The sequence below is a fragment of the Azoarcus sp. PA01 genome (assembly GCA_001274695.2).
Classification (GTDB): Bacteria; Pseudomonadota; Gammaproteobacteria; order Burkholderiales; family Rhodocyclaceae; genus Aromatoleum.
This window is the reverse complement of record LARU01000005.1, coordinates 57,672-173,014: the sequence shown is the minus strand read 5'-3', so window position 1 is coordinate 173,014 and position 115,343 is coordinate 57,672. Positions and strand designations below refer to the sequence as shown.

The following is a 115,343-nucleotide window of genomic DNA, read 5'->3' as shown; positions in this document are numbered from 1 at the left end:
GCATTCATTCGAAGGCATGGTCAGGGTGGAGCCAGTACGGTTCCATTTCGATCAGGAAAAAGGGCAGTTCGATGGTGAGTACTTGTGGCACCACTCGATCGAGGCGGACGAACATATCGCCGCCTATGGTCTCGGCACTTCGGCTACCTGCTGGATGTTGACCGGCTATGCGATGGGGCATGGGAGCACGTTGTTGGGCCAGCTTGTGATTGCACGAGAGATCAGTTGCCGCTCGATGGGAGATTCGGTTTGCCGGTTGGTGGTCAAATCAGCCGATTTATGGGATGACATTGCAGAAGATATGCGCCGTCTCAATGCCGAGGATTTTGTCGGTTCTCCGGCTTCCCGCGCTTCGACAGTGACAGCGGCTGGGGATTTTTCAAATGACCTGAAAAATGATTCGGCGATGGCGCCGTACCAGACTGCCATGATTGGCGCCTCAGCTGCCTTTAACTCTGCGTGCCATCAACTTCGGCGCGTGGCGCAAACTGACGCGACTGTTTTATTCACCGGGGAGTCAGGGGTCGGGAAGGAAATGTTTGCCAACATGCTCCACCGCATTAGTCCGCGAGCGGATCAACCCTTTGTCGCGGTGAACTGTGCGGCGATTCCAGACACGCTGATTGAAGCGGAGTTATTCGGGGTTGAGCGTGGGGCCTATACCGGAGCGAGCGCCTCGCGTGCCGGGCGCTTTGAGCGTGCGAACAAGGGAACGTTGTTTTTGGATGAAATCGGCACCTTGAGCCCCATTGCGCAAGGAAAGCTGCTGCGCGCTCTGCAAGAAGGAGAGATCGAGCGAGTGGGGGGGGAATGTTGTATTCGCATCGATGTGAGGGTGGTCGCCGCTACCAACGTGGACTTGCGCCAGGCTGTTCGCGAGGGCAGTTTCCGCGAGGATTTGTTCTATCGGCTCAACGTATTTCCCATTCAATTGCCGCCGCTGCGTTCGCGCAAGGATGACATACCGCTGCTAATGAATCACTTCTTGAATTTTTATTGCGATAAATATAATCGTCAGGTGATCGGTTTTTCTCCCGCAGTCATCAAGGCTTTTCTCAACTATGAGTTTCCAGGGAACATTCGGGAACTGCAAAATCTGGTCGAGCGCGGAGTCATATCGGCTTATGATGGCGGGGTCATTGATTTGTCGAATCTATTCACGAGCGGCGAAGCCCTCCCCCGAGATGTGCTGTCCATCGCTCTGGGAACAGGGCGCGCGATGCTCAAGAATGACAAAATCGAAGTCGACGAAAAATCTTCCGAGGCGAAGGATTTGTTCCAGTTATTATTGCAGTTTCAAGGCAATGACACGACTCTCTCGCTGGAGAAAATAGAACAAACTTTAGTCGAAAATGCAGTTTCCATGTCGAAGGGCAATTACTCCGCTGCGGCACGCCTGCTTGGGATCACTCGTTCTCAACTCGCGTACCGATGCGAAAAATATAAAATGACCGAAGGTGAAGGTAGTTGAGTCATTTGGCCAGCGCCAGAAACCGTGTTCGTCCTGCGGGTAAAAAAAAGGGGCCCTGCAACCGCCCCGAAAGTCTTCGGAGGAGACCGAAGCAAATAGTTCTGATCAACATGACGGGTGGGCTTTGGCTACAAACACCGGCAGAGGCGAGTGGGTCAGGACTTTGTGGGTTTGCGATCCGAGCGCGAGGGCCTTCAGGCCGCGTCGACCATGCGACGCCATGTAAATCAGGTCGCACGCTTTTTCCCGGGCAACGTGAAGAATCTCCTCGCAGGGGTCGGTGCCTATCCGTACGACCCCTTCGCAGGCGAGCTGCGCGGCCTGGCCCGCCGCCACGGCGTCGGAAATGACGGCCGACGCGCGGTGCTTCAACTCCTTTTCGAACGCTTCGGGAGAGAGCGTGCGCATCAGCGCCCCCTCCTGGGTCGCGCCGTAATCCTCGACCATCGTAAAAAAGGTGACGCGCGCCCCGAGGCTGCCGGCGAACTCCACCGCCTGCGCCACCAGCGAGCTCGTCAGCTCCGAACCATCGAGCGGCACCAGGATGTGACGGTACATTTCATGATCCTCCGTAGGGTCAGGCCAGCGCCATTTTTTTCGGTCGCAGCAGGAAATGCCCGAGCGCGGGCAGCAGGATCAGGGCGCCGAGCATGTTCCAGATGAACATGAAGGCGAGCAGGATCCCCATGTCGGCCTGGAACTTGATCGGCGACCACGCCCAGGTGGCCACGGCCAGCCCCAGCGTGATGCCGGTGAGCACCACCACCTTGCCGGTGAAGGTGAGCGCCTTGTAATAGGCTTCCGACAGGCTCATGCCCTCCTTGAGGCGCGCGAGCGTGACGGTCATCACGTAGAGCGCGTAATCGACGCCGATGCCGACCCCGAGCGCAATCACCGGCAAGGTCGCGACCTTGACGCCGATGTTGAGCCACACCATCAACGCCTCGCACAGCACCGAGGTGATCATCAGCGGCACCACCGCGCACACCACGGCGCGCCACGAGCGGAACGTGATGAACGCGAGCACGATCACCGCCGCATAGACGAGGAACAGCATCTGCACGTTGGCCTTCTTCACGATGATGTTGGTCGCCGCCTCGATGCCCGCGTTGCCGGCGGCGTTCAGAAAGCGCACCGCGTCGGTGTCGTGGCGGGCGGCGAACGCCTCGACCACCTTGACCACGCTCGTGAGCGTGTCGGCCTTGTGGTCCTTGAGGTAGGCATACACGGTCAGAAGATCGCAGTTCTGGTTGAACATCTCGCGCGGGGCGCGGGTGATGATCGCGTTGAGCATCTCCTGCGAGCGCGGGATCTCGAACCACTTGAGGCTCCCTTCGTTCATGCCGGCGTTCGACGCCTTGGCGAGCCCCGCCAGCGAGCTGGTCGTCTCGACCCCGGGCAGCTGCTGCAGCTCGCGCTCGAGCGCATCGACCGCCATCAGCGTGTCGTACTGGCCGCACGCGTATTGGGGCGTGCGCACCATGACGATGTAGACGTCGCTGCTCGCCGCGTAGTTGGCGGTCATGAAGGCGTTGTCGCGGTTGTAGCGCGAGTCCGGGCGCAGCTCGGGCGCCCCCGGGTCGGTGTCGCCGATCTTGAGCTGGAAGCTCGCCGCGAGCCCCACCGCCCCCATCGCCAGTCCCGCGAGCACCGCGATCGTCGCCCACTTGCGCTGCGTGAAGAGATCGAGGAACGCCCAGAACGGGTGCTTGGCCTGGGCGCCGCTCGCCTCGAGGAGCTCGGCCTTGAGGCTGCGCTGGGCGGCGACGGCGCTCACCCCGGTGTAGGAGAGCAGGATCGGTAGCAGCACGAGGTTGGTGAAGATCAGCACCGCGACGCCGATGCTGGCGGTGACCGCCAGATCCTGGATGACCTGGATGTCGATGACCATCAGCACCGCAAAGCCGACCGCGTCGGCCAGGAGCGCGGTCATCCCGGCCAGGAACAGACGGCGGAAGGTGTAGCGAGCCGCCACCAGGCTGTGCGTGCCGCGCCCGATGTCCTGCATGATGCCGTTCATCTTCTGCGCACCGTGGCTCATGCCGATGGCGAAGACCAGGAAAGGCACCAGCACCGAGTACGGGTCGAGCTCGTAGCCGAGCGTGGGCAACAGGCCCAGCAGCCACACCACGGCCACCACCGAGCACGCCACCACCAAGAGCGTGCTGCGCAGGCAGCGGGTGTACCAGTACAGCACCGCGGTGCAGATGAGGATCGCGACAGCGAAGAACATTATCACCTGCTGCAGCCCCTCGATCAGGTCGCCGACCACCTTGGCAAAGCCGGTGACGTGGATCTTGATCGTGTCCGACTCGTATTTCGCGCGCAGCGCCTCGATGCGCTGGGAGAGCGCGTGGTAGTCGATGCGCTCGCCGGTCTCGGCGATCGTGTCCTGGAGCGGCACGAAGAGGATGCTCGACTGATAGTTGGCCGCCACCAGCTGGCCGATCTCGCCCGAGCGCTCGACATTGATCCGCACCTGCTCGAGCGCTTCGGGCGAGCCGTCGTAGTCGTCCGGAATCACCGGGCCGCCGTCGAGCCCTTCTTCGGTCACCCCGGTCCAGCGCACCGCGGGCGCCCACAAGGATTTCATGTAGGGGCGGTCGACGCCCGGCATCAGAAAGAGCTCGTCGCTCATCTTGCGCACGGTGTCGAGATACTCCGCGTTGAAGATGTCTCCTTCGGTCGTCGCCACCGCGATGCGCAGGCTGTTGCCCATGCCCGCGAGCTGGCTGCGGTTGTCGAGGAAGTTCGCGACATACGGGTGGCTCGTCGGGATCATCTTGTCGAACGCGGCGTTCAGCTTGAGCCCGAGCGCCTGGTAGCCGAGCACGACGGTCGCGAGCAGGCACAGCGCGACGATCACCAGGCGGTTGTTGAACAGGAGGCGCTCGCCCAGCGAGCCCGAGCGCGTGTCGAAATTCGCTAGGTTCGCGATGACCGCTTCGGCAGGAAGTGCATGGGCGACAGCCATCATTTACGCTCCGCGACGATGAATTGAGCCAGGCCGACGCGGTTCAGACCGCGTGCCCCGGCCATGATGAGCGCGCCATCGCCGGCTTGGGCGAGCGCGGTGATCGCGTTGGGCGCTTTGACTTCGAGGGCGGTGAAGCTGCGCCCGCGGTCGTTGCTGCGCCGCAGCCGACCGCTTTCGTCGGCGAGCACGACCGACCCATCCTTGAGCCGCACGGCGCTCGTGATCGTGATGTCCTGATCGAGCGCGATGTGCGTCCAGCTCGCGCCCGCGTCGCTGCTGCGCCACACGTTACCGCGCAAGCCGTACGCGAGCAGCGTCTCGTCGCCGAGCGCGAGGACGCCGAAGAACGTGCCCGCATAGGGTGTCTTGATCGCCGAGAACGAAGCCCCGGCATCGGCCGAGCCGAAAAACGCCCCTTGCTCCCCGGAGATCAACAGCTGGTCGCCGTCGGCGTGGACGGTGTAGAGATGCAGCCCCCGCGGGTTCGGCACCCGCGACTGGATCGCGTGCCAGGACTGGCCGCCGTCGTCGGTCGCGAGCGCCAAGCCGTAGGCGCCGACCACGTAGCCGCGCCGCTCGTTGGCGAAACTCACGCCGAGCAACGGCTTGTCCGGACCGTCTTCGACGATTCGCTGCGCATCGCGCAGCAGACGATCCGCTCCGTCCTCGCCCGCTGCCGCGCGCGCCTTCGCCTCTTCGAACACGCGCTGCGCCGCCTGGCGGCCGTCGAGTTGGCGCACCCAGGTTTCACCGCCATCGCGCGAATGCAGCACGACGCCGCTATGGCCGACCGCCCAGCCCAACTGGTCGGTGACGAAGGTGACGGCGGTCAGCGCGACGCTCGAGGGCACCGTCTTCGCCTGTCTCCAGCTATTGCCGCAGTCGTCGGATAACAGCACCGTGCCGCGCACCCCAACCGACACCAGTCGCTCGCCCGCGTGCGTCACCGCCAGCTGCACCGAACTGGTGGCGCGCACATCAGCACTGGCCGCCACCTCCATCAGATCCGGCACCGGCTCGCTCAAGGCGGCCGCGGCCCCCAAGGGCCAGAGCAAGCTGAAAAGAGTTGCAGCCACGACGGGCCGTACTGCAAGGTTCAATACCATGTTACTGACTCGCGTCTGCGCTCCGGTGGGGCAGCGCGGACCCCGGGCGGATCCGTGCTGCGGCTGGTGCGTCGTTCAAAAACGGAAAAATTCGTGTGAAAGGCCTGCCCACCCCAGGCGGGCAGGCCTTGCCGCGGCTACCAGCCGCCACGGACCAGATCAGCGCGCCGCGTCGGCGGCGACCGCGTCCCCGGTAAAGAAGGTTTCGGGCTTGCGCGGCACGACTCGATACGATTCGTCGTTCAGGCCTTGCACCGTGCTCATCGTGCCCGCTTGCAGGTTGAAGACCGTCACCTGCTTGGCGAGCAACGCCGGAACGGCCGGCACGAAGAAGTTCGGCACCTGGGACGTGCGCCATAGCTTGCCTTTGGAGTCGTAGCCGTCCATCAATGCCAGCAGCGACGTATCTTCGTCGAAGTAGTACTTGCGCTTGGGCACCGCATGGCGCTTGCCCGACACCACCGTCGCTTCGACTTCCCACACCCGATGCAGCTCCCAGCGCACCTTGGCCGGATTCAGGTGGAACTTGTCGAACGCTTCGGAGACCTTGGCGGTGACCAGTTCGTTGTTGTTGTAAGGAATGTACATCTCCCGCTTGCCGACGAGCTTCCACTCGTAGCGGTCGGGGTGGCCGAAGAAGCCTTGCACCTCGTCGAAGTAGTTCGCGCCCGAGGCGACGAAGTCCGGCGTGTCGTAGGCGACCGTCGGTGCGCGCCGCACGCGGCGCTGGCCGACGAGGTACTGCCAGGCCTGACGCGGAGTCTGGGGGTCGATCTTGTCTCGAATCACCAGCGATTCGCCTACCTTGAAGGACGGCGCGGTCGTGCTGAAGCGCTGCATGAAATACTCGCCGTTTCCGTTCTTCGTCCACGTCTCCCACGAGCCATCCTTGTAGTTGTAGGGATGCTGGAAGAAGTTGTCATTGCGCGTCGCCAGCGTGTGATTTCCATCGGCCGACCCGACAATGTTCTTGAAGCCGAACTCGATCGATTCGGCTTCAACGCGCAACAGGTAGTTCCACACCACTTCGACGCCGGCCTGCGGAATGGGGAACGGGAGGCCGCCAAAGCAGTTTTCAATGGAGGCGCCGCCCGCGATCGTCTTGCAGTTTGTCGCGTTCCTGAAAGTGTTGTCGGCGATGTGCGTGGGCACGGTCGCGGTGCGGTGCGTCGGATAAATGTCGACACGGAACGTATCCGGGTATTTCTTCAGCAGCGCCTGCGTGCCTTCGGAGAGCTTGTCGGCGTGCTGCGCCATGTTCGCCGCGGTGATCTGCACCAGCGGCTTTTCATTCGGGAAAAGATTCACCGGAATGTCGCCCACCTTGGCGCCGGCCACCGGCTGGGTCTGGCCGCCCGTCCACGCCGGAATCGTGCCGTCCTTGTTGCCCGCTTTATCGCCGCCGAGCGGCGTCAGCGAGCTCTTGAGTTTCGCCGCGTCCTCGGCGCTGACGGCCGCCGCGGCCGTGTGCACACCCGAGACCAGCGCCAGCAGCGATGCGCACAGCAAAGTTTTTTTGAACATGTCCCGTCTCCTCGTTTATTTATGATGAATCAGAACGTGCGCTGCACCGTCAGCGACACGAAATCGCGGTCGCCGTGGAAGTTGTCATAGGACAACTCGCCCGCGGGATTGACGATCGAGCCCGAATCGCCGATGTAGTGGGTGTAGTTCAGGCCGGCCTGCCAGGTCTTGCGGTAATCGGCCTTGACGCCGACGCTGACGTTGCCGCCGTTTTCGGACGGGAACAGCACACCATTGACGGATGAACGCCCGGTCAGGCCGTAGCTCACCCCGATCGGCACCTGCAGGTCGAGCCCGGGCGCGACCTGGAAATATTCCGGCGTGAACACGAACTGGAGCGCGCTCGCCTCGCGCGTGGCATTCGGATCGAGCGCCGCGCGGTTGTCGGTGACGTTCAATACCCGGTTGTAGGCGAACTCGCCGACGAAAGAAGCCCCTTCCCACAGCGCATTGGCCGCCAGCACGCTGATCGCCGACAGGCTCACGTGCATCGTCCGGCCTTTCGGGAAAGTCGCGTCGTCGTCGTTGTCCGCGCCGCCCAGCCCGACGATGACGTTGCCGGTGCCCACTAGCGGTTGGTTCTCGCGAAACGACAGTTCGCCCGAGACGTTCGTCTCGCCCAGCAGCGTTGCGAAGCTCGCGCCCACCGTGCGGATGTTCTCCGCATAGACAAGAGCATAGTCGCCATCGACGCCGTGGGCCGGATCGGCATTGACCCCGGGCCGGATGTAGAACTGCGGCAGCTTGTCGTGGAACTGCGCAGCGTACAGCCCGTACTCGGTGTCGCCGGCGCGGAACTTGACTTGTACCCCGCCCTGGCCCGAGTCCTGCGCGTCCATGTCCTGCGCGCGGCGCAAGGTGCCGTTCGGGCCGAACGGGCCGTACAGGAATTCTCCGCCGGCGCCGGCAAAGTCGGCGAACGAGAAGTAGCTCCCGGCCCCCGGCAGGCGCGACTCGCGCCATTCGTACTGGTAGTAGGCGCCGATCGACAAGTCGGCGCTCAGCTGCAGCTGCGCCGACACCTGCCCCACCGGGCGCGCGACTTCCTTGAACTGGGAGTTCGGCACCGACAGCGCGCGCGCCAGATCGAGCGGCGTTTGCGCGCCGGCGATGCCGTTTGCGCCAAAGAACAGCGTCTCGCCGTAGAGCTGGGTGAAACGCCCCGCCTTGAGGTTCAGCCCCTTGCCGTCGATCTCGGTGCGGCCATACACGAAGGCATCGAGAAACTCCGCCTTGCGGCCATGCAGCTTTTCGGTCGCTGTCGTAAATTCATCGAAATCTGCGGAGCGCTGGTTGAGCGACCAGGCGTGGCGTTGGCTGCGGTCGTGGTCTTCGTTGTAAACCTGGTCGTACCAAGCGGCGCCACTGACGCGAATCCCCACGTTGTTCTTGTAGCGCAGATCGAATTCGGACAACAGGTCGACTCGGTTCGAGATCAGACCGCGGTTGAAGTTGCGGTCGCCGTCATTGGTGTTGATCCGGGCGCCTGCATCCGAAGCAGGGCCGCTGCTTTCCTGTTTCTCGACCCTCCAGCTCGCATTGTATTTGATGGTGTTGTCCCAGCGCATCGACAGGTCCGGGTTGCCCGTATCGAGGGTGATGCCGAAAGCTGCGCCTGAAATCACCATGCCAGAGCAAACGGCGACAATAGTCTTACCGCTTGGCGAAACCGGCGGCGTAAAACCGGAGTTAAAACAAGACTGCTTGTCGTTCATGTCTTCCTCCTTAAGGAAATATAACTACCGCCTTTTTTGCCTATACCCCATTAGGGATGGAGGCTTGTTGCAGAAGCGTTTCAAATGGCAGAGTTAGTGCGGCAATACATGTCCTTTTTTAGTAATTTTATGAATTGATAAAATGAACATGGCTTTAAGTAGCTGAAACTTGGCAATTGGAATTCGGCTGCTTGCGGGACTATTTCCTGACGTCGAATGTCCATCGTGAGGCACGAGGTGGCTATCTCTGCTGCACAAGAAAAGCATGGATCATGCCAATCTTTTTTTTAATCCATGGATGTTGCAACGCAGAAGATCGGCATCCCTTTAAAATTGCCTTTTAATGTGAATTCAGACCCATACTTTGCGCAGTGCGGAAGAAAAGCGGTTTTCAGCTGATTGAGAAATTTGTGAAAACACTGTGCGGTGGGGCTGGTGAACTTCATACTTTTCGTGCTTCGACCCCAAGCTTTTGTCTTTCCAGTTTCAGCAACGAGCCGACGAACCCGACTGCTGAATTTCGATGTAAGCGCTCCACGAACCTTTCTATTGCCCATATGATTCATTCGCTTATAGTGCGTTGTTAAAGCGTTGCCTAAGCTTTGTGTCACTGCCGGATGTAAGTTGATACGGGGGCAGCGGTATTGACGTCCATTCGAGTGCTCAGTTGGAAGTGGGGTCGTGGGCAGAGGACGAGGTGGCGACTTCCGAGTTCAAGGACGAGCGGCTGGGTAAGCGGTTTCGAACTCTGCTCCAGCAACTGACCGAGGGCGCAGGCAAGAGTATTTCGTTTGCCTGTCAGGACTGGGCCAACACGAAGGCGGCGTACCGTTTCTTCTCGACTCCACGGGTCAGCGAAGAAGCGATCCTGTCAGGACCTTTTCATTCGACCCGCGAACGCGCTTCCCTCGTCGACGACCATGTTCTGGTCTTGCACGACACGACGGAGATTTCGTTCAAGCACAACGACGGCACAATCGGTCTGCTCGGGCAGGTCGGGAGCTAAAGTCAGTTCTGGTGTATGAACCCATCCGGCCTGGCTGATCAGGCGGCGAGCCGCTGCTGTTCCTGCTCTTGCTCCTTCACGGGTTCGCCGTCCTTGAAGACGACGCTGCCCATCAGTTCGGCAATGCGCTTAAAGCCGCGAATCCCCCGCCAAGATTTCTCGGCTTCGTGCACGAGCTTGAAGGCCAGGCCCAGGAAGCTCGCGCGCGACACGCAGTTCTTCGTGCGGGTGGTGCGGTGACGCACGGTGGCGAAGGTCGACTCGATCGGGTTGGTCGTGCGCAGGTGAATCCAGTGCTCGGCCGGGAAGTCGTAGAAGGCGAGCAGCGCGTCGCGATCGGCGACGAGCTTGTCGGCCGAGGCTGTGTAAAAACGCCTCTTATGGCATGATATTGGCATTGTTGTCAGGGTGATCGGGTGCCATGAAACGATTCATCGAAGGACAGTGCCGGACACAGAGCGCATTACTACCCGAGAGTCTGGATGACTTTGTCGCCGAGACAAATCCGGTACGGGTGATCGACGTCTTCGTCGATGAGCTTGATCTGCGCAAGCTGGGCTTCGCTGGCGTCGATCCAGCGGCCACCGGACGCCCCGCCTACCATCCGGCCGCGCTCCTCAAACTCTACATCTACGGCTACCTGAACCGGATCCAGTCGAGTCGGCGCCTGGAGCGCGAAGCTCAGCGCAACCTGGAGTTGATGTGGCTCATCGGACGCCTGACGCCCGACTTCAAGACCATCGCCAACTTCCGCAAGGACAATCCGAAGGGCATCCGTGGCGTCTGTCGCCAGTTCGTCGTGCTGTGCCGCGAACTGGGACTGTTCGCCGAAGCGGTGGTCGCGATCGACGGCAGCAAATTCAAGGCAGTCAATAACCGCGATCGCAACTTCACCAGCGCCAAGCTGCAACGGCGCATGGAAGAGATCGAATCGAGCATCGAGCGCTACCTGGTCGAGATGGTGTCACTGACCGGCACAATGGAGCCACCGATGATCGGCATATAGGAGCCAGCAGGAACGGGCTCTGACGAACGTCTGCGGGGGTTCAAGATTGGCTGTTTTTCGGGGTGCCGGCAAGGGCCGTTTTGGCCTTGTTCGGACCCTGTCGCGGGGCGCGGTAGGAAGCCCCGTCGAGGGTCAGGCAGTAGGCATTGTGGCGCAGGCGATCGACGGTCGCGGACGCGAGGAGTCGGTTGCCGGGGAAGGCCTGGTCCCACTCGGTGAAGTCGAGATTGCTGGTGACGACGGTGGCCGCCTGCTCGTAACGCTCGGCGATCAGGTCGTGCAGATCTTCGTCGGCGGGCGAGCGCAGCGGTTTGAGGCCGAAGTCATCGATGATGAGGACCGGCACGCGCGCGAGCTGCATCAATTTCCGTTCGTACGCGCCGGTGGCCCGCGCCGCATTCAGGCTCGCGAGCAGCTGCGAGCAGGATGCGAACACGACATCAAACCCCTGGCGCACCGCGCAGTGGCCGAGCGCCTGCGCGAGATGGCTCTTGCCGGTGCCGCAGGGGCCGACGATGAGCACCGGGGCGCGCTCGTCGATGTAGCGCCCCGTGGCCAGATCATGCACCAGCGCGCGGTTGGTCGAGGGCAGCCGGTCGAACTCGAAGCCTTCGAGGGTCTTGGTCGCGCGAAACGCCGCGCGGCGCAGCCGCGTGGCGAACTTCTTCTGCTCGCGCCGCGCGACCTCGTCCTGGATCAGTAGCGCGAGAAATTCCGTGTAGGCGAGCTTCGCGTCAATGGCCTGGCGGTTGCGGGCCTCGAGCGAGTCGAGGATGCCGGAAAGGCGTAACTGCTTGAGCTGCGGCGCCAGTTCGGTGGCGGGATTCATGGTGAGAGACTCCTTGGGTGAGATGGGCGTGCGCCCGGTCAGTGAAGCGAGGGGGATTCGTCAGCGAAGAGCGCCGCGGTGGCACGAGCGAAGCGGGCGCGGTCGGCATAGGGTTCGGTGCTGACCGCGGTGAGCGGCTGCAGGTCGTGGCCGCCGGCGAGGATGGTCTTGACGGTGCGGTAATGCGGGCTGTCGTGGTCGAGCGCACGCGCGCAGGCGGCCTCCAGGCGCGCCGCGCCGTAGCGGCTCTTCAACTGCAGCACGCCTTGGGCGGCGCGTAGCCGCTCACTGATGCGGTCGGTGAGCAGCCGCCCGATGAGCCGGGCGCACGCCTCGCCGATCTCCGCGGCCTGCTGCAGACACCAGCTGCGGTCGTGCGCGAAGAAGCGCTGGGCGGCGGGCGGCAGATGGTCGGTGACGGTGCGCCGCTCGCCGGGACGACGGGCGCGGGCGTGGGTGGCGACCGGTTTGAAGTCCTGATAGACCGTGACGACGGTGTCGGTCGCCCGCAGCCACAGGCGTTTGCCGACCAGGGCGAACGGCACGGAGTACAGCGCGCGCTCGAAGCTGACGTGACAGTCGCGATGCACCGCCACCTGGTGCCAGGTGCCCAGATCCGGCGGCACCGCCGGCAGCGGCCGCAGCACGCTGCGCTCGACGGCGAAGCTCGCGAGCGGCTGCACCCGCGTCGTGCCGTGAATGCGCAGCCCCGCTTCCTGCAACACCCAATCGCGCGCCTGGGCGTTCAGATCGGCCAGATCGCGGAAGCTGCGCGTGGGCAGGAAGTTGCCCTTCACGTATTTGACGCCCGCCTCCACGATCCCCTTCTTCTGCGGATCCTGGGGCGGGCAGGCGTCGATCCGAAAGCCGTAGCCTTCGGCGCATTCGGCGTAGGCGCGCTGCACCTCGGGGTCGTGCGCGCACGCCTTGGTGATCGCGCACTTGGCGTTGTCGATGATGAGGCGAGCGGGCACCGCGCCGAACCACTCGAAGGCGCGCCGATGGCAGCCGAGCCAGGTGCGCACGCTCTGATCCCACACGAACTCGACGTACTGGTGCCGCGAGAAACACAGCGTCATCACGAAGGCCCACGTGCGGCGCAGCTCGCCCGTGGCCGGATCCACGAGCTGCGGGCCGGCGCCGAAATCGACCTGCGCCGCTTCGCCCGGCGCGAACGACAAGCGCACGGTCGCTTCCGGCGGGCGCTCGCGCTCGATCGCGGCAATGAGCCGGCGCACGCTGGAATAGTGCCCGGTGAAACCGTGCTCGCGTTTGAGGGTGGCGTGGATCACCACGCCCGACACGCCCTGCGCCAACCACTGCTCGATGAGCGGCCGGTAGGCGCCAATCGACGACTGCGCGGTCACCGGCAGGCGCGGCCGGCCGATCGCCGCGGCGATCTCGGCGTCCTCCGGCACCGGCTGCGCCGGATCGAGCCAGCCGCGGGCGGCGGCCAACTCCCGGAAACGGGCCGCCTTCGCCCGTCCCATCAGTTTCGCGCGCGCGATCTCGCGCTCGGAGTCGCCCTGACGCATGCGCATCAGGGCCTGGCGGTACTCGTACATCTCGATGCTCCTGCGGGCCACCGGCTCCCTCCTGCCAAACCAAAACCCGGCAGGGTAGCGATGGACCGCTCAAGGTCGAGACGTCCGTCAGAACAACGCTGGCTCCATTACGCCGATCCGGCGCTGGCGCCTATGTGCCGATCCGTGACTGGCTCCAATATGCCGATCACGCCCTGGCCTCAATGTGCCGATCATCAACTGGCTTCAATGTGCCGGTCGATGACAGATGGACAGCGCTGACCGGCAAGAGCCGGCTGTGGCCCAGGCGAAGAAGGAGCGACTGCAGGACAAGATTACGACGCTGAAGGCGCGAATGAAGGAACTCGAAGCGATCGGCGTGCAGCTCGAGAACGCGCCCGACAAGCAGGTTTCCCTCACGGATCCCGACGCCCGCTCGATGAAGACGCGGGGCACGGGCATCGTCGGCTACAACGTGCAGACGGCCGTCGAGACCAAGAACCACCTGATCGTCGCCCACGAGGTAACCAACGACGGGCTGGACCGAGATCAACTGAGCAAGATGGGCAAGCAGGCCCGCAAGGCGATGCGAGTGGAGTACCTCACGGCAATCGCCGATCGGGGCTATTTCAAGAGCGAGGAAATCCTCGCCTGCCACAAAGCCGGCGTCGTGCCGCTCGTTCCGAAAAGCACGACTTCCAACGCGAAAGCCGAGGGGCGGTTCGACCGGGCAGACTTCGTGTACGACCGTGACAACGACGAGTACGTCTGTCCAGCCGGCGAGCGCCTGATCTGGCGCTTTGCGCGAGTCGAGGCGAGGCTGACGATGAATCGCTACTGGAGCTCATCCTGCCCGCGATGTGCCCTCAAGCACCAATGCACCCCGAGTGACTATCGGCGTGTGAGCCGCTGGGTGCATGAGGAAGAGCTGGAGGTCATGCAGGCGCGGCTCGATAAAGCGCCGGACAGTATGCGTATCCGACGTCGGACGGTCGAACACCCCTTCGGCACCCTCAAGGCGTGGATGGGCGCGACCCACTTTCTGACCAAGGGCCTCGAACGCGTCCGAACGGAGATGAGTTTGCACGTTCTGGCGTACAACCTGAAGCGAGTAATGAATCTGATGGGAAACGAGGCACTGATGGCAGCGATGCGGGCCTGAAGCAGGTCTATTACGTCCTCAATAACGCCGCCTCGCCGCCAGCGAATGACTTGAATTGCCAAGAGTCCTGCCGACGCGGACGCCGGGCAGCGCAGGTTGAACCGTTTTTACACAGCCTCGGCCGCCTTCGGGTACTTCGCCTGGTAGCTCTCGACGAAGCGATCGAAGGCGGTTACAGCCCCCGCGCGCGCGTCGGTGCCATCCAGATCTCGTGAAGCTGCGCCTTCGCCCTGGCGAGCAGGCTCTTGGGCAGGGCGTTGAGCACGTTGGCGGTCTTGTGCACCCAGCAGCGCTGCCGGCGGGTTTCGGGGTAGAACTCGTCGAGCGCGGCCCAGAAGCCCAGCGCCCCGTCGCCTACTGCCAGGCGCGGACCGACTTCGAGGCCGCGAGCCTTCAGGTCGCGCAGCAACTCGAGCCAGGATGCCTTCGATTCGCGCAACCCGTCGCCGATCGTGACCAGCTCCTTCGTGCCATCGCGCCTCACGCCGATGACGACCAACAGGCACTGGCGGGCATCGTCCTCGCCGCGCAGGCTGGTGTGGACGCCATCGACCCACCAGTAGACGTAACGGCGCCCGGACAGGTCCTGCTTCATCCAGCCGGCGTACTCGGTGGCCCACTCGGCCTTCAGGCGGCTGACCACATTGGGCGACAGTCCGCGGGCCTCATCGCCGAGCAGCACGGTGAGCGCCTCGCGCATGTCACCCGTCGAAATGCCCTTCAGGTACAGCCAGGGCAGCGCCGCCGACACCCGCGCCGAGCGGCGAACATACGGCGGCACCAAGGCGGAATTGAACTTCACCCCGCCGCCCGAGCGGTCACGCACCTTGGGCACCCGCACCTCGACGTTGCCGACCGTCGTGAGCGCCTCGCGTGCCGGCAGGTAGCCATTTCTGACCACCGCTCGGCTACCGCCCAGCATCCGCACGTTCTCGTACTCGGCCAACAACTGCTGCACCTCCACTTCAATCGCCTTCTGGATCAGATCCCGCGCGCCGCGCCGGATCAGCTCCTCCAGCGACACCCCCACTTGCGATTGCGTGACCTTCTGCTCACTCGTATCCTTCTTCAAGGCGCGCCTCCGTGGTTGCTGAAAATTTGGTCTCGACAACTCAATTCTCAGCAGAGGCACGCCGCCTCATCAAGCCCTTCTATCAGGATCTGGTCATACACCAGTCTTGACTATATCTCTGTCGCGGAATCCACGACGCTTTGCTTCTTCCACCAGTTCGTATTGGCGGCGCTGGCTTTCCAGATTCATCTGGACCTGAGTCTGGGTCGACTGCCGAACATAGACTACCGCCTTGCGATTGAGCAAAAGCGCTGGCAAACGATCAATGTTCGTCATCGTCATGCTCCTTCGCTGTGACGACGCCGGCGGCCTGCATCAGCAGGCTCGCAAGATGTGTAATTGCCCTTGTCCGCTGGGCCGAGCTCATCCCCTGAAGTTCGACGGGGTCGAACGTCATGTTCATTTGTCGCGGCACCGACCACGGCGACTGCAGGTCTGCTGGAACGACGTTGGGCAGCTTGTCCATTGCGTTTCTCCCGGACGGTGTTGGAATCGTCCGGCGAGTTTCCTCGCAAACGTCGATCGACAAGCAGTTGATGCAGATCGCACAACGCCGCCACAGTGACCCTCGGCTCACCCAGTTTCATGGCTGAACACGCGGCAGGATCGAGCATCCATGCTGCGATCACTTTGACTACGCCAGGGTCGGATTCAACGTGAACTACGTGGCCTCGGCCACGCTGCTCGATGTCGCGAACCTTGACGCGGCGCCCATACAACGGATGCCATCGATAATGGACTTCAGTTTCCTGCCCGATATGGGCAGAATGAACGGGAACTGGCGCTCGGGCGCAAGAACTGGCTCTTCGCCGGTTCCCTTCCTGCCGCCGCGATCATGAGCCTCATCCACTCCGCGCGCCTCAATGGCCACGAACCCTTCGCCTATCTGAAGGACGTCCTCGCTCGCCTGCCCAGCCAGCCTCACAGCCGCATTGCCGAGTTGCTGCCTCATCGTTGGCAGCCGTCGAACTGCTGAACAGCCGCGTCAAGACGGGTTCGCCGGAGCCTTACAAACCAGGTTCTTTCCTGCTTGCCAACCTTCACGGTTGAGCATCACCTGGATTCGTCGGTAGCCGTAGCGGACTCGCGTCGCTGCAAGCTCCTTCATGCGCTGGCGCAACGCTGTTCGGGGATTGAGCACGCTTTGGTACTTCTGCACCGAGCGATGCTGCCTGGTCAGTCGACAGGCCCGGCGCTCGCTGTAGCCGTGGTGGCTCATGACATAGGCCACCACGGTCCTCTTCAGCGCGGGCCGGGAAACTTTTTTGACAAGACCTCCTGCAAGACTGCCTTGTCGAGGCTCAGCTCCGCGACTAGCTTCTTGAGCCGGCTGTTCTCATCCTGCAGCTGTTTCAATTCGCGAACCTGATCGGATTGCAGGCCGCTGTAGAGCTTCTTCCAGCGGTAGAACGTCTGCTCGGAGACGCCGACCTGGCGAACCACGTCGGCGACCGGCATGCCCAATTCTGCCTGCTTCAAGATGGCGACGATCTGCTCAACCGAAAACCGCTTCTTCTTCATGACAAACTCCCTCCTTCTGAGGAAAAGTTTGCGGAAAAACTAACGTTCCGGCTGGTCCGGATTTCGCCGGGCACATGAGGGGTCTCGGAGATGTGAATCCATTATGGGCCAGGCTAACCCGTGTATTTCACGCAGCGCGGCCTGGAAGTGGTGATCCTGCTGGCGGGCGGCGACAAGTTCACCCCGGCATGGGGCATTCCGTTACACACAATTCATTCATCATGCTGGTCACGCGCGTACTTGAGCCCCGCCGCGAAATCCATGACGCGCTGAAGACCGATCCAGATCGTCTTCACGCCGGGCTCGCCGTCGCCCTTGCGCCCGAGAAAGCCGCCGAGCCTGGCCACCCGGCGCACCATCTCGTTGAGCGCAGGCGGTTTGTTGGGAGGAGGCTGCTTGTTCAGGATGAAGGCCGCCTGCCATTCGTCACGCTCGAAGAGCAATTCGGCCTCGAGCTCGGGACAGGTTCGCCCGAGCCGCATCAGCCGGGCAATACGCCAGGCCACCACCATGAACAGCGCCAGCGCGCGCTCCAGGCGCGGCACCGTCGCCAGTTGCAGCGCCTCGACCTTGCAGCCGTTCTTGAGCACGTGGAAGAACAGTTCGATCTCCCAGCGCGCCCGGTACCAGTCGATGAGTTCGCTTGCCGCCTCGAAGCTGGCCGCCTCGCGGTTGGTGAGCAGCCGCCACTCGACCGGCTTCACGCCGGCCGGTGCACCCATCTCACGGGCGATCACGCACGTTGCCTCGAGCTGATCGCGGGGCCCGGCCTTGAGCTTGACGCGCGAAGACCAGACTTGCTGCCGCACCTGCCGCACCTGCCGCGCCTTTTGCCCCTTGCGCGAAGGGATCGTGAAGCTGATCTCCCCCAACGGTTCTGCGCCCAGCACGCGGGGCCAGAGCATGTCGCCGCCGGGCAGCGCGCGGTTGTGCTGCGAGCGCAGCAGCCAGTCGGCCGGCAACCCAGCTCGCGCGCCCGCGCCATCAGCGCGACGATATCGGCTTCCCGATCCGCGACATACACCAGGCGGGTGGCGGGCAACGCTGCCGCGCGTTCGGCGATCCGCTCGTAGCCTTCGATCCAGCGCCCGCTCTCGGTGAGGCCGCTGCGCGTGCCATCGTCGGCCTTCGGTTCGCGCGCCCACATCCACGCATCGAGCACGCCCAAGGGCTCACGTGCCGGCGACACGGCGTAGGTCGGGTGCAGGTACATCCCGCGCTGCGCTTCAAACGACAGCGGTCCCAGCCCCTCGATCGCTTGGCCGTTGAAGTCGAGTTCGGTCGTGTCCTGGAGGCACAGCACCACCGCATGTGCCGCCATGCGTTCATCGGTGCCCGCCAAGTGCGGCGCCAGGATGTCGGCCCAGCCGATGTCGTCGTCCGACAACAGCCGGTACGCGGCCTGCGTCTCCGCCCAGCCGCCACAGGCGGCCGGGATGCTCGCCGTCGGCCGCGCCGCCAGCCGCTCGGCCACCAGCACCGTGCGCCGGTTCAGGCGCTGGTCGCCCAGGTCGATGGTTTCAAATTCGTCGGCAGCCCAGCTCATGGATGGTGTCGTCAGATCGGAAAGGTCAGGAGCTTACGCAATGACGTTCGCGTTGTGTGTAATGGAATGGGCATGGGGGGCGCGGCACCGAAGCGGGAAGCCGGGTTGACCGCTGCCGCGCCGCTCCTGCATCGCTGCCTGGCGACAGGCCTGAAACCCTGCGTGAGATTTGTGTGGCTTCACGAAGCGCCATGCTGCTCTAGCCACGCCGAAAATTCCAGGGGCCTCAACCCGAAGCGAATCGCGTTGCCGGGGTGAATCGTGTTGAACTCGGCCAACGTCAGGGCGACGAAACGCGGCCGGTCGTCTTTGCCCACCGTGGCCGGCATGACCGCGCGGATCGCCGCTTCGTCAGCGCGCTGCCCGCCGCGCACGATGGCGGCGACGGTTTCGGCAAGTTCGTTGCGGTAGCGCAGGCGGAAGGTGTCGGGCGGGACGAGCTGCTGCTGCACGGCGACGTATTGCTGGCAGGAGCGTTCGTAAGCCCAGACGAAGACGTCGCGCAGCAGGGCGACGTCGTTGAGTTCATACACGCCGAGCATCGCATCGACATAGGCCTGCTGCGGCACGTCGATGAAGGACAGCGGGCAGAGGTTGTGCCGGATCAGCGGGATGTTGGCGGCCAGCCGCGAGACGCGCTTGTTCACATCTTCGAAAGGTTGCAGGTAGGGCAGATGCACCATCAGGAAGAAGGCCTGCTCGAAGGGATCGTCGATCTCGGCGGCGATGCGCAGCACGATGCCGAACAACTCCTCCAGCCGCTGAGGCAGGGCGATCGGCAAATAGACGCTGCCGCCGATTTCGACCGAGCGCGCACGCAGGCGGCCGCACGTGAGCGGATCGGGCATCAGACCGTCGGACAGGAAGGCGTGCAGGGCGATGACGGTTTCCGCTGAGAGGCCGGCGCGTTCGACGTCGCGGATCAGGTATTCGATGGCCGCCTTGTGGTTCAGGATCATCTGGGTTTCCAGTGCATCCTTGCCTTCGGCGGCCTCGCCGAATTCGATCAGGCGCTCGGTATCGAGCCGGCTGTAGGTGTTGCCTTCGAGGCGCGAGGAAGCCCAGGAGAGGTCGATGAGCAGGCGGTTGAGAATGTCCCGCGCGAAGGTGCCCGCGGTCGCTTGCTCGGCGGGCGAGCGCCCCATGCTGTGCAGTTGGGCGCGTAAGTCGGCAGGCAGATAGGCTGTCCGGTTGGGGTGGTATTGCTCCAGAAAGCCAATCTGGTAGCCGACGGGTTTGCGTTGCTGGCGCGGCTGGCGAACGTAGGCCTTGATTGCTGTCCCCTCGGTGGACAGAGGTACGTACGTTTCACCTGTTCCGGAGGCCTGAAGGTTAGGCAATTCGACGTCCGATGAACCGACGGTTTCCGGGAATCGATACTTGAGGGCGCGCCCCTCGCCTTCGGTTCGCACACGTTGTTGCGCAACCAGGCTGGCCAGACGGCGTTGCAGGGTGCGGCGCGGCAAGGCCGGGCCGATCTCCTTGAGCAGCCCGTCGATGCCGATTCCGCCCGGATGCCGGGCGATCAGCTCGAGGATGGGTTGGAGCTCCTCGTCGAGGATTTTTTTTGGCATGAAATCGCTTTTATGTGGCGCGGTAGACAGTATCGCGCCATTTTATGTGGCGCGCAAATAAGCAGTCGTGCCACTTGATGGCCGCTTTCGCGCCAAGTAACGCTTCTGGCCCTTACGACTGCCAGATTGTCGGCCGCGGTCTGGCGCGTGGACTGGTAGTCGTCACGGCCAACGAAGCGGAGTTCTGCCGGGTCGGTGTGTTGTGTATCGAGAATTGGCGAAGATAAAGGGTGATCGCATCGCGGCGCAGCGCGAGCAGATCGCCGCGGCGCTGGCCGGTGAGGCGAGCCAGATCCATCAGCGCGGCCACGATCGGAGAGGCGATCCGCTTGACCGCTTCGAACTCGGCGTCGGTGACGTAGCGCGTGCGAGGGGTTTCCTTGAACGGCTTCACCTCGCGCACCGGGTTGTCCTTGCAGTGCCCCCACATGATCGCGTGGCGCATGATGTCCTGCAGCAGGGACCGTTCGTGGTTGGCGCGGACTTTCCGACGTCTTCGCGCGCGTCTGCATGAAGTCCCACACGTCCGCTGGGGTGATCTCGGCCGGCTTCATGAGGCCGAACACCTTCGTCAGCGTCGCCGCTTCCAGCCTGTTGCCGGCCTGCGTGCTCGGGGCCTTCTCGGGGACCACTTCGCGCAGGTAGCGGCCGATGACGCTCGACATCATCTCGGCCGGGGCGTCGGTGTTCTCCAGTACGGCCCATTTCGTCCGGGCGACGGGGAGGCTTCGCCCGAGGTTGATCCATCGGGCTTTTCCCGCGTACCAGTACGAGCGCCCCTTGAGGTACATGCGGGGCGGCAGGTGCAGGCCATGTTTTCGCTGACGTCCCATCATCGCAGGATAGCTTCGAGATTCGGGCCTTGCCTGCGCCGGACAGGTTCGGTCGAGCCGCCCATGCGCTTCTCGACAACCGAGCGCAGCACTTTCGGGTATCCCGCGGCGTTTTCCTCGTAGGGCCAGCCACGATCCGTGAGCCAGCGCTTTTGCGCCGAGGGCATCTGGTAGCCGGTGAGGTCGCGCAGTTCGTCTTCATTCAGGAACATTTCATGCCTCCTTCGGCGGCGGCAACAGCGCCACCGCGATCGCGTGTTCCGGCCGGGTCTTTTCGTTCGGCAGCAGGATCTGCGTAAGGCGCGCGCCTGCGAGCGAAAGCTCGCCGGTCTCGCTTCCCGGGAAACTCGCCGGCGCACACTGCGGCCATGGTGAAGTCATTGGCGCCTCGCATGGGGCCACAGGCCGGGCATCGCATGCGCGGCGTCCTAAAAGCCAGGGAACGCTTGCTGCGTCATGACGCGCCCTCGGGAACAGGGGACGCGCTCGGACTCCGCTGCGGCCGAAGCTCGTAATAGCGATCGAGGAAAAGGTGCTTCGCCACGAGCGGAGGCAGCGGCTGGATCTTCAGCGGCAGCGGCCCGACCCCCTCGAGGGGCGCCACCGCGGGGTCGTGCGCTTGGCCGAGATCGCGGCGTTCGGTCGCGCGCAGCACGAAATCGGCCTGCTCGACCGCCGGGGGCAGGCCGCTCGGTAGGCCGAGCCGCGCGAGGATGTAGGGGGCCGCATCACCGTCGGTCTCGAAGCATTGCGGCAGCAGCTGCTCGAGTGCCGTCCGCGCGTCCGCGAGCAGCGCGGCGAGCGCATCGTCGGGCGGCACGATCATGCTCACGAGATAGTCGTGCTGCGCGATCGAATAGAAGAACGTCGTCTGCTAGGCGAAGCAGCAGGTGCTGGCCAGCATGTGCGCGATGTCCTCGATTCGCACGATCGGGTCGCTCGATCCGAGGCACTCGGAGTACGGGCCGCAGCGGGGCGAGTGCTCGAAGCGGGCAGCCGCCCGGCGCCTTTCCGCTAATGCGGCGAAATCCTGTTTCATATCCTGCCCGGGTTGCCTTTTTCGACACTTCGGGAGCCCTTCGACGAAGGGCGCTTTCTGCAGCGGAGGCTACAGAAATCGTCTTTGCGGTTTTCCACCGTTTTGCACGTTTCGGCAAAAACGTGCGTCATGCGACCTGTCAGCCCCTGAAACAGGGACGGCCTTCGGCCCGGGGTTTCGTCATAGGGGTTTGCCTGTCAGCGCCTTCGCACCGGTCCGGAAAACCGGTGCTTCGTCGAAACCGGAGCCGCCGACGAAAGTCGGCGGTCTTCTTCAGGGAGGCTGCGAGGCGCCAGCGTGCAACTGACAGCCCGGCTCATCGCTCGCGACACGGTTTCGTCACGCGGTTCGCGGCGCGCCACGGGTCCAGAGCGACTCGCGGCGGTTCGACCGATCCTTCCTCATTGGGCCCAATCAGGAAGTGCATGAAGACGGAAGTCCGCGGCTGGCGGGGGCTGCACGGCTCGACGCCTGACTCGCGCCGCTGTCGGGAAGGCCGATATTTCGGCGGGGTGCGACTTCGCTCGTGCAGCTCGCGAGGGCGGGGGCGATAATGGAAAATACTGCGATCGCCACCCATGGGCCGGTGCCATGACCGTTCGTGCCTATCATGAAAATAGCAAGCATCGACCCGAGCGCTATGCGCTGGGACCGGGCCGGCTCGACTGGGCGAATCAGCCCGATCCGTGGCGCAGTTATGCCGGCGCGCCGCGTGTTGTGCTGCCGCTGGCGGCCGATGCTTGCGAGACGCGCTACAACGACTTGCGCCGTGGCCGTCTGCCGGTGGCGGCGCCGCTCGATCGCGCGCACATCGGTTTGCTGTTCGAGTTGTCGCTGGCGCTGTCCGCGTGGAAGGAATTCGGCGGCACGCGCTGGGCGCTACGCTGCAATCCTTCGAGTGGCAATCTGCATCCGACCGAGGCCTATTTGATTGTGCCGGCGCTGCCTGACGTCGCGGCAGGGGTGTATCACTATTCGAGTCGTGAGCATGTGCTGGAACAGCGCGCGGGCGCAACGAACGAATGGGATGCGGCGTTCCGCGGCCGGGCGCTGCTCGTCGCGCTCAGCTCGATCCACTGGCGCGAGGCATGGAAGTACGGCATGCGCGCGTATCGCTACTGTCAGCACGACTGCGGACACGCGATCGCAGCCGTTTCGCTCGCTGCGGCGGCGCTCGGATGGAGGGCGAGGGTGCTCGATGAGGTCGGCGACGATGACGTCGCGCGCCTCGCCGGACTGGATCGCGAAGCCGACTTCGGCACCGCCGAGCGTGAAGTGCCGGACGTGCTGATGCTGATCGGCGACGCGCAGGCAGTGGTCGATGTCGACTTGCTCGGCGTCCTCAGCGCGCGCTGCGCGTGGCAGGGCCAGGCCAGCAGGCTCAGCACGGGTCATGTGCACTGGCACGAGATCGACGACGTTCAGGCCGCCGTGCACAAGCCGCGAACCGCACCGGAGGCGGTGGCGGATCTGCCGACGTTTCCGGCGCCGTCCGAGCCGACCCTCGACTTGTGCGTCGCAGCCCTGGTCCGGCAGCGCCGCAGCGCGCTCGCGTTCGACGGTGTCTCCGGCATGACTGCCGAAGCTTTCTTCGCGCTGCTCGATGCGGTATTGCCGCGACAGGGCGTGCCGCCGTGGAGCGCGTGCGCGTCGCGCCCGCAGGTCCACCTGGCGCTGCTCGTACATCGGGTCACCGGACTCGACGCGGGGCTTTACATCTTGCTGCGCGACGCGGCGGTGCTCGACGAACTGCGGGCAGCGCTCCGCGATGACTGGTTGTGGCACAAGGTCGGGCCGACTCATCTGCCGCTATACCTGCTGATCCCTTACGACCTTCGCGCTTCGGCGCAGCTCGTCTGCTGCCATCAGGAAATTGCCGCCGATTCGTGCTTCGCGCTCGGCATGCTGGGGCGCTTCGGTCTCGCCCAACGCGAGCCCTGGCGCTACCCGGCGCTGTTTCGCGAGTGCGGCATGATCGGCCAGGCGTTGTACCTCGAAGCGGAAGCGGCTGCGCTGCGCGGCACCGGCATCGGCTGCTATTTCGACGATTCGATGCACGAATTGCTCGGTCTAGCGGGGAGCGAATGGCAGAGCCTGTATCACTTCACCGTCGGCGTCCCAACCGAGGATGCGCGGCTGAGCTCGCTGCCGCCATACTCCGGGCGCCAGTTGTAGTGAATCCGTGATGTGACGCGTTCCTCGCGCATTGCCGAGTATGGGGCGCTCGCTTGGGTCTGCCTCCTGTTTGCAGGACTCGCGTTCGTCGCGCCGATTGCGCAGCCGCAGGACTACCACCGGTTCGCGGATTCGCGGGCGCTGTCGCTGGGACCGATCGCGCTGCCGCATGCGGCCGACGTGTTGACGAGCCTCGCATTCGTCGCGGCCGGGCTGGCGGGGCTCCCGCGCTGCTCCCGCTCGATGCCCGCGCAATATTTGCCGCTGACGGTTTTCTTCACGGGGCTCGTGCTCACCGGGATCGGGAGCGTCTGGTACCACCTTTCTCCAACCGACGCGTCTCTCGTCTGGGATCGGCTCGCAATGACGATCGCGTTTGCCGGGGCTGTAGGTTCCCTTGGTGCGGAAAGGCTGGGACCCGCGGCCGGCAGGCGCTGGTTCGTCGGGTGGCAGATGACAGGATTGGTCGCCGTTGTTCTGTGGAGGCTCTCGGGCGACTTGAGGCTTTACCTCGTTACCCAGTTCGGCGGCCTTGGCGTACTGCTGCTGTGGTTCCGCCTTCCCGTCGCCGCGGGAATGGTTCGGCTGCCGTGGGGTTGGCTATTGTTCGCGTACGGGGTCGCGAAAGCCTTCGAGCTCCTTGACCGCTTGCTCTGGACGCTGACAGACGGCTTGTTTTCGGGGCATCCGGTCAAGCATTTGATCGCCGCGCTCGGTATTCTGCCGATGCTCCGTGTCCTATCGGAACGACGAGCGGGAGCGCGTGAACGGCGCAGCTAGCGGCTCCCGGCGACCTTCACGAAGGCGACCGACGCCTCGAAGAGCTCCAAGTCCTTCTCGTAATCGGCTGCGTCTTCGCGGTTGATCTGGATCCATTCCCGCGTGCTGGCCAGGCCGCCGGGCTGGAACGCGGAGACGTTCGCCCGGGAAAACTGCGCCTCGGTCGCGACGGCGACGGGAAGGCGTAGGCCAACGCCGTTGGCGCTGACGCAGGCAAACATCTTGTCGCTGACGAAATAGGCGTCCAGGCCGCTGATTTTCCGGGCGCTGACGCCCGGGAGTTTGAGCAGCAGCGCGTCGAGCTGGGCCTTACGGCCGGGTTGAGTGGTTTCGGTCTTCACTGGGGCGCTTCGGTTGTGCGGTACAGTGCGATTGAATCACAAACGCCACGGTCGGTGCGCCTGACCCCGACGTGAAATGACCGCGGCCGCCTGGACGCAAGGCGGCATCAAGTTCTTAGATGAGGCCCAACTCCAAGGCCCGCGCTACGGCCTGCGTACGACTGCGGATCCCGAGCTTTCCGTAGATTCGGCGCAAATGGGTTTCGACGGTGTTTTCGGTCACGAACAGCTTGCGCGCGAGTTCCTTGTTGGAGTGCCCTTCGGCGAGGCGGCGGAGGATCTGACCTTCCTTGGGGCTCAGGCGCATGGCCTCGTCCTGCAGCGGCCACTTGGGGGCGACCGGTTCGGTCCTGGTCGCGGCGGCGCGCAGATTTTGAAGATAGCCGGGCGAGACAGCGCATTTCCGGTCGGCGAGCGCTTGCAGCAAGTCGTGGAGATGCCAGGGTTCGTCCGCAAAGACCCGCAACATTCCGCCGGGCTGGGCCTGTAACAGGGCCCGCTCCAGCGTTTCAAGGGGAGGCTGCCGAAATGCGCGGGATCGATCGTATGGCGGCCAGCGTCCATGCCACGGTCCATATCGACAGTGCGCGCGATTCACCTGTTCGTGGATGTGCTCGACGATCGCGAGGATCATGCCGGTTTTGTAGGCGCGGTATTCGGGGATGGAAAGTTACCCCCATTTTTTGTGGATAAGTGCTGGGGTTCCTGTGGATTATTGCTCCCGCCAGCCGGTTTGGTCTGCCGCGTTCTTTCCGCCAAGGCGGTCTGCGCAACGAACGTGAGGACCTTGCTGCGCTATTTCGTCACCGCGATCGCCGGAATCGTCCGCTGCTACCTGCCCTGGCTGTGGTTCAAGAAGGGCGGATCAGTCTGGCTGTTGTCGGCGCTGGCGAGCCTGGTGCGCCTAGTTTACTCCCGCTGGACGAGGCCGCCTCTGGTCACTTGTATGCCCGCAAAACGCTTAGAGAGCGGACCGAGCACCACCCGCAGTTCCGCATTACTTCGCTGGATTTGCTGAAAACTTCGGGCTATTCGATGTGCCATGTAGTGCTTTAGCATGTAAATAATTATGGCATAGGAGTTGCGCCGCGAAGATTTAGACCACGATCCGCTCGACCTCATCAAGGGTGAGCTGGTCATTGCGGCGGTCGTAGAGGCCGGTAGTGCGGGCGCTCTCGTGGTTGGCCATCTGTTGCGCGATCTCGAGCTTGCCGCCGTTGCGCAGGTATTCGGTGATGCCCGTGGCGCGGAAGGAGTGATTGCCGATGCGGGTGAGGATGCCGGCGTTGGCCGCGCGGCGACCGATCATCCGATAGGCGTCGGCTTGGGACATCGGGCGCTCCGAGAGTCTGCCGGTGTGGCCGATGGCGGTGCGGAAGAGGAAGGCCTTGCCCGCGCCGGCGAGCTGCGCGCCCTCAATATAGGCGTGCAGATACTCCTCGAGATTGTGATGACAGGGCATTTCGTGCTGCTTGCCGCCTTTCTCGTGCAGCCGCACCCAGCTGCGCCGGCCCTGCACATAGACATCCTCAACCCGCATCTTGAGCGCCGCGCCGATTCGGGCGAAGGTGTAGACCATCAGGCCGATGAGGGCGCGATCGCGCAGGCCCACGGCCGTGCTGACATCGATCGCGTCGAGCAGAGCGCGGGCCTCGTCTGCGGCGAGCACCGGCGTCTTGCCTTTCTTGACCGAGTGCTTCGGGCCGCGCACAGCGCTCGCCGGATTGATCGCGACGACCTGGCCGACCACCAGCCAGTCGAACAACATGCGGATGGCGGCCAGGTGCTGCTTGACCGAGGGGGCCGACAGGCGCGTCTGCAGCGTCTCGACATAGGCGGCGACATGCACCGGCTCAATGTCGCGCAGCACTGTGATCTGGGCTTCCTGCTCGCACCAGGCGGCGAACCCGACCACGGCCCACCCATAGGCGCGGCGCGTGTTGGGGTTACGGATGTTGGCGGTGAAGAACTCAATGAAGCGCCGGCTGGTCGACTCATTCGGACAGAACAGGGCGGGGAGGACCAATCCTCCTGCCGCTTGCCGCGCAGGCAGCTTCGCCGCTGCTGCCGGCTGGTCCAGACCTTCGCTCATGCGTCGAAGCCTCCTCTTTCTGCAAGGAGCACTCTCCCACGTTTGACGATCCTGTCTATGTCAAAGTCGGTGATCCGACCGGCCATCAGGGCCGTCATCCCCTGGCTGATATCCGCGCGGAGAGCTTTGGGTTCACCCGGCTCATGCTCCGCGTTTTTCTCTTCCGAACGTCTGCCGCCATTAGTCATCACGTGCCATTCCTTTCAGGGCCGTGAATTCGCGCACTGAAACGATCCACGCGCACGGCGGCGCAGGCCTCGCCTATGGCCGCCTGCAGCTCATCGGTGGGGATATCGGCGTTGCGCGCCTTGATGGCCTGCACGTTCTGATCAAACATCCGCCAGCGCACGGCGTCCTCGATGAAGCGGGAGATGTCGCCCTTGCGCATTCCCTGAGCCCCCAGAAAAGCGCGCAGTGCGAAATCGGTTTCCCTGGAAACCGTCACCGTCCACCTTGTCGTCGAATCGTTTGCCATGATCGAACCTGGATGTATGAACATCCACCATAAAACCTTTAGCGCCCCTACACTAGAAGAATCGGCCCGCCGGACGGGGCGGAAGAAACGGCCAGGCCGCAGGGGCTTCTCCCCGGATGATCTACAGATGACTGTCCGGGTCCATCCGGGCATGCAGCACCCGGATGATGCGAATCACCTCGCCCTCCACGGTGTAGAAGACGACATGATGATTGATGCCGAGTGAGCGATAGCCTTGCCTGACCTCATCCCGCATGCGACCGAGCCCGGGATGATCCTGCAACCGGGCGATGCCGGCTTCGAGCTCGTCCAGGTATCTGTCGGCGTGTTGCTCGCCCCATTCCTCGTAGGGGTAGCGCCAGATTCCGATCAGGTCCTGTCTGGCCTACGCATCCAGACCGGCTTGCCGCCGCGCGGCCCGTTTGATCTCCTGCAAATCGAGGGGCGAGTCCTCGCCGCTTTCCTCGCCCTCGATCAGGGCGCGGCGCAAGGCTTCCACCTTCTGCTCATGTTCTTCGAGCAGACGCAAGGATGCGCGGATGACTTCGCTTGCCGAACCGTAGCGGCCTTGGGCAATCTGGCTGGTAATGAAGCCTTCGAAATGCTCGCCGAGCGTCACGCTGGTGTTCTTTGCCATGGCGGGGCTCTCCTTTCCAATATTTATATATACCAAATATTGGTATCGTAGGCAAGGAACAGGTTGTGCGGTACTTTAGCCACAATGCGTCCGCGGCCTCGATGAACCTGCCATCTCGGCTGGCATCCTCGCCGCCCTTCTCGTCCCTTTATCCCTAGTTTCATGAATGATAACGTCCTTTATCAATCATAAACAGTCTAGAAAAAAAGCCGGCCGCAAGACCGGCTTCACTCCCTAGTCGTATTCCGACTTCGCTCGGTGCAGGTGCCGCCTGTCCGACCCAGTGCGAGGCTCAGACATGGCGAGGCCAGATTTTGAGCGCCCGGACGAGCAGGTCATCGGAACGCTTACAAATCGCGGCTTCATCCCATTGCGCTACGTCGTGCAGCAATCGGTTGATTGGCAGCAGCGAATATTTCAGTAGTTCAGGCCGCTTGACGGCCCACTCGCTATTCGACACGGACGAATTCAACGCTTGCGTCAAGATGGTGGTCCTCGCCGCTTGCAGAAGGCCAGGAAGGGCCGCTCCGGACTGCGCGGCGCGATCTGCTTCTTCGCCCGCCATTCCCGCCATTCGGCTTCGAGTCCGTGGATGTCCCATCCTTGCGCATTGCAGTAGCAGGATGAGACGGCTCATGGTCAGCAGCTCGGCCATGGACTAAACCGCTCGCGCGGTAGGGCGTGCTGAACCGCTTCGGACGGTCAGGACGTCGCGGGTGTGCATTGGCAGTGCTCTGCCATGTTGGAAATGAGGCGATCCGCCTCGTTTTCGACAGGAGCAAGCCATGGAAACCCAGAAGCCGAGCATCAGTCCGTTGCGCGAGCGCATGATCGAGGACATGCGGATGCGCAAGCTGGGCGATCGAACCCAGGAAGGGTACGTGCGCGCCGTGCGCTACTTCGCGAAGTATCTTGGGCGCTCGCCGGATACCGCGACCGTCGAGGATCTGCGGAACTACCAGCTGTACCTCGTTGATCACGGGACCTCGCCCACGTCGCTCAACGCGGCAATCTGCGGCTTGAAATTCTTCTTCACCGTCACGCTCGACCGTCCCGAGCTGATGGCCAAGATGCAGCCGGTGCATCTGCCGCGCAAGCTGCCGGTGATCCTGAGTCCGGACGAGGTGAAGCGCCTGATCGCTGCGACCGGCAACCTGAAACACCAAACCGCCCTGGCACTGGCCTATGCGACGGGCCTGCGCATCAGCGAAGTCGTGTCCTTGAAGGTCGCCGACATCGACAGCCAGCGCATGACGCTGCGGGTTGAACAAGGCAAGGGCCAGAAGGATCGCTATGCGATGCTTTCGCCGTTGCTGCTGCAACGGCTGCGCGTGTGGTGGCGAGTGGCCCATGCGCAGGGCAAGATGCTCGATGGCGGCTGGCTGTTCCCTGGTCAGGATCCGGTCCGACACCTCAGCGCCCGGCAACTCGACCGCGCCATCCACGCCGCCGCCGACGAAGCGGGCATCGACAAGCGGGTATCGATGCACTCGCTGCGCCATGCCTTTGCCACCCACCTGCTGGAGCAGAAGGTCGACATCCGCCTGATCCAGGTCCTGCTCGGGCACAAGAAGCTGGAAACCACCGCCCTGTATGCCCAGGTCGCCACCGACATCCTGCGCGAGGTCGTCAGCCCGTTGGAGAAGCTGAACTCCGCGTAGCGCGGCCATGGGGCGGCCTGCCCTGGAGGTCGCCGACATCTTCCGCACCCATGGCCCCGCGTGGCGAGCAAAGCAGTCAGGCCACCTGAGCCTCGGTCAGCTCAAGGTCATGTCGGCCATCGAACAGTGCCGTACCGCGGCGCTGGGCGGACACGCATTGCGTTGCAATGCCTGCGGGCATGAGGAGATCAGCTACAACTCCTGCCGCAATCGACATTGCCCCAAGTGCCAGGCGCGTGCCGCGCAGCGCTGGCTCGAGGCCCGACAGGCCGATCTGCTGCCCGTCGAGTACTACCACATCGTCTTCACGCTGCCCGAACCGATCAGCGCCATCGCCTACACCAACAAGGCGGTGATCTACCGGCTGTTGTTCGACGTCGCAGCGGAAACGCTGACGACGATCGCCGCCGATCCGAAACACCTCGGCGTCCAGATCGGCGCCACCTTGATCCTGCACACCTGGGGTTCGGCATTGACGCATCATCCCCACGTGCATGGCATCGTCCCCGGCGGTGGAATTTCTCCAGACGGCAAACGCTGGGTCGCTTGCCGGCGCGGGTTCTTCCTGCCGGTGCGCGTGCTGTCGCGCTTGTTCCGTCGGCGCTTCATCGAGGAACTCGAGAAGCTCTATCGCGCCGGCCAGCTGCAATTCTTCGGCGAGCACGCGCCCCTGGCCGATGCCGGCGCGTTCGGCCGGTGGTTGGTGCCGCTGAAGAGGTGCGAGTGGGTGGTGTATGCCAAGCGTCCGTTCGCCGGTCCCGAGGCCGTATTGGCCTACCTCTCCCGCTACACCCACCGGGTGGCCATCTCGAACCGCCGATTGGTGGCGATGGATGAGCACGGCGTGTCCTTCCGCTGGAAGGACTACCGCGCCAAGGGGCGTACCCGCCACAAGACGATGACGCTTGCCGCCGATGAGTTCATGCGGCGCTTCCTGCTGCATGTGTTGCCAACGGGTTTCCACCGCATCCGTCACTACGGACTGCTGGCCAATGCCGGGCGACAGCAGAATCTGGCCACGGCGCGTGCCTTGCTCGATGTGCCTCGACCCGAACCGATCGACAACGAAAGCGCCGTCACGCCACCGCCAACCTTCGTCTGTCGCTGCTGCGGCAGCGCCATGCTGGTCGTCGAGATCATCATGCGTCGACAGCCGATTCGCGCACCACCATGATGCACCGCCTGCAGCTCTTTCGTCACACGACAGCATCGGCGCCCGAGTTCCCGGCGCCGGCAGCGGCCGGCTGTTGTTCGATGCCTTCTCGCCAGCATTCGCCGCTTCCGGCACGCGCGATCGTGGCGCCAATGACCGCCGTCGGTGTCGAGCTGTGCGTGGCCGACGGTTCGATGCGCCAATCACCGGCCATCCCGGGAACAGCGACTGACTTCAAATTCCCATAGGTCGCGCCCTGCCCAAACCGCGCGGCAGCATTCCGCGGTTTCGTCCCTGGAGGTTTATTCAACGTCTGCCCGCAGGCGCTCTCGCGTCATCCAGCCTCGGCACGTGGAGGGCAGACGTCAAACAAACCTAAACCTAAGGCGACATTGCCGCATTGATTTGTTAGCGGCAGCAACGCACCTATTTGCGGACGCTGAACTAGGGATCGCTCACCTGCGTAATCGCTCAGCCTCGGCCTCTCGCTCAACAAAAAGCAAACCTTCGTGCGTCGTTGCGCGTGTATGACGTGCGCGCTACGATGCTGCCATCATCCTAGCGGCGCGGTGCGAAGTTTGGACAAGAATTTAGCAACAGAGGAATTAGAGCGGCCGGGTGGAACGACTGAGGTCACACCCCCAAGCCGATCTGCTCGGAATCGTGGAAAGGCCTGCATCCTCCCCCCTTCCGTCAAAGAGCCCGACTATGCGCCGCCCGACTTCAGCGGCAGCCGGCGAACCAGGATCGGCTCTAGCTTCATCGAGCAGTTTGTCGCGGGACATGATGCGAGCGACGTACTGCGCGAGCTCGTCCAGAACGAATATGATGGCGGCGGCGAGACGCTGACGCTCACCTTCGGGAGCAGCTCGCTTGAGGTAGCCGGCACGGGCCGAAACATTGACCGCAACGGATGGGAACGGCTCTCGGTGATCGTCGGCACCGGCAATGTGATGGGCAGCCGGCAAGCAGAGGTGGTGGCGCCGAAAGAAAACGGCATTGGTTCGAAGAATTTCGGCCTGCGCTCGCTCTTCCGCTTTGGTGACGAAATCCACGTGCGCTCCGGCGGGCAGGTCGCGCTGCTCGATCTTCAGACCCAGGAAACGGGGCGCGAGCGCGACCCGGCGTGGCGGGGCGAGAAGGGTGTTCGTGTCTACGTGCAGTACCGGCAGAAATCGACCGAGAGGCTTGAGGCCTTCACCGTCGAGCGCGAGGAGCATGCCATCAGATTGATGGCGGCGGGAATGCCGGATACGCTAGTAAAGCTGGCGCTCAGCGGCAAGAAGCGCGGCCTGCGCGAGGTGAATATCCGCTCGATTCGCACGGGCCGGATGCTGCGCTGGAGGCAGGACGCGAAGCCCGAACACTGCCGTGCCCCGGGCGTCACCATGGTGGCGCGGAGCGGGAGACTCATCGATGGCGACGACAGGGGCGTGCCGTTCCAGGAGGAGGAATTCTTCCGGTCGATCGAGATCCCGGCCGATCATGCCGCACGCCGCTTCCCTGCCTATTACAAGCTGCCCGGCGGGCGGCTAAAGATCGCGGTCTCCGTCCCGATCGCACGTCGGCGCATCGATCTCGCCCAGCACGGTTATTTCTACTATCCGCTGAAGACGCCTTCCTCCCGCACTGGTTGCGTCGTCAGCGTCAGCGCGCCGTTCGAACTCAATACCGATCGTAGCGGGATCAACGACCACGTCTGGAACGACTGGCTCATCGATCAGGCCGTAGATCTGACCGTCGATCTGCTCAAGGCCGACTGGTTCGGCCGATATGGTGCCGACTCCTTCAAGGCGCTTTTCGGCGACGGCGCCGCGAGCCCAGCTCACTTCGTGACCAAGGTCGCCGAACGGCTCGCAAAGGACGCCTGCTGGCCCACGCAGGGAAAGGGCGAGGACCACTTCGCTTCAGCAAGCGAGATCGTGCTGCCGACGGAAGAACAGTATGCCGGATTCCTCAGTGACAAGCGCTATCTCGATCCGGCCCTCGCCGCCGACAAAGCGCTATGCGATCTGGTCGCCGAGTGCGGCGCCAAGCGGTTCACTGCCTCCTCGCTGGTCCGATTGCGATGCGCGGGCAAGGATGAGGACGGTCTTGAGACCAAGGTCGGCGACGGCGCCAACTTCCATTTCACGGACTTCAGCCGCGCCCTCGCCGGTATCGACATGCAGAAGCGCCTCGCCGCTGCGCTGTCGGCCTATCCGCGCCGCCTGACCAAGCAGCATAAGGCCGATCTCGGCAACACGTCCTCCACTCTGAGCGCATCCGGCGAGCTCAGACCCGCCACCCAACTCATGATCGTGGATCCCGATCTCTGGGCCGACTGTCCAGAGCCGGAGGCCAACAGGCTGCATCCGGAGCTCGTTCCCTTCAAAGCGATTTCTAGCCACTGCCGGACATTCAACGAGGAGCAATGGCTGATCGACGCTGCCGAGCGCGCGGCCACGGCCGCCCCCGATGATCGGGAGCGCGAAATCCTTTACCGAAAGCTGTTGACGCGAAAGACACCGATCAGCCGGCGCGCCCTGACGGCGCTGCGCAACAATCCGGTGGTCAAGAACCAGCGAGACCAGTGGGTCGTCCCGAGCGCCATGGTGCATCTTAAGAAACCGCTCGCCCGCCTGCTCGACCCGGCCATCGACGCGCCGTCGAAGGAGATGTTGAACGCGCCCGATCTGATGGGACGCCTGCGGATCCGGAACACCCTGAACGGCTCGGATCTCGTGCGCTACGCTCGCGGCCTCGCCGATCGACCCGAGATGGCGGAGCGGTTTGAAAAGCTCCTCACCGAGAATCTGAAGTTGCTGCGCCCTGCAGAAATCGACGAATTGCGGGCAATCCCCTGCATCAAGGCACGGTCAGGTCGGCTTGTCACCCCGGCCATGCTGCATCTCGACACAACAACCAATCGGTTATGCATTGGCGACGATGACCGGGTTGTCGGCGGGACCAACGATCTTCTCTATCGTAAGCTGAAACTCAAGATCGCGCCCGATTCCGAGACCCTTCTCGATATCATCAAGCGCGGTCGGGTAGAGTGCAGAGCGCCTAATCGGCCAGATCTGCTCTATCCCACGCTCGTGGAGGCGATCGGGCGCGAGCGTCGCGCCAAGTCCGAGATTGTCAAGATGCCGATCTGCTGGGTACAAGACGGATACTATGCGCCCTCGGAAATCCTCGTCGGACCTCGGACGGCAGCACCGTTAGCCGAGGCGATCCCGCTCTACCGCTATTCCGATGAAGTCGGCCGCGCCTATCAAGAGCTTGGCGCGCCGGCCCAATCGACCGATGGCCATTGGGCGCACTTCTTCCGGCACGTGGGGACCGATTGGGCAAAGGACACGCCGCTCGACACCCGTCGCCGGCGCATCCTACTCGAAGCCTACAGCGCGCGCCGAAGCTTCGGACTGCCGCAGGGGCTCGAGGATGTTCGCTGCTTAATCGACGATCGAGCGCGGCTCTTCACGCTTGGCGAATTGCGTGCCGGAAAGCTCGTCGAACCTGACTTTCAGGCGCTCGAAGAGGCGCTTCGCAACGCAAATAGCGGGATCGGGGTTATCGAACGGTCTGAGCAGGCTCGCGCATTTTTCGTCGGTCTCGGCATCCGCCCACTGTCTGCGATCGCGGGCACGAGTGCGCCGGTGCTCGGTCTCTTGGGGCGACCGCCATTCTGGTACAAGCCCAAGCAGAGCGAGCGGGTCCTTGCCATGCTGCGCCGGCCGCTTTTTGCGCAAGCACTGTATGAGATCGCATACCGGAACCGACATGGCCATCCGGGCTTCGAGCCTTCGGATCTGGCAACGATCGAAGCGCGCCTTGCCGCCGTCCGCGAAATTGCCTTCTTCCAGAGTATGGAGCGGCGATACAGCGTAGGTGGCGCGAGTGTTCTCGTCCCCGCACAGGTCGCCGTCAGCAGAGAACGGATTGGCGTCATTCCCCCGAAGACCAAGAACAGCTTTCAGTTGCTGCTCGCTGAAGCGCTTGCCGAGATCGCGGGAGCGACTAGCGTGGCGACGATGCGCAGCATTGCCAACGCCTTCCTTCCGCTTCTCCTCTGCGGCACTCATGAGGAGCTCACGGAATACCTCGATCGGATGGGCATTCCTCATGGCCGCCAATGGGCGGACGAGGAAGAAGACAGCATCGATCTCGACAACGATGACGATAGTGACGATGATGCCGAGGAACTTGCATTGCGCCAAGTCTTCGACAATCTCGACACGGGCGGCTCTACGAACGCGGAGGCAGTCGGCCCCGTCGATCTGGCGCCGCCGCTCTCAACCAATCCGCCGCCACCGCCCCCGCTCTTTGAACTGCCAAACCTCGATGATGTTTCGCTGACCGTCGCATCGAAGAAGGGCACAGAGATCGAGCCACGCGGCCCCTCGGGCCGCGGTGGGAGCCGATCGTCCAGGGGCTGGCTTCCACCGACGCCTGCCGAAATCGAGCGCGCTAGCCTCTTAGGTCGGCGCGGCGAAGAACTCATCTATCGCATGGAGCTACAGAAAGTGCACGATATGGGTTATGCAGAGCCCGAACGCTACGTCATTTGGACCTCGCGTGAAGAACCCGGTGCCGACCACGACATCCGCTCGATCGACGCACATGGGCGACCACGTTGGATCGAAGTAAAGTCAACTACGGGCGTCGATGGCCGATTCGACTGGCCGCGCAAGGAGTTCGAAAAGGCGTTACGCGAGCGCGCTCGCTACGAATTGTGGCGCGTCTATCGCGTCGTCGGCCACGCACCAGTTGCAAAGTGCTTCCCCAATCCGGCACGCATGCTTGGCACGCGCCAGATCACCCTCGAGCTCGGCATGTTGCGCGCCAACATTGAGAAGCTGGACTGAGGCTTTCAGGATGAGATATGAATAGGCGTTTCGGTAGCCGCCGGGTTCCGGCTCGAATCAGCAGCTGTCTTCCTTAACTACGCATCAAGGTCTCGGTCTAGTCCGACTCCGGCCCGCTTTTTCTACCATGGTTTTAGTCCCAGTAATCCTAGCCCATGACTGCTACGACGTTCACTGTGGGCGTTCCGCTTCAAGCTGGCAATGACCAACTGGCCGTTACCGGCAGTCCCGACGGTACTGTCTGAGTTGCGCCATACTCGTCGCACCGGTCCCGAGGCGCGTCTGCCCAGATCCACCCAGCGCGCCGCATGGCACCAGCGCACCTACAACGTCCAGCGCGGATCCCCTGCAATCTCACGACACCGTTCATCGTTCATCATACCGACGACATAGCAGGGCGCGCTGCACGGACCATTGCCCGTGGCATACTTCCATATGACGTCCTTCGCTACCATAAGGAGACTAGCCGCGTCATGACTGAACGCCCCCAAAAGAAGCCACGACAGCAACCAGCGCTGTGCTTCAAGACTGGCGAGGACATCCGCAGCTTTCGGAAAAAGCACGCGATGAACCAGTCGGAGTTCTGGAGCCGTGTCGGCGTCACGCAAAGCGGTGGTTCTCGCTATGAGTCCGGGCGCAACGTCCCGAGGCCTGTGCAAATTCTGCTGCACCTGACATACGGGAAGGACAAGCAATCCGCCGATATGTACGCGTGGCTTCGCGGCCAGGGGGATCGTGTCCCGGGGCGTGGTGTAAGAATCGTCAGCAGAAGCGGTCGGCGGGTCATCGTCTCCGGTTTGGCAGGAGCCCGTGTCAGGCTGCGACCGCAGGCAGGCTGACGTTGGAATTGTCACCAACTTCGGCGAGCGTTTCCAGCGTCATGTAACGGCGCTGCAGGGCCCATTCGTCGTTCTGCTCGAGCAGCAAGGCCCCTGCCAGACGGTAGATCGAGGCCTCGTTCGGGAAGATGCCAACGACGTCGGTACGGCGCTTGATCTCGCCGTTGAGGCGCTCGAGCGGGTTGGTGCTGTGGATCTTCGTGCGGTGCTCCTTCGGGAAGCTCATGTGTGCCAGCACGTCGTCCTCGGCCTCGTCCATCAGCTTTCCGATCTTCGGAAAGCGCTCGCGTAACTGGTCGGCGACCGTGCGCCATTGGTCACGCGCTGCGCGCTCGGTGGTCTGGGCAAAGATCGTCGCGACCAGGGCGGAGACGACACGGCGTTGCCCGGCCGGCGCATGCACGAGCACGTTGCGCATGAAATGCACCCGGCAGCGCTGCCAACTGGCCGAGATCACCTTGCGCACGGCGGCCTTGAGCCCCTCGTGGGCGTCGGAGATCACCAGCTTGACGCCGCGCAGCCCGCGCCGGGTGAGGCTGCGCAGGAACCCGGTCCAGAACGGCTCGGCCTCAGAGGCGCCGACCTGCATGCCCAGCACCTCGCGTCGTCCATCGGTGTTCGCACCGATGGCGATTATGGCGGCCACCGAGACGATCCGGCCGGCCTCGCGCACCTTCAGGTAAGTGGCGTCGATCCACAGGTAGGGCCAGTCGCCCTCGATCGGGCGTTGCAGGAAGGTCTGCACCCGCTCGTCGATCTCGGCGCACAGGCGCGAGACCTGGCTCTTGGAGATCCCGCTCATGCCCATGGCCTGCACCAGATCATCGACCGAGCGGGTGGAGATGCCCTGCACGTAGGTTTCCTGGATCACCGCCGCGAGCGCTCTCTCGGCGGTACGCCGCGGCTCCAGGAAGGGCGGAAAGTAGCTGCCCGTGCGCAGCTTCGGGATGCGCAGCGCGACCGTGCCGGCACGCGTGTCCCAGTTGCGGTCGCGGTAGCCGTTGCGCGAGTTGGTCCGCTCTTCGCTGCGTTCGCCGTGCGCTGCGCCACAGCGATTGGCCACGTCCAGCTCCATCAGGCGCTGGGCGACGAAGCCGATCATCTCGCGCACGATGTCGTCGGCGCCGGCCTTCTCAAGCAGCTCGGAAAGCTGCATCCTGTCTTGGGTCATCGGGGTCTTCCTCATGGTTCGGTTGAAGTGTCGCGACTCCTACCTTACCGAAGATCTCCGATGACCCGCCGACTTCGCGCCCGCCGTGGTGGCCCTGCAGGGCCACCACGGCAAACACTTCACTCCCTCACGCTGTTACACCACTTCTCGGGACACCGCCCCGGGCAACCCATTCTTAGTTGTCGCAACTGACTCTGCAATCCTAGATGGGCACAATGAATCGCCCCGGGTTTTGCGGAGGCTCCAACTCTTGAGAAGATGGAGCCCATGAAAAAGACAGCGAAGTTCTCCCCCGAGGTCACCGAGCGCGCCGTGCGTATGGTGTGTGAGGCCAAGGGTCAGTACGAATCCCAGTGGGCGGCGATCGTCTCGATCGCGGCAAAGATTGGCTGCACGGCGGAGACACTGCGCCGGTGGGTTCGCCAGCATGAGCGCGACACCGGCCAGCGCGAGGGGCTCACGAACGCCGAGCAGCAACGCATCAGGGAACTCGAGCGCGAGGTCCGCGAGCTGAAGAAGGCCAACGAGATCCTGCGCCTGGCCAGCGCGTATTTCGCGCAGGCGGAGCTCGACCGCCGCAACAAGTGATGAACGGTTTCATCGACACGCACCGCGAGCACTTCGGGGTCGAGCCGATCTGCAAGGTGCTGCAGGTCGCCCCGTCGGCTTATCGACGTGCCGTGGCGCGCCGGCGCGATCCGGCTTTGCGCTGTGCGCGGGCCCGTCGCGACGCGATGCTGGAGGACCACATCGAGCGGATCTGGCAGGCGAATCTGCAGGTGTATGGAGCGCGCAAGGTATGGCGGCAGTTGCGGCGCGAAGGCCTTGAGGTCGCCCGCTGCACGGTTGAGCGGTTGATGCGTGTCAAAGGGCTGCGCGGCGCCATGCGCGGCAAGGTCATGCGGACTACCCGGCCGGATCCTGCTGCTCCTTGTCCGCTCGATCGCGTCAATCGTCAGTTCGCCGCGCAGCGCCCGAACCAGCTCTGGGTTTCCGACTTCACCTATGTCTCGACCTGGCAGGGTTTCGTGTACGTCGCCTTCGTCATCGACGTCTTCGCCCGCTACATCGTAGGTTGGCGCGTCAGCCGGTCCATGCGCACGGAGTTCGTCCTCGATGCGCTGGAACAGTCCCTGTGGGCGCGCCAACCCGAACGTAATGCTTTGATTCATCATAGCGATCGCGGCTCGCAGTACGTCTCGATCCGATACAGCGAGCGACTGGCAGAAGCGGGCATCGAGCCGTCGGTCGGCAGCCGGGGCGACAGCTACGACAACGCGCTCGCCGAAACCATCAACGGGCTCTACAAGGCAGAAGTCATTCACCGGCGTGGGCCCTGGAAAAGCGTCGAAGCGGTCGAGCTGGCCACCCTCGAATGGGTCTCGTGGTTCAACCATCACCGGTTACTTGAGCCGATCGGGTACATTCCCCCAGCCGAAGCCGAGGCAAACTATTACCGCAGCCTTGGCGAGCAGGCGGTCGCCGCCTGACTCACACAAAACGGCCTCCGCGAAACCCGGGGCGATTCACCTTCGCAACCCATTGATTCGTATAGGACGCGTGCGAAACCGCCTTCCGCACGAACAGAGAGTAGAGAGCCCTCTCTGCCTCATTTTTATGTAATTTATGACGAATGTAGGCTTCCAGGTGCGACCGCACCTTTCGCACGCATCGCTGGAACCCGCGCCACGGCTGGCGTTTCGGGCAGATAAGACAAAGCCCGGAGCAAGTCCGGGCTTTGAGGGTATTGGTGGTGCTGGGTTGACTACCGAAGAATCGCTCTTGGGGCAGGTGGGTAATGGCAAGCAATGCTGCGGACGTGCGTCGGTTCTCATCCAGGAATGGCTTCAGACCTGAGTTGCTACCCTTTCCATTACCCTTACTAAAGGGTAATTACCCCTTTTCCCGCCACTTCGCCGCCCGCCCCCGCCCCACACCCGCCCCTTACTTTCGACGTTGCGGGTGGCCTAGTGCTCATGCAATACCCGCCATGCGTAATGCAGCAGACTAACGTGCCAGACACTGGGTTACGCGATAAGAATATTTCTCGGGCAAATCATTTTTCCACGAGTCGAGCAGGGGGAAACTGCCCGCCATGTGCCGATGCCGCGAATTGGGAGCCATACGTTTGGGCAAGGGTTGCGCCAGACCTCGAACTCCAGCCTTCCGGCCTGACGGGGATCCGCATACGCCACGTAATCGGCCCGCTCATCCACCCATGTTTGAACATTGTTGTCGGTCAAGCATTGAAAGCCCAACGATTTCAGGCGCTCCTCAGCAAATGCAAGCTGCTCGCGCGAGCGCGACGGTGACCAAGAATAGCTTCCCTCATCCAGCAACTTCGGCTCCTTACCAGGTGACACACGGTACAGCGTTTCCGTCTTGCGTCTTTGCTATTCGCCCTGCGCGGGCAGCTTCTCCTTCCGGTGAATGCGTACTACCGATCCGATGCGCGGTCACCAGCGCCGACGGTAAGCTGTCGTTACCCGCAGTACATGAGGGAAAGCTCACGAAGTTGTATGGGATACTCGTGACACTCTTCGCTCGCTGCGCCGAATGTCCAACACCCTCGCCTACTACGCCGCAAACGCCGCGCGCTTCTTTGACGATACAGTCGCCGTCGACATGAGCGCACTGCACGCGCGCTTTCTCGCCCACGTCCCCGCCGGTGGCCTGATCCTCGACGCCGGCTGCGGCTCTGGCCGCGACAGCAAGGCTTTCATCGCCGCCGGCTACCGCGTTGCAGCCTTCGACGCCAGCCCGGAGCTCGCCCGCCTCGCCGCCGAACACCTCGGCGGGCCGGTCGCCGTCCGGCGTATCCAGGAAGTGGACGAGCAAGCCCGCTACGATGGCATCTGGGCCTGCGCAAGCCTGCTGCACGTGCGCGAAGCCGAAATCCCCGACGCCCTGCGCCTGCTCTGCCGCGCGCTCAAGCCTGGCGCCACGCTCTATCTTAGCTTCAAGCTCGGCGAGGGCGAGCGCACGCACGAAGGGCGGCACTTCACGGACGCGAACGAGATGCGGCTGCGCGGCTGGATCGCCGAGCAGGCGGAATTAGATGCAGTCGAATGCTGGACGACGGTCGACCAACGCCCCGGGCGTGAAGAACACTGGTTGAACGCGCTCGTGCGTCGTGCGGACGTCGCGAGCCGCAAACTCATCACGGGCGGCACCCCGAATCCCTTTCTGCCGCACCTGTGCGCCGCGATCGCCCAGGCCGACGAAATCGACCTCGCCGTGGCCTTCGTCAAGACCACCGGTCTGCGCCTGCTGCTGCCCGACCTGCATGCTGCGCTCGGCGTGGACGGCGAACGCGCGCGCCCTCCCGCTCGCCTGCGCATCATCACCAGCGATTACCTCGACGTCACCGATCCCGAAGCCCTGCGCCTGCTGATGCTGCTGCAGGAGCAAGGTGCACAAGTGCGCGTCTACGAGTCCGCTGGCAGCAGCTTCCACATGAAGGCCTACCTGTTCGCGCACCTCAAAGGCGACGGCGGACTGCATGGTGCTGCCTTCATCGGCTCCAGCAACATCAGCCGACAGGCACTGAAAGACGGTCTGGAATGGAATTACCGCGTCGATTACCCGGGCGACGACGGATTTTTGGAGGCCCGCGCGCGCTTCGAGGCGCTGTTTCGCGATCCACGCACCGCCTCGCTTAGCGACGCGTGGATCGATCGTTACGAAGCTCGCCGCATACGCGCTGAGCGCGTGGTCGCACCGGGGACCGAAGAGGTCGAAGCGCCACCGACACCCACACCGGTGCAAAGCAGCGCGCTCAAAACCTTGGCCGCCAGTCGTGCCGAAGGCTATCGCCGCGGTCTCGTCGTGCTCGCCACCGGCCTCGGCAAGACTTGGCTCGCCGCCTTCGACGCCGAGCAGACCGGCGCGCGTCGTGTGCTCTTCGTCGCCCATCGCGAGGAAATCCTCAGCCAAGCTGCCGAAACCTTCCTGCGCATTCGTCCGAAGGCGCGCGTCGGCTTCTACATGGGACAGGCACGCGACAGCCAGGTCGACGTGCTGTGCGCCTCGGTGCAAACACTGAGCCGCGCCGAGCATCTCGAGCGCTTTGCGCCGCAGCACTTCGATTACGTCGTCATCGACGAATTTCACCATGCCGCCGCGGCCACCTATCGCCGCCTGCTCACTCACTTCGCGCCGCAGTTCCTGCTCGGCCTCACCGCAACACCGGATCGCAGCGACCAATCGGACATTCTTTCGCTGTGCGACGACAACCTCGTCTACACCTGCAACCTGTTTGACGGCATTACCGCCAAGCTGCTCGCACCGTTCCATTATTTCGGCATCTACGACGAGTCAGTCGACTACCGCGAAATCCCATGGCGCTACGGCCGCTTCGACCCGGAGCAGCTATCGAACAAGCTCGCCACGCTCGCGCGAGCCCGCCATGCGCTCCAGCAATGGCGCGAGCGCGCGCAGCAACGCACGCTCGCGTTCTGCGTATCGATCCGACAGGCCGAATTCATGGCCGAGCAGTTCGGCCGCGCCGGGGTCTCCGCCGCCGCGGTGTACGGCGGCTCCCCGCTGAGCCGCGCCGAAGCGCTCGAGCGCCTCGCCGGCGGCCGTTTGCAGATCATCTTCTCGGTCGACCTCTTCAACGAGGGCGTCGACCTGCCGGCGATCGACACGGTGATGATGCTGCGCCCCACCGAATCCAAAATCCTCTTCCTGCAGCAACTCGGCCGCGGTCTGCGCAAAGCGGATGGAAAAGATAAGCTCGTCGTGCTCGACTTCATCGGCAACCACGTGAGCTTCCTGCACAAGCCACAAGCGCTGACCGGCATTGGCGCCAGTTATCGCCAGCTCGCCGACTTCGCGCGTAAGGTCGAGAAGAACGTGCTTGCTCTACCCGATGGTTGCTTCATCAATTACGACCTGCAACTGATCGACTTCCTGAAGTCGCTCGACACCGACGGCCTCGCCAAAGAATACGAGGCCCTGAAAAACGGTTTCGGCCGTCGGCCGACGCTCGCCGAGTTCTATCGCAGCGGTGCCAACGTCGGCCGCGCGAGGCAGCAGTTCGGCAGCTGGTTCGAACTCGTCGGAGAAATGGGCGACCTCGGCCCGGAGGAAACCGCGGTCGCAGAAAAGCACAAGGCGTTTCTGCGTGAAGTGGAAGTCACCCAGATGACGAAGAGCTTCAAGATGGTGCTACTTGAAGCGCTGCAAGAGCTCGACGGGTGGAGCACTCCACCCGGCCTGCCTGCACTCGCCGAGCGCTCCTGGCAAGTCTTGCAGCGTCGACGCCCCTTGCTCGTGGACCTCTCTGACACATCGACCGATTCAGCAGACGGCATCAGCGAGGCGTGGCAGCGCTACTGGCGAAGGAATCCGGTGAATGCCTGGGTCGGCGGCAATCAAGCCAATGCGAGTGCGAGGTTTTTCAGCATCGTGCAAGAGCGCCTGCAACCTGCTTTCGAGGTCGCCGCGGCAGACCGCGAGACCTTTGCCGCGCTGGTGCAGGAACTCGTCGACTACCGCCTCGCCGCCTACGAGGTCCGCCGCATCACCAGCACGCCGGTGCCCGGCAACGTCGTCCCCTTCCAACGTCCGGCTCCTAAGCGCACCGAACTACCTTACTTCCCGAACCTCAAGATCGCCTGCGGACATTTCCGCACCGGCAGCGCGGACGCCGAAGAGCACCGCAGCCTCGGACACCGCCACGGCCACCTCGACCCCGCCCGCAATTTCATCGCCCGCGCCTCGGGCAACTCCATGAACGGCGGCAAGAACCCCGTCCGAGACGGCGATTACCTGCTACTCGAACTCGTCGGCCCGACAAACGCAGGTTCGATCACCGGCAGCGTCATGGCGATCGAACGCCAAGACGAAGCCGGCGACAACCAGTACTTGCTTCGCGTGGTCACCAAAACGCGTGACGGCAGCTACCTTTTGAAGGCGAACAATCCCGACTACGAGGACCTGCTCGCCACAGACGACATGCGCACGCTGGCGCGCTTCAAGGAGGTCATCGATCCGCTCGAACTCGCGATTGGCGAACCCTTCATGCGCGAGGATATTCCGGCGCTGTTCGGTGAGACCTTCAACCCGGGAAGTTGGAACAGCGGCCATGTCGTGCTGAATGAGAAGAAGGCACACGTCCTACTCGTGACGCTGAACAAGCAAGGCAAGGCCGAAGATCACCGCTACCTCGACCACTGGATCGACGAGCACACCTTTCACTGGCAGAGCCAGAACTCGACAACGCCCGATAGCAAGCGCGGGCGGGAGATCATTGAGCATCGCAAGCTCGGCATTTCACTGCACCTGTTCGTGCGGGAAACGAAACTGGAGGGCGGGAGGGGGGCGCCGTTCATCTATCACGGGGCGGTTGAGTATCAGAGTCACAAGGGGAGTTCGCCGATTAGCGTGGTTTTCGGGGTCAGTGGATGAATGCGAGGGGCCGCTTATCGTCAATCTCTTATCGGAAAAACACTGGCCGCATGTCTGTTTGTCGGCCTGAGGGGCCATTGAGCCTGCGGCACGCGTCGGTCGGGAATGCGCTGGTTACCTGCCCTTCGTCTGCTTGTCGCGGTCAATGACCGCTTGTCACTTCAGCCTACAGTCGGATCCGATCCAACGCCGTCATTAAGCTTCGAGGAAAGCAGTCGCTCAAAGGTAAGCGTCCGCCCCAGACCGTCTTGACGTTCAGAGCTTGATTTTGTGCAGGCGCAAATCGACGGTCTCGATGTCGAAGGCGGTCGGGTCGAAGGACTTCCCGTGCCATGCGAGCATGGCGTGGTGCTCGGGATGGTTCGGGTCGGCCATCGCGGCGACGAAGTCCGCGTAGCCGGGTTCGCCACCGACATCCTCGGGCGGACTGGCATTGGCGCCGGCAAGGCAGAGCGCGGTGTTGAAGAGCGGGTCGGGCGGCAGGCGGCGTTCGACCCTGATGCGATGCTCCCAGTCGTCGCCGAAGTCATAGACGTAGCGAAACGACTTGGCGCCGCCCAGCGCAGTCGCGAGCCGCACGCGCTGTTCGGAGCGCACGGGTTCGAAGTCGTAATCGGGATCCGGGATGCCGTAGCGCTCGCCCGCGATCTCGAACTCGTGCAGGTGGCAGTCGAGCCAGCCCATCACGGCCTGGATGACCTGGTGCAGCTTCGGCAGCGTGAGGGTTTCCGGCACGACCACGCGGCGCCAGATGGCCGGTTTGATCCAGGCGAGTTCAATCCTCAGTTGCAGCCGGTGCGGCGCGGGCCGCGCCTTCGCAAGTCGTACGACAGTGCCCATGGTCAGGCCGCCTTGCGCAGGAGTTCGGATGGGTCGCGGTCCAGATTCCAGGGCAACAGTTCTTCGATCCGGTTGATCGGATGCTCACCGATGCGTCCGAGCACGTCGCGCAGGTACGCTTGCGGGTCGAGACCGTGGAGTTTGGCCGAACCGATCAGGCTGTAGAGGGCTGCTGCGCGCTCGCCCCCGGCATCCGAGCCGCCGAAGAGGAAATTCTTGCGTCCCAATGCCAGTTCCCGTTCATTCTGCCCATATCGGGCAGGAAGCTGAAGTCCATTATCGATGGCATCCGTTGTATGGGCGCCGCGTCAAGGTTCGCGACATCGAGCAGCGTGGCCGAGGCCACGTAGTTCACGTTGAATCCGACCCTTGCGTAGTCAAAGTAATTGCAGCATGGATGCTCGATCCTGCCGCGTGTTCAGCCATGAAACTGGGTGAGCCGAGGGTCACTGTGGCGGCGTTGTGCGATCTGCATCAACTGCTTGTCGATCGACATTTGCGAGGAAACTCGCCGGACGATTCCAACACCGTCCGGGAGAAACGCAATGGACAAGCCGCCCAACGTCGTTCCAGCAGGCCTGCAGTCGCCGTGGTCGGTGCCGCGACAAATGAACATGACGTTCGACCCCGTCGAACTTCAGGGGATGAGCTCGGCCCAGCGCACAAGGGCAATTACACATCTTGCGAGCCTGCTGATGCAGGCCGCCGGCGTCGTCACCGCGAAGGAGCATGACGATGACGAACATTGATCGTTTGCCAGCGCTTTTGCTCAATCGCAAGGCGGTAGTCTATGTTCGGCAGTCGACCCAGACTCAGGTCCAGATGAATCTGGAAAGCCAGCGCCGCCAATACGAACTGGTGGAAGAAGCAAAGCGTCGTGGATTCCGCGACATCGAGGTTATCGATGATGATCTGGGTCGATCGGCAAGCGGAATGGTGGCTCGGCCCGGGTTCGAGCGCCTTGTGGCATTGCTCTGTGCGGGCGAAGTTGGAGCTGTCCTTTGCCTGGACGCATCACGTCTCGCGCGCAACGGGCGCGACTGGCACCATCTGCTCGAACTTTGCGGCCTCGTAGAGGCGCGGGTAATCGACCTGGATGGATTGTACGATCCGTGTCGGCCAAACGACCGGCTGCTGCTCGGCATGAAGGGCAGCATCAGTGAATTCGAGCTCAACGTTCTGCGTACCCGCATGCTCGATGCCGCACGCGGCAAGGCTCACCGTGGCGAATTGCGGATCAGCGTACCGGTGGGTTACATCTGGCATCGAGAAGTTGGATTGGGTCTCGATCCGAACCTGCGATTGCAGGAAGTCATACGTCTGGTCTTCGCCCGTTTCCGCGAACTGGGCAGCGCACGGCAAGTGCTGCTGTCGCTGCGAGCCGAACAGGTTCACTTTCCGCGCCCCTCCGACGGCCGGACACTGACGCACTTCGACTGGACGCCGATACGCTATCGTAATGTGATCTCGGTGCTCAAGAATCCGTTCTACGCCGGGGCATACGCGTACGGCAAAAGCGGGAAGCAGACGGCAATCGTAGAGGGCCGCGCACGCAAGAGCTACAAGCACCGCAAACCGTTTGAAGAATGGGACGTGCTGCTCAAGGAGCACCACGAAGGCTACATCGACTGGACGGAATTCGAGCGCAATCAGAAGCAGCTCGCGGCCAACGCTTATGGCAAGGCGGGTGACGTGAAATCGGGTCGCGGCGGGCGAGCACTGCTCGCAGGCCTGCTTGCATGTGCGCGTTGCGGGCGCCGCCTGTCGGTGGCCTATACTGGCCGCATACCACAGCCGGTCTATCGATGTGACCGCTTCGACATGCCGCCCCGATGCATGAGCTTCGGCGGATCTCGTGTCGATGCTGCGATCGCGACAGAGCTTATGCGCGTTGTTGAACCCGTGGCGATTGAAGCAGCTCTTCACGCCGAGCAAATGCACATGGACATCCTGAACGAGCAGCGGCGGATTGTCGAACTCGAACTGCAGCAGGCTCAGTACGAAGCGACGCTCGCGGAGCGGCGCTATGCCGCCTGCGATCCCGATAACCGCCTGATCGCCGCGCAACTGGAGAAGAATTGGGAAACTGCGCTACGCCGCGTACAAACCTGCCAGGCACGCCTGGAATCGGTATGCACACCAGCGTCGGACATCCCCACCCCTGACTTTGCAGGGCTTGCCGAGGACCTCCATGCTGCGTGGAACGCTCCAGGCGTCACCATGCGCACGCGCCAACAACTGGTTCGTGCACTGATCATCGATATTGTTGCCAACGTGGACGAGACGGCGCGTGAAGTCATCCTGACGATCCATTGGCAAGGCGGCCAGCACTCACAGCTACGGATCCGCAAGCCCAAGTCGGGCGAGCATGGATGCTGCACGTCTGACGAAGCCCTGGCAGTCATTCGCAGCATGGCAACGCGGTGGTCGGATCAAGACATCGCTGCATCGCTGAACCGGATGGGGATCCGCACCGGGCAAGGCAAGACCTGGACTGCCCATCGCGTCAGCTCCCTGCGGCGGGTCCGCGGTATCAATGCCTACCGGTCGGCGCAGAAGAATGGCGAATGGTTGACAATGTCGGAGGCCGCGAAACTGCTCGGCGTCACCAACCACGCAATCCGTCGCCTGATCAAGGATCGGATTCTCCCCGCCGAGCAGGTAATGCCCGATGCGCCGTGGCAAATCCGCGCCAGCGACCTGCATACCGAGGCGGTTGGCGCCGCGTTGACCTGCAAACATCGCCCGTGTCGCAACGACGTCGAAGGACAACTCCCAATGTTTATCGAGGTTTCAGAAGGAGGTGCACAATGAACGCCCCGTCGCCACCGCCCGCAGGGCGCGCTCGGCGGCGTTGTTGTCGATCTCGATGCGGCCGTCTTCCGCATAGCGGACGAGCGCCTGCCAGTGGTTCAGGGCGTACTGGATCGCCTCGCTGATGCCGGACTTGCGCGACACGCGCCGGCTCTGGGTTTCGAGCCAGGCTTGGAGAGCCTCCAGCAGCGGGCGCGCCTGGCCCTGCCGCGCCGCGCGGCGAATCGGCGGTGGCTCACCGCGAATGTTTGCTTCGATGGCGTACAGCTGGCCGATCCGCGCGAGCGCCTCGGCGGCGATCGGAGAGGCCTGCGCCCGATGCACATCGAAGAACTTGCGGCGCACGTGCGCCCAGCAGCCAGCCTCCTGTACCCGCCCAGTGGCGTACAAGGGATGGAAACCGGCATAGGCATCCGCCTGCAGGATGCCGCAGAAGGCTCGCAGGTGACGCTGCGGATGCTCGCCCTTGCGATTGGGCGAGTACGCGAACCATACGGCCGGTGGATCATTGCTGCCCGCGGGGCGATCATCGCGCACGTAGGTCCACAGCCGCGCGGTCTTGGTCCGTCCTTGGCCGGGTGCGAGCACCGGCAGCGGGGTGTCGTCAGCATGGACCTTGTCGGCGGCGAGCACGTGGCGGCGCAGCGCCCCGACCAGGGGATCGAGCAGTTGTGCCGATTGCCCGACCCAGTCGGCGAGCGTCGAGCGGTCGAGCTCGACGCCGGCCCGAGCGTAGATGGCACTTTGCCGGTACAGCGGCAGGTGGTCGCAGAACTTGCCCACCAGCACGTGCGCCAGCAACGCCGGCCCGGGCAGTCCGCGCTCGATCGGCCGCGCGGGGCGGCCGCCTGCACGATGCGCTCGCAGTGCGAGCAGGCGAGCTTCGGGCGCACGTGCCGGATGACCTTGAAGTGCGCCGGCACGTACTCGAGCATCTCCGCGACGTCCTCGCCGAGCTTGACGAAAGTGCTGCCGCAGTCCGGGCAGTTGCCTTCGGCGGGCGAGTGTTCCACGGTCTCGCGCGGCAGGTGATCCGGCAAGGGTTTGCGGGCGGGGCGTTTCGGTGACGGAGCTACCCCGGACGTCGTGTCCGGCGAAACGTCTGCGCCCGCTTCGCGCCTGGCGGCCTCGATGCCCTCGAGGGCGAGCTCGAGCTGGGCGAGCGTGCCGTCCAACTGCTCGGAGCGGCGACCGAACTGCATCCGACGCAGCTTGGCGATGATCAGGTTCAGACGCGCGATCTCGGCCTGCTGGGCCGTCACCAGGGCCTTGAGCACAGCCTGGTCGTCGGGAAGGGGCGTCGTCGCGTGCATGACGAGAGTCTACGCGATGCTGCGAGGCGTGAACAGCCCCCCGTGCCCGATATGCCTCTTGACTTACGCCGCGCAGTCGGGCTGCCAGGTCCGCTCGGGCCGACGCCAGTCGATGCCCTCGAGCAGCATCGACAGCTGCGCCGTCGTCAGATGCACCGCCCCCTCGGTCGCCTGCGGCCAGATGAAGCGACCCCGTTCGAGGCGCTTCGCGAAGAGACACAGGCCGTCGCCGCTCCACCACAGCAGCTTCACGAGATCGCCCCGCCGCCCCCGGAAGATGAAGACATGCCCGGAGAACGGATTCTCGGCGAGCGCCCCTTGCACGAGCGCTGCCAAGCCGTCCATGCCGCGCCGCATGTCAGTGACTCCGGCTACGAGCCAGATGCGTGTGTGCGCCGGCAGGCCGATCATGCCCGCTCGGCCAGACAATCGAGGACCGTGCGCAGCGCCTCGCGACTGACCTCGCCGAGCACCCGCACGGTGGCGCCGCCCACGACGATCTCGAGCGCAGCCGCCTGCTCCACGCCCGCCAAGTCCTGCCTGGCCGTCGCCGACAAAGTCATCACCGGCAGCAGTTTCGGCATCATGCTCCCGCCAGGCGTCGCAGCCGCTACGTGCTCCGGTTGTGGCCTGCCGAACAGGCCGGCACGGTAGTGGCGGCGCCACTTGAACAGCAGGTTGGCATTGAGGCCATGCGCGAGCGCGAGCTTCGCCACCGAGATCCCCGGCTCGCACGCGAGGGCGGCGAGCTGGCGCTTGAAGTCGATCGGGTAGTTCGGACGCCCCTTGCGGGTTACCCGGGTGATGCCATTCGTGGCCAAAGTGGTCCCCACCAGATATTTGGTGGGCACCACTCTGGGGGAACCCAGTCAGGGACGGAAGACGGTGCTGGGCGGACGCTTACGCTCAAAGTGAAGGGAGGGGCAATGGGCCAGCTCCACCGGCGCGGCCTCCCAGTGGCGTAGCCGCCCTTCGACCACCCTGTTAGGCCTAGCGGTCGGAGTCGCATTCAAAACTTCTTCACGCAGCCAGCGATAAGGAAATTCATGGGGGACCCCTTCGAAAAGTAGTCCAAGACGTAGTTTCTCTCAGCGGCCTTGAGTGACCTCGACCCCATAGCTGACGCCCACGACAGCCAATCGGACTGACCAGTCTTAAGGTACTCACTTCGGATTTCTTTGAACCCAAAGCCTTGCTCAGGAATCTCTAGCACCTTCGCACGTGCTACTTTGAAATCCTGTGACAGCTCATAGAGCTTGATGAGGAGCTGCCCGTAGCAGCCGTGTCCCATAAGATGGTCTTCGACGATGCACGTGAGCCAGAACAGCTGGTACTCAAGAAAGAAGGTCTCGGTCTTGAGGTACCCAAGCAGGATGTCGGCCAAGTCGAACTTCTCAGAGATAGTGCCGCACACCGAATAGAGATGCTTGGAGAGATTGGGAAAGCGCCCCAGCAACGCAGGGATGTGCTCAAGAATACTGTCGCTATGGGCGCGCAGAAAACTCAGTATTAGGTCCGCATCCGACTCTTCGAGCGCCTCGTCCTTAAGCAACGCTAACAGGGCGTTAACTTGGTCGGCAGTCAAAGTCGATTCGATCTCAGTCTCGATCTCAACCAGGTCAACAGATGACGCCCCGTGAATCTCGTGAACCTCCTGGACGATCTCCTTCAATGACTCATGAATCTTGGAGAGCGTTTCTTCGACTCCAGTGACGCTTTTGTCGTAGCAGGTCTTTCCGGGGTTCACATTGAGTCCGTATTGCCCAAGAAGTTGCTGGATGCGAACGAAATCTTGTCGAAGCACGTCCGGCTTTTCATCAAACAAGGTGAAGTCGTCCATGAATCGGACCAAGCAGGATGACTTCACCTGACCTGCAAGATCAACGAGTTTGAGGAACTCGTTGCCGATCATCTTGCTTGGATAAATGCCCTGCGGAAGAAAGTCGACACTTCTTCCTGCGTTGATCTCACGTAGAAACTGACCCATTGCCTTGCTGTCTACGTCTGAGACGGCCGGGGCGGCGGCGAACCAATGCGCTATGTCGTGGTGATACAGGCTGTTGAAGTAAGCTGCTATGTCGAACTGTAGCTTGTGTGAGAAGGCCTTATCATTTTCAATGAGGCACTGCTTGTACTCTCCGTATGCTGAGTGCACCGACACGTGCGCACCGTCCTTGAACCGGTAGCCAAAACTCCGCCGGGTCTTGCTCACTTCAGGCCGAAAGATCGACCGGTTCCGGTAGCACACGTCGTACAGAAAATACTCTGCAACGGGGTCAAGCTTCAACGTCCTTCGAAGGTGTCCATGAGGCTTTGTCGCGTGCACCCTCTGCTGCGGCAGGAAGTTGTCCGCTTTGTTCTGCTCGTCCAGGACCTTCTGGTAGATGTATTCGCTGATCTCTGCTTCATGCCGCTCGGCCATGAGCAGATTCGTCTTAAGCGGAAAGAGCGTTGCCCCGAAATCTGCTTTGATGAAATCGAAAGTCGCGGTCATAAGGAAATTGCCTGGGCCCTGATTGCGAGGCCTAACTTTATTCTTAGGGAGACGGGAATGCCGCATTGCACTTGATGCGCTGCATAACGACGGCCCCGTGACGGAGAGGAGATCCGCTTGCGCTTTAGCGATGAATAGCGAGTTCGATACCTATCTGCATTCATAACACCTCGTGAATGCCGGCACATGACCTCTCTATCGGCAGAACCACAGCATACGTGGCGAACGCACCTATGTCTATCGCGTACCGACGTGTGCCGGCATTGACGATTTCATCGTCTGTCCATGGTGCAGACGCTGGCTTAAGGACCGCCACGCCCGGCAACGACTGGCCAATGTCATGGAGTGCGCCGAAATGTTGGCTTTTGGCCGAGGCTGTGTAAAAACGGTTCAACCTGCGCTGCCCGGCGTCCGCGTCGGCAGGACTCTTGGCAATTCAAGTCATTCGCTGGCGGCGAGGCGGCGTTATTGAGGACGTAATAGACCTGCTTCAGGCCCGCATCGCTGCCATCAGTGCCTCGTTTCCCATCAGATTCATTACTCGCTTCAGGTTGTACGCCAGAACGTGCAAACTCATCTCCGTTCGGACGCGTTCGAGGCCCTTGGTCAGAAAGTGGGTCGCGCCCATCCACGCCTTGAGGGTGCCGAAGGGGTGTTCGACCGTCCGACGTCGGATACGCATACTGTCCGGCGCTTTATCGAGCCGCGCCTGCATGACCTCCAGCTCTTCCTCATGCACCCAGCGGCTCACACGCCGATAGTCACTCGGGGTGCATTGGTGCTTGAGGGCACATCGCGGGCAGGATGAGCTCCAGTAGCGATTCATCGTCAGCCTCGCCTCGACTCGCGCAAAGCGCCAGATCAGGCGCTCGCCGGCTGGACAGACGTACTCGTCGTTGTCACGGTCGTACACGAAGTCTGCCCGGTCGAACCGCCCCTCGGCTTTCGCGTTGGAAGTCGTGCTTTTCGGAACGAGCGGCACGACGCCGGCTTTGTGGCAGGCGAGGATTTCCTCGCTCTTGAAATAGCCCCGATCGGCGATTGCCGTGAGGTACTCCACTCGCATCGCCTTGCGGGCCTGCTTGCCCATCTTGCTCAGTTGATCTCGGTCCAGCCCGTCGTTGGTTACCTCGTGGGCGACGATCAGGTGGTTCTTGGTCTCGACGGCCGTCTGCACGTTGTAGCCGACGATGCCCGTGCCCCGCGTCTTCATCGAGCGGGCGTCGGGATCCGTGAGGGAAACCTGCTTGTCGGGCGCGTTCTCGAGCTGCACGCCGATCGCTTCGAGTTCCTTCATTCGCGCCTTCAGCGTCGTAATCTTGTCCTGCAGTCGCTCCTTCTTCGCCTGGGCCACAGCCGGCTCTTGCCGGTCAGCGCTGTCCATCTCGACCAGGTAGCGCTCGATGCTCGATTCGATCTCTTCCATGCGCCGTTGCAGCTTGGCGCTGGTGAAGTTGCGATCGCGGTTATTGACTGCCTTGAATTTGCTGCCGTCGATCGCGACCACCGCTTCGGCGAACAGTCCCAGTTCGCGGCACAGCACGACGAACTGGCGACAGACGCCACGGATGCCCTTCGGATTGTCCTTGCGGAAGTTGGCGATGGTCTTGAAGTCGGGCGTCAGGCGTCCGATGAGCCACATCAACTCCAGGTTGCGCTGAGCTTCGCGCTCCAGGCGCCGACTCGACTGGATCCGGTTCAGGTAGCCGTAGATGTAGAGTTTGAGGAGCGCGGCCGGATGGTAGGCGGGGCGTCCGGTGGCCGCTGGATCGACGCCAGCGAAGCCCAGCTTGCGCAGATCAAGCTCATCGACGAAGACGTCGATCACCCGTACCGGATTTGTCTCGGCGACAAAGTCATCCAGACTCTCGGGTAGTAATGCGCTCTGTGTCCGGCACTGTCCTTCGATGAATCGTTTCATGGCACCCGATCACCCTGACAACAATGCCAATATCATGCCATAAGAGGCGTTTTTACACAGCCTCGGCCGACAGGCCCCCTCTCGGATCTCGCCCGTCAGCGGCCGCCCGTTGCGTCTAGTGCCCCCGGCGGGCGGCCGAGCGACGCGGTCAGATCTCGATCTGCTCAGAGGTCTTCAGGGCATCGTCGATTGTGGATATCCGCTTAAGGGTGCCGACGCTCCTGAACCTCTCCTGGCTGCTATGTCATCTCTCATTAAAAATCATGACGTCGCTCCCGCATGGATCCGTGCGCCCCTGGAATCGGCCATCGAGCCTTGAGCGGCCACCGCTGATGTCGCCATTATCTGCGTAGGCGGATATGAAACGTCGCGCATGGGGCTGACAAACCCAACCCGTTAGTGATTTGCAATGAGCCAGAACGGCACGTCGTAGGTTTCTCGCAGATAGTTTTCCGTCACACCCAGCAGCTCCAACTGCGATGGACTCACGTCCCGCTTCGACACCCCGGGCTGCACGGCATACACTTCCACGGTGACCGACAGGACATTGAGCCGGCGTGCGATGGTATGCAGGTCTGCCAGCTCGCCTTGATCCAAACGGGTCCCGCCCCGCTGGTTGCGCTCGACCTCGCGCCGGCGCATTCGGTCCAACATTTTCCAGACCATCCCCTTCCAGCTCACGCTGCGCTGCGCCTGACCGCACACCTCGTAGAGATCCTTTACACGCGCACCCGCCGCATCCTCGCTCGAATACTTGCAGTGATATAGGCGGACGAGCAGCACATTCTCTGTCACGCGCAGCGCAACCACATCGGCAATCTCTCCCGATCCGTCATCGTCGAACACGACATCGAAACGGGTAGCCGCGGGTTCTGCGAGCAGACCCAGGACAACCTTGCGCTGAATCGACGCTGGCCGACGTTCCTCGCGCTGCGATTCCATGCGGATGTCGGTCCCCTGCCAATCCCATTCGATGATGCGCTCCAGCGGAAACGGCATACGTCGGTGCGCTTGCGGAAGCGGGTAAAGTTCATTGCCAACCATCATGGCGCCATCGGCGAAATAGAGGGTCGGCGGATTCTCCGCGAACCACTCGGCAAGCGGCCGGGACGCCCCGCGCCCGACTGAAATGCTCGCCTCCGGGCCCGACACCCTGACGAAGGTCGCCCGCCGTTCTACGATCCTGACCTCATACTCCACTACGGCACCGATGTGATCGGCCACCACGGAAAACCGCAGTGGCCCGACTGGATCGTGAGAGGTGATTGCCAGTCCGACGTCGTAGAGGGACTCTTCCTGTCGCCCAATTTGGATCAGCACCCGCTCTTGCGGTCGCGCGAGCAGATCCGGATGCCACTCCACGGCGATGGCAACAGTCTCCGGCCGGCCCTCGACCTCGATCGGGACCACCACGTTGCGAAACACGTCGACGGTCGAAATATTCTCGTCATTGAGCTTGGCGCCAATGCCGTGACACCACTCGACCCATTCGGACAAGTCGTAGGCCACCCGATACGACCAGACACGACCCTTCTGGGAACACCCGAACGTGATCGGTTCACCGTGCTCGAATCCCTTGCCAAACAGATTCGACTTTGCCTTGTTTTCCCGCATTGCCGTGACGAGGGCCTGGGCCACGTCCGCGCCATTGTGCATGGAGAACTGTATGTTGCGGCTGAGCAGATGCCTCAGCCCCAGACTCATGATCACGAAGCGGTTCAGTCCGTGCATCGCCCGAAAGATGGGTTCGCCCCGGATCAGCCGCGCCGAATCACCAGCCACAACCGTCGCAAGGTCCTCGTGAACGGAACTGTTGTCGGAACTATTGATGAACAGCAGGCCGCTTTCTCGATCCCAGTGCAGCAGGTACAGATGCCAGAACGTTTCCTTGAGGTCACGGATGTCGCCCCATGGAACTGGCAGGAGTTCGCGCGCGACGACGATAAGCGTGTTCGCTTCTCTGTTGATGTAGGGACCGGCATACAGCCGCCCCGCGGGAAACTTTCTTACGATGGCATCCGGTTTCCAGTCTGCGCAATCAGTCTTGAAGACGACGGCGCTCATTTTTGGGAAGATATTCTGCAGCGAGATAACCGGACTGGCCTCCCGGAATCCGTCGATGAAATCCGATCTGCGCACCTCGCGCTGCGTCGCCCCTTCGCTGAGCCTGCGCAACAATTCGTTCCAGTCCGAGTCCTCCGCGTAGAGGGCCTGCAACCTTTGCTCGACATTAGCGTCGGCAATATTAGCAATGACAGTGGCTTCGCCAATACCTTTCGCCGAGCGGGTAAAGCGGCCAGTGAACTGCAGGGTGATCGCTAGGCTCTTGTGCATGTCATGCAAGGCCGCGATCTTGAGGGCTGGCAAGTCAAAGCCCTCGCCAAGCATGTCGACACACACGACAATTCTCGAGGCACGTGTCTGCAAAGCCGCCAGACCAGCCTGGCGGGCCGCCGCGCCTTGCCGGCTGTGCACCAGGACGGGCCGATGCTCGGGTGCCATCTGCTGGTAGATCGCATGCAACAGTTCGGCGCGCCGAATCGAGGCGGCACGCGCCATTACCAGATGGTCATGACCGGCTGCCATGTCTCTGTTGAGGACGGCGATGGCCGCTTCGCAGATCGCCGCGTCAGCCTGCCGCGGATCGAACTCTATGACGGACTTGAACAACACGGCACGAAAGTAGCCCTCCGACTGGGCCCGCCGGAGGGGATAGTTGAAGATGATCTTGCCGTCGACGGGTTTCCCGTCCTGCCGGAATGGTGTCGCCGTAAACTGCAGGATGTGCGCGGCAGCCATTCGCTCCTTGAACGCATCCCAAGTCTGGGCCGCGACATGATGGGCCTCGTCGATGAACACGTGCGATGCCCATTGCGCGAGCGCATCGTCGCGCCGACTCATGCCGCTGGCGATCGCCATCGTTGTCACAAGGACGTTGCATTGCATCAGGATTCGGTCGGCGTCTTCGCGGGACTGGGGCATCCGCGTGAGCATGCCTACGACGGGGAGGCTTGCCGCCTGACCGACGACGCCGAATGCCTTCAGCCAACCCAAGGTTAGGAATTTTCGCCCCACCTGTACGCGCAGTGCATCAGAGGGCACAACGACAAGCAATCGCGGGATCCGCCTCGCCACCAACAGTGCCAGCATAGTTTCAGTCTTGCCGGTGCCCGTTGGCATGACTACGGTGGCTGTGGCGTCAGACACCTTCCAGTGCGCGAGGACGGCGTGCAGTGCGCCCATCTGCGGCCCGCGCAGCCCAGGCGATACGGTGTCGTCCTCCAGGATTTCCTCCTCTCGGAAAAAGAACTGGTCCCGCCAGCTTCGCAGGACCAGGTCGCGACGAGCCTGCGCAGCCGCGACGTCCGTGGATTCGGGCGCCTGCGGCAACGGTGACAGCCAGCGCGCCCCACGACTCGACGCCAGATCCCATCCCCGCTCGCCGCTGGGAAAACCGGTCTTCGTGGTGACCAGAATGTCCCCCCCGACGTTGCCGGGGTCCGCGCCACTGGGAAGAACACGGATGTGTTCGCCGTCTGGCATCATGACGTCATAGGCTAAGATGCGGCCTCTCGGGTCGGCCTCTTCCTTAACTTCCAAGCAACCGCGTATCGCCTCGACACGCAGTTGCTGGACCTCATTTCCGCCAATACTGCCGCACAGGTGAAACCGCTCCGGAATGGAGCCTTCATATCGCGTTGCCATCGCATGGATCACGGTAGAGTCGGTGCACCCAAGTATATGGGATACACATTTCTGCGTATGCATACCTCCTACCGGGGGCGCACGCGTCGCCGCAGCCATGCAGCCGATCTACCCATGCCGGTCGCTCCGGTCTTGCGCCAGCGCGGGCCGACGGACCGCATCGGGTCGCGGTCCTGTTATCTGCGGAAGTTCCAAGCACTCATTGGCGACGATTTCCCTGTCGATGACCGCTGACCTGCACATTCCTGTCGTAAGCGGCTTCGGTCGCCAATGGCCGTTCCGGCCGAGCTGCTGTCTGTGGGCCCCCTCGGATCGCCTGCTCGAGTCAGAATTGACCCGCTCGAGCATATTCGTGCTCTTCAAATGCTTGTGATGGGCGCGGGGCAGGCGGTAGAAGCTGAGCGTCTCGCCGATGTTCGCCTCGACCCAGTCGATGAGCCGCGGATACTTGCCTTGCGGCGATCCAATCCGAGAGTTGCAGCGGCTTCATTCGTTCGCGCTGGTGAAAGTGATCTGGCGCGACACATAGGCAGCCGTGCGCGTGGATCGTGGCGGGGTCGGTTGCACGGCTGGAGTCGCCAGCGCGGCCGCAGCGGCCGGCGCCTGTATCATTGGTGTCGAGGGCGCTGCGCCCTCTTTGGTTACGTCGAGGGTGACAAACCGGGCTTCCAGCCAATCCGCCCATTTCGCCGCCTTCTTCATCAGGTCGGCGCGATAGATCGCATTGAATTGCGGTGTGCGCGAATGGTAGTTCGCGGCTCGCGTCCAGATGTCTCCCTTGTCGTTGCGCAGGTGCATCCGCAGCCGCCAGGCGGCCAGGTCGAACGAGTAGCAGCCAGCGGCCGCTACATCGTTCGCCGTGATACCGTACTGCTCCAGTTCGCGCAGGTATGCGGTATTGAACTGCATCGGGCCTACGTCATGGGTGCCGTTCATGTTGCGAACCCACTGGCCTGGTTTGCCGCCCTCTTTCTCGGCGACTGCCAAGACGATGTTGGCGGGCACTTCATACTTCACGGCAGACGAGATCGAGCACACGATGCGCTCTTGCTCCAGCGGGGGTAGATCCGCAACGAACGGCAGCACGATTAGCTCCCTCCCCACCAATAGTTCCGGTGCTCCGCTTTCAGGCGGGCGTTGTATTCCGCCAGGGCACGTTCGTAATCCTTCGTTTCGACCCAATATCCGCCGTTCTCCGGCGTCCCGACATACATGGGCTTGGTCTGACTGAAGTCGGTGTAGGCGTGTGCTGCATAGGCCGCGCAGTAGTCGGGCATCCTGTCGCCGATATAGATCTCGCCGCCGTCGCCGCTGGTCCACATTTGCAGCGCGCTGTTCAGCGAGGCCGCATCGCATCGGCCGGCGCTTCGCGAGATCGCTCGTACCAGGGTCGACATTTGCGGCGTTTGGTTGGCGACCGGGCACTTGTTCAAGAAGCCGAGCCTCGCCTCGAGCGTGTCCGACAGTTTCTTTTTCCTGATACCGAAATAGCGATCCAAGGAGGGGGTGCACTCGCTCGGCCGCTGCCCGGTGGAGAGGCACAGAATGACCTCGCAGGCAAGGCGGATATCGCCGGAAAGCACGTCTGCGTCTTGGGCACTGACCGAGCCCGCCCCTGCGCCGATGGCCACCACGGCGGCCATCCCAAACAGGTTCTTCTTCATTCTTCGATTCTCCTTGCTCATGCGAATTTGCTGCCTCGGTTCGCAAACGCAGCGACTTCTGCCGCCACGTCGGCATCGCTGGCGCTGACGCCCGCGAGATTGTTTCCCCGAACGTCGGCAGCGATTCGATGGCGCTTCCTGCCTCATCTTTCGCACTCCCGGCTTTGATGGCGGCAGCGATCTTGCCCCCCGTGGTTTCAGCGATGCGATCCATCGCGGCATCCCTGATGCCAGCCATCTTTTCCTTTGCTACCTGTGCCGTGCCTTTCGCCAAGTTTGCGGCTGCATCGACGGCGAACAGCCCCGCTTTCCCGGCCGAGGGCCTCAAGCCTCCGGAGCTTCGCTGCGGCCCTCCTTCTACCTTTCCTGCGCCGCCCGTTCCTGCCGTGGCCTTGGATTCGCCAGCCTTGCCTTGCCCCTGATCGGACTTCCCTTCTTTGCCCTTGGCGTCCCCACCCTGCCCCTCGGCCCTCGCTCCCGAGCTGTCGTGTGGGGCCTGGACGCTGACGGAGGATGCGAAGCCAGCTGCTTGGGCGAACGGTGTGCTGCCGGTGCTTTCCTCACTCTTGCCGCCACCACCGCCCCCTCTCCCGCCGCCACCGGCCCACCTGCTGGTGAATGCGTCAGCGCCGGATTGGACGTTCTCGCTGGCCTTGGAGAAGGCCGCCATCACGGCTTGTGCACCACCGGCCGCGTTCGCGGCACCTGCGGCCAACATCGCGCCTCCCGTCGCCGCTGCTGCCGCCGCCATGCCCGCGGTGCCGACCGCAGCGCCAGCTCCGAAGTTGCCGATACCGGCGTGTCCGACAGTGGCGCCGATGATGATTCCGGATACGATGCTTGGGAGCTTGTTGACCAGCGACAGCAGGATTACGCAAACAATCAACATGACCCCCATTTCCTTGATGGTCATGCTTTCGCTCATCCTTCCGTAGTAGTCATCGAGGAAGGTTTTACCGATGCCGACGATCAGCACCATCGCGAGCAGTTGAGCCGCCACGCCGAGGACGGTCTTGTAGTAGTTGATCGCCATGTCCGAGGTCCACCGGGAGCCGCCGAAGCCCAGGAAGAAGATTCCCGCATACGCCAGAATCCAGCCGGAGACGAGCAGGAGCAGCATGTTGACGCCGACTAGAGCGAGGATCACCAGGATGGCTGCGGCGATGCTGATCCCTACGGCGCTATTCACTGGCGACCACAGCGACGACTGGTCAATTACCTTGTCGAAGATCTCAAAACCCACATCCACGATCCCGGATGGGGAAAGGCCGATGCCCAGCCCAGTTGCATTGCCGCCGATCTGCCGCAAGCTATCCATGATCGATTTGGCGAAGTTCGGGCCGTTGGTCAAGAGCCACCAGAACAAGCCGGTGAAGATCGTGAAGCGGACGAATTCCGCGAAGAACTCGCCAATGTCGGCCTTGCGCAAGGCCATCATGCCGAACGTCCAAACCATCGAGATCACGACCAGCAGCCAGAACAACCAGGACGCGGAATTGATGATGGTGGCAGCCCAGCCGCTCGCGGCTGTCTGGTAGCGCGTCAGTACGCTATCGAGCACGTCCGCGTTGTCGATGGCGGCATGGGCGTCCAGTGCAAAGAGTGCCAGCCACAGCGGCAACAGCAGAGGAAGGGCTTTGAAGGTGACTGGCAGTCTCATGATCATTCCCTCAATAGGTCTTTCCGGAACTGGACTTGAAGTCGCCACGACGAGCGCAGGCATCGGCAAACGCCTGCCGTACCTTCTCGTCCTGGATCTTCTTGATGTTCTCCAGCTTGCAGTTCTCATCGTTAACCACCGGCATTTCCTCCTTCTTCGGTTCTTCCGAGGCATCCGGCGCGCAGCCAGTCACGAGGGCCCCCATAAGGGCGGCCGCTGTCAGGGTCAAATTGCGATTCATCCGCCCATGCTCCCTTACCAGGTCTGCCCGGAACTGGCCCGATAACTGCCACGACGGAATTGTTCATCCGCTGCGATAGTCTGTGCCTCCCGGTCGGCCTCGGCCTGCATGCGGGTCGCAACCGCGTTCTGCTGGGCGATCAACAGCCCGCGTATCTGTAAGAGCTGATTGGCTTGCTGGCTGGCGAGCTGGTTGGCATAGCCGAGCGCCTGCATCTGGCCGCTGGCGCCTTGGGCGCTGGATTGCAGTTGTTCCAGTGTGCGGGCGTCGGCCTTAAGGGCTTCCTGTTGCCTGTCGAGGCCACGGAAAAGCGCGTCGTTGGCCTTCTTCTGCGATTCGGAGGCCAGGCGTCGGTTCTCGTTCATGGCCGTCCGCTCTGTGTCGGTGCACCCGGCGCCGGAGAAGCACGGCGAGCCGCGGTAATAGGCCACGTCCTGGAACTTACCCAGGTAGGCATCAACGCTGCCGAGCTGTGTCTTGTAGTAGTTCAGCGTATCGACGGCGGTCATCAGGCCGCTGATGGTCGATTGCGCGCGGTCCCAAATATAGGCGGCTGGTGCCATGGTGTTTTGAATCTGGTTCTCGTACTGCTGTAGTTGCGTTTGATACTGCTCGATCTGCTTGAGCGTCTGGGCAACGCTTTCGATGGCCGTCATGATGGTTTGCGAGAGGTTCGCGCCGTCGATGACCGGAATCCCGGCGTGCGCTGCGAGCGGGCTTGCGGACAGAGCAACGACCAGGGCGGCTTTAGCGGCTAAAAATTTCATCTTCATGGGGGCTTCTCCTTGGCGTCAGTAATCGAACGATTGGTACGGCTTTGAAAAAGTCATGTCCTTGGTGACGATGACGTTAAAGCGGTAGCCCGGGCGGATTTCCAGCGTTGGTGCGATGTTCAGGTTTTTGGCGATCATCTGTGCCGTGACTTGGCCGAGCTGTTGCCCGAGGGCTTCGCTCAAGGCATCGCTCGCGCGCTGCGAGTCGCCGGTGCTGTTGCCGTTGTCCTGGCTCAAGGTGAAGCCGGCCGTTACGGCCGACATGAGGAAGGCCGACGCGAACGTGCGGAAGTAGTGGTTGTTCACCTGGTCGTTGAAGCCGGCATAACCCGCGCTGTCGGCGCCCGGCATGGCGCCGATATCCATCGCCTTTCCGTCGGGGAAGACAATGCGCTGCCAAGCCACCAACACGCGTGCCTGATCGTGGGCAACATCGCTGGAGTACGTCCCGACCAGGCGCGACCCTTGCGGGATCAGCAGGTGCCGCCCGGTCGGAGTGTCGTAAACGTGCTGCGCGACTTGGGCCATGATCTGGCCCGGCAGATCTGAGTTGATCCCGGAAACGAGTGTGGCGGGTACGACGAACCCGGCCCGCAGCTCGAACGGCGTGTGTGGCGCCTCGGGCTGGGACTCCATCGCCCAGCGATCACCCTGCCCTGCTTTCCCGAACTGAGTGATATTGTTGCGACCACCTGTCGAAGTCCGGACCAGTTGCGACGCCCCGCCATCGCCCGCCGCCGGGTTGGTCGCCCCGGTGTTGAGGTTGTTGCGAATTTGTGCCAGGCGCGCTCGATACGCGGCACTCGGATCTTCGCTGCGGGCGCCGTCCGCCTGCTGTCGCACGGCGGCAAGCCGTGCCAGCATTTCGTCGCGCGATTGCGGCGTGCCGGCTGCACCCCCGGGCACGGAGGCAGCGCTACGCGGGGCCACCATCTGCACCCCGGTTCGCGCCTTGGCCGCTTCCTCGAGCCGTTGGAGCTTCGCCATACGAATGCGGTCGGCCTCGTCGTCGCGCTCGGGCTGCTGTAGCCTGCCGCTCGCAACCGGCGGGCTCGGCGGGACGTCCAGGTTCTCGGGTCGGGCGATCAATATCGGCTCGCCGGCAGGGGCCGCGTCGAGCTCGGGCGGGACCAGTTGCGACGCCGGCTGAATCATCCCGCCGGTGTGCTCGCCGGCAATCTCCTTGGCGAACATCGACGTGTTGCCGGCTTTCTCGGCGGCACCGGTTGCCGGTGCGTTCTGCTTGGCGGCGCGGTCCGCTGCCACCAGCATCATGACCACCAGAAACGCGACGATCACCCCGCCCAGCAGGTACATGGGCAGATTGTTGACCCGACGCACGCCCGACTTCTTCGACACTTGCCCGGGCGAGGCCTCCGGTGCCATTTGATCGGCTGTTTCGCTCATCAGTATCACTCCTTGCGTGCCCAATACCCGGCCGGAATCGGCGTGCGGTTCTGTTCCAGGTAGGGGCGTGTGATGGACTGCGAGCCGACCAGCAGCGTGAGGCGATAAAGCCCGCTGCCGGCGTCGTGATCCAGGACGTACCGTAGCGGCAGCGCGGCTGTGGTCGGCGGTGCGACCGCATCCGGCTCGCCGATTTTTTGGTCTGGCGCGGCCCTGCCGGCGCTGGGGGTCCTCTCTGGAGCGTACTCCAGGACCGCATAGCCAGCCGCTCGGAGATTGCTGACCAGTGCGGCGCCGAACTCGTCCGGCGTGGGCTGTTGCAGTTCGAAGCGTGTCTTGGCCGGCGGCCACAGCGCAGCGAGCTGCTTCGCGGCATCCCCGCCGAGTTGCTGCTGATCGACCGTAACCGGGGGTTGGACGAAGTTGCCGTAAGGGGCTGTCGTTGCGCATCCGCCCAAGGCGAATGTAACCAGCGCGACAAGGGCAAGTCTCTTCATGGTCATTTCCCGGTCCTGGTGATGGTTACGCGATCTTGGCTACTACCGACGCCGGCAATCAGGACCGCCTTGTCGAAGATCGTGTCCACGATGTAGCGGTCGCCCTGGACGCGGTAATTGACCAGCACGGTTTCGTCGTCGGTGAAGAGCTCGCCATCCTTGCGCACGACCAGCAGGGTCGGCGCCTCGGTCTGCTCCATCGTGGATGGCATTTCGATGATGGTCTTGCGGCCATCGTTGTAAACGCGCACCGGCTTCCAGCGTGTGGCGCCCGACACGTCATAGTCGAACGACAAATTGCCGAGGTATTCGCCGGTCTGCGGCATCGTTTGCTCTTCGCGCTCGCGCACATCGCGGGTGCGGATCGCATCCCACTTGGCCAGGGCGTCCTCGGGGTAGGTGAAGGCCACTTGCGGCATGTACTCGGTGCGATGCGAGCGCAGCTTGAGGTGATAGGTGCGCCGGTTCGTAGTCGCGATCAGGCTGGTTTCCAGGCCGACATCCATCGGCTTGATGATGAGGTGCTGGGTTTCGGCGGCGCCGCTGCCCGTGATCGCTGGCTCCACCGTCCAGCGGGCGGTATCGCCCAGGTGGATCGAGTTCACCAGTTCGCCGGGCTGCAAAGCTACGTCGCAGACCTGGAGTACCGCGCACACGACGCTGGGTTGCTGCGCGCCGTAGATGAAGCGCACGGCGCCGTTAGCGCCGGCCACCGGCTTGATGCCGGTCGCCGAACTCGCTCCCCACTTCTTGGCGATCCTCAACGCCTCCCGCTCTTGTGCGGTCAAATTTGGGTTCTTCCCGGAGAAATACTTGTCGGCCAAGTCATCGCCCGGCGCCCCCACGACGGGTGCGGTCAGCGCGACGCCCAGGATCACCGCCGAAAGATGCTTTTTCATCTTGGATAACCCCTAAATCAGAGAATGCGTGACCAAGAAAAGTCGCGGACGAATACGCTCATGGGGTTGTTCCGCAACTGCTCGTCTGTTGTTTGGCTGGAGACTTCGGCCGTGTACACCGTGACCAGGGCGCGCATCGTGACGGGCTGGCCCTTCACGATGCCTTGTCGGTCGCGGCTGGTTTCCACCCAATCCACTTGCCAGGTGTCGGGCGACTGCTGGAGGACGGTCTTGATTTCGACGTTGACCATTTCCTTTTCCGCCCGCTTGAAAGGGCTGGCCTCGGGGTGGCCGTTCAGCCACTCGTTCATCTTTGCGGTCGCGGGATCGTTCGGAGAGAGCTTCGCGTACACTCGGAACACGGCCTTGCGCTGCAAGGCCACGTCGGGCGTCACGATCCTGGCGTCTCCAATGAACTCAGCCACCGACGCGTGAACGACGCGTGGATCGGCTTTGGCGGCTGCGGTGACCGGGCCGGCGGCCACCATCTGGCCGAGCTTGTCGACTTCCACTACATAGGGGATGAACTTCGACTGGCTCCCGAGGTGGATCACGCCGCCGACGGCGGCCAGGGCGATGAGCAGCGACAGGATGCCGATGACCTGCCAAGTCTGGCGCTGGGATACGATCGACCCGACGTGATCGTTCCAAGTGCGGCGAGCGGCCAAATAGGGGTTCTCGACCTTCCCCTCGCGGCGGCCGCCGACCATCGGGGCGCCGGAGTTGCGGGGATCGAGGGGATCGCCGTTCAGCTCGGTCTTCTTGAAGATCAAGCCCTTCATCGTGTCAGCGATGCTCATGCGGCCTCCAGGTAGTCATTGAGGTTCAGGCCCTTCCCCGCCAGCCACTCATGCACCCATTGATCGCCGAACTTGGCTTCAAGGCTCTTGATGCGGGCAACCGATTCCTTGTCGGAGGAACCGACGAAGGCCAGGGCGAACGGCCCCAGGGCGAGGTCATAGAGGCGGCGGCCATGCTCGGAAACGTAGTAGTACTGTTGTTTCGGAATGGCGGTCGCCAGGATTTCGATCTGACGCGTGTTGAGGCCCATGCGGCGGTACAGAGCCGCCGTGTCCTGGTCGCGGGCATAGATGTTGGGCAGGAAGATCTTGGTCGCGGTAGATTCCACGATCACGTCGAGGATGCCGCTGTTGGCCACGTCGGAAAGGCTCTGTGTCGCCATCAGCACGAGGCAGTTGGCTTTACGCAGCACCTTGAGCCATTCCCGGATCTTGGCGCGGAATGCGGGGTGACCGAGCATCAACCACGCTTCATCCAGGATGATGACGGCCGGCTGGCCTTTCAGGCTGCGCTCGATGCGGCGGAACAGGTACAGCAGGACCGGGAGCGCGTACTTCTCGCCGAGGTCCATCAGTTCCTCGATTTCAAAGGTGGTGAAGTCGGCGAGGGACAAGCCATCCTCTTCGGCGTCCAGCAGGTGGCCCATCGTGCCGTCCACCGTGTACTGCCTGATCGCCTCGCGGATCGCTTCATCCTGGATCGTCACCGAGAGCTCCGAGAGCGTGCGGGCGCCGCTACGATGCATGCTCATGATCGCGTGGCCAACTTCGTTGCGCTGGGCCGGCGTTGTTTCGACCCCGTTCAATGCCAAGATGGTGTCGATCCACTCCATCGCCCAGGCACGATCGCCCTTGGTGTCGAGGAACTGGAGCGGGCAGAAGGCCAGGCGTTCATCGTCGGCCGCCACTGAGAAGTGCAGCCCGCCGACCGCCTTGGTCAGCGGGTACAAGGACATGCCTTTGTCGAAGGCGTAGAGGGTCATGCCGGCGTAGCGCCGGAGCTGCGCGGCGATCAGCGCCAAGTGCGTGGACTTGCCGGCGCCGGTCGGGCCGAACATGAATGTGTGGCCGATGTCGCGCACATGCAGGTTGAGGCGGAACGGTGTAGCCCCATGAGTAACGCAATGCATCAGGGCCGGCGACAGGGGCGGATAGAGCGGGCACGGCGCGTCGGCGTGGCCGGTCCAAATGGATGAGGTCGGGAGCAGATCCGCCAGGTTCATCGTGTTGATGAGGGGCCGGCGCACGTTCTCGACGCCGTGACCGGGAAGGCTGCCGAGAAAGGCATCGAGCGTGTTGATGGTCTCGATGCGCGCTGCGAAGCCTAGGCGATTGATGGACTTCTCGACCAGCCGGGCCGATTCCTCGAGCTTGTCTCGATCCTCGTCCATCAGGATCACAACGCCTGTGAAATAGCCGACCGCGACCAGACCGCTATTCACTTCGGCAATCGCCGCTTCGGCGTCGCCCACCATCGACAGGGCGTCCTGATCGACCGGGCCGGTATTGGTGTTGAAGACCTGATCGAAGAACCCGCGTACCTTCTGTCGCCACTTCTTACGGAACTTGTCCAGGTGCTTCACGGCCTCGTGCTGGTCCATGAAGATGAACCGGCTCGACCAACGGTATTCGCACGGCAGCTCGCCCAAGGCGGTCAAGACGCCGGGGGTGGACTCCAGGGGAAAGCCCTCGATGGCGACAACCTGGACGAAGTTGCGACCGATCCTGGGCACCACCCCGCCCCACAGCTCTTGTCCGCCGATCACGGCATCCAGGTACATCGGATTGCTGGGCAGCAGGACCGGGTGATGCCGCCCGGTGATGCAAAACTGCAACCAGCTCAGGAAGTCATCATGGGTGACGGTGGAGCCGTCTTCGTTGACCACCTTCTGGCCGCGCATCCGCATCAGTTTGACGGCCGAAGACAGGCGGTTTTCGATGGCCGTGATTTCGCGCTTGAACTGCTCGATGAGCCCCATCGTCCGCGTCTTGTGATCGGGAGCGAAGGCCTCATCGTCAAACATCAGTTCCACGAACTTGCGTTGCGCGAGGAGCGGCGGGAACCAGGTCAGCGTCAGTACGAAGTACCCCTCGTACATCGTGCCCAGGCCCTCGAACAGCCGGCGCCGCTCCTTGTCTATCGCGGCCGATACGGCATCCGGGAAATGCGAGATCCCCTTTGCCGAATAGTTAGGCGCCGGCCGACGCACGGCGTCCACATGCACCATCCAACCGGAACCGAGGCCGGCCAGAGCCTGGTTGATCCGGAAGGACACCATTTCGCGCTGCTCATCGGTGCTGCTGGCGTTGTCATCTCCCCGATACAACCACGCAGCCATAAAGGAGCCGTTCTTGCCCACGATCACGCCGTCATCGACCACGGCGGCGTAGTTGAGCAAGTCGGCCAAGCCCGCGTCTTTGGAACGATGCTTCTTGAGCTGCAATTCGGCATCGACCCAGCGAATGCGGGCAACCAGGATGAGCAACAAGACGGTCCCGAGGCCAGCAATGGTGATTGCAATTGTCTCAATCATTTGTATTGCTTCCCTTGGCTTGTCGTGTTTTCCCGGAAGGGCGTCGAGCGCGGGGGGTAATACGCCTTGTAGCGGCGGTGCCGCAGGTAGACGTGGCGCATCTTCGGATCGCCCTTCGCCATGAGGCGGAGAACGAAGAGCGCCCCGAACCACAAGGCAATCCCGAACACCGTTGCCCTGATTTCTTGCGCGCTGAAAATCAGTGCCCCGGCCAGCAGCCCCGAGAACATCACGAGCTCACGATCCCCGCCCATGAACAGGTTTTCTCGGTTACCGGCCCGGCGAATGGGAATGGTGCGCAGGGCCATGTTTATCCAGCCTGCTTGTTGAGGACCACCGAGGCGGCCAGCTTGGCGTGCTGGATCGTGTCATCGGACGCAGCCGCGATTTCCGCGCCACGCCCGAAGAAGGTGCTCATCATGTTTTGCGCCCCGACCAGCAGGGCCATGACCAGGACGATGAAGATCAAGGTGCGGAAGAAGCCGTTGAGTTCTCCGCCGAAGATCAGGATGCCGCCGGCAACGACGATGCCGATGAGGGCCAGTGTGAACGCGACCGGACCGGTGACGGAGTTGCGGAGGTTGGTCAGCCAACTCTCATACGGGAGCGAACCGCCCGTTCCTTCAGAGGCGAAGGCCGAATGCGGCGCCAGCAGGAAGAAGGCCAGAAGAGCGAGCAGACCGAGATAGAAGACGGCGTTGCGATCGAGGCGGAACGAGGGCACTGCGACTTGCATGGGGGTTACTCCTTTAAAGCGCTTTGGTGATGTAGCGGCCGTGGTCGAAACCCGATACCTCGATAATTTCCTGGACGCGGCGGCCGCCTTCGGATCGGGCGATGTGGACGACCACATGAACCGCTTGGCCGATGAGCGGTTCGATGGGCTTGGGAGAGTCGGAATGCATGCTGATGAGCATTGCGAGCCGATCAAGGCCGGCTTTCGCATTGTTGGCGTGAAGGGTGGCGGCACCTCCTTCATGACCGGTGTTCCAGGCCATCAAGAGATCAAGGGCTTCGGGACCGCGTACCTCTCCGACCAGGATTCGGTCGGGACGCATACGCAGGGTGGTTTTGAGCAGCGCCGTCATGCTCACGTCGAGGCTGGTGTGGTACTGGACGTAGTTCTCGGCGGCGCACTGAATTTCTCCGGTGTCCTCGATGATGAAAACCCGCTCGGTCGGGTCATTGATCACCATTTGGTTGATGAGGGCGTTCACCAACGTGGTCTTGCCGCTGCCGGTCCCGCCGATCACGAGGACGTTGCGATGCGCGCGGACTGCCTCAATCAGCACGTCGCGCTGCCCAGCGGTCATCACGCCGCTTTCGACGTACTGCTCGAGGGTGAAGATGGCGACGGCCTTCTTACGAATGGCAAAGATCGGGGCGGGCACTACTGGAGGGATCTGGCCAGCGAAGCGTGAGCCGTCCAAGGGCAATTCGCCTTCGAGGATCGGCTTCTGGCGCGTGACTTCCTTGCCGTGGTAGCCGGCGATGGTCTCGATGATCGCCTGCGCCTGCGCAACGCGCATTGAGCCGATGCAGTGCATCGGCTCACCCAATTTTTCCTGCCACAGTTTGCCGTCGGCATTGAGCATGATTTCGACGGTCTTGGGGTCGCTCAGCGCGGCAAGGAACTCCGGCCCCATGTCTCGTTCGAGCTTGCGCTTCGCACGTTCCTTTATGCTGATCGCTTCCTTGTGCTCGGTCATCGTTTCCGCCTGCCTAGGATGTCATTTCTCTGGATCCTAGCACTGAACGATATATCGAAATATATTTATGTCGAAAGGGAAACGAATTGAAACGATTTGACGAAATCGTTTCTGTCGGTTACGCGACATGATTAGGGCAAAATGAGGGAAGAATCCGACAAAGCACCCGGGGGGTGCCACCACGTGTTTCTGTGGGATTTGCTGTGGACGTGGGGTTCCAGGATCGGGCCCCCGGCGCGCTTTAGCCGCTAAAATGCGGCTTTCAGACTTTCGTGTTGCCTTGCCTTTCTGGCGTTACGCCTTCGTAAGCTTCTTCCGGGCCGTTTCGGCCCACTTTTTCACGATGAACGCTTGATGCTCCGGTAGTACCACCGCTACCCGCACATAGCCGGGTGGGAGACTGCTGGCTACCTTTTCACCAGCCAAGGCTTCCAAGGAGGCCGGGTCCAAGTCTGTCGATTCCAACATTAGCGGAAGTGGCGTTTGCAACGCCTTGGCAATGTCCTCCATCACCTTCAATGAAGGGTTGCCCTTGCCGGTGGTGATATCGGAGAGGAAAGAGATGGAAACGCCCGACTTATCCGCCAGCTCCTGCTTAGTCATGTGCAGTTCGTCAAGGACGCGCAGCATGTTCGTGAAGAAAATGTAGTTGTACAAGGGCTTCCGGCCTCTTATCTGCGTGTTCTTAATTTTAGCCGCTAAAAATCTTTGACTGGTTGTATAAGTATAGCTATACCTATACCGACTTTATCCGCGATGACAGTATGCCGCATAGCGGGCCCGAGCTGGCCGTATGGATCGACTCGCGGATGGTTGTATATGCTTGGCGAGATCCTCACGCTGCGCCGGTTTGTCCACCACCGCCAGCTCGTTCTCACTGAGATCGTCACCGCCTAGCAGACGAATCGGGTCGAGCCACTCATATCCCCGCGGATCATCAAATAGCGGCTGCCGATCGGCGCGACAAAGCGCGGCCATCCCTGACCGTACGCGCTCTAAGGCACGCGCGCGACGGCCTGGCGGCATAATTACCGAACACGGCTGAGGGGCGCCGAGCCGCGGGTGAACCGCGACGCTCACACAAACAAAGAATCGACGTCCCTTGGTTGGCGGCTACAGGGCGCCCAAAAACGACCCGCAGGCGTGCGCAACAGAATCCGGAACACGCGGCCCGTAGGCACACTTCGTTACGCGAGGTCACGCGCCACCTCCGACTCCTTCCAAGACACTCCGGTACCAGGGGCGTCGGACACAACGGCGGACTCATTCTCGAATTGCAAGGGTCCCGCAGGATGCGGTCGGCAAGGCCCATCCGCTCCAGCCAGTGTGCTGTTGGCGTCACCGCCAGCAGGTGCGCACTGATCTCCTGGAAGATGTGGCTCGACATCGGTAGGCCTCGCAGTTCAGCCAGCGTCGCCGCCTTCAGCCGACCAGCCATTTCGCCGATCTTCATCACGTCCGGCATGACTAGGTCACACGCATTGGCATCGAGCGCCCACTGCATTTCTCCCACTCCGCACCAGTTCTCGCCCATTTGTATGGGCATGCCCCCTGTAGCGCGAATCCGTGCGTGGCCAGCGTAGTCCTCCTGCAGTGTTGGCTCTTCCACCCAGGCGAGCCCATAAGGCTGCAACGTACGGATGCGGTGCATCACTTCGGGCACGGACAGCGACTGGTTGCAATCCACCATCAACGCGATGTCGTCGCCGATCTGGCGCTGGATCAGCTCCACGATGTGGCAATCCTCGGCAAGGTCGCGGTAGCCGATCTTCATCTTGATCGCCCGCAATCCCGCCTCCATGGCACGACCGGCACGCAGAAGACCAATTTCCTCGCCATCCATGTTATGACTGTCGTAGGCAGGGACCGGCTTCACACGTCCGTCGAGCAATGCGGCCAACGGCAAGTCATGCAACTTGGCGAGCGCGTCCCAGGTTGCCATGTCCAAGCCGGCGCAGGCGATCGTGACGAGGCCAGTGCGGCCGAGTAGCCGCAGGCGGCGCGCGAATAGGGTCTCGAACTCCACAGGGGCGAGTGTCTGACCGACGAGTTCGTCGCCGAGCGACTGCACCAGATTCTGCGTGCTTTCGAGTGCGAGGGGGGTGTAGGTGAAGACATATGCATGTCCGACGATCCCGTTGTCCAAGTGCAGATCGATCAGTACAGGGGCGAAGTGGCAACGCCGCCGACGCTCGTGCGCACGGGGTATTCCAACGGCACATTCACAGTGCGCGCGACGACTCGCTCCACTCAGGCCGCTCCTTGAAGTGACGCAAGTTCCACCATCATTTCTCCTTTGCACGGTTCGGACGCGACAATCCCGCGTTACACCAATAGTCATCAACCCGAACCAGGCACCCCCGATCCAGCCCCTCAACTCGGCTTGCACCCGACAGAATCATCGCCCGCTCAAGCTCCGTGCCGATCAGTCCCAGTATGGTGCTTGCGCCCGCTTCGCCATCATTGGCCAATCCATACAACAATGGGCGTCCGAGAAAGACGGCTCGTGCCCCCATCGCGAGGGCCTTCGCGACATCGAGGCCGCTGCGAAAACCGCTGTCGACGAAAACCGGAATGCGTCCTTCCACCGCATCGAGCACCCGTGTCACGGCGCCAATTGTCGATGCTGCTCCGTCGAGCTGTCGGCCGCCATGGTTGGAGACGATCAGTCCGTCGATGCCGCGTGCGACCGCTTCACGCGCATCCTCGGGATGCAAGATGCCCTTCAGCACCAGCGGGCCGTCCCACAGCCGGCGCAGCCAGCCGAGACAGTCCCACGACAGGCTGCGGTCCATCTCGCGGCTCAGGAGCGCCGCCTGCAGCGCCAGCGAATCTTCGCCTTCGCGCTCGGCGAGATTGACGAAAGCCGGCATGCCGCTGCGCAAGAAGCGCCACAACCACCGCGGGTGCATGGCCAAGTCCGCGAGCGTGGCCGGAGTCGGTCGGAACGGCAGCTGGAAACCGTTGCGCACGTCGCGCTCGCGGTACCCGCTGACCGGCACATCAACCGTGAGCACCAGGGCGCCATAACCGCTCGCCTTAGCCCTGCGTACCATCTGCTCGGCGATGCTGCGTTCGCGCATGACATAGAGCTGCATCCAGTTCAACGCGCGCTGCGGCTCGGCAACCTTCTCCAATCGCTCATTCGATGCGGTCGAGAGCACGAAAGGAACGCCCGCATCAGCCGCCGCACGCGCGAGCATGCAGTCGCCGCCCGGGCGGGTGAGCCCGTTAAACCCCATCGGCGCGATGCCGAAAGGCCGGCGCCAGATCTCGCCGAAGACTTCGATGCGCGTATCGAGTGTTGCCGTGTCGCGCAGAACTCGTGGCAGCAGCGCAAGACGGGACAGATCGTCGGCATTGCGGCGCAGGCAGTCGTTGCGCTCAGCCGCGCCATCCACGTAATCAAAGGCGAAACGGGGCAGCGCCCGCCGAGCTGCGCGACGGTGATTTTCAACATTCAGCTTCATCTGCTTTCCCGAATCGATGGATGATCCGCCGGACGGATCCGGCGGTGCTCATCATGCAATCAAATGCGGCAGCCACAGCGACAGCACCGGGAACGCACACAGGATGGCCAGCCTGGCCACATCAACCGCCACGAACGGCATTACACCGGAATAGACCTTGCCCAGCGGAATGTCGCGTGCAATTGAATTGATGACGAAGACGTTGATTCCGACCGGTGGCATGATCATCCCGAAGGTCACCGCCATCACCGTGATCACGCCGAACCACACCGGATCGAAGCCCAGCTCGATCATCGCCGGAAACACGATGGGGACCGTCAGCAGGACCATCGCCAGTTCGTCCATCACCGCGCCGAGCAGGAAGTAGCCGACCAGCACCACCGCCAGTACCCCGTAGGCACCAATCGGCAGATTGACCAGGAACTCGACCGCATTCTGGGTGAACTGCGTAATGGTGAGGAAATAGCCGAAGAGGAAGGCGCCGACGACGATGAACATGATCGACGACGAGATGCGTAGCGAATCAATCAGGGACTGCCGAATCGTCCTCCAGCCGAGGCGCCGCCGCGCCAGCCCGATTGCCAACGTGCCCATCGCGCCCACGCCCGCCCCTTCCTGCACCGTGAAGTAGCCAGCGTAGACGCCGCCGAGCACCAACACGAAGAGCAGAATCACGGGCCACAGGCCGACTGAAGTACGCACGCGCTCGCCCCAGCCATGACGCTTACCGACCGGCATGCTGGCCGGACTGCGCCACCCGAGGTACTGCACCAGAAGGAAGTAGAAGAGGACGCCCAGCAAACCTGGCACGACCCCGGCCGCGAAGAGCTGCGTAATGTCGGTGTCGGTCATGATCCCATACAGTACGAAGATGACCGAAGGCGGAATCATGATGCCCAATGTGCCCCCGGCAGCGATGAGTCCTGCAGCGAAGCTTGGTGCATAACCCGCCTTGCGCATCTCCGGCAAAGCAACCTGAGTCATCGTCGCGGCGGTCGCCACCGACGAGCCGTTGATCGCCGCGAACCCGCCGCAAGCGGCAATGGACGCGTACGCCAAGCCGCCGCGGCGGTGTCCGAACCACATTCGGCCGAGGCTGTGTAAAAACGCCTCTTATGGCATGATATTGGCATTGTTGTCAGGGTGATCGGGTGCCATGAAACGATTCATCGAAGGACAGTGCCGGACACAGAGCGCATTACTACCCGAGAGTCTGGATGACTTTGTCGCCGAGACAAATCCGGTACGGGTGATCGACGTCTTCGTCGATGAGCTTGATCTGCGCAAGCTGGGCTTCGCTGGCGTCGATCCAGCGGCCACCGGACGCCCCGCCTACCATCCGGCCGCGCTCCTCAAACTCTACATCTACGGCTACCTGAACCGGATCCAGTCGAGTCGGCGCCTGGAGCGCGAAGCTCAGCGCAACCTGGAGTTGATGTGGCTCATCGGACGCCTGACGCCCGACTTCAAGACCATCGCCAACTTCCGCAAGGACAATCCGAAGGGCATCCGTGGCGTCTGTCGCCAGTTCGTCGTGCTGTGCCGCGAACTGGGACTGTTCGCCGAAGCGGTGGTCGCGATCGACGGCAGCAAATTCAAGGCAGTCAATAACCGCGATCGCAACTTCACCAGCGCCAAGCTGCAACGGCGCATGGAAGAGATCGAATCGAGCATCGAGCGCTACCTGGTCGAGATGGACAGCGCTGACCGGCAAGAGCCGGCTGTGGCCCAGGCGAAGAAGGAGCGACTGCAGGACAAGATTACGACGCTGAAGGCGCGAATGAAGGAACTCGAAGCGATCGGCGTGCAGCTCGAGAACGCGCCCGACAAGCAGGTTTCCCTCACGGATCCCGACGCCCGCTCGATGAAGACGCGGGGCACGGGCATCGTCGGCTACAACGTGCAGACGGCCGTCGAGACCAAGAACCACCTGATCGTCGCCCACGAGGTAACCAACGACGGGCTGGACCGAGATCAACTGAGCAAGATGGGCAAGCAGGCCCGCAAGGCGATGCGAGTGGAGTACCTCACGGCAATCGCCGATCGGGGCTATTTCAAGAGCGAGGAAATCCTCGCCTGCCACAAAGCCGGCGTCGTGCCGCTCGTTCCGAAAAGCACGACTTCCAACGCGAAAGCCGAGGGGCGGTTCGACCGGGCAGACTTCGTGTACGACCGTGACAACGACGAGTACGTCTGTCCAGCCGGCGAGCGCCTGATCTGGCGCTTTGCGCGAGTCGAGGCGAGGCTGACGATGAATCGCTACTGGAGCTCATCCTGCCCGCGATGTGCCCTCAAGCACCAATGCACCCCGAGTGACTATCGGCGTGTGAGCCGCTGGGTGCATGAGGAAGAGCTGGAGGTCATGCAGGCGCGGCTCGATAAAGCGCCGGACAGTATGCGTATCCGACGTCGGACGGTCGAACACCCCTTCGGCACCCTCAAGGCGTGGATGGGCGCGACCCACTTTCTGACCAAGGGCCTCGAACGCGTCCGAACGGAGATGAGTTTGCACGTTCTGGCGTACAACCTGAAGCGAGTAATGAATCTGATGGGAAACGAGGCACTGATGGCAGCGATGCGGGCCTGAAGCAGGTCTATTACGTCCTCAATAACGCCGCCTCGCCGCCAGCGAATGACTTGAATTGCCAAGAGTCCTGCCGACGCGGACGCCGGGCAGCGCAGGTTGAACCGTTTTTACACAGCCTCGGCCAGAATGAAACAGTTCCTGGCTCATGCCCGAACTTGACGCAAATGCGCCCATCAGGATGAACATCGGAATCACCGACAGGTTGTAGTCCGTCACGACGGACAGCGGCACGTTGGCGAGCAGGTTGAGTGCCGGCCCCACGCCAGACAGGACGCCAAAGCCGAGTACGCCGACCACGCCCATCGCAATGCCGACGGGGATGCGCAGCACCATCAGCACGAACATCAGAACGAAGCCCCCGAGGGCGACGAGATCACGATCCATGCTGTTCCTCCTCGCCTCGAACGTGATTCATCAGCAATTCGATAAGACGTGCACAGGCCAGCAAGGCGCCGCAACTTATGCCAGCGGCGGCGATCGCATAGGGGCCCAGCAGCGGAAGACGCAGGTCCGAGGTCGACTGCGTACCAACGCCGCCGACCTTGACCCATACCATCCATGCCAGCGGCAGCAGGAACGCCGCGCAGACCGCAGCGGCGAGAATGTCCAGCCGGCGTCGGTTAGGGGGCCCCAGGTGCTCCCAGAGGATATCGACACAGATGTGCCCGCCGCGGTAGCTGGCGATCGCCATCCCCCAGAACAGCGCGACGCCCAGCAACAGCTGGGAACCGTCGAACCAGTCGGGGATCGTCACGCCCAGCAGTTCCCGGCTGAGCACGTTGGTGGTGGTGAGTAGCGCGATCAGCAGCAGGAAGACCGCGGCCACCGTTTCAGTCGCCGCGAGCAGCGTTTTCATGGTGTCCTCCGCTCAGTATGCGGCGTTGCGAGCGGTCAACTCCCGCCGATATTCGTCGAGCACTTCGACCGGATCAGCGCTTCCAGCAGGCATCGCCTTGGCCCACATGTCGTACACCGGCGTCACTGCCTTCTTCCATTTGTCCAGTTGGTCCGGCGTGAGCTTGACGATGGTCTGGCCCCCGCCCATCTCGGCAAGCTTGGCCGCGCCGGAATCCTCCTCGTCGCCCCAGGCGGTGCCGACCTTGGCCGCCCACTCGTTGTTGCAGTGGTCGTCGATCACCTGGCGCTGCGCGGTCGAGAGCTGGTCGTACCAGCCCTTGTTCATCACCCACACGAAGGAAGCGTTGTAAAGCTGAATCGCCCCGGGTTTTGCGGAGGCTCCAACTCTTGAGAAGATGGAGCCCATGAAAAAGACAGCGAAGTTCTCCCCCGAGGTCACCGAGCGCGCCGTGCGTATGGTGTGTGAGGCCAAGGGTCAGTACGAATCCCAGTGGGCGGCGATCGTCTCGATCGCGGCAAAGATTGGCTGCACGGCGGAGACACTGCGCCGGTGGGTTCGCCAGCATGAGCGCGACACCGGCCAGCGCGAGGGGCTCACGAACGCCGAGCAGCAACGCATCAGGGAACTCGAGCGCGAGGTCCGCGAGCTGAAGAAGGCCAACGAGATCCTGCGCCTGGCCAGCGCGTATTTCGCGCAGGCGGAGCTCGACCGCCGCAACAAGTGATGAACGGTTTCATCGACACGCACCGCGAGCACTTCGGGGTCGAGCCGATCTGCAAGGTGCTGCAGGTCGCCCCGTCGGCTTATCGACGTGCCGTGGCGCGCCGGCGCGATCCGGCTTTGCGCTGTGCGCGGGCCCGTCGCGACGCGATGCTGGAGGACCACATCGAGCGGATCTGGCAGGCGAATCTGCAGGTGTATGGAGCGCGCAAGGTATGGCGGCAGTTGCGGCGCGAAGGCCTTGAGGTCGCCCGCTGCACGGTTGAGCGGTTGATGCGTGTCAAAGGGCTGCGCGGCGCCATGCGCGGCAAGGTCATGCGGACTACCCGGCCGGATCCTGCTGCTCCTTGTCCGCTCGATCGCGTCAATCGTCAGTTCGCCGCGCAGCGCCCGAACCAGCTCTGGGTTTCCGACTTCACCTATGTCTCGACCTGGCAGGGTTTCGTGTACGTCGCCTTCGTCATCGACGTCTTCGCCCGCTACATCGTAGGTTGGCGCGTCAGCCGGTCCATGCGCACGGAGTTCGTCCTCGATGCGCTGGAACAGTCCCTGTGGGCGCGCCAACCCGAACGTAATGCTTTGATTCATCATAGCGATCGCGGCTCGCAGTACGTCTCGATCCGATACAGCGAGCGACTGGCAGAAGCGGGCATCGAGCCGTCGGTCGGCAGCCGGGGCGACAGCTACGACAACGCGCTCGCCGAAACCATCAACGGGCTCTACAAGGCAGAAGTCATTCACCGGCGTGGGCCCTGGAAAAGCGTCGAAGCGGTCGAGCTGGCCACCCTCGAATGGGTCTCGTGGTTCAACCATCACCGGTTACTTGAGCCGATCGGGTACATTCCCCCAGCCGAAGCCGAGGCAAACTATTACCGCAGCCTTGGCGAGCAGGCGGTCGCCGCCTGACTCACACAAAACGGCCTCCGCGAAACCCGGGGCGATTCAAGCCGCATGTCGGTGTGGAATTTGGCCGCCTTGTGCACGTTGAAGGTGATCAGCGAATTCCACGGGAAGGTGATGGCGTCGGCCACCCCTTTGTCGAGCGCGTCGCGCGACTCCGGCGCCGACACCTGCACGTTGCTGCCGCCGAGCAGGGTCACCATCTGCGCCACCGTGCCGTTGGCCGGACGGATCTTCATGCCGCGGATCTGGTTTGGGTCGGTGATCGGGGCCTTGGAATGCAGCGTACCAATGTGCATGTGGGCGAAACAGAGCTTGACGTCGGCCATCTCCTTGGCCGCGTATTTGCGATACCAGGCGTCGAGCGCAGCGGACCCCGCACCCGGCGTGCTCGCCTGGAAGGGTAGTTCGCTTGCTGCGAAGATCGGGAAGCGGCCCGCCTGGTAGCCGGGGCTGACCCAGCTCATGTCGGCGATGCCGTCGCGCGCCATGTCGTAGTGGTCCGCCGCCTTGCCGAGTTGCTGGGCGGGGAAGGACATCACCTTGATGCTGCCACCCGACGCGGCTTCCACGGATTTTGCCCAAGGCGCAAAGCCGGTTTTCACGAGCGCATGCTGCGCCGGCAGCCAGTGTGCCAAACGCAGCTCCACCTGCTTGTCCGCGGCGACCGCCGGCAATGCGGCAGCCAAGCCGAGAGTCATAGCGAAACCGTAGACGAAAGTGTGCTTGTTCATGTCTTGTCTCCTCACTTTGGTGAATAGTTATAGGTTTATATAAAACATTTTGACGTAAAACAGATTGCATGGGAACGAAGCCCTCGGCCATATTACCGCGGACGATCCGTACCGGCACCGCCCGCGGTTGTGGTACGGGCCTATCCAGCGCAAGGGCAACGTCGCGACGTTCCGAGTCCGCGAGTGCGGCGACATGGGCAGCGGTCACCCGCTCGGACAGCCTTTCGGGGTCGCCCCCATTCTGCTCCAGCAGTTCGAGGATCAAGCGCATGCTGCGATGGCCACGCTCGGCAGTGTCCCATAGCCTTTGATCAATCGGCCGCAGCGTGCGAGTTCCAGCGCCAACGATGGACTACGCTCTGCGTCTCGCTCTACAGCCGCCAGCCAGCGCTCCATTACCTGTTGCTCCTGGGCAAAGCGCAGGCTTGGCGGCCGTAAGGGTTTCAAGCAGCGCAGCAGGGCTAAGAGTGCGAAACCGGACACAGTGTCTGTCCGCAATCGCAATCGCAATCGCAATCGCAAGCCCATGCCATTGACAAGTCGCGCGCTCTTCAACATCGGCTCGATCCACTGCCCAAGGCCTGCTGGCAGCACCGCCCGAATTTCCTCCAGCGCGGCTTCAGAAACTCCGTGACATATACCGGCTCGACCAGCCGTGCACCTACTTCAGCACGCATCTGATCGATCCGCGAACGACGAGTTTTCAGTTCAGCAACACGAACGACATCCTCGTATGTCATCCACAGCAAGGTGACGCGCGACTTCGGTACCGACTTCATCTGCATCGCCTGCCTTGAGACAGTCTGAGCGCAGCCGCTGCAAGCAACGTGACGCATATGCCCCATCCTGGTAGTCGCGCACCTGCGCGTAGCCTTCCGCAGCCACGCCGCCTACCGCCCGCGGCAAATCGCTCACCGGAGCCAGGTCGGCCGCAATGCGCGCCTGACTATCGGCCCGCGCTGTCGCTGTCATGCCTGCGCGGGCGCGCCCGCGTCGAAACCACGCAGACTGGTCTCGACCCCCTTGCCCGATCGCTAGATTGCACCGTCGCACGCCTCGCATGGAAATGGCAGGCAGTCCGAACCGACCATCGCAGCGAACAGTACTGTGTTGATGAGGGTGCCCTGCTGCCAGGAGATTTCACGCATATCTAAGGCAATCACCTCGCCCGCCAGCTGACGAGCTGTGTCGAACACCCGTGTCGGGTCGTACCGGCCGTCGCCCATACCGGTCTTCTCCGACACCGCGAATTCGCGATGAGTGAATGATGTGCTTCGCATTCTGGGGCCGGCCGCTGCGAATTTGCCGCGCGTCCGTCGGCGCGTGGTCGGGGAAAAGGCTAAATAGGGGACCAGTCATGAGGCATTTGCCCACCGTGGGACTAATCGTGCCGCCCGCAAGCGGTGCCATACCTCCTGAACCGCCCGTTCTTTATGGCCGGGAGGTGCGCTTTCTCTCGGCCGGCCTCGGGCTTGAGAAGATGACGCCGGAGGGATATGAGGCCGTTATCGACAGGACCGGCGAACTTGCCCGCCGCCTGGTGGCGGATGGCGCCGACGCCGTAATCATGATGGGCACCTCGCTCAGTTTCTATAGGGGACCGACCTTCAATGACGAGTTGGTGCACATCATGGAAGCCGCTGGGGGGCGTCCGGCAACCACCATGAGCAACGCGATTGTCGAGGCGCTGCGCGCGGTCGGCGCCAGCCGCATCGCCGTTGCCACCGCCTATGTGGAGGCGGTCAACCAAAGGCTTGCCGACTTCCTGCGCTTTGCTGGTTTCGAGGTGGCGGTGCTGGACTCGCTCGATATCGAGCGTGTCGAGGACGTGCCCAGCGTTGGCGCCGGGCGGTTAATGGAGATCGGGGTGCGGGCGGGAACGGCTCAACCGGTCGACGCCCTGCTGCTGTCCTGTGGTGGGCTCCAGACCCTGGGGGTCACGGTTCCTCTTGAGTGCGAGCTCGGCATCCCGGTTATTTCCAGTGCCATGGCCGGTGCTTGGGCGGCCGCGCGTTTGGTCGGCCATAGCGGGGCGAGCCCAAGTTTCGGCCGGCTGTTCGAGTCGACTGGGCGCGATCTTCTGCCGCGGTGTACCTAGGGAGACGCTGAACAAATGACGAACCCGTCGTCGATGATCGGCCGTGGCAACGTTTGCTCCGAGAATTTGATCGGATCGTTCGCGGAATTGCTCGCGCGGAGAGCTTTCCGGGGCGGGTTCAATGTGCGTTCTTCGATTTTCATCATTCAGGACGCACTGCGGGCGTCGGGCACGAGCAATCGCCGACGCGCCAGGACCAGATTGGCGAGCCCGAAGAGCGAGAACAACTGCGCGGTGTTCTTCGCCAACCCGCGGTAACGCGTCTTGCGGTGACGAAACAGGTTCTTCACGACATGGAAAGGATGCTCGACCTTTGCCCGGATGCGCGCCTTGGCATGTTCATACTGCTCGAGCAGCCGGTCGAGACGGCTCGTGCCCAGCGCCTTGCGCTTGCCCGGGCGCATCGCCACGTGCCAGTCGATCGAGAGGCCCTTGTTCTCATCGCGCTTGTGCACGCCCTGATAGCCCGCGTCGCCGAGCACATCGGTCTCGTCGCCGTGCAGCAGCGCATGCGCCTGGGTGACATCCGCGACGTTGGCCGCGGTGCCGACCAGGGTATGGACCAGACCGGAATCGGCATCGACACCGATGTGCGCCTTCATGCCGAAGTGCCACTGCTTGCCTTTCTTGGCTTGATGCATCTCCGGGTCGCGGGCTTGCTCGCGATTCTTCGTCGAGGGCGGCGCGGCGATCAGCGTGGCATCGACGATGGTGCCTTCACGCATCATCAAGCCTTTCTGTGCAAGGTGGGCGTTGATCGTCTCGAAGATCTTGCGCGTCAACCCGTGCGTCTCGAGCAGGCGCCGGAACTTGAGCAGCGTCGTCGCATCCGGAGCGGACTCGCGCGCCAGATCGATGCCGATGAAACGGCGGATCGACTGGCTGTCGTAGACAGCGTCCTCGATCCCTTCGTCCGACAGCCCGAAGCACTGCTGCGCCACGTACATCCGCAGCATTCGCTCGAGCCCGATCGGCGGACGACCGCGGCCTTCTCCCTTCGGATAGTGCGGTTCGAGTTCGGCCACCAACGCCGACCAAGGCGTTACCGCCTCGATCTCGGCCAGGAACCGATCGCGCCGCGTCAGCTTCTTCTTCGCAGCGTACTCAAGGTCGGAAAAGCTCGATTGCATGCTCAGTCTCGGGGGCGTGGGCTGAAAGAATTATCTCAAACGCATCGGCAGCACGGGTCCACGGTGTCCGAATAAATCAGCGTCTCCTTAGAACTTATCCGTAAATAGATATACTCTCCCTGAAGCCGCAGTTGCCGCGTTGTTGGGGAGAGGGTATGACCGGGCGAGTTCAATCGTGGGAGGTGACCGATGCGTTCTGGGAGCGTGTGGAGCCACTGATTCCGCAACGCGCGCCCTCTCCGGGCAAGCGGTACGTGCGCAAACCGGGGGCTGGGCGCCCGCCCAAGCCGCCACGACTGGTGTTCGAAGCCATTGTGTATGTGCTGCGCACGGGCTGCCAATGGAAGGCCTTGCCCAAGGAGCGATTCGGCAGCGCCAGCGCGGTGCACAAGCGCTTTCTCCAATGGGAGAAGGCGGGGCTGTTCGAAGCGCTGTGGCAGGCTGGGCTGGCCGAGTACGACGAGATGGAAGGCATTGCCTGGCGCTGGCAAAGCGTGGATGGGGCGATGATGAAAGCGCCTCTGGCACAAGAAGCCGTGGGGCCCAACCCGACGGATCGGGGGAAAAAAGGGGAGCAAACGTCATCTGCTCGTCGACGGCCGTGGCGTCCCGTTGTCGCTCATCGTGACCGGGGCCAACGTCAATGATGGCAAGCGGCTCGTAGAGGTGCTCAGCGCCATCATGATCAAGCGCAAGAACCCGCCGCGGCGGCGACACAAGCACCTGTGTGCCGATGCTGGATATCGCAGTGCGGGGAACCGTCAAACCATCGAGGCGCACGGCTATATCCCTCATGTGGTCAATCGCCGCAAGGAAGCCGCCATGAAACGTCGCAATCCGAAAAAGAAGGCCAGGCGCTGGGTGGTCGAGGTCTGCCACAGCTGGTTCAACCGCTTTCGCAAACTGCTCGTGCGCTACGAGAAACTCGAACGCAGCTTCCTCGCCCTCAATCATCTGGCCGCTGCCATCATCGCCTTTCGCAAGGTGCCGCTCAGCGTCAATATAATTTACGGATAGATTCTTAATGGCCCCGTGTGAGCGGGAGCAGCCGGCCAAGCCAAGAAGCGCTGAAATTCCACCACCAATGTCCAGATCGATTTGCAAGCTGTCGTCCAGCCTTTTCAGGCCAGCTGCGCCTGAATCGGCGGGCATTTCACCGAGCCGAAGGAACAGAACACGCAACAGTCGCCGGGGTTGGGGCGCAGCAGCGCCTTGCAGTTTCGGCACTCGTAGAAGAACTGGCAGGCGTCGGTCGGCATGGTTTCCTGCCGGGCGAATCCACAGTGTGGGCACGTCAACACGGACTCCAGGACAATGGGACTCACTGCTCACCTTTCCCGGTGGGTGCGGATGAAAACTGCCCCGTAGTGGTAGGGCGGCAGCTCGACCAGCGTTTCCAGCTTGAAGCCGGCCGGCTCGACCACCGTGCGGGTTTGTTCCGGCGACATGCGCATTTCTGTCTTGGGGCCTCGCGGCTGGCCGAGGACGGTCGTTTGTTCGCGCGGCAGGGAATGCCAATTGACGATGACGAAGCGGCCGTTGGGCTTCAAGGCCGCAGCGACTTCGCGGGCCAGTGCCGTCTTGTCCGGCGCGCCGTGGAAGGTGTTGGCGATCAGCACATAGTCTGCGGGCGCATCCAGCAGACAGCTCAGCGCCATGGCGTCCCCCAGCAGCCAGTCGCAATTCGCCATCCCCTCGCACGCCGCTTGCGCCTGCTTCAGCATGACCGGATCGAGGTCGAAACCGATGACGTGCCCCGAACCCACCTGCCGGGCGATGGCAGCCGTAAAATAACCGTCGCCGCAGCCCAGATCGACGACCGTCATCCCTTGCTCGATGCGCACGGCCTTGACGACACCATCAGGGTCGGGCCACAGGGCATGCCACCAGTCCCTGTCCGGCATGCCCGTGGCGGGAAACAACTGCTCCTGGATCGTCATTCGAGGTTCTTCTTCATCCGCTGGTACTCCTCTTGGCAGGGTGTTTCCGTCCCGTTGATGGCTCGTAAGTCCTGAAACCCTAAACCTACGCCAGAAGTTACGCCGATTGGCGTAGCTCGGCGGAAGCAAGAAGCTCGATCAGACGGTGCGTTCGTTTCCCGCAAGGTCTGCCGCGCGGGCGCGTTCTCCCGCAAACCCGATGTACCAGTCGAGCGAAGCCGGGTTCATCATCGCATCGCAACTGGCCGCCTTTTCGGAGGCACGCCCATCACGATCTTCCGGACCGGAATCTCCATCTTCTTGCCGGTCAATGTGTACGGAACGGCGTGGACGCTGTGGATCGCGTCCGGCACTGGTGCGGGCTGCAGTCGGTCCGCAGGCGGGACGCAGTCTTCGCTTCCCGCGCCGCGTCGAGGGCGACACCGTCGACGAGGCGCACGAACAGTGGCATTCGGCTCAGCGATGGGTGTAGATCGCGCTGCGTTTGGCGACGAAGGCCGCCATGCCTTCCTTTTGGTCCTGCAGCCCGAAGGTCGCGTGGAAACTCCGTCGCTCGAATAGCAGGCCTTCCGACAGGCCCGATTCGAAGGCGCGGTTCACCGACTCTTTGATCATCATCGCGACCGGGAGGGAAAAGGCAGCGATCCGCGCGGCGGCTTCGAGCGCTTCGTCGAGCAGGCGCTCGGCGGGGACGATGCGCGACACGAGTCCGACACGCTCGGCTTCCTGCGCATCCATCATCCGGGCGGTCAGGCACATGTCCATCGCCTTCGCCTTGCCGACCGCGCGCGGCAGCCGTTGCGTGCCGCCCGCGCCCGGCAGCACGCCGAGGCGGATTTCGGGCTGGCCGAATCGAGCGTCTTCAGCGGCGATGATCATGTCGCAGGTCATCGCCAGCTCGCATCCGCCCCCGAGCGCGAAGCCGCGAACCGCCGCGATGACCGGTTTGCGGACGCGAGCGAGCCGGTCCCAGTTCCGCGACACGTAGTTCGTCTTGTAGACGTCCATGTAGCTCCAGTCCGCCATCGCGTCGATGTCGGCCCCGGCCGCGAAGGCCTTGCCCGCACCGACGATGACGATCGCGCCGATCGACTCGTCGGCGTCCATCGCCTCGAGCTCGTCGCCGAGCAGGTCGATGAGGGCATCGCTCAGCGCGTTTAGGTGGTCGGGGCGGTTCAGCGTGAGCAAGCCGACGCGGCCCCGGCGCTCGGCGAGTACCAGCGGTTCACCAAGCTTGTCCTTTGAATCGTGGAGGTCGGACACGGTATTTCTCCCAATTTATTCGTGACGGGCATCACATGCCCAGATAAGCCTTCTTCACCTGTTCGTCGTGCAGCAGCTCGGGGCCCGGCCGCTGAGAATCGTGTGGCCGGTCTCGACGACGTAGCCGATGTCGGCGATCGCCAATGCGGCGTGCGCGTTCTGCTCGACGAGGAAGATCGTGATGCCTTCGGCCTTGAGGCGCCGGATGACGCGGAAGATCTCCTCGACGAGCAGGGGCGCGAAGGCCCATCGAAGGCTCGTCGAGCAGCAGCAGCTTCGGCCGTCCCATCAACGCGCGCGCCATCGCGAGCATCTGCTGCTGCCCGCCGGAGAGCGTCCCCGCGGGCAGCGCGCGCTTCTCCTTCAGGATCGGGAAGATGCCGTACATGCGCTCGAGGTCCTGCTCGATCTCGCGATCATGGCGGACGTAGGCACCCAGGCGCAGGTTGTCCTCGATGCTCATCGGGCCGAACACCTGCCGCCCTTCGGGCACCTGGCAGATGCCGGCGCGCACGCGTTTTTCCGGGGCGAGACGCGTGATGTCCTCGCCCGGAAGCGCACCGCCCCGCTAGAAGCGGGCTGCACGCCGGAGATCGTGCGCAGCAGCGTCGTCTTGCCGGCGCCGTTCGCACCCACCAGCGCGACGAGCTGGCCTTGCTTCACGTCGAGGTCGATGCCGTGCAACGCCTGGATGCGGCCGTAGTGCGAGGTCAAGCCGCGGATCTCGAGGACGGTTTCGCGCACCGGCTGGGCGGGGGCGAGGAAGGACGGCGTCTCGCGCCGGCCGCCGAGACCGACGGGCTCGGGCGCGAGCGCGATGATGCGGGCCTTGAGCATGTCGAGCTCACCACGGGCGCGGCTGCCGAACAGCGGATCTTCGTCGGCCGCGAAGGCTTCGTCGATGCGCTCCCAGTCCTCGGGCGTCAGCGCGTGGCGTGCGGAGGGAATGACCGTCGTTTCCTCGAAGCGCATGTGCTGGCGCAGGTGCTCGGCGAACTCGCGCAAGGCGTCGAGGAAGACCTGCTGGTCGCCGCGTCGGCCCTCGCGGAACGTCACCGCCAGTGCATGGACGCGGTCGCGGTGGGCCGGGCCGTCGCGGTGCTCTGCTTCGAGCCGGGCGATGGCTTCCGCCGCAGCCGGATCCCTGCGCCGCAGGGCCGGGAACAGGAACTCGTCTTCCTTGCGGTGGTGGATGCGGTCGATGTACACGTCCAGGTATTCCAGCAGCTCGACCGTCGTCGCGGCGGCGGCCCGCGCGTCGCGGTCGGCGGCAATGGCTTCGCCCAGCGCGTCGAGGGCCGTCGCGACGCGCCACATCCCGCGGTGCTCCGCCTGGATGACGTCGATCGCCAGCATCCGTGATTCAAGAACTTCCATGGAGGGCTCCTTCAGGCCGATGCGCCGAGATAGGCGGCGATGACGTCGGGGTTGTCGCGGATCTCGGCGGCCGTGCCTTCGGCGAGCTTGCGGCCGTAGTCGAGCACGAGGATGTGGTCGGACAGGTTCATGACGAGCTTCATGTCGTGCTCGACGAGGACGACCGTGACGCCAGAATCCGCGACCTTGCGGATCAGCGCCTCGATCTCGGCGGTCTCGGTGTGGTTGAGGCCTGCGGCCGGTTCGTCGAGCAGCAGCAGCTTCGGTTTCGCCGCGAGCGCGCGCGCGATCTCGAGGCGCTTCAGCGCGCCGTAGGACATCTGGCTGGCGTGGGTGTCGCGATACTGGCCGACGCCGACGAACTCCATCAGGCGCGCGGCCTCGTCGCGGCATTCGGCGTCGGCCTTCGCCAGCCCGGGCAGCCGGAACAGGCCGGCGAGCAGGCTGGAGCCCAGCCGCAGGTGGGCGCCGACCATGACGTTCTCGATCGCGCTCATGTTCATGCACACCTGCAGGTTCTGGAAGGTCCGGCTCATGCCGCGGCGCGCGAGGCGGTCGGGGCTCTCGCCCCCCGCAGGTGCGTCGTCGAACAGGATTTCCCCGCTGGTCGGCGTGTAGATGCCCGTGATGAGGTTGAAAAGCGTCGTCTTGCCGGCGCCGTTGGGGCCGATCACGGCGTGGATTGTTCCGCCGCGCACGGTGAAGGACACGTCCTGCACCGCCTTCACGCCGCCGAAAGTCTTCGAGAGGTTGCGCACTTCGAGCATCACGCGGCCCTCCCGGCGAACTTCAGGCGCAGCGTCGGGACGATGCCGCGCGGCAGGAAGATCATCGTCAGCATCAGGATCAGGCCGAAGACCACCGTCTCCCAGCCCTCGAACGCCGACAGCAGCTGCGGCAGCAGCGTCAGCACGACCGCGCCGAGGATCGAGCCGAACACCGACGCCATGCCGCCGAGCACGACCATCGTGACGAGCTCGATCGAATGGAAGAAGCCGGCGACGCCCGGCGTCAGGAAGCCGACGTAGTGGGCCGTGACGCTGCCCATCACGCTCGCGACGACAGCCGAGAGGACGAAGACGCGCACCTTGAACGAAGTGGTATCGACGCCCGCGACACGCGCCGCGATCTCGGAGCCATGGATCGCCTGCAGCGCACGGCCCGCCGGCGCGTCGATGAGGTTCAGCGCGGCGCGCGTGACGAGCAGCAGCATCACCGCGACGACTGCATACCAGGTCTGCTCGCCGACGATCTGCACGCCGAACACGGTGAACGCATCGACCGGCATGCCGTCCGGGCCGCCGGTAAAGTCGGTCTCGTTGACGATCACCATCGACAGGATGATGCCGAGCCCGAGCGTCGCCATCGCCAGGTAATGCCCTTTGAGCTTCAGGATCGGACGCGCGACCGCGAACGCGAGGACTGCGGTCGCCACCGCCCCGAGGATCAGCGCGACCGCCGACGGCCAGCCGTAGCGGCTCGTCATGATCGCCGACGCATAGGCGCCGATGCCGAAGAAGCCGGCGTGGCCGAGGCTGATCTGGCCGGTGTAGCCTATCAGCAGGTTGAGGCCAACGGCGATGCTGGCGTTGATCGCGATACGGATCGCGAGGTCGTAGTAGTAGGCGTTCGGCAGCGCCAGCGGCAGCACCGCCAGCACGAACGCGAGGAACAGGAATCCGCGTGTGGTCGGTTTCATCGTCATACCCGGTCGGTGGTCTTCTTCCCGAACAGGCCCTGCGGCAGGAAGAAGAGGATGAGAAGGATCAGCACGAAAGGCATCGCGTCCTTGTAGGCGGACGAGATGTAGCCGGCGGTCATCGCCTCGACGACGCCCAGCAACAGGCCGCCGACGATCGCGCCGATTCCGCTGCCGAGCCCGCCGAGCGCCGCCGCGACGAAGCCCTTGAGGCCTATCATGATGCCCACGTCGTAGCTGGTGTAGGTCATCGGCGCGACGAGGATGCCGCCCACGGCACCGAGCGCCGCCGACAGGCCGAACGCGAGCAGCAGGATGAAGCGGGTGTTGACGCCGACCAACTGCGCCGCGAGCTTGTTGCACGAGGTCGCGAGCACGGCCTTGCCGAGCGCGGTGCGGCCGAAGAAGAGCGCGAGAGCGACGACCACGACGAGCGTCACGCCCATGACCCACAGGCTCTGCGGCATCAGCGTCGCACCGAGGATCGCGATCGGCTCCTCGCCGGAGAACGCCGGCAGCGCATGGTTGCCCTTGCCGAGGAACACTTCCACGAGGCCGCGCAGCGTCAGCGACGCGCCGATCGTGATGATGACGAGCGTGACGACTTCGGAGTTGCCGGCCGGCTCGATCGCGAGCTTCTCGACGATGAGGCCGGCCACCGTCGCGACGAGCACCGCGAGCGAGATCGCCAGCGGCAGCGGGACGCCCGCCTGCACGAGCAGCGCCGCAGACATGCCACCAAGCATGATGAACTCGCCCTGCGCGAAGTTGATCACGCCGGAGGCGCTGTAGATCAGGGAAAAGCCGACCGCGGCCAGCGCGTACATCGCGCCGACGGTGAGGCCGGAAAAGAGGAACTGCAGAAGTTCGGACAGCACGGAATGCCTCCTTCGGATTTCGGGACGAACGGAGCTACGCTGCCCGGGGAAACCCGGGCGAGCGTGTCGAGCACAGGAGGGCTGGGCTTAGTTCAGCAGCGTCCAGTCACCGTTGCGTATTTCCAGCATGCGGAAAGCCGAGAGGCTCAGTCCCATGTGGTCCGATGCGGACATGTTGAAAGCCCCGCTCGTCGCGACGAAATTCGTCGTCGCTTCGAGCGCGTCACGCACCTTCCCCTTGTCGGTCGAGCCCGCACGACGCATCGCGTCGGTCGCGAGCATCAGGCCGTCGTAGGCATAGCCGCCGAAGGTCGAGGGTTCCGCCTTCCAGCGCTCGGCAAATAGCTTGGCGTAATCGCTGACCACCTTCTTCTGCGGATCGGTCGCGGGCAGCTTCGCAGCGACCGGCAATGCGGGCGACGGCAGGCGCACACCTTCGGCCGCGGCACCGGCGAGCCGGATGTACTCGTCCGAGGCCACCCCGTGCGACTGATACAGCGGCAGCTTGATGCCCAGCTGCGCGAAGTTCTTCGTCACGACCGCGGGCCCCTGGCCGAGGCCGAACACGAAGACGGCCTGCACCCCCGGCACACCCTTGATCTTGGTGAGCTGGGCCGTCATGTCCGTGTCCTTGGGACCGTAGGTCTCGTCCGCGACGAGCGTGATGCCGTACTTCCCGGCGACGGCCTGCGCTTCCTTGCGCCCGGACTGGCCGAAGCCACTGTTCTCGGACAGCAACGCAACCTTCGTTAGGCCCGCCTTCTTCATGTCGTCGAAGACGCGCTCGGCGGCCATGCGGTCGGTGTGCGGGGTCTTGAACACCCACTTCTTCGCCGGCTCGACGATGACGACCGCGCCGGCGAGCGAGATGAACGGGACCTGCGCGCGTTCGACCAGCGGCGCCATCGCCATCGTCGCACCACTGGTCGTGCCGCCGATGATCAGGTCGACCTTGTCGTTCTCGATCAGGCGCTTGGTGAAGCCGTTGGCCTTGCCCGACTCGCTGCCGTCGTCGTAATGCACGAGTTCGAGCGGACGACCGAGCACGCCACCGTTCTTGTTCAGCGCCTCGACGTACATCTGCAGCGTCTTCAGCTCGGGATCGCCGAGGTAGGCGGCCGGGCCGGTGACCGACAGCACCGCGCCGATGCGGATCGGGTCGGCGGCGACGGCGGTGCCGAGGGCGGCGCAGGCCGCCGCGGCGAGGGTGAACTGGATGAAAGTGCGCTTCTTCATTGGGGAGTCTCCTTCGGTATCTTTCTTATGTCGCCGGGCGTCAGACCCGTTCGATGATGAGTGCGATGCCCTGCCCCACGCCGATGCACATCGTGCACAGCGCGTAGCGGCCGCCGGTGCGTTCGAGCTGGTTGAGCGCCGTCGTCACCAGTCGGGCGCCCGAAGCGCCGAGCGGATGCCCCATCGCGATCGCGCCGCCGTTCGGGTTCACGTGCGCGGCATCGTCCGGCAGGCCGAGATCGCGGGTGACCGCGAGCGCCTGCGCGGCGAACGCCTCGTTGAGCTCGATGACGTCCATGTCGGCGAGCGTCAGACCCGCTTTCGCGAGCACCTTCTTCGACGCGGGCGACGGGCCGAAACCCATGATGCGCGGCGCGAGGCCTGCCGCCGCCATCGCGACGACGCGCGCGCGCGGCTTGAGGCGGTAGCGATCGACGGCGGCTTCGGACGCGAGCAGCACCGCGCACGCGCCGTCATTCACGCCCGAGGCGTTACCGGCCGTGACCGTGCCGTCCGGGCGCACGACGCCCTTCAGCTTCGCGAGCGTCTCCAGCGTCGTATCGGTGCGCGGATGCTCGTCCGTCGTGAAGAGCTTCGGCTCGCCCTTCTTCTGCGGGATCGCCACCGGCACGATCTCGCTCGCGAAGAAGCCCGCCTCGTTGGCGGCCGCCCAGCGCTGCTGCGAGCGCAGCGCGAGCGCATCCTGGTCGGCGCGGCTGATGCCGAATTCCTGCGCGACGTTCTCCGCGGTCTCGGGCATCGAGTCGATGCCGTACTTCGCCTTCATCACGGGATTCACGAAGCGCCAGCCGATCGTGGTGTCCTCGATCTTCGCGCTGCGCGAAAACGCCGTGTCGGCCTTGCCCATCACGAACGGGGCGCGGCTCATGCTCTCGACGCCGCCGGCGATCATCAGGTCCGCTTCGCCGGCCTTGATCGCCCGCGCGGCCATGCCGACCGCATCGAGGCTGGAACCGCACAGGCGGTTCAGCGTCGTGCCGGGGACGTCCTGCGGCAGCCCCGCGAGCAGCGCCGCCATGCGCGCGACGTTGCGGTTGTCTTCGCCGGCCTGGTTCGCGCAGCCGTAGATCACGTCATCGACCGCGGCCCAGTCGACCCCAGGGTTGCGCTCGACGAGCGCGCGGATCGGCAACGCCGCGAGGTCGTCGGCGCGCACCGCCGACAGCGTGCCGCCGTAGCGGCCGAACGGGGTGCGGATCGCGTCGCAGATATAGGCGTTGTTCATCGTCTCCCCTCCTCAGGCCGCGACGTTGCGCTTGTCGATCAGGCGCTTGGCCTTGCCGACCGAGCGGAAGAGCGAGCCGGGCTGCGCCATCGTCGTCTTCGTGCTGATGCCGATGTAGGACTTGATGTTGTGCTGCAGCACTTTCGCGATCTCCTGCTGGCGCAGCGGGCCGAGGTCGGCCGCTTCGGTCGAGAGCTCGACGACGACTTCCATCTTGTCCATGTGGCCGTCGCGCGTGAGCTCGATCTGGTAGTGCGGCGAGAGCTCCTTCTGCTTGAGGATCAGCTCCTCGATCTGGCTCGGGAACACGTTCACGCCGCGAATGATCAGCATGTCGTCCGAGCGGCCGGTGATCTTGCCGATGCGGCGCATGGAGCGCGAAGTCGGCGGCAGGAGCCGCGTAAGGTCGCGCGTGCGGTAGCGGATCACGGGCAGCGCTTCCTTCGACAGCGACGTGAAGACGAGCTCGCCTTCCTCGCCGTCCGGCAGCACTTCGCCGGTCTCGGGGTCGATGACTTCGGGATAGAAGTGGTCTTCCCAGATCACCGGGCCGTCCTTGCTCTCGATGCACTCGCTCGCGACACCCGGGCCCATCACTTCGGACAGGCCGTAGATGTCGACCGCGTCGATGCCGGCGCGCGCCTCGATCTCGTGGCGCATCGCCTCGGTCCAGGGTTCGGCACCGAAGATGCCGATCTTCAGCGACGACTCGGCCGGGTCGAGCCCCTGGCGCACGAACTGCTCGAGGATGTTGAGCATGTAGGACGGGGTCACCATGATGATCTTCGGCTTGAAGTCCTGGATCAGCTGGACCTGGCGCTCGGTCTGGCCGCCGGACATCGGCACCACCGTGCAGCCGAGCCGCTCGGCGCCGTAGTGCGCGCCCATGCCGCCGGTGAAGAGGCCGTAGCCGTACGAGATATGCACGACGTCGCCTTTGCGCCCGCCCGCGGCGTAAATCGAACGCGCGACGAGGTTCGCCCAGTTGTCGATGTCGTTCTGCGTGTAGCCGACGACGGTCGGCTTGCCGGTCGTGCCGCTCGAAGCATGCACGCGGACGACTTCTTCACGCGGCACCGCGAAGAGACCGAACGGGTAGTTGTCGCGGAAGTCCTGCTTCACCGTGAAGGGGAATCTGGACAGGTCTTCCAGCGTCTTCAGATCCGACGGATGGACGCCAGCCGCCTCGAAGCTGCGGCGGTAGTGCGGAACGTTGTCGTAGGCGTGCTGCACCGTCTTCTTCAGGCGCTCGAGCTGCAGCGCGCGCAGTTCGTCGCGGCTGGCCGTCTCGATCGGGTCGAACCCGATGCCATGTTCCATGCGTGCGTTCATTCCAGTACTCCTCTCTCTGTGGGGTTGGAACGGCGGCGGATCTTCCTGTCCGGGTCCGCTTCGCCGTCCTGTCTGCTGGGTATGTCGTGGTTTTGTTGTCGCTTACGCGGGGAAGCGATGCTGGATGACGCGGAAGCGGTTCGCGACGAAGGCGCTGTCCGAATAGCTCGCGTTGGCCGACGGATTGGCGCCGGTGCCGTGGTAGTCCGAGTACGCCGCCGACTGGTTCACATAGACCGCGCCCGTCAGATTCAGCGACAGCGCGACGCCCGCGCGCTGCGTCGCCGCGACGACCTGCTGCACGAATTCCGGCTTGCTGCTGTATGCGCCCACGGTCAGCGCGCCATGTTCGGTCGTGATGCGCTCCGACAGCGCAAGCGCCGCCGCGGCGTCGGCGGTGCGCACGACGAAGGCGATCGGGCCGAAGCGCTCTTCCATGTAGGCGGCCTCGTCGGCCGCGTCGCACTTCAGCAGCACGGGCGTGCGGACCGTCGCTTCGGGGAATTCGGGGTGCGCGACCGGCTTCGACGCGAGCACCACTTCGCCCCAGCTCGCCGCCTCGTCGAGGCGGCCGAGCGTGTCGAACGACTGGATGCAGCCGAGCACCGCCGCAGCGACGGCCGGATCAGCGAGCAGCTTGTCGATCGACCGGCCGAGGTCCGCCGCGACGTCGTCGAAGCTCTTGTGGCCCTGGTCGGTGTCGATACCGCCGGCCGGCACGAGGATCGCCTGCGTCGTCGTGCACATCTGGCCCGAATACAGCGACAGCGTGAAGGCGAGGTTGCGCAGCATGCCCTTGTAGTCGTCGGTCGATTCGATGACGACGTTGTTGACGCCGGCGAGCTCGGCATACACCTGCGCCTGGCGGCAGTTCTCGATCAGCCAGTTGCCGAAGCTGTTGCTGCCGGTGAAGTCGATCGACTTCACTGCCTTGTGCGTCGCGAGGAAGCGCGTCAGTTCGCGCGAGTCATCGACGGCGAGCAGCACCGCGTTGGGATCCGCGCCGGCCTCGGCGAGCACTTCCCGCAGCACGCGCACGGTGATCGCCGCGGGCAGGATCGCGTTGCGGTGCGGCTTGACGATCACCGGGTTGCCGGTCGCGAGCGCGGCGAAAAGGCCCGGATAGGTGTTCCACGTCGGGAACGTGCCGCAGCCGATGACGAGTGCGACGCCGCGGCCGACGATCTCGTAGCGCTTCTTCATCACCAGCGCCGGGTTCTTGCCCTGCGGCTTTTCCCAGACGGCTTCCGCGGGAATCGCCGACATCTCGCGCCACGCATAGGCGACGGCTTCCAGCGCGCGGTCCTGCGCATGCGCGGCGCCCGCCTGGAAGGCCATCATCCAGCCCTGGCCGGTCGTGAACATCACCGCGTGGGCGATCTCGAAGCTGCGCCGGTTCAGGCGCACGAGCGCTTCGAGCAGCGCACCGACGCGGCCTTCCGCGCCGAGGGCCTGCAGCGACGCACGCGATGCCTGCGAGGCTTCGATCAGCGCTTCGCCGCTGCAGCGCGGATAACGGATGTTCATCGGCACCCCGTAGGGCGAGCGCTCGGCGCCCGCGGTGCCGGTGCAACCGGGCTGGTCGAGCTCGAAGTCGGTGCCGCAATAGGCGTCGAACGCGGTGCGGCCGTCGGCCATCGCAGTTTCACCATACACTTTCGGGCTCGGCATTTCGGAGAACGGGCTCCAGTAGCCGCGCTCGGTGACCGCCTGGACGGCGCGATCGAGCATCGCCTGATGGCGATCAAACATCGGGTGGGTCATTTCGATTCTCTCTGTAGGGTATTGGGATCGTGCCGGAGCGGCCTCTGCGGGCCGTTGCCGGGAGTGCTGCAGTCCTGTTCGTCAGGTTTCCTGATCGAAGTCGATGACCAGCTTGTCCGTGACGGGATAGCTCTGGCACGACAGGCGGAAGCCGCGCGCGACCTCGTAGTCCTCGAGCGCGAAGTTGGTGTCGTGGTCGACCTCGCCATCGATGACCTTGCAGCGGCAGGTCGAGCACACGCCGCCCTTGCACGAGTACGGCATCTCGATGCCCTGCGCGAGGCCGGCGTCGAGCACCGAGTCGCGGTTCTTCGGCATCGTGAACTGGCGCACGCGGCCGTCCTGGATCACCGTGACTTCGCATTCCTCCGTCCCCTTGACCGGATGCGAATGCGCCGGACGCGGCCCTTTCGGCAGGCTGGTCGCGAAAAGCTCCATCTTGATCGCGGCCCTCGGCACGCCGTGCTCCTGCAGCGACGCGGACACCGCTTCCATCATGTCCATCGGGCCGCAAATGAACGCGACGTCGATGCGCTTCGGGTCGATCCACTGCGCGAGCAGCGCGTCGCAGCGCTCGCGGTCGATGCGGCCGTTGAAGAGGTCGATGTCCTGCTGCTCGCGGGAGAGCACGTGCACCAGGTTCAGGCGCTCGCCGTACTCGTCCTTCAGGTCGGCGAGATCTTCGCGGAACATCACGCTCGACGACGAACGGTTGCCGTACACCAGCGTGAAGCGGCTTCCGGGCTCGCCGGCCAGCAGCGTCGTGACCAGCGACAGGATCGGCGTGATGCCGCTGCCGGCCGCGAAGCCGACGTAGCGGCGTGCGACGTGCGCGTCGGGCGTGATGCCGAAGTGGCCGGAAGGCGGCATCACCTGCACGCTCACGCCGGGCTTCAGGAAGTCGTTCGCCCAGTTCGAGAACAGGCCGCCATGCACGCGCTTGATCGCGATGCGCAACGCGCGCTCGTCGGCGCCTGAACAGATCGAATACGAACGGCGCACGTCCTCACCGCCGATCTCGGTGCGCAGGGTCAAGTGCTGGCCGGGGGCGTAGTGGAACGCTTCCGCGAGCGACGGCGGCACGTCGAAGGTGACGACGATCGCGTCGCGGGTCTCGGGGCGCACACTGGCGACCCGGATATCGTGAAACTTGCTCATCTCTTGCTCCTTTGCTGTGCCTTTCTCAGTGGCACTTGAAGTAGTCGAACGGCTCGCGGCAGTCGAGGCAGCGATGAAGCGCCTTGCACGGGGTCGAACCATGGCGGCTGATCGGCTCGGTGTGCGTCGAGCCGCAGTGCGGACATGCGGCGGGCGCGTCATCGGCCGTACGCCGGCGCAGCCCGCTGATGTCGATCACCTGCCGGCCGTCGGCACGACGGGCAGGCGGCGCGATGCCGTATTCCTGCAGCTTCCGGCGACCCTCGCTGGTCAGCCAGTCCGTCGTCCAGGCCGGCGCGATGCGGCTTTCGAGCCGCACCCGCTCCACCCCCCGCTCACGCAGCGCCTCCTCGATGGAGCGGCCGATGACTTCCGTCGCCGGGCATCCCGAATACGTCGGCGTGATCACCACCTCGCACACCGCTCCGGCCGGCTCGTCGTGCCAGTTCACCTCCCTCACGATCCCCAGATCGACGATGGAAATGACCGGAATTTCGGGATCCGGCACGTCGGCGAGCCAGCCCCACACTCTCTCGCTGCATTCGCGCAAGTCGACCATCGCTGCCTCACTTACCACGTTGTCACCACGTCGCGCCGGGATAGGCGCGCTGCAGGAACTGCATCTCGGCGAGCAACAGGCCGAGGTGTTCCCCGTGCCGGCCCTGCTTGCCGCCCTTCTGCATCCACTCGCCTGCGGGAAGCTCGAGCGTCGCTTCGGCGAACATCTCGCGCACCGTCGCGAGCCACACGTCCTTCAAGGTCGAGGGGTCGCACGCCAGCCCCTGCGCGCCGAGCAGCTCCTCGGTCTCGTCGGCGTTGAACATCTCGCCGGTGTACATCCACAGTTCGTCGACTGCGGCCTGCATGCGACGCCGGCTCTCCGCGCTGCCGTCGCCCAGACGCACGACCAGGTCGCTGCTGCGCCGCAGGTGGTACGCGACTTCCTTGATCGCCTTCGACGCGATGTCGGCGATGCGGTCGTCAGCCGATCGCGTCAGCGCTTCGAGCGTAAGGTGATGCCACACGTCGAAGAAGAACTGGCGCACCAGCGTCTGGGCGTAATCGCCGTTCGGCTGCTCGACGAGCAGCAGGTTGGTGAACTCGTGCGAGTCGCGGCGGAAGGCCAGCGCGTCCTCGTCACGGCCGCGTCCTTCGACCTCTCCGGCGTAGGACAGCCACATCCGGGCCTGGCCGATCAGGTCGAGCGCGATGTTGGTCAGCGCCATGTCCTCCTCGAAGGCGGGACCCTTGCCGCACCATTCGGACAGGCGCTGCGACAGCACCAGCGCGTTGTCGCCGAGGCGCATCAGATAAACGGACTTGTCATCGAGCAGCATGTCTGTCTCCCGATCCCGTCATCACATGTGCTTCACTTCTTCCGGCACCGGGAAGAAGGTCGGATGGCGGTAGATCTTGTTGTTCGCGGGCTCGAACAGCGCTTCCTTGTCGGCGGGGCTGCTCGCGGTCACTTCGGACGCCGGCACGACCCAGATCGACAGCCCTTCGTTGCGGCGCGTGTAGACGTCGCGCGCGTTGTTGATCGCCATCTCGGCATCCGGTGCGTGCAGGCTGCCGACGTGCTTGTGCGCGAGGCCGTGCTGGCTGCGGATGAACACTTCCCAAAGGGGCCATTCCTTCATTTCTCTTCTCCTCTCGATCTCGTTATCAGGCGGCCTTGGCTGCCGCGACTTGTCTTTCGGCTTTCTTATCGGCGTGGGCGAGCAGCGCGTCGCGGAACCACTTGCCGTCGTCCCAGGCTTTCACCCGGGTGCGCAGGCGGTCGCGGTTGCAGGGGCCGTTGCCGGCGACGACCTGGCGGAATTCCTCCCAGTCGATCTCGCCGAAGTCGTAATGGCCGGTGTCCTCGTTCCACTTCAGTTCGGGATCGGGCACGGTGAGGCCCAGGTATTCGGCCTGCGGCACGGTCTGGTCGACGAACTTCTGGCGCAGCTCGTCGTTCGACAGGATCTTGATCTTCCACTGCATCGACTGCGCGCTATGCACGGAGTCGCTGTCCGGGGGCCCGAACATCATCAGGGCCGGCCACCACCAGCGGTTCAGCGCGTCCTGCGCCATCTGCTTCTGTTCGGGCGTGCCGCGCGCCATCGTCATCACGAGGTCGTAGCCCTGACGCTGGTGGAAGGACTCCTCCTTGCACACGCGCACCATCGCCCGCGAATACGGGCCGTAAGAGCAGCGGCACAGCGGGATCTGGTTCATGATCGCCGCGCCGTCGACCAGCCAGCCGACCGTGCCGATGTCGGCCCAGCTGGTGGTCGGGTAGTTGAAGATGCTGGAATATTTCACCTTGCCCGACAGCAGGTCCGCGTACACCTGGTCGCGCGTCACGCCGAGCGTTTCCGCGGCGCTATACAGGTACAGCCCGTGGCCGGCCTCGTCCTGGATCTTCGCCAGCAGGATCGCCTTGCGCTTCAAGGTCGGCGCGCGCGTGACCCAGTTGCCTTCAGGCAGCTGGCCGACGATTTCCGAATGCGCATGCTGCGAGATCTGACGGATCAGCGTGCGGCGGTAGCCTTCGGGCATCCAGTCCTTCGCCTCGATCTTGATGCCGGCGTCGATCTTTTCCTGAAACGCGCGCTCCTCGGCCGACATCTCGTCCAGCCCCTGCACCCGCTTCATCCCTGTGTCCACCATCTGGGCGTACATGTTCTTCCTCCTCTCCGAGTTCGTGCATCCTTTGTCAGACGTGATACGTCTTGTCGCGCGCTTGGAGTCGTGCATGACTCATGCCAAACAGGCGTTGGAGCGAATCTTAGGGAGCGATGTCCACCAGAGCTGTCGGAGTGTTCCCGACCTTTTGTAGGAATTTTCTGATTGGAGAAGCCCGAAAGCCGGTAGGCCGCAGCATCCCCCGGCGACTACACGGTCACGCCGACATGGGAGTCCTCGTGATACACGAATGATTCGCAGCTGGCTTGCTGGTGCAGCATGACGAGAGCAACTTTAAGCCGGTCATCGGCCTCCCGGTAAAACGTCGGAGGGAAATGCGCCCTCTGCGCTCAGTCAGTCGAGGAGGCCGTTGCGCATCGCGTACTGCACCAGTTCGGCGTTGCTCGCGAGGCCCAGCTTCTCGAGGATGCGGACTCGGTAGGTGCTGACGGTTTTCACCGAGAGGCACATCTGGATGCCCACGTCGGTCAGCGACATGCCGCGCACGATCTTCATCATCACCTGCATCTCGCGCGCGGTGAGCTTTTCGTGCGGCGCGCCTTCGCGGGTACGGTCCATCTGCATCAGGAGGCTGGCGGCACTGCGCGGCGAGACGTAGCGCCCTCCTCCGACCACGTGCCGGATCGCGGTCAGCAGCTCCTGCGGCTCCACATCCTTGGAAAGGTAGGCATTCGCGCGTGCCCGCAGCGCGAGCACCGCGTACTGCTCCTCCGGGTACATCGACAGCATGATGACCGGCAGCTCCGGGCGCTCGGCACGGATCGACTCGAGGGTGTCGAGGCCGCTGCGCCCGGCCATGTTGATGTCCATCAAAACGACATCGAACTTGCCGGTGCGGATCTTCGCCAGCGCGCTCGCGCCGTCGCTCGCCTCGTCCGCGACATGCAGGTCCGCCTCGTCCGAGAGCATGCGCCTCAGACCGGAGCGGAAGATCGTATGGTCATCAACGATCAGCAGTTCGATCATTGCTGCGCCGCTCCATATAGCCCGGTACTGCGAGGAGCACGACCGTGCCGCCGCCGGCGCGGGCGTGAACATAAAGCGACCCTCCGATGCTGCGCGCACGTTCGGCCATGCTCAACATCCCGATCGACCCTTCCCGCATCGAAGGCCGATCGATGCCCTTCCCGTCGTCGCGAACCTGCATCTCGAAACGGCCATCGCGGTTGCGCACCCGCACCTCGACCGTTTCCGCCTGCGCGTGCCGCCCGATATTCGTCAAGGCCTCCTGGAACACGCGGAAGCATTGCGTGGCCGTCTCGGCGGACAGCTCGGGGTCGTCCCCCTCCAGCGTGAAGCCGACGAGGATCTCGTTGCGCCGGCCGAAGGCTTCGAGCTCGCCGCGAATGGCGGCGACCAGCCCGAGCGTATCCAGCATGCGCGGCCGCAACTCATCCGAAATCTGCCGGGCGGTGTCGATCGTGTCCTGGATCAGCGGGAGGAGTTCTTCCGTGATCTCGCGAATCTCCGCCAAGGCAGGATCGGTGGTCCGCCGCTGGATGCGGAAGACGTCGAGCTTGATGGAGCTGAGCATTCCACCGAGGACATCGTGCACTTCGCGCGCCAGCTGTCCGCGCAACTCCTCGCGCGAGCTGTTGAGGTAAGAGGCCAGCTCTCTGAGCCGCCGTCGCGACCGGTGCAGATCCAGGTCTCGCCGGACGCGCTCGCTGACGTCGATCACGACTCCCGCCAGCGCAGGCTCGCCATGGTAGTCCACCCGAGATCCGTGTACCTCGATATGAACAGTGTGGCCATCCCGATGCCGACACCGCGTGAAATAGCGAATCGACGGCACGCCCTCGTAAACGCGAAGGCGATAGTACTCCATCGCTTCCCCAACGAAGTCCGGGAGAACGAGGTCCCGAATCGACGTACCGACGAACTCCTCTTGCGTGTAGCCGAACATCTCGGCAAAGGTCGAGTTTGCGTACTGGAAACGCTCGCGGAAGACCAGATACACGCCCGCCAAGGACTGCTCGACGATTCCCTGGAAAGGGATCTCGCGGAAGTCGATTTCCACGCGTTCAGGCTGGCGGTCCGGCACGTCGGTGGGAGGTTCACGTTGGGCCATGGCTTATCGGAACATTCCTCCCGATCGACGTCAATGGCTGAGCGGCCTCACCCGCGAGTTCGGCACAGATTTGCGGCACGCCGACCCGCACCGCAATGGCGATCCGGGCCGGGCTCAGGCGCGGTCGCGAAGCTGCTCGACTCCAGCGTTCTTCGCGCAGTTGACGCAGCAGAAGTACTTACCCCCGCCTTCGACGCCATGGCCGACGATCTTGCAGCCGCAATGCGCGCACGCGGGCGCGCACGCATGGATCGCGCATTCGAAGCTGTCTGAATCGCCCCGGGTTTTGCGGAGGCTCCAACTCTTGAGAAGATGGAGCCCATGAAAAAGACAGCGAAGTTCTCCCCCGAGGTCACCGAGCGCGCCGTGCGTATGGTGTGTGAGGCCAAGGGTCAGTACGAATCCCAGTGGGCGGCGATCGTCTCGATCGCGGCAAAGATTGGCTGCACGGCGGAGACACTGCGCCGGTGGGTTCGCCAGCATGAGCGCGACACCGGCCAGCGCGAGGGGCTCACGAACGCCGAGCAGCAACGCATCAGGGAACTCGAGCGCGAGGTCCGCGAGCTGAAGAAGGCCAACGAGATCCTGCGCCTGGCCAGCGCGTATTTCGCGCAGGCGGAGCTCGACCGCCGCAACAAGTGATGAACGGTTTCATCGACACGCACCGCGAGCACTTCGGGGTCGAGCCGATCTGCAAGGTGCTGCAGGTCGCCCCGTCGGCTTATCGACGTGCCGTGGCGCGCCGGCGCGATCCGGCTTTGCGCTGTGCGCGGGCCCGTCGCGACGCGATGCTGGAGGACCACATCGAGCGGATCTGGCAGGCGAATCTGCAGGTGTATGGAGCGCGCAAGGTATGGCGGCAGTTGCGGCGCGAAGGCCTTGAGGTCGCCCGCTGCACGGTTGAGCGGTTGATGCGTGTCAAAGGGCTGCGCGGCGCCATGCGCGGCAAGGTCATGCGGACTACCCGGCCGGATCCTGCTGCTCCTTGTCCGCTCGATCGCGTCAATCGTCAGTTCGCCGCGCAGCGCCCGAACCAGCTCTGGGTTTCCGACTTCACCTATGTCTCGACCTGGCAGGGTTTCGTGTACGTCGCCTTCGTCATCGACGTCTTCGCCCGCTACATCGTAGGTTGGCGCGTCAGCCGGTCCATGCGCACGGAGTTCGTCCTCGATGCGCTGGAACAGTCCCTGTGGGCGCGCCAACCCGAACGTAATGCTTTGATTCATCATAGCGATCGCGGCTCGCAGTACGTCTCGATCCGATACAGCGAGCGACTGGCAGAAGCGGGCATCGAGCCGTCGGTCGGCAGCCGGGGCGACAGCTACGACAACGCGCTCGCCGAAACCATCAACGGGCTCTACAAGGCAGAAGTCATTCACCGGCGTGGGCCCTGGAAAAGCGTCGAAGCGGTCGAGCTGGCCACCCTCGAATGGGTCTCGTGGTTCAACCATCACCGGTTACTTGAGCCGATCGGGTACATTCCCCCAGCCGAAGCCGAGGCAAACTATTACCGCAGCCTTGGCGAGCAGGCGGTCGCCGCCTGACTCACACAAAACGGCCTCCGCGAAACCCGGGGCGATTCAGTCGAACGTCTTGGTCTGGCCTTCCATCGTGACCTGAAACGCCTTGTCGTACTCGTTGCCGCATACATCACATCGCGCCATGTCTCTCTCCTGACGAAATCTCAACGAATGCGGCGGCGGAAAACCCGCGCCACGGCGAATGAACCCGCAGGGCCCGGATAACGAGGGTGCGGAAGAGTCCCGCTCCCCACGTCCCCCTGCAATCGCCCTTCCCGGCTTCGACTCGGCCCAGTAATCCGGCTTCCCGCAGCCGGCGCGACGAGACCGTGCAAACAATAGTGAGGGCGCGTGAAAAGTCGATACGAAACCTCACTTGCTCGCCGACGTGACGGCAGAGACCTTGTTCAGTCGGGCTGGTACCATGCTGCCCCGGCCGGACGGTCCCTACCGGGGACCGGAGACCGATCGGTTTGATGTTCGGGTTCGCTGCGACTCGAGCGCCAATCAAGTCACCTCTCACACGTTACTCTGCGCATACACAAACCCTTTCGGCACTATCTCGACTCGATGGAACAACCGCTTAATCATTAGAAGGGTGCTGCGCCTACCCACACTGCAATGATGCAGCAGGGTGTTTTCGCGCCGGTGCTGGTTTAGGGAAGTGCTGAACAAATCGGTTCCAACGGACACTGGACGGGTCGCGCGCACGAAGCAGCGAAGGACATTTCAATCCTTTGGCATTTCTTATGCGGAACGATGCCATCCGTAGGTATTTCACCCCCCCTTTTCGCGCCCTGGCGCCCCATTAGGACGCACCTCGGGCGTGAAGCGCCAACAACGGTCGGCGCGCCAGGAACAGATTAGCCAGACCGAATAGCGAGAAGAGCTGCGCCTCGTTCTTCGCCAGTCCGCGGTAACGGGTCTTTCGGTGCTTGAAGAGGTTCTTCACGACATGGAACGGGTGCTCGACCTTGGCGCGGATGCTCGCCTTCGCGCGCTCGAGCTTCTCGAGGAGCTTGCCCAGCCGGTTCTTCGGCAGCGCCTTACTCTTGCTGCGCTTCATGGCGATGTGCCAAGTCACTTTGTTGTCGCGGTTTTCCTCGCGCTTGTCGACGCCCTGGTAGCCCGCGTCGCCCAGCACCTCCGTCTCCTCTGCGTGCAGCAGCTTGTGCGTCTGGCTTACGTCGCTCTCGTTAGCCGCCGTGGCCACCACCGGATGCACCAGGCCCGATTCGGCATCGACGCCGATGTGCGCTTTCATCCCGAAATGCCACTGATTGCCCTTCTTCGTCAGGTGCATCTCGGGATCACGTGCCTTCACGCGGTTCTTGGTCGACGGGGGTGCGGCGATGAGCGTTGCTTCGACGATGGTGCCCTCGCGCATCATCAGGCCCTTCTCCGCGAGGTGCGTCTTGATCGCCTCGAAGATCTTGCGCGTGAGCCCGTGCGTTTCCAGCAGGCGGCGAAACTTCAACAGTGTGGTCGCATCAGGCGCCGCTTCACGGGTGCGCCAGCTTAACCTTGGGGATGGCAACGCTTCGAAGTGAATTGCTAGCAAGTCAGGTTTGTCTGGCAAACCAGACAAACCTGACGGGATCGACCTAGCGGCATGGGTGTCGGCCTACGCCCGCCTTACCAGGAGAATCGGAGGCGACGCATGACTGCGGCCACCTCCTCTGCTGGGCTTCAGCTGCGAAACTTGAGTCGGGCCTTCCACGCTATCCCGATACAATTGCAGGCAGCATTCTGGGAGGCATCATGAACACCCCGATGACGGACGCGATCCTGCAGCTCTTCAGCAACCTGGGCGAGGAACTCGCTCGGCGCCAAGTGCCGCCCGGTGCCGTCCACGCATACATCTTCGGGGGCTGCGCGGTCCATCTCCACGCCCAGTCCCGGGCCAGTACGGACGTCGACGCCGAGTTCGCGTATCCGCAGCCGCTCAAGAGCGAACTGATGCTCATCCTGGCTGACCTGCCACCAGTGGATTACGACGATCCGGAGGAGGGGCCGTCGCAGCTGGCCTACGACCCAACCTTCAACCCGACCCTGGGCCCGCTCCACATGGACTACCAGGACCGCTCTGTGCCCCTCGAGGGCACCCGCGAGTCACCCGTAGTCGTGATGCTGCCGAGCATCGAGGACATTGCCCTGTCCAAGCTAGGCCGCCTAGGTGACGTGGATCTGGAGGACATCCTCACCCTCCTCGCCCTGCCGGAGGCCTCCTGGGAACGGTTTGAACAATTGGCGCTGGAGGCAGCCAAATACTACGTGGGGCCTGACTTGACCCCGAATTTGGCCCATGTTAGAAGAAAATTTGACGAGAGGAGGTCTTCGTGAAAAGGTTGGCTCGAGGAGCGGCACTAGAGAGAATGCTTGGCGACGTAGTGCGCCAAGGCTTCGCGCGTGTCGATCCTGAGCTGCTGCGCGAGGTCGCTGAACGCCTCTGGTACGCTGGCGAGGTTCCCAACTTGGCTGACGTGCCCGCCAACCTCCGGCCAGATGCCGGCTACCTGGTCGACAGGTTGGCCCGCTTCAACGTCCTGCCGAAGGAGCGAAAGCTACGGCTGCTTTCGGCTATCCGCCAGTTCCAGCCCTCCTCACCTGCACCCAAAGCTGAGGCCGCCGGTTGCAAGGATCCTTTGGCGGTGGCATGGGGCGCTTCGATGGACCTCACCAGCCGCTTGGGCGAGCTGATGCCGTACCAGACGAGGCAGTATGCTCTGGACAGGACCAAAGCGGCTGCCTGACCTGGTTGGCGGAACTCATTGACGCCGGAGCCTGAGGGCTCCGTTTTCGTTCGGGGTCCACTGGCGGAACCTCGTGCTCTACCAAGGGATGCGGCGCCCGAATGCGAATGCGTCCATGAGGGCACCTGCGGGCTGTCAGCGGAGACTGGCTACCGGGTGCTGCTGTTGAGTACCGCAGCGCACCTCATCGCACGCTGACCAAGGCGCACAACGAAGGGCGGCTCGACGAGAAGCTCAAGCCCTTTACCACGCTGCGGCTCCTGATCATCGATGAGACCGGCTATGGCGAGCTCATTATAGGAACGCGACCACCCTTGCCTTTAAGGCTATTTTCCAGCCAGTGCTTAACTCTGACCACCGCCTCGCTTCTCCTGACTCGCGTTGGCATGATTGCTGCCGTCCTACCAGCAACTCCCGGAATTAGAATCTCATTCTTCATTAATGCAATTAACCGTCGTAGGTTTCTTAACCTACACTCCCACCCTTCCACGGTCTGCGCGCGACTCCGAAAACGCAAGCAAGCAGTTCCAAGAGCATACAAAGCAAAGACATTCGGTCGGTTAATTGCAAATGACGCTAGAAGCTAGGCGGCCTTCACCCTCCATTTCAGGGAACCAGGGTAAGCGACTGATTCTTTAGGAGTCTGCGGTAGGCGTGAATATGCGAGGTGGACTTGCGCCCCGCTGCATCACCGCGTATTCTCCGCTTCGGAGTTATTTTGCACCATGAGCGTCGAATGGAAGCTTAGTCGTCGCCTCAGTGCAAGAGGCGCGATCCTAAAACAAAGAAGGCTTGCCATGGCACTGACGACACCCGAATCTGATCTCAAGCTGAAGCCCATCGAAGCGAAGGTCGGCCCAGCTCAACTCATCGAACTCGCGGGTATCGCAGACGACATGTTGGCATTGGTGCGCGACAGCATGCTCAAGCCGCACCCGCGCAAAAACCCACCTGAATACACAACCACTCAGCTAGCGACGCTCTGCGGCATCGACCGGGCGCGCATCAATTATCTCATCGGCAAGGGTGACCTGCCCCCAGGGGTCGCGCAGGGCGCGGGCCGTGGGCGGGTCTTCACCTTGGCTGAGACGCGGCAATGGGTCCAGGCTGAGAGCAAGATCAAGAAACGCCCCGAGGGAAAACGCGGCCGCATCGTTGTCGTCAGCAATTTCAAAGGGGGCTCGACCAAGACGACGACCGCGATGTCGTTGGCTCAAGGCCTGACTCTGCGCGGCCGGAAAGTGCTCATCGTCGACCTGGATCCGCAGGCATCGCTCTCTTCTCTGTGCGGGCTGCTGCCCTCTGCCGAAGTCGACAGCGACGCGACGGTGATGCCCCTTATTTTCGGGGACCAGAAGGATCTCCGATACGCAATCCAACCCACATACTGGGACGGGCTGGATCTGATTCCCGGTGCCCCTACCCTCTTCTCGGCCGAGTTCGTCATCCCTCACAAAGTGGCCGAGAAGCCCGGCTTTGAATTCTGGGACATCCTGGCCCCTGCCCTCCAAGACTTGGCGGGTGACTATGACATCATCGTGTTAGACACGCCGCCTTCTCTCTCGTACCTTACCATCAACGCCCTGATGGCCGCAGACGGGATGCTGATGCCGCTGCCGCCCAAGAGCTTGGACTTCGCGTCGGCCGCTCAGTACTGGTCGCTGTTCTCCGACCTGGCGAGCTCGTTCGAGAAGCGGAACTTCGTCAAAGAGTTCGACTTCGTGAACATCCTCTTGAGCGCGGTGAATGCGCAGGAGGCGTCGGCCTCCGTGGTCCGCGAGTGGATCGTCTCGACCTACACCGCTAAGGTCCTGCCCGTCGAGATACCCTTCTCGAGCGTCATAGGCACCACCGCGACCGGCTTCGGCACCGTCTACGACGTCAGCAAGTGGGAAGGCGGCGCCAAAACCTACAGCCGTATTCGTGACGCTTACGACCAGGTCGTCGAAATCATTGACAACAAGATCGTGAAAGCTTGGTACGAGGGGGCTTGATATGGCCGGCGCGAAGGATATGAAGTCGAAGAACACCGACCTCTTGGCCGCCATGCAAGCGCGAACGGCCAGCGGCGGTGTGGCGAAAAGGCTTCCAGAGAAGCCAGATGAAGCTCGTACCGCTCCCGGACAGCTGGCAATTTTCTCCGGCCAACTGGCGGACGCCATGGCACGTGCCGAAGCGGCGGAAGCAGAGCTGGCCAAGCTCAAGGCGGAGCATGGCTCCAAGGAGGCGCTGGCAGAGGCTCATCGCAAGCTTGCCGAAGCGGAAGCAGCGCTGGCGACTGCGCTTGAAAGCCAGCCACGCCAGAAGGCCAAACTCGACGAGCTCCACGAGATTCCGGGGCGACGCCGCAAACTCACCGCCGAGCAGTATGCGGAGTTGCGCGAAAACCTGCGACACAACCCGTTGGCGAACCCGGTCACTGTACGACTGCGACCTGAGGGCGGCTACGAGATCATCGCCGGCAACAACCGCGTAAGCCTCTTCCGCGAGCTGGGCCGGGACGAGATTGACATCAACATTCTCGACCTCGACGACGACGAGACCGACCGGACGGCGTTCTACTCCAACCTCCTCGCCCCGAGCCTCACGGACTACGAGAAGTATCTCGGCTTCAAAGGGCGGATGGAGAAGAAGAAGCTGAGGCAAGCGCAGGTGGCTGCCGAAGCCGGCGTCAGTCAGCCGTACATCAGCTCCCTCATGGCGTTTGACGAGCTGCCCGAGGAGGCCTTGGCATGCATCGCCGACGCCCCTGCCCTCTTCGGTGCCAAGGCCGTGCAGCAGCTTGCTCAACTCACCAAGCAAGGCAAAGCAGCTAAGGTCATTGAGGCCGTTCAGAAGATCGTCACGTCGGAGCTTTCCCAAGTTGCTGCGGTGCAACAAGCAAAAGCCAGTGACACCTTGAAGCGCCCCGCCCGGCCGGAACCCATCACCTTCCGTCAGGGTAAGACGAAGTATTGCGAAGCGCTTCGCAGCGACAAGACCGTCCGCCTTTCCTTTGCTTCGGCTGAAGAAGCTGAGGCGACTTTCGCGCTCATTACTCAGCTTATCAAAGAGCGGGCAAGCGCCGGTCACGGCAACAAAAAGTGATTATCAACCTGCAATAAGACCGGAAAACAGGGACTTAACGAAAAATGAAGCGAAAGGGAGGTGCCGGATGACTGCTTCGGACGTACTGCCCTCTTCTACCCTTCCGAATGTTCAGAAAGCTGCCCACCGTCCACAGGGCAGCTTTCTGAGCATTTGGAGGCGGCACTCGTCTCGTGCGGGAACACGAGACTGACGGCTGTCGTTTGGACAACGTAAGAGGAATCGACTAGCGACAACGCTGAGATCAACTGACCCCTGAAAGGACAAAGGCCAACTCTGGAAAGTTGGCCTCTGCTAGGGATTGAACCCTGACTTAACGCTCACCGGCGGGAACCGGTTACGCGACAGTTGCATGTCCGTAGTTTAATGAGCGGCGAGTTGGTGTCAATACCGAAAGGGGTCCTTTTTGCTCAAAAAGGACTATCGTGCCAATTTCACTGGCTTGCGAGGGGGTTGTTCAGCTCGACGCCCCCCTCCCCTCCCCTTCTGGGCCCAAGGCCCGGTTTCTGCCGGCGCCGCTCATCCGGGCCCGGGCGGAAGCGCTCAACCCGCGAAACTGCCTCGACTTGGCCAGAACGGCCCGTCAGGCACTCTACGGCATCTTGGCCTTCTTCGATGTGAAGCGTCCCACCGAGCCAGTCTTCGCCAGTCGAGACAGCATCTGCGCCGAGTCGCTCCTCGGGAGCCACCCCACTCTTTACCGCGGTCTCGCGGAGCTCGTAACGAGGGGGTACATCACGCGCGAGCAAGGCCGCAGGCGGGCGAGGGAAGCCTTTGGCCAGTATTCGGTAAGCCGCATTTGGCTGACCGAGAAGGCATTGCAGCTGCTCGGCCTGGCTGGACAAGCACACGCCAGGAACGGCGGCTACCAGGAACAACTGGCTGCCAAGGAAGAGGTCGTTGGCCAGCCGAAGCGCAGTTTTCCACAGGGGCCGTCTCTCACCGTGAGAGCCCGTATACAAGAGATTGAACTTTCCCCTAATCAACAACTTTCTTCGAAAGGACAGCCCCCACACGAAGCGCCGCGCAAGACCGACCAGGAAAGGGCAGGGGAGTCTTCAGAAAATAGAATCGACAAGAAAACCCGTCTGCCAGCAGAGCTGGTTCGACTCATGTCGCTCGGCCTTTCTCGAAGTCGTATCTGTACGCTCATGAAGCTGGCTCGCGAGCATGGCAACGGCGGCAAGCTCGGAGCAGTGGTCGCCCTGGTGTGGCATCGCATCCGGCAATTCAACGCAAAAGCCACTTTCGCGTATCTGGCTACGCTTGTTCGGCAGCGGAAGGACTACGCCCGCCTGCTCGAGATCCGAGACCGGTACGAGGACAGGGGGAGTACGTCGAAATCGGTCCTCGAGCGGCTCAACGCGAAGCTGCCGATATTCCTCGAGCGGGCAGAGGGCATGCAGGTTGTCAGCCGACGGGGCAAAGTAATAGGCGTGCTTAAGCGCATGGGGGATGGCGGGTACGTCGAATGTCAAGACGACCAAGGCGTGCGTCGCACCCTGCCGGTGAACGCGCGGCTCGTCGAGTCATGGGAGGAGGGCGACGTTGTACTGCGCCGCCCGAACCACGCAGTTTGCGATGAGGCAGAGTTCGCAGCGGAATGATTCTCTCATCGCTTATCAACCTGCAATAACGCCAATAATCAAATACTTAGAAAAAATGATGCACTGCACTGACAAGAAGGGGAAGGGAGGGATGGCTAAATCGGAATGGGTCGTCCGGATGAGCTTACCGCATGAAGTTCGTCTTGATCCCTACAGCCTCGAGGCCGTCGGCCAAGTCATACGGGTCGATTGTGACGGGCGGGACCTCGACGTCGTCCGGGACACCATCGGTTTCGAGCAGATGCTGCCAACGCGCGCGGCAATCTTCTGGAAACGCGAAGGCTTGGTAGACCAGGCGTTGCCCGCCGTCCAACCAACCGCATTCGACTTTGAGCTCGTCGCTCCAATCATGCTGATAAGCCTCCCGGAAGATCGCGCGGCCAAAATTGGCGAGGTCCTTCAAAACGCCGGCTTCGAGCGCGGCCGCCTCGAATCTGTCCCACGGAAAATCCCCGTACGTACCGCCAAAAACCGGCGCAGTCAGCACACGGTCTCGGAGTCGAAGCATGTCAACATCGTTGATCTTCGCTGCAATGAACATCATCGTTGGACCTCTGTGCAATGAGGAGGTGGCTACTATATGGAGCGGTCCGGAATGCGCCAATCTTCGGCGAGTTTTTCGAATTCGCCAATCAAGCACCCCAGTAGCAGGTGAACCTCTTGCTGCGGCTGGCTATCCATCTGGAGGACGGTGAGACAGTCCCGGAAGATTGCTTGATCGAGCGCCCGGAAACCGGCTAAGTCGACGGGAAAGCGGGTGCCGTTATACAGACCAAGAAGGAACTCAACGATGTACTTGCACTGACCGAAGTGACCATTGGCGGCAGTCCAGAGGCGTTTGAGCGGGGCAAGTTGTTCAGAAGTGGGCGCAGCCATGGAAGGCCCTGGTTGATTACGCAGGGTGCATTGCCGCGCCAGGCTTTGCAGCGGAAAAGTGCAAAGCTTAGAGACGAAGGGCACGAAGAGCGGCGGTTCGCTCGGGGTTCGGTGCTGCGCGGGTCCGCTGAATCCGACGTCGTGGCGGTTTTTCAGCTACCGCCAAAACTGTGCCGGGATCACTTCGCGCTCGGCAGGGGGCACGCGGGAACGAAGCTTCGCCGTCATCCCGCTTTCGCCGCCCAGAGCTGCCTCAGCATAGAGCGGTCCGGCCGGCGCGTTATGTTGAAACACCAGGAGTAAGCGGCGCCCTTTTGGTTGTAGCGGTAGGCTGCGACGGCCAGGGCGTGTCACTGACCGGCACAATGGAGCCACCGATGATCGGCATATAGGAGCCAGCAGGAACGGGCTCTGACGAACGTCTGCGGGGGTTCAAGATTGGCTGTTTTTCGGGGTGCCGGCAAGGGCCGTTTTGGCCTTGTTCGGACCCTGTCGCGGGGCGCGGTAGGAAGCCCCGTCGAGGGTCAGGCAGTAGGCATTGTGGCGCAGGCGATCGACGGTCGCGGACGCGAGGAGTCGGTTGCCGGGGAAGGCCTGGTCCCACTCGGTGAAGTCGAGATTGCTGGTGACGACGGTGGCCGCCTGCTCGTAACGCTCGGCGATCAGGTCGTGCAGATCTTCGTCGGCGGGCGAGCGCAGCGGTTTGAGGCCGAAGTCATCGATGATGAGGACCGGCACGCGCGCGAGCTGCATCAATTTCCGTTCGTACGCGCCGGTGGCCCGCGCCGCATTCAGGCTCGCGAGCAGCTGCGAGCAGGATGCGAACACGACATCAAACCCCTGGCGCACCGCGCAGTGGCCGAGCGCCTGCGCGAGATGGCTCTTGCCGGTGCCGCAGGGGCCGACGATGAGCACCGGGGCGCGCTCGTCGATGTAGCGCCCCGTGGCCAGATCATGCACCAGCGCGCGGTTGGTCGAGGGCAGCCGGTCGAACTCGAAGCCTTCGAGGGTCTTGGTCGCGCGAAACGCCGCGCGGCGCAGCCGCGTGGCGAACTTCTTCTGCTCGCGCCGCGCGACCTCGTCCTGGATCAGTAGCGCGAGAAATTCCGTGTAGGCGAGCTTCGCGTCAATGGCCTGGCGGTTGCGGGCCTCGAGCGAGTCGAGGATGCCGGAAAGGCGTAACTGCTTGAGCTGCGGCGCCAGTTCGGTGGCGGGATTCATGGTGAGAGACTCCTTGGGTGAGATGGGCGTGCGCCCGGTCAGTGAAGCGAGGGGGATTCGTCAGCGAAGAGCGCCGCGGTGGCACGAGCGAAGCGGGCGCGGTCGGCATAGGGTTCGGTGCTGACCGCGGTGAGCGGCTGCAGGTCGTGGCCGCCGGCGAGGATGGTCTTGACGGTGCGGTAATGCGGGCTGTCGTGGTCGAGCGCACGCGCGCAGGCGGCCTCCAGGCGCGCCGCGCCGTAGCGGCTCTTCAACTGCAGCACGCCTTGGGCGGCGCGTAGCCGCTCACTGATGCGGTCGGTGAGCAGCCGCCCGATGAGCCGGGCGCACGCCTCGCCGATCTCCGCGGCCTGCTGCAGACACCAGCTGCGGTCGTGCGCGAAGAAGCGCTGGGCGGCGGGCGGCAGATGGTCGGTGACGGTGCGCCGCTCGCCGGGACGACGGGCGCGGGCGTGGGTGGCGACCGGTTTGAAGTCCTGATAGACCGTGACGACGGTGTCGGTCGCCCGCAGCCACAGGCGTTTGCCGACCAGGGCGAACGGCACGGAGTACAGCGCGCGCTCGAAGCTGACGTGACAGTCGCGATGCACCGCCACCTGGTGCCAGGTGCCCAGATCCGGCGGCACCGCCGGCAGCGGCCGCAGCACGCTGCGCTCGACGGCGAAGCTCGCGAGCGGCTGCACCCGCGTCGTGCCGTGAATGCGCAGCCCCGCTTCCTGCAACACCCAATCGCGCGCCTGGGCGTTCAGATCGGCCAGATCGCGGAAGCTGCGCGTGGGCAGGAAGTTGCCCTTCACGTATTTGACGCCCGCCTCCACGATCCCCTTCTTCTGCGGATCCTGGGGCGGGCAGGCGTCGATCCGAAAGCCGTAGCCTTCGGCGCATTCGGCGTAGGCGCGCTGCACCTCGGGGTCGTGCGCGCACGCCTTGGTGATCGCGCACTTGGCGTTGTCGATGATGAGGCGAGCGGGCACCGCGCCGAACCACTCGAAGGCGCGCCGATGGCAGCCGAGCCAGGTGCGCACGCTCTGATCCCACACGAACTCGACGTACTGGTGCCGCGAGAAACACAGCGTCATCACGAAGGCCCACGTGCGGCGCAGCTCGCCCGTGGCCGGATCCACGAGCTGCGGGCCGGCGCCGAAATCGACCTGCGCCGCTTCGCCCGGCGCGAACGACAAGCGCACGGTCGCTTCCGGCGGGCGCTCGCGCTCGATCGCGGCAATGAGCCGGCGCACGCTGGAATAGTGCCCGGTGAAACCGTGCTCGCGTTTGAGGGTGGCGTGGATCACCACGCCCGACACGCCCTGCGCCAACCACTGCTCGATGAGCGGCCGGTAGGCGCCAATCGACGACTGCGCGGTCACCGGCAGGCGCGGCCGGCCGATCGCCGCGGCGATCTCGGCGTCCTCCGGCACCGGCTGCGCCGGATCGAGCCAGCCGCGGGCGGCGGCCAACTCCCGGAAACGGGCCGCCTTCGCCCGTCCCATCAGTTTCGCGCGCGCGATCTCGCGCTCGGAGTCGCCCTGACGCATGCGCATCAGGGCCTGGCGGTACTCGTACATCTCGATGCTCCTGCGGGCCACCGGCTCCCTCCTGCCAAACCAAAACCCGGCAGGGTAGCGATGGACCGCTCAAGGTCGAGACGTCCGTCAGAACAACGCTGGCTCCATTACGCCGATCCGGCGCTGGCGCCTATGTGCCGATCCGTGACTGGCTCCAATATGCCGATCACGCCCTGGCCTCAATGTGCCGATCATCAACTGGCTTCAATGTGCCGGTCGATGACAGGGCGGAAGCGCGCTGAGCGAGCCAGCTGCGAAGTCGATCCGCTGATTGGCCATTTCGATGCTTTGTTGCCGCGAAGGGACGGGGGGCTTGGGCTGAAGGAGCTTGGTGCCCATGACTCGCCCCTAGGTCTCGATGACTGCTACAGCCGAATACTGCTGTTCCAGAATCCGTTCCGCACGACGGGGCGGAGCGTCAAGGGTGCTCGGCCCCGAGTTCCCGCCGCTTGCGGAAAACCGCAACGCGGTTTGCTCGATTTCGGCTTCAAGGAGAGGTGAGCTGCGCATACCGGATTCCCTTCAGTCGAGATCTGCCCGTTTGGAGGCGACGTTCGCGTTGGTTGTAGGCAACTTCGTTTCGTTGTCTACCGCGAGCTGGTCGGTATTTGTGAGACGCTGCCGGGCTTCCATGTCCTCGTGGAAGGCGTGTTGATCCGTTGCGATGTAGATCTCGGTTGTCTGCACCGATGCATGCCTGAGGGCATCCCGGGTATGGAGCAAGCTGGCCCCGTCCTGGAGCAAGTGAGTCGCGGCAGTGTGCCGCAACCAGTGTGCGCTCGCGGCCTTCAACTTCCCGGCGTGATAAGGATCCGTGCAGGCCTGAGCGGCGGACAGAAACAGATTCTTCAGGATCGCGTGGATGGTTTTCACGCTGACCGCGCGGCCAGTGCCGGTGATGTCCATCAGAAGCGGCTCGACAACGTTGGGGGAGGGGAGGGGAGGGCGCCTCGTCGATGCCCGGTACGCTCCGAGGAGTCGCATTGCCTCGCGCGTGAGTGGAATGGGCTGGTCGACGCTGCCTTTCCCGACAACTTTGAGCCACCAGCGCCCTTCGATGCGCGTGACGTCCGCCGTGCTCGCTTTCGCCATCTCGAAGCGACGAAGCGCGGTCAGTTTGAGGAAACCCGCCAGGAACCGTGTGCGCTGATAGTGCGCTTCGTCGCGGGCGGTCTCACGTGGCCACGTCTCCAGATGAGAGAGCACGAGCTGCCAGAGATCCTGCTCGAGATAGCGGTCGACCGTCGTCCGCCGCGGCTTGTAGCCTTTCTTCCGAGCGGCACGGAGCGGGTTGCCGGCCAGGTAGCCGACGCCGCAGAGATGCTCGAACATCCCGAACAGCACAGTGAGGGACTGACCCGCAGCGGACCAGGAGAGGGCGCCGACGAAGGGCCGCCATTCCGGGTTCGGTGAGCCATCCGCCAGGAAGCGGGAAGGGCGCTGCACCGACCGCCATTCCGGGTTGTCGGTGCCGTCCTCGAGGTAGCGGGGCACTTTGACCAAGCACCAGTCCTCGATGGGCTGAGGGTCGCGGAGAAACAGCCCGTAGTCGGTCAGGTCTTCGACCATCAGATCGGCGAGCCCCTTCCCTCTTGTTCCGGCCCACGTTAGGAGGCGCTCGGCATCCCGTTTGTAGGCCTCGAAGGTGTTCCGGTTGTCGACGTACTTTGCGAGCCAGCCGCTCACGGCCTCTATGTCCGTCTCGGCCCGGGTAAGCGTCCGAGTGCCGGCGTTCGCGCCCACAACCAGCTTTCCGGGTTGGACAGGCAGGGCAGGGGAGAGCGGGTGGGTGGCGATT

General features: G+C 63.3%; 94 protein-coding genes, 18 pseudogenes and 3 other annotated features (1 of these 115 only partly in view). Of the genes and pseudogenes, 26 read left to right on the top strand and 86 right to left on the bottom strand.

Annotated elements, in window-relative coordinates; genetic code table 11:
- Positions 1-1,471: the 3' portion of a sigma 54-interacting transcriptional regulator gene (locus PA01_20100; protein ID KAI5911917.1), read on the top strand. It extends 341 nt beyond the left edge of the window; 1,471 of the gene's 1,812 nt are visible here — the last part of the coding sequence; its start codon lies beyond the left edge, outside the window; it ends in the stop codon at positions 1,469-1,471.
- A 105-nt stretch (positions 1,472-1,576) separates the two neighbouring features.
- On the opposite strand, the gene PA01_20095 is transcribed toward PA01_20100, so the two are convergent.
- From PA01_20095 to PA01_20075, 5 genes are all read right to left on the bottom strand, one after another.
- Entirely contained in the window at positions 1,577-2,029 is a 453-nt protein-coding gene (locus tag PA01_20095) for a universal stress protein (GenBank protein KAI5911916.1), read from the bottom strand.
- Positions 2,030-2,048: 19 nt separating this feature from the next.
- Positions 2,049-4,445 carry an MMPL family transporter gene (locus PA01_20090; GenBank protein ID KAI5912070.1) on the bottom strand — a complete coding sequence of 799 codons (2,397 nt, stop codon included), beginning with the start codon at positions 4,443-4,445 and terminating at the stop codon, positions 2,049-2,051.
- The gene (locus PA01_20085; GenBank protein ID KAI5911915.1) at positions 4,445-5,554 is read right to left on the bottom strand and encodes a YCF48-related protein; all 1,110 of its coding nucleotides are present in this window, start codon (positions 5,552-5,554) and stop codon (positions 4,445-4,447) included. Before PA01_20085 ends, PA01_20090 begins: the two co-directional genes overlap by 1 nt.
- 159 nt (positions 5,555-5,713) lie before the next feature.
- Positions 5,714-7,078, bottom strand: a complete 1,365-nt coding sequence (locus PA01_20080) for a DUF1329 domain-containing protein (protein ID KAI5911914.1) — start codon at positions 7,076-7,078, stop codon at positions 5,714-5,716.
- A 29-nt stretch (positions 7,079-7,107) separates the two neighbouring features.
- Positions 7,108-8,706 carry a DUF1302 domain-containing protein gene (locus PA01_20075; GenBank protein ID KAI5911913.1) on the bottom strand — a complete coding sequence of 533 codons (1,599 nt, stop codon included), beginning with the start codon at positions 8,704-8,706 and terminating at the stop codon, positions 7,108-7,110.
- A gap of 784 nt (positions 8,707-9,490) precedes the next feature.
- Between PA01_20075 and PA01_20070 the strand changes: the two genes are divergently transcribed.
- Complete coding sequence (locus tag PA01_20070) at positions 9,491-9,799, top strand: hypothetical protein (protein KAI5911912.1); 309 nt, start codon at positions 9,491-9,493, stop codon at positions 9,797-9,799.
- Between the two features lie 38 nt (positions 9,800-9,837).
- On the opposite strand, the pseudogene PA01_20065 reads toward PA01_20070, so the two are convergent.
- Positions 9,838-10,137 (bottom strand): annotated as a pseudogene (locus tag PA01_20065) (transposase).
- 83 nt (positions 10,138-10,220) lie between these two features.
- Between PA01_20065 and PA01_20060 the strand changes: the two are divergent.
- A pseudogene (locus PA01_20060) lies at positions 10,221-10,751 on the top strand (transposase).
- A 94-nt stretch (positions 10,752-10,845) separates the two neighbouring features.
- On the opposite strand, the gene istB (PA01_20055) reads toward PA01_20060, so the two are convergent.
- Both istB (PA01_20055) and istA (PA01_20050) read right to left on the bottom strand, forming a co-directional pair.
- Complete coding sequence (istB, locus tag PA01_20055; protein KAI5911911.1) at positions 10,846-11,634, bottom strand: IS21-like element helper ATPase IstB; 789 nt, start codon at positions 11,632-11,634, stop codon at positions 10,846-10,848.
- Between the two features lie 38 nt (positions 11,635-11,672).
- Positions 11,673-13,199, bottom strand: coding sequence for an IS21 family transposase (gene istA, locus PA01_20050; protein KAI5911910.1), 1,527 nt, complete (start codon positions 13,197-13,199; stop codon positions 11,673-11,675).
- Positions 13,200-13,425: 226 nt separating this feature from the next.
- Here istA (PA01_20050) and PA01_20045 point away from each other — a divergent pair.
- Positions 13,426-14,319: pseudogene (locus PA01_20045) on the top strand (transposase).
- A 116-nt stretch (positions 14,320-14,435) separates the two neighbouring features.
- Here the strand turns inward: PA01_20045 and PA01_20040 are convergent.
- From PA01_20040 to PA01_20030, 3 genes and pseudogenes are all read right to left on the bottom strand, one after another.
- A pseudogene (locus PA01_20040) lies at positions 14,436-15,391 on the bottom strand (IS256 family transposase).
- 93 nt (positions 15,392-15,484) lie between these two features.
- The gene (locus PA01_20035) at positions 15,485-15,667 is read right to left on the bottom strand and encodes a hypothetical protein (GenBank protein ID KAI5912072.1); all 183 of its coding nucleotides are present in this window, start codon (positions 15,665-15,667) and stop codon (positions 15,485-15,487) included.
- The gene (locus PA01_20030; protein KAI5911909.1) at positions 15,654-15,857 is read right to left on the bottom strand and encodes a hypothetical protein; all 204 of its coding nucleotides are present in this window, start codon (positions 15,855-15,857) and stop codon (positions 15,654-15,656) included. The genes PA01_20035 and PA01_20030 overlap by 14 nt, the downstream gene beginning before the upstream one ends.
- Positions 15,858-16,172: 315 nt before the next feature.
- On the opposite strand from PA01_20030, the pseudogene PA01_20025 reads away from it, so the two are divergent.
- Positions 16,173-16,367 (top strand): annotated as a pseudogene (locus PA01_20025) (transposase domain-containing protein).
- 30 nt (positions 16,368-16,397) lie between these two features.
- On the opposite strand, the pseudogene PA01_20020 reads toward PA01_20025, so the two are convergent.
- Positions 16,398-16,912: pseudogene (locus tag PA01_20020) on the bottom strand (transposase).
- Between PA01_20020 and PA01_20015 the strand changes: the two are divergent.
- Positions 16,883-17,185: pseudogene (locus PA01_20015) on the top strand (hypothetical protein). The pseudogenes PA01_20020 and PA01_20015 overlap by 30 nt on opposite strands.
- Here PA01_20015 and PA01_20010 read toward each other — a convergent pair.
- The 6 genes and pseudogenes from PA01_20010 to PA01_19985 all read right to left on the bottom strand — a co-directional run bounded on the left by PA01_20010 (position 17,125) and on the right by PA01_19985 (position 21,697).
- Positions 17,125-18,428, bottom strand: a pseudogene (locus PA01_20010) (IS4 family transposase). The pseudogenes PA01_20015 and PA01_20010 sit on opposite strands and share 61 nt — an antisense overlap.
- 209 nt (positions 18,429-18,637) lie before the next feature.
- Positions 18,638-20,032, bottom strand: coding sequence for a Fic family protein (locus PA01_20005; GenBank protein ID KAI5911908.1), 1,395 nt, complete (start codon positions 20,030-20,032; stop codon positions 18,638-18,640).
- A 112-nt stretch (positions 20,033-20,144) separates the two neighbouring features.
- A complete protein-coding gene (locus tag PA01_20000; protein ID KAI5911907.1) occupies positions 20,145-20,477 on the bottom strand; it encodes a hypothetical protein in 333 nt (110 codons plus the stop codon).
- 387 nt (positions 20,478-20,864) lie between these two features.
- Positions 20,865-21,077, bottom strand: a complete 213-nt coding sequence (locus tag PA01_19995; GenBank protein ID KAI5911906.1) for a DUF4224 domain-containing protein — start codon at positions 21,075-21,077, stop codon at positions 20,865-20,867.
- A 1-nt stretch (position 21,078) separates the two neighbouring features.
- The gene (locus PA01_19990) at positions 21,079-21,246 is read right to left on the bottom strand and encodes a hypothetical protein (GenBank protein ID KAI5911905.1); all 168 of its coding nucleotides are present in this window, start codon (positions 21,244-21,246) and stop codon (positions 21,079-21,081) included.
- Positions 21,247-21,319: 73 nt separating this feature from the next.
- Entirely contained in the window at positions 21,320-21,697 is a 378-nt protein-coding gene (locus tag PA01_19985) for a hypothetical protein (protein KAI5911904.1), read from the bottom strand.
- Between the two features lie 798 nt (positions 21,698-22,495).
- Here PA01_19985 and PA01_19980 point away from each other — a divergent pair.
- Positions 22,496-24,079, top strand: a complete 1,584-nt coding sequence (locus PA01_19980; protein KAI5911903.1) for a nitroreductase family protein — start codon at positions 22,496-22,498, stop codon at positions 24,077-24,079.
- Between the two features lie 12 nt (positions 24,080-24,091).
- The gene (locus PA01_19975; protein ID KAI5911902.1) at positions 24,092-24,859 is read left to right on the top strand and encodes a hypothetical protein; all 768 of its coding nucleotides are present in this window, start codon (positions 24,092-24,094) and stop codon (positions 24,857-24,859) included.
- Here the strand turns inward: PA01_19975 and PA01_19970 are convergent.
- Together PA01_19970 and PA01_19965 are read right to left on the bottom strand one after the other, a co-directional pair.
- A complete protein-coding gene (locus tag PA01_19970; GenBank protein ID KAI5911901.1) occupies positions 24,856-25,200 on the bottom strand; it encodes a hypothetical protein in 345 nt (114 codons plus the stop codon). The genes PA01_19975 and PA01_19970 overlap by 4 nt on opposite strands.
- A gap of 115 nt (positions 25,201-25,315) precedes the next feature.
- A complete protein-coding gene (locus PA01_19965) occupies positions 25,316-25,834 on the bottom strand; it encodes a response regulator transcription factor (protein KAI5911900.1) in 519 nt (172 codons plus the stop codon).
- Between the two features lie 144 nt (positions 25,835-25,978).
- On the opposite strand from PA01_19965, the pseudogene PA01_19960 reads away from it, so the two are divergent.
- Positions 25,979-26,080 (top strand): annotated as a pseudogene (locus PA01_19960) (hypothetical protein).
- Positions 26,081-26,296: 216 nt separating this feature from the next.
- Here PA01_19960 and PA01_19955 read toward each other — a convergent pair.
- From PA01_19955 to PA01_19930, 6 genes are all read right to left on the bottom strand, one after another.
- Positions 26,297-27,292 carry a tyrosine-type recombinase/integrase gene (locus PA01_19955; protein ID KAI5911899.1) on the bottom strand — a complete coding sequence of 332 codons (996 nt, stop codon included), beginning with the start codon at positions 27,290-27,292 and terminating at the stop codon, positions 26,297-26,299.
- Positions 27,289-27,480 (bottom strand): hypothetical protein, encoded by a 192-nt coding sequence (locus PA01_19950; GenBank protein KAI5911898.1) that lies wholly within the window; start codon positions 27,478-27,480, stop codon positions 27,289-27,291. Before PA01_19950 ends, PA01_19955 begins: the two co-directional genes overlap by 4 nt.
- Positions 27,480-27,767, bottom strand: a complete 288-nt coding sequence (locus PA01_19945; GenBank protein KAI5911897.1) for a ribbon-helix-helix domain-containing protein — start codon at positions 27,765-27,767, stop codon at positions 27,480-27,482. The genes PA01_19950 and PA01_19945 overlap by 1 nt, the downstream gene beginning before the upstream one ends.
- Before the next feature lie 121 nt (positions 27,768-27,888).
- The gene (locus tag PA01_19940; GenBank protein KAI5912069.1) at positions 27,889-28,131 is read right to left on the bottom strand and encodes a type II toxin-antitoxin system RelE/ParE family toxin; all 243 of its coding nucleotides are present in this window, start codon (positions 28,129-28,131) and stop codon (positions 27,889-27,891) included.
- A 21-nt stretch (positions 28,132-28,152) separates the two neighbouring features.
- Positions 28,153-28,404: a type II toxin-antitoxin system ParD family antitoxin gene (locus tag PA01_19935; protein KAI5911896.1), complete on the bottom strand. Its 252-nt coding sequence runs from the start codon at positions 28,402-28,404 to the stop codon at positions 28,153-28,155.
- 292 nt (positions 28,405-28,696) lie between these two features.
- Complete coding sequence (locus PA01_19930) at positions 28,697-29,059, bottom strand: HNH endonuclease family protein (GenBank protein ID KAI5911895.1); 363 nt, start codon at positions 29,057-29,059, stop codon at positions 28,697-28,699.
- Positions 29,060-29,189: 130 nt separating this feature from the next.
- Here PA01_19930 and PA01_19925 point away from each other — a divergent pair, with 130 nt between their 5' ends.
- The 3 genes from PA01_19925 (at position 29,190) to PA01_19915 (ending at position 36,068) form a co-directional block, all read left to right on the top strand.
- Positions 29,190-30,065 (top strand): site-specific integrase, encoded by an 876-nt coding sequence (locus tag PA01_19925; GenBank protein ID KAI5911894.1) that lies wholly within the window; start codon positions 29,190-29,192, stop codon positions 30,063-30,065.
- Positions 30,066-30,072: 7 nt separating this feature from the next.
- Positions 30,073-31,239 carry an IS91 family transposase gene (locus PA01_19920; protein ID KAI5911893.1) on the top strand — a complete coding sequence of 389 codons (1,167 nt, stop codon included), beginning with the start codon at positions 30,073-30,075 and terminating at the stop codon, positions 31,237-31,239.
- 557 nt (positions 31,240-31,796) lie between these two features.
- On the top strand, positions 31,797-36,068 hold the full coding sequence (locus tag PA01_19915) for a DUF3883 domain-containing protein (protein ID KAI5911892.1): 4,272 nt from the start codon (positions 31,797-31,799) through the stop codon (positions 36,066-36,068).
- Between the two features lie 813 nt (positions 36,069-36,881).
- Here PA01_19915 and PA01_19910 read toward each other — a convergent pair.
- The gene (locus tag PA01_19910) at positions 36,882-38,078 is read right to left on the bottom strand and encodes an IS256 family transposase (GenBank protein ID KAI5911891.1); all 1,197 of its coding nucleotides are present in this window, start codon (positions 38,076-38,078) and stop codon (positions 36,882-36,884) included.
- A 267-nt stretch (positions 38,079-38,345) separates the two neighbouring features.
- Here PA01_19910 and PA01_19905 point away from each other — a divergent pair.
- Both PA01_19905 and PA01_19900 read left to right on the top strand, forming a co-directional pair.
- A protein-coding gene (locus PA01_19905; GenBank protein ID KAI5911890.1) for an IS3 family transposase occupies positions 38,346-39,568 on the top strand; the annotation gives its coding sequence in 2 pieces (ribosomal slippage) (positions 38,346-38,628 and positions 38,628-39,568; 1,224 coding nt in all).
- Positions 38,624-38,740: a sequence feature (AL1L pseudoknot), on the top strand. (Overlaps the previous gene by 117 nt.)
- Before the next feature lie 1,066 nt (positions 39,569-40,634).
- The gene (locus tag PA01_19900) at positions 40,635-44,492 is read left to right on the top strand and encodes a DUF3427 domain-containing protein (GenBank protein KAI5911889.1); all 3,858 of its coding nucleotides are present in this window, start codon (positions 40,635-40,637) and stop codon (positions 44,490-44,492) included.
- Positions 44,493-44,747: 255 nt separating this feature from the next.
- Here PA01_19900 and PA01_19895 read toward each other — a convergent pair whose 3' ends face one another.
- Both PA01_19895 and PA01_19890 read right to left on the bottom strand, forming a co-directional pair.
- Positions 44,748-45,332, bottom strand: a complete 585-nt coding sequence (locus tag PA01_19895; GenBank protein ID KAI5911888.1) for a plasmid pRiA4b ORF-3 family protein — start codon at positions 45,330-45,332, stop codon at positions 44,748-44,750.
- Positions 45,333-45,334: 2 nt separating this feature from the next.
- Positions 45,335-45,571: pseudogene (locus tag PA01_19890) on the bottom strand (transposase domain-containing protein).
- A gap of 306 nt (positions 45,572-45,877) precedes the next feature.
- Here PA01_19890 and PA01_19885 point away from each other — a divergent pair.
- Positions 45,878-46,081, top strand: coding sequence for a hypothetical protein (locus PA01_19885; GenBank protein KAI5911887.1), 204 nt, complete (start codon positions 45,878-45,880; stop codon positions 46,079-46,081).
- Entirely contained in the window at positions 46,068-48,146 is a 2,079-nt protein-coding gene (locus tag PA01_19880) for a recombinase family protein (protein KAI5911886.1), read from the top strand. Before PA01_19885 ends, PA01_19880 begins: the two co-directional genes overlap by 14 nt.
- On the opposite strand, the pseudogene PA01_19875 reads toward PA01_19880, so the two are convergent.
- The 24 genes and pseudogenes from PA01_19875 to PA01_19760 form a co-directional block, all read right to left on the bottom strand.
- Positions 48,147-49,459 (bottom strand): annotated as a pseudogene (locus PA01_19875) (IS66 family transposase). It lies immediately after the preceding gene.
- Positions 49,460-49,522: 63 nt separating this feature from the next.
- Positions 49,523-49,870, bottom strand: coding sequence for an IS66 family insertion sequence element accessory protein TnpB (tnpB, locus tag PA01_19870; GenBank protein ID KAI5911885.1), 348 nt, complete (start codon positions 49,868-49,870; stop codon positions 49,523-49,525).
- Positions 49,867-50,313: a transposase gene (locus PA01_19865; protein KAI5911884.1), complete on the bottom strand. Its 447-nt coding sequence runs from the start codon at positions 50,311-50,313 to the stop codon at positions 49,867-49,869. The genes tnpB and PA01_19865 overlap by 4 nt, the downstream gene beginning before the upstream one ends.
- Positions 50,314-50,468: 155 nt before the next feature.
- Entirely contained in the window at positions 50,469-51,953 is a 1,485-nt protein-coding gene (locus PA01_19860; GenBank protein ID KAI5911883.1) for a reverse transcriptase domain-containing protein, read from the bottom strand.
- A 490-nt stretch (positions 51,954-52,443) separates the two neighbouring features.
- Positions 52,444-53,874, bottom strand: coding sequence for an IS1182 family transposase (locus PA01_19855; GenBank protein KAI5911882.1), 1,431 nt, complete (start codon positions 53,872-53,874; stop codon positions 52,444-52,446).
- 396 nt (positions 53,875-54,270) lie between these two features.
- Positions 54,271-57,591 (bottom strand): DEAD/DEAH box helicase family protein, encoded by a 3,321-nt coding sequence (locus PA01_19850; GenBank protein ID KAI5911881.1) that lies wholly within the window; start codon positions 57,589-57,591, stop codon positions 54,271-54,273.
- A gap of 297 nt (positions 57,592-57,888) precedes the next feature.
- Positions 57,889-58,029, bottom strand: a pseudogene (locus tag PA01_19845) (transposase).
- Positions 58,030-58,065: 36 nt separating this feature from the next.
- A complete protein-coding gene (locus PA01_19840; protein ID KAI5912068.1) occupies positions 58,066-58,617 on the bottom strand; it encodes a muramidase in 552 nt (183 codons plus the stop codon).
- A 50-nt stretch (positions 58,618-58,667) separates the two neighbouring features.
- Positions 58,668-59,222, bottom strand: coding sequence for a TrbM/KikA/MpfK family conjugal transfer protein (locus tag PA01_19835; protein ID KAI5912067.1), 555 nt, complete (start codon positions 59,220-59,222; stop codon positions 58,668-58,670).
- Between the two features lie 38 nt (positions 59,223-59,260).
- Positions 59,261-60,903, bottom strand: a pseudogene (trbL, locus tag PA01_19830) (P-type conjugative transfer protein TrbL).
- Between the two features lie 10 nt (positions 60,904-60,913).
- Positions 60,914-61,144, bottom strand: a complete 231-nt coding sequence (trbK, locus tag PA01_19825) for an entry exclusion lipoprotein TrbK (GenBank protein KAI5912060.1) — start codon at positions 61,142-61,144, stop codon at positions 60,914-60,916.
- Positions 61,145-61,158: 14 nt separating this feature from the next.
- Complete coding sequence (gene trbJ / locus PA01_19820; protein KAI5912059.1) at positions 61,159-61,917, bottom strand: P-type conjugative transfer protein TrbJ; 759 nt, start codon at positions 61,915-61,917, stop codon at positions 61,159-61,161.
- A gap of 18 nt (positions 61,918-61,935) precedes the next feature.
- Positions 61,936-63,324, bottom strand: coding sequence for a TrbI/VirB10 family protein (locus tag PA01_19815; protein ID KAI5912058.1), 1,389 nt, complete (start codon positions 63,322-63,324; stop codon positions 61,936-61,938).
- A 5-nt stretch (positions 63,325-63,329) separates the two neighbouring features.
- The gene (locus PA01_19810) at positions 63,330-63,821 is read right to left on the bottom strand and encodes a conjugal transfer protein TrbH (GenBank protein KAI5912066.1); all 492 of its coding nucleotides are present in this window, start codon (positions 63,819-63,821) and stop codon (positions 63,330-63,332) included.
- Between the two features lie 2 nt (positions 63,822-63,823).
- Positions 63,824-64,720, bottom strand: a complete 897-nt coding sequence (trbG, locus tag PA01_19805; GenBank protein ID KAI5912057.1) for a P-type conjugative transfer protein TrbG — start codon at positions 64,718-64,720, stop codon at positions 63,824-63,826.
- Positions 64,721-64,737: 17 nt separating this feature from the next.
- Positions 64,738-65,520, bottom strand: a complete 783-nt coding sequence (locus tag PA01_19800; protein ID KAI5912056.1) for a conjugal transfer protein TrbF — start codon at positions 65,518-65,520, stop codon at positions 64,738-64,740.
- Positions 65,517-68,054, bottom strand: a complete 2,538-nt coding sequence (locus PA01_19795) for a VirB4 family type IV secretion/conjugal transfer ATPase (GenBank protein ID KAI5912055.1) — start codon at positions 68,052-68,054, stop codon at positions 65,517-65,519. Before PA01_19795 ends, PA01_19800 begins: the two co-directional genes overlap by 4 nt.
- Entirely contained in the window at positions 68,051-68,362 is a 312-nt protein-coding gene (locus PA01_19790) for a conjugal transfer protein TrbD (GenBank protein ID KAI5912054.1), read from the bottom strand. The genes PA01_19795 and PA01_19790 overlap by 4 nt, the downstream gene beginning before the upstream one ends.
- A gap of 2 nt (positions 68,363-68,364) precedes the next feature.
- On the bottom strand, positions 68,365-68,790 hold the full coding sequence (gene trbC, locus PA01_19785; GenBank protein ID KAI5912053.1) for a conjugal transfer system pilin TrbC: 426 nt from the start codon (positions 68,788-68,790) through the stop codon (positions 68,365-68,367).
- A 13-nt stretch (positions 68,791-68,803) separates the two neighbouring features.
- A complete protein-coding gene (gene trbB / locus PA01_19780) occupies positions 68,804-69,763 on the bottom strand; it encodes a P-type conjugative transfer ATPase TrbB (protein ID KAI5912052.1) in 960 nt (319 codons plus the stop codon).
- Positions 69,764-70,057: 294 nt separating this feature from the next.
- Entirely contained in the window at positions 70,058-70,420 is a 363-nt protein-coding gene (locus PA01_19775; protein KAI5912051.1) for a transcriptional regulator, read from the bottom strand.
- Positions 70,421-70,700: 280 nt separating this feature from the next.
- A complete protein-coding gene (locus PA01_19770) occupies positions 70,701-71,909 on the bottom strand; it encodes a mandelate racemase (protein KAI5912050.1) in 1,209 nt (402 codons plus the stop codon).
- A gap of 139 nt (positions 71,910-72,048) precedes the next feature.
- Positions 72,049-73,233 carry an alpha-hydroxy-acid oxidizing protein gene (locus PA01_19765; protein KAI5912049.1) on the bottom strand — a complete coding sequence of 395 codons (1,185 nt, stop codon included), beginning with the start codon at positions 73,231-73,233 and terminating at the stop codon, positions 72,049-72,051.
- Between the two features lie 51 nt (positions 73,234-73,284).
- A complete protein-coding gene (locus PA01_19760; GenBank protein KAI5912048.1) occupies positions 73,285-74,319 on the bottom strand; it encodes a TRAP transporter large permease in 1,035 nt (344 codons plus the stop codon).
- Positions 74,320-74,389: 70 nt separating this feature from the next.
- Between PA01_19760 and PA01_19755 the strand changes: the two genes are divergently transcribed.
- The gene (locus tag PA01_19755) at positions 74,390-75,820 is read left to right on the top strand and encodes an IS1182 family transposase (protein KAI5912047.1); all 1,431 of its coding nucleotides are present in this window, start codon (positions 74,390-74,392) and stop codon (positions 75,818-75,820) included.
- Positions 75,821-75,937: 117 nt separating this feature from the next.
- Here the strand turns inward: PA01_19755 and PA01_19750 are convergent.
- The 3 genes and pseudogenes from PA01_19750 to PA01_19740 all read right to left on the bottom strand — a co-directional run bounded on the left by PA01_19750 (position 75,938) and on the right by PA01_19740 (position 77,003).
- Positions 75,938-76,204: pseudogene (locus tag PA01_19750) on the bottom strand (TRAP transporter permease).
- Positions 76,194-76,676: a TRAP transporter small permease gene (locus tag PA01_19745; protein ID KAI5912046.1), complete on the bottom strand. Its 483-nt coding sequence runs from the start codon at positions 76,674-76,676 to the stop codon at positions 76,194-76,196. The pseudogene PA01_19750 and the gene PA01_19745 overlap by 11 nt, the downstream one beginning before the upstream one ends.
- A 12-nt stretch (positions 76,677-76,688) precedes the next feature.
- Positions 76,689-77,003, bottom strand: coding sequence for a hypothetical protein (locus PA01_19740; GenBank protein KAI5912065.1), 315 nt, complete (start codon positions 77,001-77,003; stop codon positions 76,689-76,691).
- Positions 77,004-77,082: 79 nt separating this feature from the next.
- Between PA01_19740 and PA01_19735 the strand changes: the two genes are divergently transcribed.
- Positions 77,083-78,305, top strand: a protein-coding gene (locus tag PA01_19735) for an IS3 family transposase (GenBank protein KAI5912045.1) whose coding sequence is annotated in 2 segments (ribosomal slippage) — positions 77,083-77,365 and positions 77,365-78,305 — 1,224 coding nt in all. Because the reading frame shifts where the segments join, the coding sequence is not laid out codon by codon here.
- Positions 77,361-77,477 (top strand) — a sequence feature (AL1L pseudoknot). (Overlaps the previous gene by 117 nt.)
- Here the strand turns inward: PA01_19735 and PA01_19730 are convergent.
- Both PA01_19730 and PA01_19725 read right to left on the bottom strand, forming a co-directional pair.
- Positions 78,269-79,033: a TRAP transporter substrate-binding protein gene (locus PA01_19730; protein ID KAI5912044.1), complete on the bottom strand. Its 765-nt coding sequence runs from the start codon at positions 79,031-79,033 to the stop codon at positions 78,269-78,271. The genes PA01_19735 and PA01_19730 overlap by 37 nt on opposite strands.
- Positions 79,034-80,067: 1,034 nt before the next feature.
- Positions 80,068-80,277, bottom strand: coding sequence for a hypothetical protein (locus PA01_19725; GenBank protein ID KAI5912043.1), 210 nt, complete (start codon positions 80,275-80,277; stop codon positions 80,068-80,070).
- Between the two features lie 113 nt (positions 80,278-80,390).
- Here PA01_19725 and PA01_19720 point away from each other — a divergent pair, with 113 nt between their 5' ends.
- On the top strand, positions 80,391-81,131 hold the full coding sequence (locus PA01_19720) for a hypothetical protein (protein KAI5912042.1): 741 nt from the start codon (positions 80,391-80,393) through the stop codon (positions 81,129-81,131).
- Positions 81,132-81,277: 146 nt separating this feature from the next.
- On the opposite strand, the gene PA01_19715 is transcribed toward PA01_19720, so the two are convergent.
- Complete coding sequence (locus tag PA01_19715; protein ID KAI5912041.1) at positions 81,278-82,261, bottom strand: IS5 family transposase; 984 nt, start codon at positions 82,259-82,261, stop codon at positions 81,278-81,280.
- A gap of 155 nt (positions 82,262-82,416) precedes the next feature.
- Between PA01_19715 and PA01_19710 the strand changes: the two genes are divergently transcribed.
- A protein-coding gene (locus tag PA01_19710) for an IS5 family transposase (GenBank protein KAI5912040.1) occupies positions 82,417-83,278 on the top strand; the annotation gives its coding sequence in 2 pieces (ribosomal slippage) (positions 82,417-82,832 and positions 82,831-83,278; 864 coding nt in all).
- 104 nt (positions 83,279-83,382) lie between these two features.
- Here the strand turns inward: PA01_19710 and PA01_19705 are convergent.
- From PA01_19705 to PA01_19605, 21 genes and pseudogenes are all read right to left on the bottom strand, one after another.
- On the bottom strand, positions 83,383-83,586 hold the full coding sequence (locus PA01_19705) for a hypothetical protein (protein ID KAI5912039.1): 204 nt from the start codon (positions 83,584-83,586) through the stop codon (positions 83,383-83,385).
- Positions 83,587-83,589: 3 nt separating this feature from the next.
- Positions 83,590-84,201: a class I SAM-dependent methyltransferase gene (locus PA01_19700; GenBank protein ID KAI5912038.1), complete on the bottom strand. Its 612-nt coding sequence runs from the start codon at positions 84,199-84,201 to the stop codon at positions 83,590-83,592.
- A 138-nt stretch (positions 84,202-84,339) separates the two neighbouring features.
- Positions 84,340-84,652 (bottom strand): annotated as a pseudogene (locus PA01_19695) (hypothetical protein).
- A gap of 5 nt (positions 84,653-84,657) precedes the next feature.
- Positions 84,658-85,422 carry an enoyl-CoA hydratase gene (locus PA01_19690; protein KAI5912064.1) on the bottom strand — a complete coding sequence of 255 codons (765 nt, stop codon included), beginning with the start codon at positions 85,420-85,422 and terminating at the stop codon, positions 84,658-84,660.
- A 73-nt stretch (positions 85,423-85,495) separates the two neighbouring features.
- Positions 85,496-86,208, bottom strand: a pseudogene (locus tag PA01_19685) (ABC transporter ATP-binding protein).
- A gap of 258 nt (positions 86,209-86,466) precedes the next feature.
- A pseudogene (locus PA01_19680) lies at positions 86,467-86,781 on the bottom strand (hemerythrin domain-containing protein).
- A 71-nt stretch (positions 86,782-86,852) separates the two neighbouring features.
- Positions 86,853-87,608 carry an ABC transporter ATP-binding protein gene (locus PA01_19675; GenBank protein KAI5912063.1) on the bottom strand — a complete coding sequence of 252 codons (756 nt, stop codon included), beginning with the start codon at positions 87,606-87,608 and terminating at the stop codon, positions 86,853-86,855.
- A complete protein-coding gene (locus PA01_19670; protein ID KAI5912037.1) occupies positions 87,608-88,540 on the bottom strand; it encodes a branched-chain amino acid ABC transporter permease in 933 nt (310 codons plus the stop codon). Before PA01_19670 ends, PA01_19675 begins: the two co-directional genes overlap by 1 nt.
- Before the next feature lie 2 nt (positions 88,541-88,542).
- Positions 88,543-89,418, bottom strand: coding sequence for a branched-chain amino acid ABC transporter permease (locus tag PA01_19665; GenBank protein KAI5912036.1), 876 nt, complete (start codon positions 89,416-89,418; stop codon positions 88,543-88,545).
- Positions 89,419-89,505: 87 nt separating this feature from the next.
- Positions 89,506-90,654 carry an ABC transporter substrate-binding protein gene (locus PA01_19660; protein ID KAI5912035.1) on the bottom strand — a complete coding sequence of 383 codons (1,149 nt, stop codon included), beginning with the start codon at positions 90,652-90,654 and terminating at the stop codon, positions 89,506-89,508.
- A 40-nt stretch (positions 90,655-90,694) separates the two neighbouring features.
- Entirely contained in the window at positions 90,695-91,900 is a 1,206-nt protein-coding gene (pcaF, locus tag PA01_19655; protein ID KAI5912034.1) for a 3-oxoadipyl-CoA thiolase, read from the bottom strand.
- Between the two features lie 12 nt (positions 91,901-91,912).
- Positions 91,913-93,232, bottom strand: coding sequence for a phenylacetate--CoA ligase (gene paaF / locus PA01_19650; protein ID KAI5912033.1), 1,320 nt, complete (start codon positions 93,230-93,232; stop codon positions 91,913-91,915).
- Between the two features lie 102 nt (positions 93,233-93,334).
- Positions 93,335-94,996 carry a phenylacetic acid degradation protein PaaN gene (paaN, locus tag PA01_19645; GenBank protein KAI5912032.1) on the bottom strand — a complete coding sequence of 554 codons (1,662 nt, stop codon included), beginning with the start codon at positions 94,994-94,996 and terminating at the stop codon, positions 93,335-93,337.
- Positions 94,997-95,077: 81 nt separating this feature from the next.
- Positions 95,078-96,154 (bottom strand): phenylacetate-CoA oxygenase/reductase subunit PaaK, encoded by a 1,077-nt coding sequence (paaK, locus tag PA01_19640; GenBank protein ID KAI5912031.1) that lies wholly within the window; start codon positions 96,152-96,154, stop codon positions 95,078-95,080.
- 25 nt (positions 96,155-96,179) lie between these two features.
- Positions 96,180-96,713 carry a phenylacetate-CoA oxygenase subunit PaaJ gene (gene paaJ / locus PA01_19635; protein KAI5912030.1) on the bottom strand — a complete coding sequence of 178 codons (534 nt, stop codon included), beginning with the start codon at positions 96,711-96,713 and terminating at the stop codon, positions 96,180-96,182.
- 22 nt (positions 96,714-96,735) lie between these two features.
- Positions 96,736-97,491, bottom strand: coding sequence for a phenylacetate-CoA oxygenase subunit PaaC (gene paaC, locus PA01_19630; GenBank protein ID KAI5912029.1), 756 nt, complete (start codon positions 97,489-97,491; stop codon positions 96,736-96,738).
- 21 nt (positions 97,492-97,512) lie between these two features.
- Entirely contained in the window at positions 97,513-97,794 is a 282-nt protein-coding gene (paaB, locus tag PA01_19625; protein KAI5912028.1) for a 1,2-phenylacetyl-CoA epoxidase subunit B, read from the bottom strand.
- A gap of 25 nt (positions 97,795-97,819) precedes the next feature.
- A complete protein-coding gene (paaA, locus tag PA01_19620) occupies positions 97,820-98,821 on the bottom strand; it encodes a 1,2-phenylacetyl-CoA epoxidase subunit A (protein KAI5912027.1) in 1,002 nt (333 codons plus the stop codon).
- Positions 98,822-99,178: 357 nt separating this feature from the next.
- A complete protein-coding gene (locus PA01_19615) occupies positions 99,179-99,811 on the bottom strand; it encodes a response regulator transcription factor (GenBank protein ID KAI5912026.1) in 633 nt (210 codons plus the stop codon).
- On the bottom strand, positions 99,789-100,916 hold the full coding sequence (locus PA01_19610; GenBank protein ID KAI5912025.1) for a PAS domain-containing sensor histidine kinase: 1,128 nt from the start codon (positions 100,914-100,916) through the stop codon (positions 99,789-99,791). The genes PA01_19615 and PA01_19610 overlap by 23 nt, the downstream gene beginning before the upstream one ends.
- A gap of 114 nt (positions 100,917-101,030) precedes the next feature.
- The gene (locus PA01_19605; GenBank protein KAI5912062.1) at positions 101,031-101,312 is read right to left on the bottom strand and encodes a hypothetical protein; all 282 of its coding nucleotides are present in this window, start codon (positions 101,310-101,312) and stop codon (positions 101,031-101,033) included.
- Between PA01_19605 and PA01_19600 the strand changes: the two genes are divergently transcribed.
- Positions 101,238-102,460 (top strand): IS3 family transposase gene (locus PA01_19600; GenBank protein KAI5912024.1). Its coding sequence is split into 2 segments (ribosomal slippage): positions 101,238-101,520 and positions 101,520-102,460, totalling 1,224 coding nucleotides; the frame shifts between segments, so codons are not numbered across the junction. The two genes, PA01_19605 and PA01_19600, sit on opposite strands and share 75 nt — an antisense overlap.
- Positions 101,516-101,632 (top strand) — a sequence feature (AL1L pseudoknot). It overlaps the preceding gene by 117 nt.
- 784 nt (positions 102,461-103,244) lie before the next feature.
- Here PA01_19600 and PA01_19595 read toward each other — a convergent pair.
- Positions 103,245-103,943: pseudogene (locus PA01_19595) on the bottom strand (IS5 family transposase).
- Between the two features lie 254 nt (positions 103,944-104,197).
- On the opposite strand from PA01_19595, the gene PA01_19590 reads away from it, so the two are divergent.
- The 5 genes from PA01_19590 (at position 104,198) to PA01_19570 (ending at position 109,883) form a co-directional block, all read left to right on the top strand.
- Positions 104,198-104,779: a DUF6036 family nucleotidyltransferase gene (locus PA01_19590; protein ID KAI5912023.1), complete on the top strand. Its 582-nt coding sequence runs from the start codon at positions 104,198-104,200 to the stop codon at positions 104,777-104,779.
- Between the two features lie 32 nt (positions 104,780-104,811).
- Complete coding sequence (locus PA01_19585) at positions 104,812-105,189, top strand: hypothetical protein (protein ID KAI5912022.1); 378 nt, start codon at positions 104,812-104,814, stop codon at positions 105,187-105,189.
- Positions 105,190-105,986: 797 nt separating this feature from the next.
- Complete coding sequence (locus PA01_19580; protein ID KAI5912021.1) at positions 105,987-107,183, top strand: AAA family ATPase; 1,197 nt, start codon at positions 105,987-105,989, stop codon at positions 107,181-107,183.
- A gap of 1 nt (position 107,184) precedes the next feature.
- Positions 107,185-108,276 carry a ParB/RepB/Spo0J family partition protein gene (locus PA01_19575; protein ID KAI5912020.1) on the top strand — a complete coding sequence of 364 codons (1,092 nt, stop codon included), beginning with the start codon at positions 107,185-107,187 and terminating at the stop codon, positions 108,274-108,276.
- Between the two features lie 425 nt (positions 108,277-108,701).
- A complete protein-coding gene (locus tag PA01_19570) occupies positions 108,702-109,883 on the top strand; it encodes a replication protein (protein KAI5912019.1) in 1,182 nt (393 codons plus the stop codon).
- 124 nt (positions 109,884-110,007) lie between these two features.
- On the opposite strand, the gene PA01_19565 is transcribed toward PA01_19570, so the two are convergent.
- The 5 genes from PA01_19565 to PA01_19545 form a co-directional block, all read right to left on the bottom strand.
- Positions 110,008-110,427 (bottom strand): hypothetical protein, encoded by a 420-nt coding sequence (locus PA01_19565; protein ID KAI5912018.1) that lies wholly within the window; start codon positions 110,425-110,427, stop codon positions 110,008-110,010.
- Positions 110,428-110,459: 32 nt separating this feature from the next.
- The gene (locus tag PA01_19560) at positions 110,460-110,759 is read right to left on the bottom strand and encodes a hypothetical protein (GenBank protein ID KAI5912017.1); all 300 of its coding nucleotides are present in this window, start codon (positions 110,757-110,759) and stop codon (positions 110,460-110,462) included.
- A 432-nt stretch (positions 110,760-111,191) separates the two neighbouring features.
- Complete coding sequence (gene istB, locus PA01_19555; GenBank protein ID KAI5912016.1) at positions 111,192-111,980, bottom strand: IS21-like element helper ATPase IstB; 789 nt, start codon at positions 111,978-111,980, stop codon at positions 111,192-111,194.
- A 38-nt stretch (positions 111,981-112,018) separates the two neighbouring features.
- The gene (gene istA / locus PA01_19550; protein KAI5912015.1) at positions 112,019-113,545 is read right to left on the bottom strand and encodes an IS21 family transposase; all 1,527 of its coding nucleotides are present in this window, start codon (positions 113,543-113,545) and stop codon (positions 112,019-112,021) included.
- 522 nt (positions 113,546-114,067) lie between these two features.
- A complete protein-coding gene (locus PA01_19545) occupies positions 114,068-115,231 on the bottom strand; it encodes a site-specific integrase (GenBank protein ID KAI5912014.1) in 1,164 nt (387 codons plus the stop codon).
- Positions 115,232-115,343 lie beyond the last annotated feature (112 nt).

What these genes read in the sequence shown, in the direction of transcription:
- PA01_20095 (KAI5911916.1), bottom strand. Translation starts at nt 2,029, where the DNA reads ATGTACCGTCACATCCTGGTGCCGCTCGATGGTTCGGAGCTGACGAGC.
- PA01_20090 (KAI5912070.1), bottom strand. Translation starts at nt 4,445, where the DNA reads ATGGCTGTCGCCCATGCACTTCCTGCCGAAGCGGTCATCGCGAACCTA.
- PA01_20085 (KAI5911915.1), bottom strand. Translation starts at nt 5,554, where the DNA reads ATGGTATTGAACCTTGCAGTACGGCCCGTCGTGGCTGCAACTCTTTTC.
- PA01_20080 (KAI5911914.1), bottom strand. Translation starts at nt 7,078, where the DNA reads ATGTTCAAAAAAACTTTGCTGTGCGCATCGCTGCTGGCGCTGGTCTCG.
- PA01_20075 (KAI5911913.1), bottom strand. Translation starts at nt 8,706, where the DNA reads ATGGTGATTTCAGGCGCAGCTTTCGGCATCACCCTCGATACGGGCAAC.
- istB (KAI5911911.1), bottom strand. Translation starts at nt 11,634, where the DNA reads ATGAATCCCGCCACCGAACTGGCGCCGCAGCTCAAGCAGTTACGCCTT.
- istA (KAI5911910.1), bottom strand. Translation starts at nt 13,199, where the DNA reads ATGTACGAGTACCGCCAGGCCCTGATGCGCATGCGTCAGGGCGACTCC.
- PA01_20035 (KAI5912072.1), bottom strand. Translation starts at nt 15,667, where the DNA reads ATGACGAACATTGATCGTTTGCCAGCGCTTTTGCTCAATCGCAAGGCG.
- PA01_20030 (KAI5911909.1), bottom strand. Translation starts at nt 15,857, where the DNA reads ATGGACAAGCTGCCCAACGTCGTTCCAGCAGACCTGCAGTCGCCGTGG.
- PA01_20005 (KAI5911908.1), bottom strand. Translation starts at nt 20,032, where the DNA reads ATGCCAAAAAAAATCCTCGACGAGGAGCTCCAACCCATCCTCGAGCTG.
- PA01_20000 (KAI5911907.1), bottom strand. Translation starts at nt 20,477, where the DNA reads ATGCGCCACGCGATCATGTGGGGGCACTGCAAGGACAACCCGGTGCGC.
- PA01_19995 (KAI5911906.1), bottom strand. Translation starts at nt 21,077, where the DNA reads ATGTTCCTGAATGAAGACGAACTGCGCGACCTCACCGGCTACCAGATG.
- PA01_19990 (KAI5911905.1), bottom strand. Translation starts at nt 21,246, where the DNA reads ATGACTTCACCATGGCCGCAGTGTGCGCCGGCGAGTTTCCCGGGAAGC.
- PA01_19980 (KAI5911903.1), top strand. Translation starts at nt 22,496, where the DNA reads ATGACCGTTCGTGCCTATCATGAAAATAGCAAGCATCGACCCGAGCGC.
- PA01_19965 (KAI5911900.1), bottom strand. Translation starts at nt 25,834, where the DNA reads ATGATCCTCGCGATCGTCGAGCACATCCACGAACAGGTGAATCGCGCG.
- PA01_19955 (KAI5911899.1), bottom strand. Translation starts at nt 27,292, where the DNA reads ATGAGCGAAGGTCTGGACCAGCCGGCAGCAGCGGCGAAGCTGCCTGCG.
- PA01_19950 (KAI5911898.1), bottom strand. Translation starts at nt 27,480, where the DNA reads ATGACTAATGGCGGCAGACGTTCGGAAGAGAAAAACGCGGAGCATGAG.
- PA01_19945 (KAI5911897.1), bottom strand. Translation starts at nt 27,767, where the DNA reads ATGGCAAACGATTCGACGACAAGGTGGACGGTGACGGTTTCCAGGGAA.
- PA01_19935 (KAI5911896.1), bottom strand. Translation starts at nt 28,404, where the DNA reads ATGGCAAAGAACACCAGCGTGACGCTCGGCGAGCATTTCGAAGGCTTC.
- PA01_19930 (KAI5911895.1), bottom strand. Translation starts at nt 29,059, where the DNA reads ATGGCCGAGCTGCTGACCATGAGCCGTCTCATCCTGCTACTGCAATGC.
- PA01_19925 (KAI5911894.1), top strand. Translation starts at nt 29,190, where the DNA reads ATGGAAACCCAGAAGCCGAGCATCAGTCCGTTGCGCGAGCGCATGATC.
- PA01_19920 (KAI5911893.1), top strand. Translation starts at nt 30,073, where the DNA reads ATGGGGCGGCCTGCCCTGGAGGTCGCCGACATCTTCCGCACCCATGGC.
- PA01_19910 (KAI5911891.1), bottom strand. Translation starts at nt 38,078, where the DNA reads ATGACCCAAGACAGGATGCAGCTTTCCGAGCTGCTTGAGAAGGCCGGC.
- PA01_19900 (KAI5911889.1), top strand. Translation starts at nt 40,635, where the DNA reads ATGTCCAACACCCTCGCCTACTACGCCGCAAACGCCGCGCGCTTCTTT.
- PA01_19895 (KAI5911888.1), bottom strand. Translation starts at nt 45,332, where the DNA reads ATGGGCACTGTCGTACGACTTGCGAAGGCGCGGCCCGCGCCGCACCGG.
- PA01_19885 (KAI5911887.1), top strand. Translation starts at nt 45,878, where the DNA reads ATGGACAAGCCGCCCAACGTCGTTCCAGCAGGCCTGCAGTCGCCGTGG.
- PA01_19880 (KAI5911886.1), top strand. Translation starts at nt 46,068, where the DNA reads ATGACGAACATTGATCGTTTGCCAGCGCTTTTGCTCAATCGCAAGGCG.
- tnpB (KAI5911885.1), bottom strand. Translation starts at nt 49,870, where the DNA reads ATGATCGGCCTGCCGGCGCACACACGCATCTGGCTCGTAGCCGGAGTC.
- PA01_19860 (KAI5911883.1), bottom strand. Translation starts at nt 51,953, where the DNA reads ATGACCGCGACTTTCGATTTCATCAAAGCAGATTTCGGGGCAACGCTC.
- PA01_19855 (KAI5911882.1), bottom strand. Translation starts at nt 53,874, where the DNA reads ATGAAACGATTCATCGAAGGACAGTGCCGGACACAGAGCGCATTACTA.
- PA01_19835 (KAI5912067.1), bottom strand. Translation starts at nt 59,222, where the DNA reads ATGGCCGCCGTGGTGGCCATCGGCGCAGGGGCGGGCTCGGTCAGTGCC.
- trbK (KAI5912060.1), bottom strand. Translation starts at nt 61,144, where the DNA reads ATGAATCGCAATTTGACCCTGACAGCGGCCGCCCTTATGGGGGCCCTC.
- trbJ (KAI5912059.1), bottom strand. Translation starts at nt 61,917, where the DNA reads ATGAAGATGAAATTTTTAGCCGCTAAAGCCGCCCTGGTCGTTGCTCTG.
- PA01_19815 (KAI5912058.1), bottom strand. Translation starts at nt 63,324, where the DNA reads ATGAGCGAAACAGCCGATCAAATGGCACCGGAGGCCTCGCCCGGGCAA.
- PA01_19810 (KAI5912066.1), bottom strand. Translation starts at nt 63,821, where the DNA reads ATGAAGAGACTTGCCCTTGTCGCGCTGGTTACATTCGCCTTGGGCGGA.
- trbG (KAI5912057.1), bottom strand. Translation starts at nt 64,720, where the DNA reads ATGAAAAAGCATCTTTCGGCGGTGATCCTGGGCGTCGCGCTGACCGCA.
- PA01_19800 (KAI5912056.1), bottom strand. Translation starts at nt 65,520, where the DNA reads ATGAGCATCGCTGACACGATGAAGGGCTTGATCTTCAAGAAGACCGAG.
- PA01_19795 (KAI5912055.1), bottom strand. Translation starts at nt 68,054, where the DNA reads ATGATTGAGACAATTGCAATCACCATTGCTGGCCTCGGGACCGTCTTG.
- PA01_19790 (KAI5912054.1), bottom strand. Translation starts at nt 68,362, where the DNA reads ATGGCCCTGCGCACCATTCCCATTCGCCGGGCCGGTAACCGAGAAAAC.
- trbC (KAI5912053.1), bottom strand. Translation starts at nt 68,790, where the DNA reads ATGCAAGTCGCAGTGCCCTCGTTCCGCCTCGATCGCAACGCCGTCTTC.
- trbB (KAI5912052.1), bottom strand. Translation starts at nt 69,763, where the DNA reads ATGACCGAGCACAAGGAAGCGATCAGCATAAAGGAACGTGCGAAGCGC.
- PA01_19765 (KAI5912049.1), bottom strand. Translation starts at nt 73,233, where the DNA reads ATGAAGCTGAATGTTGAAAATCACCGTCGCGCAGCTCGGCGGGCGCTG.
- PA01_19760 (KAI5912048.1), bottom strand. Translation starts at nt 74,319, where the DNA reads ATGTGGTTCGGACACCGCCGCGGCGGCTTGGCGTACGCGTCCATTGCC.
- PA01_19755 (KAI5912047.1), top strand. Translation starts at nt 74,390, where the DNA reads ATGAAACGATTCATCGAAGGACAGTGCCGGACACAGAGCGCATTACTA.
- PA01_19745 (KAI5912046.1), bottom strand. Translation starts at nt 76,676, where the DNA reads ATGAAAACGCTGCTCGCGGCGACTGAAACGGTGGCCGCGGTCTTCCTG.
- PA01_19740 (KAI5912065.1), bottom strand. Translation starts at nt 77,003, where the DNA reads ATGAACAAGGGCTGGTACGACCAGCTCTCGACCGCGCAGCGCCAGGTG.
- PA01_19730 (KAI5912044.1), bottom strand. Translation starts at nt 79,033, where the DNA reads ATGAACAAGCACACTTTCGTCTACGGTTTCGCTATGACTCTCGGCTTG.
- PA01_19720 (KAI5912042.1), top strand. Translation starts at nt 80,391, where the DNA reads ATGAGGCATTTGCCCACCGTGGGACTAATCGTGCCGCCCGCAAGCGGT.
- PA01_19715 (KAI5912041.1), bottom strand. Translation starts at nt 82,261, where the DNA reads ATGCAATCGAGCTTTTCCGACCTTGAGTACGCTGCGAAGAAGAAGCTG.
- PA01_19700 (KAI5912038.1), bottom strand. Translation starts at nt 84,201, where the DNA reads ATGACGATCCAGGAGCAGTTGTTTCCCGCCACGGGCATGCCGGACAGG.
- PA01_19675 (KAI5912063.1), bottom strand. Translation starts at nt 87,608, where the DNA reads ATGCTCGAAGTGCGCAACCTCTCGAAGACTTTCGGCGGCGTGAAGGCG.
- PA01_19670 (KAI5912037.1), bottom strand. Translation starts at nt 88,540, where the DNA reads ATGAAACCGACCACACGCGGATTCCTGTTCCTCGCGTTCGTGCTGGCG.
- PA01_19660 (KAI5912035.1), bottom strand. Translation starts at nt 90,654, where the DNA reads ATGAAGAAGCGCACTTTCATCCAGTTCACCCTCGCCGCGGCGGCCTGC.
- pcaF (KAI5912034.1), bottom strand. Translation starts at nt 91,900, where the DNA reads ATGAACAACGCCTATATCTGCGACGCGATCCGCACCCCGTTCGGCCGC.
- paaF (KAI5912033.1), bottom strand. Translation starts at nt 93,232, where the DNA reads ATGAACGCACGCATGGAACATGGCATCGGGTTCGACCCGATCGAGACG.
- paaN (KAI5912032.1), bottom strand. Translation starts at nt 94,996, where the DNA reads ATGACCCACCCGATGTTTGATCGCCATCAGGCGATGCTCGATCGCGCC.
- paaK (KAI5912031.1), bottom strand. Translation starts at nt 96,154, where the DNA reads ATGAGCAAGTTTCACGATATCCGGGTCGCCAGTGTGCGCCCCGAGACC.
- paaJ (KAI5912030.1), bottom strand. Translation starts at nt 96,713, where the DNA reads ATGGTCGACTTGCGCGAATGCAGCGAGAGAGTGTGGGGCTGGCTCGCC.
- paaC (KAI5912029.1), bottom strand. Translation starts at nt 97,491, where the DNA reads ATGCTGCTCGATGACAAGTCCGTTTATCTGATGCGCCTCGGCGACAAC.
- paaB (KAI5912028.1), bottom strand. Translation starts at nt 97,794, where the DNA reads ATGAAGGAATGGCCCCTTTGGGAAGTGTTCATCCGCAGCCAGCACGGC.
- paaA (KAI5912027.1), bottom strand. Translation starts at nt 98,821, where the DNA reads ATGTACGCCCAGATGGTGGACACAGGGATGAAGCGGGTGCAGGGGCTG.
- PA01_19615 (KAI5912026.1), bottom strand. Translation starts at nt 99,811, where the DNA reads ATGATCGAACTGCTGATCGTTGATGACCATACGATCTTCCGCTCCGGT.
- PA01_19610 (KAI5912025.1), bottom strand. Translation starts at nt 100,916, where the DNA reads ATGGCCCAACGTGAACCTCCCACCGACGTGCCGGACCGCCAGCCTGAA.
- PA01_19590 (KAI5912023.1), top strand. Translation starts at nt 104,198, where the DNA reads ATGAACACCCCGATGACGGACGCGATCCTGCAGCTCTTCAGCAACCTG.
- PA01_19585 (KAI5912022.1), top strand. Translation starts at nt 104,812, where the DNA reads ATGCTTGGCGACGTAGTGCGCCAAGGCTTCGCGCGTGTCGATCCTGAG.
- PA01_19580 (KAI5912021.1), top strand. Translation starts at nt 105,987, where the DNA reads ATGGCACTGACGACACCCGAATCTGATCTCAAGCTGAAGCCCATCGAA.
- PA01_19575 (KAI5912020.1), top strand. Translation starts at nt 107,185, where the DNA reads ATGGCCGGCGCGAAGGATATGAAGTCGAAGAACACCGACCTCTTGGCC.
- PA01_19565 (KAI5912018.1), bottom strand. Translation starts at nt 110,427, where the DNA reads ATGATGTTCATTGCAGCGAAGATCAACGATGTTGACATGCTTCGACTC.
- PA01_19560 (KAI5912017.1), bottom strand. Translation starts at nt 110,759, where the DNA reads ATGGCTGCGCCCACTTCTGAACAACTTGCCCCGCTCAAACGCCTCTGG.
- istB (KAI5912016.1), bottom strand. Translation starts at nt 111,980, where the DNA reads ATGAATCCCGCCACCGAACTGGCGCCGCAGCTCAAGCAGTTACGCCTT.
- istA (KAI5912015.1), bottom strand. Translation starts at nt 113,545, where the DNA reads ATGTACGAGTACCGCCAGGCCCTGATGCGCATGCGTCAGGGCGACTCC.